Genomic DNA, 115,343 nt, shown 5'->3' with positions numbered 1-115,343 from the left:
ATTTTTCTGCAACCGTTCCAGCTCCAGCAAGCGTTCTTCCAAACGCAAAACGGCAATTTCTTTATTTTGCAATTGGGAACGGGTATCCATCACCTGTACCATCATTCCTGTCGGGAGGTGAGTCGCGCGAACTGCTGAACTCACCTTGTTTACATGCTGTCCACCTGCGCCACTGCTGCGCATCGCCTGAAATTGCACATCCTTCAAGTTCATTTTCGCAACAGGCTGTACCGGATACCAGTTCTTGACCTCCAAAAACCAATTCTTACGTCTGTGGTTAGGTCGAAAGGGACTTGGACAGATCCAACAAATTGTTCCTATCCAGCGATCAATAAATACCGAAATTGCCTCACCTGCCAGCTTTAACACCAATGAACAGGGAAGCCCATCGATCTCCTCGGCTTCCACCGTCTCCATCTTTAAGCCATATTGCTTTGCTTCTGACCGCATCCTTTCCAACACCAGCTTTACAGCAAGATTACATTCCCTGGGCCCTCGCCCCGAAGTCAATAAAATATACTTTTCCATGCGCTCCTATTTATCCATGCGAACAATCTTGGGACGAAATGTTCCAAGTACATTAACCAACTCCTGCTGCAGGCTCATCACCCGGTGAATATCCTTATAAGCATGTGGAGCTTCATCCAATGCGCCTCCGATGAGTTCCACATCATGTTTCTCCAGTTCCTTGAGCATGGCACTTTTGGTGAAGCTACTTTTGCAGGCTGCCCGCGACATCATGCGTCCGGCTCCATGCGATGCCGATTGCAGGCTCAACGGATTGCCCCGCCCCTCAACGATAAATCCGGGTGCAGTCATGGACCCTGGGATAATCCCCAGCACCCCCTGTCCGGCAGGTGTCGCCCCTTTGCGGTGAACAATACATTCTTTTCCATCCATCATTTCCTTCCAGGCAAAGTTATGGTGGTTGTCGATGGTTAAAACGGGACGTTCCCCCAAAGCCTTAGCCAAACGCCTGTGGATATCCTCATGACAGGCCCGCGCATAATCACCCGCTAAATTCATCGCTAACCAGTACTCCTGACCTTCTTGGCTGTCCAGGTCCAGCCACGCCAGATGTTGCACATGACGCGGTAAAGGACACTGCTTTGCGGCTAGGTCAGTATACTGTTTCGCAATATTTGCGCCCAATCCCCGCGATCCACTATGCGACAATATCGCCAGATAAGCACCGGGGGCCAGCCCCCAGCCCGGGCGGACAGCATGCAGCTCAACCACGCCAAATTCGACAAAGTGATTACCACCACCTGAGGTCCCGAGTTGCTTGTACGCTTTATCCAACAATGATTTCAGCAGAGGGATATCGTTAAATTCGGATCGGCTAAAAATCGCATGATCCTGTTTATCGCGATGCGTATCATACATACCGAATTTGGTGTTTTCTTTCAGCATATTTCGCAACTGGAATTCTCTTCCTCTAAAATAACTTGCCGGTAGATCAAAGATAGACAAGCTCATCCGACAGCCGATATCCACACCGACCCCGTAAGGTATCACGGCATTATCTGTTGCCAGCACCCCGCCGATCGGCAGGCCATAGCCCATATGTGCGTCTGGCATCAATGCTCCCCGATATGCTATGGGTAACTTCAATGCTTCATACAATTGCTTTTTGGCTTGCTCATCAATTTCATTTTCACCAAAAATGGTAAAGGGAGCCATCTGCTTATTTAGTTGCCGCATACGGGCTTCAACCGGCTGAATCAAACCTTCAGCGAGCTTCGCCCAGATTGGATGCGCCCTAAATTTTTCAGGTACCTCCAACACAGTTTTTACTTCCAAAAGGATATTTTCCTTCTTTTCTCCTTTTCGGTAGCGTGTTATTAGCCCTAAGGCTACTTGTATTATATTATGCTGTGGAAAACCGATTTTAATAAGGTCTTTCCCCGATAATTTACTTCCCATATTTTTTAAAATAATTTAATATGCTAACTTATCCCGCTCAGGGATAAGCAATTTAAAATATCCGGGTTTTCTTTTCTTGAATAAACAGTCTGCCGACAGCGGGATCATCACATTTTATAGCATGACCAAAATGACATACAAAAACAGGCCGGTTAACCTATATGGGCCGACACAGAAATCGACCGATAAAAAACAGACCCCGCATAGCCCGGCTAAATAGAAAATTGAAGGAAATAAAAAACCCGAATGATCTTCGGGCTTTTTTCAAATCGTAAAGGATACGTTATAAGTGAAGAAAAGCACGAAGAATGCTTCCAGCAAATCCATTTGCCGTAAAAGCGTCTTTTGATTTTATCTTAGCGACCAACATAGTTCTTCGTCTTTTAAATTGTTTAAAATTAATATCAGCGGCAAAGGTAAGTAAGTTAAATTCAATTTTCCAAATTTTGAAGAAACTTTATTTTGAATTAAAAGGCAGCGGATCTTTTAGAAAGAAGGTATAATCGAGTTCCTGTCCAGCTCTTTCTATCTTAAAGCGGATCTCTTTGCCTTCCTCTGATTTGAAAAGTGTATGGATCGCTTCCAAGGTATAAGAAGACGCCGAACGACCATTGATTTTCAACACTTTATCATCTGGCTTTAAACCGACAATTGCCGCTGGGGAATCTGTTCGAACTGTAGCGATTTTATACATGTTTTTCAGCACAAATCGGTACTGTACCCGATTGTCCATGCGAATCTCAGTTCCACCATCTTTTTTTAAATAGACAGGTACCTCCTCCTTCTCATATTTAATGCCGTCATGGATGATTTCCAGACCGCTCATGTTTAAATAATAGAATTTATCAAAATTTCTATTTTTAACCAGATACACTACATTATTGGGGTAGTCAAAAATCACTTTAAATCGGCGCAGAAGTTCGTTTCCAACAGAGCCGATTCGTTCATTGACAAAAGTCGCATGCTGCGTTGAACTCAATTCCGGATAAGCCACCAGCGGATAATGCATCGTAAAAGGCCCCAGCTCCAACGATTTGATCCGATTTCTTTTCCCATAAATTTCACCATTAAATCCTTGCCCGATATAATCGCCAATAAAAGGAGGTTTAATCGAAAAATTATTTAATTTGGAAGGGATAAGCATCAACGCATCGCTATTGCCCATATCAATCAATACGCGACCTTCGATGTCTGCAGAATCCTGATTAAAAGCGATCGAAATATAGGGTCTGCTGTTTAAAATATCTAGCGGGATGCGCTGCATTTTGGCCAGCCCCTTGGGATACTCTTCCTTCTGGTAGATGATAACCCGATGTTTCAAAAAATCCATTTCAACAACGTGATCGCTAAAAAAACGGCTCCCCATAATACCATTTATTTCAACGCCTATCCGGGTAGAAATATCGATATGTGCATTTTTAAGAATATAGATGGGTTGATCCGTATCTTCATACACACCGGCGATATTCACATTATTATTTACGGACAGATAGCCATCCAACCCCTCGTCCCTCCCCAGTCCCTGAAATTTATTGACAAAAACAGCGCTATCTATAGATTTAAGTGTTTCCCCAAAGATCATCGTCTCTTTGACTCCTGTATCCAATAAAAAGTTCATGGCATAGCCGTTAACCTGTACGGGAATAATAATGAGGTTATGGACAAATAAAAACGGAATTTTAGCCTTCTTTTTTTCTTTCAGAACAAAACGGTCCTGTCCCCATGCAAAAACAGAACAGAGTAATGCTAAAGATAAAAATGCTGCTTTCATCTAAGTTTAAATTTGGTATTTCCAATTTAAACAAGAATTCCCATAATAAAAAGGCTTATACAAAAAAACTGTGTCAAATTCTACAGCACCGAAGATGAAAAAAATATGACTCGTATGTTGCCCATTTGGCATCTTTATCCAATGAAACCATTACGAAAGAGTCGGCTACAAACTTAGGGGGTAAAATCGGCCAACTTTTCGGCAAGACATAACTTTTTATTGCCGATTTTGACACCTTATGGCCAAAATCAGACGAAAATCAAGGTCTAAATGCCATTAAAGGGGCATTTTAACGGTAAGCAAACACTTACCGTTGCTAAGGAGAGATGAACAAAACGTCCTTAGCATTTGTTCATCTCTCCCTAGCAATTGGTCAAACCTCCTTGACATTTGATCAATCGTCCTTAGCATTTGTTCATCTCTCCTCAGCATTTGGCCAAACCTCCTTGACATTTGACCAAACGTCCTCAGCATTGGTCCAATCTTCCCTAGCATTTGGCCAAACCTCCTTGGCATTTGATCAAACGTCCTCAACATTGGTCCAATCTTCCCTAGCATTGAACCAAACGTCCTCAGCATCGGATCAATCCTCCTCAGCATTTGGTCAAACGTCCTCAACATTTGGTCATCTCTCCTCAGCATTTAACTAAACGTCCTTAAGGATAAGCCGCGGCTGATCTCATTTAAACAAATAATAAGCATATATCGGTTGATATTCATCTCAAAAAGATCGACGCGAGCATACGAAGGTTTCAAATAAATTAACGGATGAAGCTAAGTGTCTGGTGATGAAACAATGAAGCCTAACCTTGTTGCGTGGTTAAAAGCTTTCAGGTCTACAAATTTTTCAGCTTGTTAACTAAATCATCCGTGTCAAGGAGTGGTTCTTTGTTCCCGAAGGGGCATTTTACTTAAAAAGGGCCTTACCATGTGTAATGTTAAGACCCTTTCAGTACCCGGAGCCGGAGTCGAACCGGCACGGTTTCCCACTGGTGTTTGAGACCAGCGCGTCTACCAATTCCGCCATCCGGGCATATCCGTTTGGGATGATGCAAAATTAGTTTTTTTATTGAAAAAGAGAAAACTTTTTAAGCAAATTTCCCACCGAAATCAATAGTCTACTGAAATACAGTCAAATAATTTTTCGTTAATTACTCAAAAAGCTCGCCTTAACCGTTATATTCGCTGTTTTCTTCCGCGAAGTTGTATTAAAAGCACCTCCAGAAGAGTATTCTTCGTTATCATTTTGACCCGTTATCTGGAAAATTCCAAGATCAGCCTTTACCAGACTACCTAATCCCGCATTCGATTCTTTGGCAATATTATCCGCACGCTGATGGGCATTTTTTGAAGCTTGGGAAATAAGTTCCAGCTTTAGATCTTCCAGCTTTGAGTAATAATAGTTCGGAGTGCTTGAGCTCAGCTCTATTCCTTTTGAAATCAAGGTCGATATTTCTCTGGAAGCATTGTCCACCTTATTCAGGTCTTTGGATTCCACACTCACGGTTTGTGACAATGTATAACCAGAAAAGGTATTATACCCATTGCCCTTCCCATCGGTATGGTATTCAAAGTCTTTGGCGATATTTACGGCTTCAAAACGAATCTCACCTACCTTGATCCCCTGCTGCACTAAAAAATCGCGTACCAGGTCACGGTCGGTTGCCAATTGGGCCGAGGCAGCACTTAATTCGAAATTCTTCCTGCTAAATGTGGCGTTCCATTTTACCAAATCCGATTCAAAGTCCTTCTTCGCATTGCCATTTACCGTAATCGTCTGTGTTGATTTAAATTTATATCGATAAGCATTGCCCAATATCCATGCGGTCAGCAACACAACGACGCCCACAATGACAGAAACAATAATAGATGATGATTTCATAACCAGTTTTTTATGTTTACGTAACAATGAATATACCAAAAAATCGTCGATTTTTTATTTTTTATAGATAAATTGCGACAAAAGAATTTAAACATGAATAAGAAAAATATCTGTATACCATTCTGTTTTCTTGCTACTTTAGCTGTCCATGCACAAAAGAAACCGTTGGATCATACGGTATATGATAGCTGGCAAAGCGTATCATCTCCCTATATCAGTAAATCCGGCAAATTTGTCCTCTTTCAGGTTGCTCCGCAAGAAGGCGATAGCCATCTCTATTTGAAAACGAAAGAAAACAAAGCCTTAGTCCAGATTCCGCGAGGCTACAATGGGAAACTGACCGATACAGAAAATCATTTGATCAGTCTCATCAAAGCGCCTTTTACTGCAACACGCGAGGCTAAAATCAAAAAGAAAAAATCCGAGGATTTTCCCAAAGATTCCCTGGCAATCTATAATTTAACCAGTTCCTCCCTTGTCAAATTTGGATCAGTCAAGTCCTTTAAGATTGCGGAACAAAACAACAATTTTGTTTCCTTCCTTTTTGACAAACAGGCGAACGAAAAACCAGATTCTTCCAAAAATCCGGCAGATTCTACTCAAAATAAAAAAAATACCACCGATAAAAAGAAGAAAACAGTAGCGACACTAGCGTTATATGACCTCAATTCCGGCGATTCAGTCCAATTCTCTTTGGTAGATCAATATGAATGGAACAAAAACGGAACAAAACTCGTCTTTTCAAAAAAAACGGATGCGAAAGACAGCTTATCTAAAGAGTCTGGTGTTTACCTGTATGATATAGCTACTAAAAATCTGAAGAAAATATCAACGGGCAAAGGTGAATACAAAAGTTTCAGTTTTGATGAATCGGGTAATCAATTGGCTTATTTGGGAGATCTCTCCAAGGAAAAGGCGCTGCTCAAAAATTATAATCTGTATTATTATACCAATGGTATAGATACAGCACAGTACCTGGCAACGAAAAATAGCACCGGCATTCCCAAAAATTGGGCTGTCAGTGGCGATGGGAATATCCGCTTCAGCAAAAATGGCGAAAAACTTTTCTTCGGCATTGCCCCGATACCGCGTGTCAAAGACACCACATTAGTCGACTTTGAACATGCTAAAGTCGATGTATGGGGCTGGCAGGATGACTACTTACAGCCTATGCAATTGGTTAACCTCAAAAAAGACCTTTCCAAAAATTTTTTAGCGGTCACCTATCCCAAGAACAATCGTACTGTTATTCCGCTAACGGATGAAACCTTCAATGCAACAACGCTTACACCGGATGGAAATGCAGAATATGTTTTGGCACGTACAGATTTTGGCAAGCGGATCGAAAGTCAGTGGAAAGGAGGCACAAAAGAGGATATCTACCTGGTTTCCACACGAAATGGTCAACGTGAGCTTATTCTTTCTAACTTTTCGGGAAATGCTACCTTAAGTCCAGATGCAAAATATGTCGTTTATTTTGACGAAGAAAAAGGAACCTGGAATTCGTACCAGATCAGTTCGAAGAAAAAGACCGTATTAAATGAAGGCATTCCAGCATCTTTTGCAGATGAGGAGAACGACATGCCTACACCGGCACAAGGCTATGGCATGGCTGCCTGGAGCCCTGATTATAAAGGGATCTATGTCAACTCACGCTACGACATCTGGTATTTTACACTTGACGGGGGCAATAAATCCATACTCACCAACGGTTATGGCGCCGCTTCCCAAACAACATTACGTTATCTGCCGCTGCGACGTGAAGAAGACCGCGATCAGCCATTGACATTGGATTATAAAAAAGGTGGATTCCTGACATCATTCGACAACAAAACAAAGGAATCTGGTTTTTATCAGTTTAAAGGTCAGCACAACGACCCAAAAAGCCTTTTTGTTGAACCAAAGGCATTTAAAAATATAAATGCCTCCGCTGACCAACAAACCGTTCTTTACACAAAAGAAGATTATGTCAGTTCACCGAATATCTATATCAATAGTATTAAGTTCAAAGACGAATTGCAGCTGTCGGATATCAATAAGCAACAGGCAAACTACAATTGGGGTACGGCCGAACTCGTGCATTGGACCACACCGGCAGGTCATCAGGCTGAAGGTATTCTTTACAAACCGGAGAATTTTAATCCAGCAAAGAAATATCCGATCATTGCTTATTTCTATGAGAAGCTTTCAGACGGTCTCTATACCTACCAACCACCGGCCCCTACTCCTTCGCGGCTAAATATCCCTTACTTTGTGAGCAACGAATATTTGGTATTTGCGCCGAATATCAGCTACGAAACCGGACATCCGGGAAAATCAGCGGAGGAATATATCAATTCGGGCATGCGCTATTTAGCGCAGAACTCTTGGGTCGATAGCACCAAAATGGGCATTCAGGGACAAAGCTGGGGCGGCTATCAGGTCGCACATCTGATTACGCGTACCAATATGTATGCTGCAGCATGGACCGGAGCTCCGGTTGTCAATATGACTTCCGCCTACGGAGGAATACGTTGGCAGTCGGGTATGTCACGTCAATTCCAATATGAGCATACACAGAGCCGTATCGGAAAAACCCTTTGGGAAGCACCTGAACTGTACTTGGAGAATTCGCCGCTGTTCCATTTAAACAAGGTAAACACACCTGTCGTTATTATGGCCAACGACAACGACGGAGCCGTGCCCTGGTACCAAGGCATCGAAATGTTTACCGCATTGCGTAGACTAAATAAACCAGTCTGGATGTTGAACTATAATGGCGATGAACATAATTTAATTCAACGACAAAACAGAAAAGACATACAGATCCGCGAACAGCAGTTCTTCGATCATTACCTAAAAGGGGCTCCAGCGCCAAACTGGCTAAAGAAAGGAGTACCTGCCACCTTAAAAGGAATCGACTGGGGACTGGATTACAACTAAAAATACACAAAATAGGTCGATTTGTTTGAATCGACCTATTTTTTTTAACCAAAAACTATCCACAAATACATATTTTATAAAAAAAATCAAAAAAAATTTCAGTTTTCCGTAAAAACACAATATTTTTGAAAAACAAAATCAACAAAACTGTAATTTAATTATAAAATACAAATGTCGAACCTAAGATTCAAAGCAGTAGAGGCAGCGGGCTCACGCCAGATTGCACAATTTGAAAAAGTTGAAACTAAAAAAGCAACTGACATCTACGGAAAGAACGTTTTTTCCGTAAACAAAATGAAAGACTACCTTCCTAAAAACTCATATAAGGAGTTAGTTGCATCCATTGAAGAGGGACAGATTATTTCTAGAGATCTAGCTGAGCACATTTCGCAAGCGATGAAAACTTGGGCCCTTAATCATGGCGTTTCCCACTACACGCACTGGTTTCAACCTTTGACTGGTTCGACAGCTGAAAAACACGATGCTTTTTTCGAACCTGATGAAAATGGCGAAGCAATCGAAAAATTCACTGCGGACGCTTTAGTTCAACAAGAACCAGATGCTTCATCCTTCCCTAATGGCGGTATCCGTAACACATTCGAAGCTAGAGGATATACGGCATGGGATCCTTCTTCACCAGCATTTATCTATGAAACCGGCACCGGTAAAACACTTTGTATCCCTACGGTATTTGTTTCTTATACTGGTGAATCATTAGATTATAAGGCTCCTTTATTAAAAGCAATCAATGCTGTTGATAAAGCGGCAACTGAAGTCGCACAATATTTTGATAAATCAATCACGAAAGTAAACGCCTCTCTTGGTATCGAGCAAGAGTATTTTTTAGTTGACCTTTCCTTATACAATGCACGCCCTGACCTTCAATTGACCGGCCGTACCTTGTTCGGCCACATGTCTGCTAAAGGACAACAATTGGAAGATCATTACTTCGGAGCGATTCCAGAGCGCGTATTAGCCTATATGGTTGATCTGGAAAACGAAGCGTTAAAATTGGGTATTCCATTAAAAACCCGTCACAATGAGGTTGCACCTTCACAGTTTGAGTGTGCACCTATGTACGAAGAGATCAACTTGGCAATTGACCACAATCAATTGTTAATGAACGTGATGGAGCAAGTTGCTTTGAGACACAACTTCAAAGTATTGTTACATGAAAAACCATATTCTGGTGTAAACGGTTCCGGAAAACACAACAACTGGTCTTTGATTACCAATACGGGTATCAACCTATTGTCTCCGGGCAAAACGCCTAAAAATAACCTGATGTTCCTGACATTCTTTGTCAATACCATCAAAGCCGTATTTGAAAATGCAGATTTAATGCGCGCATCTATTGCTAGTGCCAGCAACGACCACCGTTTAGGTGCAAATGAAGCTCCGCCAGCAATTATCTCAATCTTCTTAGGTTCTCAATTAGATGAATTGTTAGAAGAAGTTGAATCAGCCCGCGTAGCGAAAAAAGTAAAAGCTGAAGCCAACTTGTGGCACGGCATCCCTAAAGTTCCAGAATTGAAGCTGGATAACACGGACCGTAACCGTACCTCACCTTTCGCATTTACCGGTAACAAGTTTGAGTTCCGCGCTGTAGGTTCCTCAGCAAACTCTGCCCTACCAATGACGGTATTAAATGCTATCGTTGCTGCTCAATTAATTGAGTTTAAAGCAGAGGTAGACAAACAGATCAAAAAAGGCACGAAAAAAGATCTTGCAATCTTAAATGTTGTCCGTAAATATATCAAAGATTCAAAAGCAATCCGTTTTGAAGGAAATGGATACAGTGAAGAGTGGGAAAAAGAAGCTGCAGCACGTGGTCTTTCAAACATCAAATCTACACCTAAGGCATTAGACGTTTATGTAAAAGAAGAGTCATTGGCCTTATTTGAATCCTTAGGAATCTATACAAAACGTGAATCAGAAGCCCGCCATGAAATCTTGTTAGAGAACTTCTACAAGAAACTTCAAATCGAGGCCCGTGTGATTGAAGAAATGGTCAATAACCAAATCGCACCTGCATGTTTCACTTACCAGAATGAATTAATCGAAAATGTAAAAGGTCTTAAAGACCTAGGACTTGCGCAAGCAGCATTCAGCTCACAGCTGAATTTTGTAGAGCGTATCTCAACGCATGTAAACACCATTCTGGAGCAAGCTGAAGCCATGCGTCAAGAACGTAAAAAAGCAAACCAGATCGAAGATGTACGTGAGCGGTCAATCGCTTATGACGAATTGGTAAAACCATATTTTGATGTGATCCGTTACCATGTCAACAAATTGGAAAAAATCGTTGACGATAAAAAGTGGCCTCTTCCAAAATTGAGAGAGATCTTATTCTTAAGCTAATATCGCTTCATACAAAAACAAGAAGAGCATTCCGGCTGGAATGCTCTTCTTGTTTTATATACGGACAGTTGATTGGAATAAAACCCCACCCGGCCGCTATTTTTTTAACCGGTTATCCTCATCATTATTTCCGGCCCGCTTATCCACGGATTTAATATTGATGTTTCCGAAACGGTAAGAAAGTGAAAGCCGGATCACTCTACTGTCATATCCATTGCGAATGCGATAATATCCGTTTTCCTGAACACTGGACAACCGACGCTGACCTCTGGTATTCAAGATATCGTTGACAGCCAGCTTGACATTCAGCTTTTTGTCGAAAAATGTTTTCCCTGCTCCAAGATCTATCCCATAGTAAGATTGAAAACTAAACACACCATAGACAGCCGGAGAGAAATAATTGGCGGTCAGTTCCACATTGCTTGTCTCTCCAATACGGATATCATGATTGGAGCTCACCTGAAAAGATAGTTTTTCCAATTGCCGCTGAGCACCCGAACGCTCATCAAAATTATATTTACTGTAGAAGGCAGTCACATTGTTGGAAGTGGTCCACCATTTAAGCACTTTAACCGGTATATTGATATTCATGTTATAATAGTCGAAATAGGTCAGGTTTCGATCTGTCTGTGCAATGGCTTTGGTTTCTGAATTGCTCTCAATTACCTGAGTGATCGCATCATTTGTCCTCTTGTAGCCAAGGCTCAACAAATAACGTTCCTTAAAGGTGTAATTCAGTTCGTAGGAGTTGGTATATTGAGGATTCAAATAAGGATTGCCGAATTGATAGGTATATTGATCCAGGTAGTAGATAAATGGATTCAATGCACCATAATCCGGCCGGTCTATCCTTCGACTGTAACTCAGACCAAGCTTATGCTTATCGTTGATCTGTTGCTGTATAAATACCGTGGGAAAGAAATCCGTATAATTACGTTTTGTCTGCTGCCCTAAGGTTACTGAATTGCCCAATGAACTTGTATTTTCAACACGGAGCCCCGTTTGCACAGAAAACTTTCCAAAGGACTTATTCAAGGTAAGGTATGCCGCCGCAATGTTTTCGTTGTATAAAAACTGATTACTCTGGTCTTCATTTGGGACAAATTCCCCTGCTGTGTTTTGATCCTCATAGACCAGATTGTTATCTGTTTTCACACGACTGTATTTTAAACCCGCTTCGAGTTTTGTCGTTTTATCAAAGGGATGGATAAAATCGGTTTTGAAAACTAAAATTTTGGTGTTGGATAACATATCGTTTCGGAATACATTTGGCGCCTTAAACTCCATCCAATTTGGATCCAGAAAACGATTTTTCATCATGCTATTATCGTGATTCTTGGAATACGAATAGTCTGCATTGGCTGCTAGTTCAGTCCCCAGGGTATCGAATGTCTTTTTGTAATTGAGGTTGTAAGCCAGGTAATGATAGGCAAAATCCGAAAAGTTGCTTCCCTGTACCACGGAGTCCAATTTCCCTTTTTGTGAAGCAATCAGATTATCCCCTTGTCGTGTTGAATTGCCGCTGCTGACATTACCATTGACAACAAAACCCAACACCTGCTGTTCGCCGAGGTTAAAATCAGCAGCGAATTTAAAATTATGCGCACGGTAACGAAATTTGGAGTAAGAATCTGAATTGAAATAAGTGGTCCCCGTTGAATCATTGACAGAGCGATCGATCGTTAAATCATTAAATCCTAAACTGTTATTATAATTATAGGATGCGAAAATATTCGCCCAACTATTTCGATGATTGACTAAGAAACCGCCGTCACCTTTCGTATATTTCCCCTGCCCCAGATTTAGATTCAGGCTAACATTGCTGCCAAATTGTGTATTTTTTTTGGTTTTGATATTGATAATACCTGCGTTACCGGCAGCATCGTATTTCGCCGGTGGATTGGTAAGCACTTCAATTGATGTAATTGAATTTGAAGCCGTATTTTCCAGCAGTCGGCTAACTTCATCCGCCGAAAGATAAGTAGGCTTGCCATCAATCATAATAATTACATTACTTTTTCCGCGGAGATTGATTTTCTTATTATCCAAAGTAACCCCCGGAACTTTTTGTAAGAGTTCCAATGCATTGTTCCCCGTCGCCAAGATACTATTTTCCACATTCAGCACAATTTTATCAATTTGACTTTCAATTAGAGGTTTCTTACCAACAACCTGAGCCTCGCTCAGCACTTTTGATACGGCCTCTAAACGAATGGTATCCAAAGACAATATATCACCCTTCCTTAGGGTTATTTCACTGGAACTGTACGTCGTATACCCCACCGTCGAAACCTGCATCGTATATTTACCTTCGGGCACTCCCAAAAATTCAACTCCGCCATTCTCCTTAGATACGGTTCCTTTCAGCAGGATACCTCCGGGATTACGGAGCAGTGAAATACTCGCCGCAGCAAGCGGCCCGCCATCCCGGCCGACCACAACCGCATTTAACTTTCCGCCATTCGATTGCGCAAAAACAGTCCCCAAAAAGGAAAATAACATGATCATAGTAGCGAATAGCAGCAGTTTATTTTTATTTAGTTTCATAACATAATTTCTTTATTCCATCAATTGGATCGTCATTGTTTATTTAGATGACAACAAACATCGTGTATTCATTACACCTTGACCAGGGGAAATAGACGGATAGCCAAAAACCGTCGGCGGGTGACTAAATAAGCTCGGTAAATTGCTTTTCGCGTTTTCTCGACCACACCATACTATTCATCCCAAAAAAGTGCCGTACATTTCTTTCAGGAGCGCCGGAGAACAAGATTTCACAAAGCAACTGTTTCAAAATAAAAATTCAAAAAATCAATATTATTCAAAATAAATAAAATGAATACGCAAAATATTAAGCATAATATTTGTATTTTTGCATCGAAAATTAGTAAACTGATTGATGGGCATTGTATCATTAAAGAGAAGATTCTACCGTATTTATAGCCAAGTTATGCGATTTGTCCAAGGTGAACACTTTGGTGATGCCCTGCGTAATGTCTCCATCAGCATTCTTCCAAGTCTGGCCATCTATTTATTGGGCACACCCGCAGGCACCGCCATTGGTATTGGTGTCGGCTCCTTGTTGACGACACTGACTGATCCTCCCGGTAACCGAAAGGATAAACTATCCTCCGCCCTGGTATGCATTCCGACTTTCTTTCTTGCGTCATTTCTTACAGCTTACTTCTTTCCTTACCATTGGCCTTTGGTCATTCTGCTAAGTTTGGCGGGATTTACTTTTACCTTATATGGTTTGTTCGGACCACGTTATGCTGCTATCGGCAACATGACATTGATCTTAATGAGTTTTGTCATCGGCCTGGCACCAAAACATCCGCTGGAAGTCAGCCTGCAAATTACGACTGGCGCGGCGATTTATTATGCTTTTAGCCTGCTACAGGCCTACATAAGGCCGTATCGTTCCCTAAAACATGCGATGGCCAATGGTTTTCAGGGTTTATCTCAATTTTTACTGGTCCGTGCGCAATCCTATGATCCCGATATTCCACTGGGTATTACCTATAGCCGTGTAGGAAAAATTCACGGTCAGATCAGTGAACAGCAAGAACAGATACGATCCTTACTCTTCCGGGAGAAAAGAATCATCGGCCATCAATGGCCTAAGAGTAATTATTGGCTGAGTCAGGTTTACGGCCTCATTGATCTACACGAGCTTATTATTGCACTTGATCATGACTATGATGCCATTCGAAAGAATCTTGCCGATACCGGGAGCCTTCCTGTGATCCGCCGTGCAATAAAATTATTGGCACTGGAAATCGAAAGCTTTTCACAACCGAATAAAAGGTTCAGCCATGCACAACAATTGTATTATAATACGATTAAACTGAATGAGTTGTTGAACGAGCTGAAAAATATTCAGCAGCAACAAATCGGATCAGCAGGCCCGATTCTATCGGCTATCATCAACAACATGGAATCTATTCTTGAAGTACTCCGCCGAATCCAGGTTGCTTTTTATCAGAATCAGGAAATTCAGGACAAAATCGGTACCGAGGAATATCAACAATTTATCAATCGTCCCTTGGGCAGTCTGGGGGAGATCAAAGATAAGCTTCACCTAAAAAATCCGCTGTTTCGTTTTGCACTCCGCATGGCTATACTTTTTGGTATCGGCGCATTGATCGGGATTCTATTTCTGGATTTCAAATATACCTATTGGATCTTATTGACGATTGCCATCGTGGCAAGGCCAGCATTTTCGATGACCAAGACCCGCAATATCGAACGTATTGCCGGGACATTTTCAGGTATTTTGATCGGCATCTCCTGTTTGGCTTGCTTCGAAAGTCTTCCCTTATCACTTAGTTTATCGGCCACGGGGCTCTTCGGATTCTTTTTATTCAACCGATCCAACTATATGGTCAGTGTAGTTTTTATCACACTGGGTGTTGTCATTGCACTAAATTTATTCGAAGGTAATATTAATCTTATTCTCGGTAGCCGTATGGCTTTTACCCTGGTTGGCGCACTGCTCACCATTGCAGGATATTTCCTGATTCCCGTGCGTCAAAGCTCAAGCATGGTCCACCTGGCCAAGGAGGTCGCACGCTACAATCAGCATTATTTTCAGATGATCAACAAGCGCCTATCCGACAACCTGCAGAGCTCTTTTGATATCAGATTAGCACGAAAAAAAGCACAAACGGCAATGGCTCTATTTTCTGATTCCATTAACCAAATGAAGAAGGAACCTGAACATAAGTGGATTGATTGGTCCCATATTCACCACTTTCAGGCGCTCTCCTACCGCATCAACTCGCACCTGGTCGGGCTTTCGATTTCCATCAGCAAAAATCCTGAGGTTCTGCACAACGACATTTATAGCCGAATAGATGAGTTAAAACCGCTTTTGACAGATTTGGATCAAATTGCGGAACATATTGCGCTCGCTAAAAGGTAGTAGAAAAGCGATGGCGAAGATCTATTTATAAAATAGTTTTAATTAAAAAAATGATTTTCTTTTGCATTAATAGAAAAGAAGTTTATATTTGCAATGTCTTCAGATGAAGATTTCTAATCAACACCTTCCTTAATCAGCAGGTCTTGATTTATAAAGAAGTGGCGAGAGACTGGCTCTATGACCCACTGGCAACCTTCAATTTGGTTGAAAAGGTGCCAAATCCTGTCCAAAGCAATATCGCTTTGGAGCATATAAATGAAATAAGACAATGATTATTACATTACAGAAAACCATCAACAATTTAGGTTTGTTTCAGACAAACCAGCTAACAGGTAAAGAAGCGACACATAGCAATGCCATGTCTATGCGAATGCGCATGCATACGCACCTTCCAACTTGTTAAGAATCATTTTCCTTTTTCCCGGATTACGATATTAACAGACCTTTTCAACAGGTGTGTATGCTTTCTTTTTTTCTTGTGAATACTTTTTTGAACCCTTAAAATCTGATATATTATGTCTTCCAACAAAAATCTAAAATTCGAAACCTTACAAGTTCACGCCGGTCAAGTGGCAGATCCTACTACTGGATCCAGAGCTGTACCTATATATCAAACTTCTTCATTTGTCTTTGAAAATGCCGAACATGGAGCCAACTTATTTGCGCTGAAACAATTTGGCAATATCTATACGCGGATCATGAATCCCACGACGGATGTTTTCGAACAACGTATCGCTGCCTTAGAGGGCGGAGTTGCGGCATTAGCTGTTGCATCCGGACAGGCAGCACAATTTATTGCATTAAACAATATCCTTGAAAATGGCGATAACTTCGTGGCTGGCTCTAATCTATACGGCGGTACATTCAACCAGTTTAAAGTTGCTTTTAAACGATTGGGTATCGAGGCCCGTTTTGCCACGGATGCCGAAGCCGATAAAATTGAAGCACTTATTGACGATAAGACTAAAGCAATTTATGTGGAAACGATCGGAAATCCGAGTTTTAACATCCCTGATTTTGAAAAAATAGCGGCTGTTGCTAAAAAATACGATTTACCGCTAATTGTCGACAATACTTTTGGTGCCGGTGGATACCTGTTCAAACCGCTGGAATATGGTGCCCATGTGGTCGTTGAATCTGCAACAAAATGGATTGGCGGTCATGGGACAAGTATCGGCGGTGTGATCGTTGATGGTGGAAACTATAACTGGGGCAATGGAAAATATCCACAATTCTCCGAACCATCTGAAGGTTATCATGGTCTGGTATTCTCCGAGGTATTCGGTGAAAAGGGACCTTTTGGCAATATTCAGTTTGCTATCCGCGCCCGTGTTGAAGGCCTGCGTGATTTTGGTCCGGCCCTTTCGCCATTCAACTCATTTTTACTACTACAGGGACTTGAAACATTGTCCTTGCGTGTGCAACGTCACGTAGACAACACTTTAGAGGTCGCCAAATGGCTCGAGGCTCACCCACAGGTAGAAAAGGTAAATTACCCGGGATTAAAAAGTTCTCCAAGTTTTGCAAATGCGCAAAAATATCTTAAAAACGGTTATGGTGCAGTCCTCTCCTTCCAATTGAAAGGTGATGCTGCCCAGAAAGCAAATGCTTTTATTGACAGCCTCGAACTTATCAGCCATTTGGCCAATGTAGGTGATACCAAATCATTGATCATCCATCCTTCAGCAACAACGCACCAGCAGTTAAGTGATGCAGATCAGGCCAATGCGGGTGTATTTCCGGGATTGTTGCGCCTTTCAGTAGGGATAGAACATATTGATGACATTAAAGCTGACCTGCAACAGGCATTCGAAAAGATCAAATAATCAAATACATTCCTAAATTTAAACGTAATGAGCAGGCATATTTATCAGCATCAGGAGCCCTTTGTATTTGAAAACGGCAGGGAGCTTACCGATTTACAGATCAGCTATGAAGTATTTGGAGAACTGAACGCAGATCGCAGCAATGTAGTCTGGGTTTGTCATGCCTTGACCGCGAATGCGAATGTGTTGGACTGGTGGCCGGGTCTTTTTGGTACAGATGATCTGTTTAATCCCAATGACTATTATATCGTGTGTGCGAATGTGATTGGATCGGCCTATGGGAGCAGCAATCCCCTATCCACCAATCCCGCGACAGGTCAGCCTTATTACCTTTCTTTTCCTGAATTTACGGTAAAAGATCTTGTCAATGCCCATCAGTTGCTCGCAGCACATCTGGATATCAGCCAAATTGAAGTTTTAATCGGTGGATCACTGGGCGGTCAACAAGCGTTGGAATGGGCCGCTTCCAAAACGATCGCCATCAATCAGCTCATCGTTGTCGGTACAAACGCAGTGCATTCCCCTTGGGGGATTGCCTTTAATGAAAGTCAACGTTTAGCCATTACAGCAGACCGGACTTTCTATGCCAATCATCCTGATGGCGGTGCAAAAGGGCTGAAAGTCGCACGTTCGATCGCGCTGTTGTCCTATCGCAATTATATCACCTATGATCATACACAAAGGGATACCGATGACAATAAAGTAAATGATTACAAAGCTGCTTCTTATCAAAATTATCAAGGTGAAAAATTGGTTAAACGCTACAATGCATACAGCTACTTTTACCTGACAAAAGCGATGGACAGCCACAATCTGGCCCGCGGAAGAGCATCTCTGGAAGCAGCGCTCGCTGGTATCAACTGTTCAACACTGGTATTAGGTGTCAATACAGATATATTATTCCCCGTAGATGAACAGAAATTTATTGCCCGACATATTCCCAATGCCAGCTACCGGGAGATCGAGTCGAGCTACGGTCATGATGGCTTTTTGATCGAGACAAAAAAGCTGACAGCTATTATCCATAACTTTTTAGAAAATAAGAAGGAGTATATCAACGAATTAGTATAAGAGAAGTAAACAATAATATAAGAGCATACAAGAAGAGATATGAGTAATAAATTAACGATAGGGATGTTTGGATTTGGCGTTGTCGGCCAAGGTCTCTACGACATTATCAAAACGAAAAATCTGAATCTGGAAATCAAGAAATTTGTCATTAAAAATGCGGATAAAAAACGTTCACTGCCCGCTGACTTATTTTCAACTGATGCGGAGGCGATTTTGGGGGATCCGGAAATCAACACGGTTGTCGAATTGATCGATGATGCAGAAGCGGCCTATAGGCTAACTGTGCGTGCATTGAAATCAGGCAAAAATGTGGTATCCGCAAATAAAAAAATGATTGCCGGTCACCTTGAAGAGCTGGTCGACATTCAACATGAATATGGAACGAGCCTACTTTATGAGGGAGCCGTGTGTGGAAGTATACCTATTATCCGTAACCTGGAAGAATATTACGACAATGAGCTTCTGCATTCGGTCAGCGGTATCTTTAACGGATCTTCCAACTACATTCTTTCCAAGGTTTTCAACGAAAACCAGCTTTATGCAGATGCATTAAAAAAAGCACAGGAACTTGGCTTTGCTGAAACAGATCCTACGCTTGACGTCGGTGGATATGATCCTAAATTCAAAGTCTGTATCGTCGCCTCACACGCCTATGGCATCTATGTTAAACCCGATGATGTATTCAACATCGGTATCGACAAATTAGGCCAACAGGATATTCGTTTTGCAAAAGAAAAGAACTTTAAAATCAAATTGATCCCTACGGCCAAAGAGATCGATGGCAATAAAGTCGTGCTTTATGTACTACCTCGTTTAGTAGGCAAAGAAAGCATGTTGTATAATGTAGAAAACGAAAATAACGGTGTGCTGGTCAAAGCTGCATTTGCGGACGAACAATTCTTTTACGGTAAAGGTGCCGGCGGTCATCCGACGGGTTCCGCAGTCCTGTCCGACATTGCAGCACTACGCTATGGCTACCGTTATGAATATAAAAAACATTTAGAATCCAGTGCCTTAAATTATAGTCAGGATTATCTGATCAAGGTCTATTTAAGATACACGGACGATCAACTGATCGAAAAATTAAAATTCAGTGAGATCACCGAAAGGTATTACGCAGCAGATTTCAAATATGTAATCGGCCACATTAATCTTCAACAAATTGCTGCCCATAAGGCCGATTTGGACCAAGAGGGCAATTTCATTGCAGAGATCGCGTAGGCAATCAACAAACCAACCTACCTACGGGGTGTCCGATTATTTTGGACACCCCTATTTTTTATTTTATATACGTTCCAAAGGCTTTTTGAAATGTGCTATCCGGTGCAGGATTTCCATTTACCCATCAGCACTCTTCGTTTGCCACTTAGTTTCTACGCGCACTACTTTTTAAGTTCAGCGTCATGACACCCCCTTTAACCAGTTGTTCAAAGGGGAGCTGCCATCCGGTCCAGGCTTTATTATTCAGGCGGACCTGATCAACATAGTAACTATCCGGGGCCTCTTTTTCAACCTGAATCGTGAATTTATTTTTTCGTAATGCCTTGGGAAGCTGTATGGTAATTTTATCAAATAAAGGCGCCCCAATCTGAAATGCCGGATTTTCTGTCGTTAAACTTCTTACGTCGAATAATCCGATCCCCGATAAAACATACCAAGCCCCCAATTGTCCCTGATCTTCATCCTGTCCATACCCGTAACCGTGAACAGGCTCCGTGCCATAAAATTCATTTGAAATCGCCCGCACCCATTTTTGGCTTAGGTCAGGTCTCCCTGAAAAATAAAACAACCAGGAGATATGCAAGTTGGGCTGATTTCCGTGATTATAGAGACTCTCAATACCGGCAAAGGCATCAATTTGGGTTCCACCTCCAAAGACATTCCGCTGGGATACCGTAAATATGCTGTCCAAACGTTGGTTGAATAAGTCTTTTCCGACCAGTTTGACAAGATCTTGGGGAACGTGCGGTACATAAAAAGTATATTGCCAGGCATTTCCCTCCTGAAATCCACGCCAGGGTTGATAGGGATTAAAGTTCGGAATAAAGTCTCCCTTACTGTCCTTTGGCCGTATAAATTTAGTTGAAGGATCATATAATCCTTTCCATGCGTCTGAAAGCTTTAGAAACTGCTTATAATCTGCATCACGACCAAGTGACTTGGCGTATTGCGCAGCAGCAGCTGCCGAAAAGGCATATTCCAAGGTATGAGAAGCGCCAAAAGGTGATCCTTGGGTTAATAATTCAGGACTACCGGTATTGTCCTCGATATAAGGTGAATAACCTTTTTCAACAAACACTCCCACATCAAGCTTCCCTGCTCCCGGAATCCGTCCGCGTGATTCAAGTTCATTTTTCCGAACAGCTTCATAGGCAAAATTTGTATCGTAATTCCGTATTCCGACATTATATGCTGCAGCAATTGCCAAGCCCGTAAAATTGGTACCCACACCGGAAACATACTTACTATTGGCGATACCGTCACCGAGCCAGCCCGCATCGCGGTACACCAGCAGCTGACTTTGTATCCAATCGTTGTAATAATCAGGATAGGCGATGGACCAGAGTTGTGTCAGGTTCCAAAATGCGCCCCAGATCGCATCTGTATTATAGTGCTGATGAACCGGCTTCCCTTGCGCATTTAATGCAATCTGGCCTACAGAGCCATCATTTTTTGGATAAGCCCCATTAATATCACTGGCAAGTCCCCGTCCAAGTAAGGCATGATATAATCCGGTATAAAATTTAACCCGGTCCTCTTCTTTACCACCTTCCACTAATATCCTTCCCATTTCATTGTTCCAGGTATTCAGTGCTTCGGATTTCGCTTTATCAAATGTCAGACCCTTTGCCTCCTGCTCCAAATTTAACCGTGCGTTATCTACCGAAGTATAGGACAAACCGGTTTTGATGGTGATAGATTCATCCGATCCTGTATCGAATCGCAAAAACAGTCCCGCTCCTTGCCCCCGTATGTTTTTCTTCTCCTCGAAAATCGCGTCGTCCTTAAATGTTCCATAAGATTTTGGCCGCTTGCTGACTTCTGCAAAGAAATACATCTTCACAGTAGCGCCTTGTTGATATTTTTGGACATATACCGGGTTTGTCACCACGTATCCCCATACACATTGATTATCGTAATTTACTTCAGCATCGACCACTGGTCCGCTCTCGCCCATCACATGTCCAATATCAAATATCAGGTTGGACGCATCGGTTTTTGGAAAGGTATAACGATGGAAACCTACCCTTTTTGTCGCCGTTAGTTCGGCGAGGATTCCGTAATCTTTCAGTTTCACCCGATAGTAACCTGATGTGGCAAATTCATCTTTTTTGTCAAATGATGAGCGATAGCCACTTTGCGGCTGGTCCAGTTTCCCCGGCGTGGTTTTGAGTTCACCTACTGATGGAGCAAAGACAATTCCCCCGATCTGAAACTCATGAAAATTAGCAAAGCCTTCGATAGAGCTGTGTCTATCGTCATAGCCAACGGCTTCCCAACCGGACTTATTGCCATAACTTCCATTGGTACTTGGTGCTAATTTGGCCATACCAAAGGGTACTGCCGCCGGCGTATAAAAAAAATATCGGCTATGCACAGATCCAATATTGGGTTTTACCAGGGTAGTTAGATCAGTTTTCTGTTGCCCTGACGCAGATATCACACTGGATAACATGCAGAAAAAATAAAATATAAGATGCTTTGCCATCGTTGTCAATTAGGTTCAAAAACAAACTTACAAAAAATAAAACTATGTATAAACATGAAAACTAAAAGATCATAAAAAAAATAGGCGGGGACAGTTCAAAATGGCGCAATATTGTAATAATTTAAATACGAATTGAATTATATCTCCTTAAAAGCCTAATGCACCAGTTATTTTTCTACCTTTGTTTGTATATACATAACAAATAATAACCAAGAAGTTTTAAGTCATAAAGATCAATCCAAATTGAATGCGCTGGAAATAATCTAACGAAACATCGCGATTGGACTACTGAAATGCATAATACTTCAATTAATAAAAAGTTCCATGAGAAGAAACCTAACGTTTTTCGGTCTTACGTTTATCTTATTTAGCAGCGGTCTCTCTGCGCAACAAAAAATCCCATCGAAAGCAGACCAACTTAAGCTTGCGCAGACCATTTTAGCCGATCCGAAATTAAAATATGTGGATAGCCTGGCCAGGCAGGTCATCAAAGAAGGATTTAATGCCGGAAGTGGCTATTCGCAGATATGGGCCCGGGACCTCAATACGTTTATTGAAACGGCATTGGAAGAAAGACCTGCAGCAGATGTTCGCGGGGCTATCCTATTGTTTTTCCAGATGCAACAGCCCAATGGTGAAATGGTCGACGGCTATGTGCTCAAGAAAGATTTCACCTGGCATGATGATACGCCTTATTATTCTAAAAATGCACCCGATCATGTCGGTTTTAAAAACACTGTCGAGACCGACCAAGAGACTTCGCTGATTCAGCTACTGGGCAAGTATATACAGAAAACCAAGGATTATGGCATTCTTGACGAATCCATTGGTGGACTTTCGGTCAAAGAGCGCATACAGCTGATGTTGGATTACCTCAGGCGAGAACGGTTCAATACAACATACGGTCTCCTTTGGGGCGCCATGACAGCCGACTGGGGTGATGTGCAGCCGCATGACGATTTTGGCTGTGACTGGAATGCACTCTCCAATGAAGCCATTGATATCTACGACAATGCCATGCTCATCATTGCCTTACAGAACTTAATTGAAATCCAACCCAATGGAGCAAAGGCCGCTGATTGGAAAAAATTTAAAAAGGAGCTTGAAACAAATAGCAGACGCTATCTCTGGGACCAAAAGAAACAGAAATTTATTCCACATATCTATCCACAGCACTCTCCCCTGCCAAAAGGCTTTGATGAAAATCAAATCCATTACCATGGGGGTACGGCAATTGCGATCGAAGCTGGACTGCTCAAACGAAACGAAATAAAAACGGTCAATAGACAGATGTTGGAAAATGTCCGTTTGTCGGGCATGCCGAGCATCGGCCTTACACTTTATCCGACCTACCCTGCCGGTTTTTTCAAAGGTTGGATGGCAGAACCTTATCACTATCAAAATGGGGGCGACTGGACCTGGTTTGGCGGCAGAATGATCCAGCAACTTGTCCGCAACGGCTTTTATCAGGAAGCTTATGACGAGTTAGGGCCAATGATTGATCGTGTGGTGAAGAACAAAGGTTTTTACGAATGGTACGGCAAGAATGATGTGCCGAGCGGATCGGGCAAATTCAAAGGCTCAGCCGGTGTATTGAGCAAAGCAATCGCACTACTCCATCAATGGGCCTCAGAAACAGCCAAGTAGTCACATGCAATCGACGGATGAATTGATCCAGTAGCTTATGATTACTGGATCAATTGTTCTATTAATAATCTCTTCGGCTTTCCACGGTATAGGTAAAGCTTTCGGCGCGATAGAATCCCAGATTATATTCAATTGGCTTTCCGGACTGATCGAAAACAAAGCGTTTGCGCGATAAGATCGGGTCGCCGATATTGATTTCGAGTTTGTCTGCGATAAATTTATTGGCTGCAACGGCGTCTATTTCTTCCTGCGAAAGATCGGCCACAACATGGTAATCGGCTTCCAATATTTCATACAGCGGACGTTTAAAATCTTCGTCACCTGTCAGCCCAATGCGAGGATGAAAATAAGACGTAAAATAGACGAACGGATCATCTTTTTTACCACGTAACCGTTCCAGCTTTAATAGCTTTTGATCCTCATCGACCGCAAAAAATTTTGTAATGGCCTTATCGGGCACTACCCAGCTCACATGAAGCTCAAAATTCTTGACCTCGATACCACGATTTTTCATTTCTTGTGAAAAACTTAGCCAATTTTTGGATTTCGAACTGAATTTGGTGCTTGCAACCTTTGTACCGATACCTTTCTTCCGGATCAATAGCTCCTCATAAACCAGCTTATTAATCGCCAGACGTAAAGTAGAACGGGAAATAGCCAGACGTTTGGCTAGCTCTATTTCATTGGGCAACATTTTCCCCTCAATATATTCCGGTTGTTTTATCAACTCCCGCAGTAGATTTTCTGCTTGTATATGCAGTGGGACTGGACTTTTGTGATCTATTTTTAAATTCATTACATGATATTGCTTAGGCTAAAGTAAGATTTTTTGGATAATTAAAAAAATAGATATATGTTTGTATGTATATACATATAAAACTAATAAACCAACTATGTCTAAAAATTTTATCCTTATTTTATGCATTGTTTCACTGGGCGGACTGCTTTTTGGCTTCGACATGGCGGTTATCGCCGGTGCTTTACCGCTTGTGAAGGGATTTTTTGGATTATCTCCTGTGCAGGAAGGTATTTTTGTTAGTTCGGCACTAATCGGATGCATTATTGGTGTATTCTTTACGGGCTCTTTTACGGACAAATATGGTCGTAAACAAGCCTTTATCGTGGCATCGTTGCTTTTTTTATTGTCAGCAATTGGCTGCGGATTCAGTCCTAATTATACTATATTGATCGCGAGCCGGGGCATTGGCGGACTAGGTGTTGGTATAGCTTCTATCGTAGTTCCTCTTTACCTTGCTGAAATATCCCCCAGTAAATTCAGAGGTAGATCAGTTACCTGTTATCAATTGGCGATTACATTTGGTATTCTGATTGCCTATATTAGTAACTATTTCATTCTTCAATTCGATTCGTTGCCTCAGGCGGAGCTTTGGCGTGGCATGTTTCTAGTTGGCGCGATCCCTGCCGTCCTACTTAGTTTAGGGGTTTATTTTATTCCTGAGAGTCCCCGCTGGCTGGCCAAAATTGGGCGAAACGAAGAGGTCGCAGCAATCCGTACCAAACTTGGTTTAACGGATCTATATGATTCGCCAAGTCCGGCCAAAGGAAATATGAAGGAGCTGTTTTCTCCCATCTACCGCAGGGCATTTCTGTTAGGTCTATTTTTACCCTTATTTTCTCAACTGAGCGGCATCAACGCCATCGTCTATTACGGCCCAAGCATACTGTTGGAATCAGGTATTTCCTTAGCAAATTCTTATCATGCACAATTATTTTTTGGTGCGGCGAACGTATTATTTACCTGCTTTGCCATCTGGAAAGTAGATAATTGGGGAAGAAGACCCTTATATATTTTAGGGACATTGGGGGCCACCATTAGTCTGATTGTAACGGGATATCTCTTCAGTCAGGAACAACCAAACAATGTTGCATTGATTGTTTCCATCCTGCTCTTCCTTTTTTTCTTTGCTTTTTCTATCGGTCCGTTAAAATTTGTGGTCGCGGCGGAAATATTCCCAAATGCCATACGGGCAAGAGCAATGGGAATAAGTATTATGGTGATGTGGATTTCCGATGCGATCGTCGGTCAGCTGACTCCTATTTTGCTCGCATCCTGGGGAGCAAGTTATACCTTTTGGTTATTTGCTTTTTTCTGTGCGATAGCTTTTATCGTTGTGCTGGGATATTTACCGGAGACCAAGGGCAAACCTTTGGAAGAAATCGAAAAATATTGGATTGAAAAATCAAAGAAAAAGCAGAATAACAACGCATAACTTCGTTCAATATCCCCTATTATTTTAGTCATTTTTTTTACATACGCAATAAATAACATCTTATGTATTCCAATACTCAAACGACATCTTTTCAATACGACATCTTACCTACATTTCCAGTTCAGGGCAAATTGTCCAACTCTTATGATGAGTTGGTCGATCACCTGATCCAAAATCATATACACTGCATAGATGGGTTTGTTGGCGTAAATTGGGAAACACCAATAAAGCATATCCAGCAGGAATTTGTTAAGCGGGGATTAACAGTGCGATTTGTTTCCATGGAAACAGCATTGCTCCCTGAAGCAGCAATCGAGGAGAAAGTAGCTCCTTATCTTGGCGGTAATGATCCATTATTCGGAAAAAAAACACCACTCGAACTGATCGCATACTTTGATACGGTCAAATTGGCTGCACTGCAGGGAATGCTAAAACAGGCCACCGACAGTGAGTATCTTATTTTTTATGGCCCCGGAGCAGCGCTCCTTGAGGTATCAAGTCAGGTGATGTACATCGACCTGCCCAAAAATATACTAATCCAACGGATGCGTGCGGGACTGGCCGGGAACCTGGCCTGTGCAAAACAAAGCGATCAAAAAGAGCTTTATAAACGGTATTACTTTGTCGATTGGGAACTCCTAAACCGACATAAACGGACGATATTATCACGCGTGGAGATTCTTGCCGATCAGCAATCCGCTGAAAATCTACCTTGGATCTTAGGAAATGATCTAAAAGCGACTTTGCATGTAATGTCTAAAAATTACTTTCGGGTAAGACCAACATTCGAACCCGGAGTCTGGGGCGGACAATGGATGAAGGAACATTTAACGGGTATTGATCAACAGGTTAAAAATTATGCGTGGTCTTTTGAAATGATTGTTCCCGAAAACGGCATTTTACTTGAGAATAACGGGCAAGTGCTCGAAATTTCTTTTGATCAACTGATGTTTCAGGAAAGTTCAAATGTCCTGGGCGCTGCGCAGCCACGTTTTGACGTTGAGTTTCCAATCCGGTTTAACTTTCTGGACACTTTTGATGGCGGCAATCTTTCCATTCAGTGCCATCCTAGTCCAAGTTATGCCAAAGCCGAATTTGGAGAAAATTTCACACAAGACGAATCCTACTACATTGTGGACAGAAAGGGCGATGCACAGGTCTACCTGGGATTTCAGGAGGATATCGATGCGGAAAACTTCCGTGTTGTTCTTGAACAGAGCTTCCGTACGGGCGAACCGATCGCCATTGACAGGTACGTCCAAAAATTTGAATCGCAAAAGCATCAGTTATATTTAATTCCCCACGGTACGGTGCATTCTTCCGGGACGAATAACCTTGTACTGGAGATCAGCGCCACTCCCTACAACTACACGTTTAAGATGTACGACTGGGTACGCCCCGATTTAGACGGTAAGCCACGTCCATTAAATATCGACAGGGCTTTTGCCAATCTTAATTTTAACCGAAAGGGTGATGTCGTCAAAGATACGCTCCTGTCCCAACCAGAGGTTTATACACTCGATGCCCAAGCATCAAAAGTGCATTTGCCAACGCATGAAGATCATTTCTATGATGTTTACAGGTACGAATTTGCAGACGAGGTGAAGATTGAGACAAAGGGGCAATGCCATATTATGATGCTCGTTGAAGGGGAAGCGGTAGAACTGACAACTGCCAATGGCATGAAAAAAATCTTCCATTATGCCGAGACTTTTGCCGTTCCCGCAGCGGCGAAATCCTATTCGCTCCGCAACCTGGGAACTGCTCAGGCAAAAGTAATACAGTCTTTTGTCAAAGACCATAAATGTTAATAATAAGTACACAACGATAGAAAAAAACAGCATCATGAGAAATTTATGTTTCGCATTATCTACTTCCTTGCTGCTATTATCCTGCAACGGTGGTAGCAACAAATCCACAGGAAGCGGCACACAGCAAAATGTGGCACAGGATAGTAGCTTCCAACTCGTCAAAGATATGGCAAGCAAGGTTATCAAAGCAGGATTCAATGCAGGTGACGGCTATAGTGAAGTATGGATCAGGGATTACAATACCTTTATTACCTTAGCAAGCCAAGTGCACCCCCACGAGCAGATCAAAGATCAATTGGCACTATTTTTTAAATTACAGGAAGCTGATGGTAATATCGCAGACGGTTTTGTCAAAAAATCCAGTTTAAAGAATGGTGTTTCCGACTATTATACCATCACTAATCCACTGGCTCCGGAATATGCCGCACATAAAAACACGGTTGAAACCGATCAGGAAACATCCTTGATCCAGGCAGTTCACAAATATATCGTAGCCACTAAGGACAGCTCTTTTCTCGCACAAAAAATAGGCGAAACGACAGTGAAAGACCGGATGGAACAGGCCTTGCAATTTTTAATGGACAAACGTTATAATGCCACTTATGGTCTATTGTGGGGGGCCACAACGGTCGATTGGGGTGATGTGCAGCCAGAACACGATTGGGGGGTCCATTTGGACAAAAACTCTCATATTGCCCTGGATATTTATGATAATGCCATGTTTTTAATTGCTTTGGACAATTACATGGATCTTTTCCCTGATAAAAAAGAAAAATGGGGTAAGGTCAGAACCACGATTGCCAGCAATACCATGAAACATCTTTGGGACGATAAAAATCAAAAATTCATCCCTCACATCTACATCAACGGGTCGCCATTTCCAAAAGATTTTGATGAAAACCAAATCTACTATCACGGCGGAACAGCCATTGCCATTGAGGCGAACCTGCTTAGCAAAGAGCAGATCAAAATTTCCCTGGACAAGATGATCAAAAATGTAAAAGATGCCGGAGCAGCCACCATTGGATTAACCGTATATCCGACTTATCCTGCAGGTTTTTTCAAAAATAAAGGCATGTATCCGTATGGTTATCAAAATGGCGGAGATTGGACCTGGTTTGGAGGGAGAATGATCCAACAACTGGCTAAAAATGGTTTCCAGCAGGAAGCTTATGAGCAGATCAAGCCCATGTTGGCGCGTGTCATTAAAAATAAAGGTTTCTACGAATGGTATACGAAAGACAATAAACCTGAAGGTTCGGGAACCTTTAGAGGCGAGGCTGGCGTACTTTACGATGCAATCACCTTATTGGAAAATACCGGAAAATAACCCGTAATATTTATACCCAACACAAAAAAAATAGGGTGTCCGAAAAGATCGGACACCCTATCACCATTCAATCACATCGCTGCACTATCGGCAAGTCAGGTTTCCAATACCCTTATTATTGACTAAGTAATGCTACAGCATAGACTAAGTATCTATTCAGCAGCACTATAATCGATGGGAAAAACGACTTGGTCTCTCCTTTTATCCTCTTAGAACCTTACCGTGTCCGTAGCGATAAATGGTAACCGATAATTACCTGTATCGATGCGCACCTTACCCTGTAATGCTTTTAAGGCCACACTGTCCCGGTCGCCCGTTTGGTAGATATATACATTTTTCAAGCTAGGGATATCCTTCAAATTCGACAGACCCTTTGCGCTTACTTTTGTCCCCACCAGGTTCAGGTAGATCAATTTTTGCAGTCCTTTCAATTGGGATAGGCCATTGTCGGAAACTTTTGTATTCTCGAGATGTAGACGTGAGATGACAGGCATGGATTTTATCGTAGAAAATGCCTGGTCAGTGATGGCGGTATACCCAAGCTTCAGTTGAACGATATTCTCTTTAATGGCCAACAGTTCCTGCAGATCCTTATCATTAAACTGTGGATAGTTGATGGCATTGACCAGCACCAGATTATTTTCTTTAGCCACAGGAATGATTTTGATTCCTTTTGCCTGCCAGGCATCAACTTTATCCTTTGGTAAATCGGGTGCCTTTGGAAAATCCGCATACAATACCTGCGAGGCCTCCTGTTCTCCTGTTTCAAGTTTTTTCAATATTGCGGCAATTTCCTTCGTCTGTGTAAGTTGATTCACTTTTTTATCGAAGCTCGCCCCTTGATCAATCCACCATGCAATTAATTTGATCTGATCGAGGCTGATCGGTGTACGCCCCTTTGGTGGCATTCTTTTTTTGTGTCCTTCCGGCAATATCAGTCGCGCATACAATTCACTTTCTTTCGAATTGCCACCCTTCAGCACCTTTCCATTTTCACCCCCCTTTAACAGACTTTCCCTTGTCTGTAAGGCCAATCCGCCCTCCTGTTTCCGATCACCATGGCAGCTCTGACAGCGTTGTTTGAGTATAGGTTGTATAATACCGTCATATACGGCAGCCTCTTGTACATTCTCTACAATTAAAAGCTCGTCGCTGCTTTCCTCCACACCAAAAGTCTTTTTCATCGCCTGTGGCATGGCTTCAAGAAAATAACCCTTGCCATGCGTTAAGGTACCGCCGTAGTGTCCTGTGACTCCCAGTAATATAACCAGGATCAAAAATAGCCAAAAACGAAACCGTAGGATTTTTCTTGCCCATTGTAGCGCTCCGCTTTTTTCGCGGTACAGGAAATAAAGCTGTAGGCTACTTACGGCGACAGCAATTCCCAGCCACTGATGGTAATTGAGCACGTCGATTTCATAACCGCCATTGCGTGAAAGCAGAAATCCCGAAAGAGCTGCAAACATGGCAGCTATACTGCCCAATAACAAGCACAATCTAATCGCCGACAGGTATGGATTTTCTTTTTTGAATAGTTCCAGAAATGCCATCACAAATGCAATCAATAAAATTCCGATGGGTAAATGCACTAAGATGGGATGAAACCGTCCCAAAAAGGCCATCAATTCTTCAAGAAAAACCATCATTCTTTATACCTGTCTTTGAGTAAATTCAACATATATACATTTACGGACCATTGGTCTGCCACCGGCTGCTGTGTAAAAGGCAGTGTAGGCAAATAACCTGCCGGACCAAATTCCGTGGTAATGGTCAATACCTTTGCTCCGCTTTGTTTATGTTGGGCGACAATCTGATCCCACCAGGCCAGATGTTGACTGACCGTACTTTTCCATTCCGGTGCCGCGGGGTCATTGACCTGAGGCCCTTCAGGATGTCCGATCCGGGCATGGATATGTTCTGTCCGGGCGAGTGCCAAAGAAACCGCTTCAGCTTGGTCAGCGAGCAACGACTCATGTACATTGCACCAGTGTGAAATATCCAAAGCAAGCCTTAAAGCGGGGATTTTTGTTAAATAATCTTTGGTCAGGTGGGCCGCAAAGCTAAATCGGCCACGATGTGTCTCATGGTAAACCGGAATACGCCATTTTTCCATAATCACTTGACCGATATCGATCAATTGCTTATTCTGTTCAAATGCGTAATATTCTTTACCTGTATGGCAATTGATATAATCCGGCTTTATGCTTGCGGCTTCTTCCAGATTACGTTTAAAACTTTCGCGGTATTGGTCAAATGAAGCTCCGGAACCACCGGAAAGAAGCCCTAAACGCAGACCATATTTTTGCAGGGCATCAATCATTTCTTTTCGCTCTTTCTGATCCCCGGGGAGCCAGGCTTCTACCCCATCATAGCCCGCATTTTTCACGCGTTCACAAAAGCGGTCCCAGGAATCGGTATTTCCCCAATTGGTACAATAGTACTTAATGTGTAATTTCTCTTGTTGCTGTGCCAGAAGTGTATAAAAATTGGCCATCAGAAGGATTAATACTAGAAATCGTTTCATTCGTTAAATAATAGCTTGTATAAGTTCACCTTCCACATCCGTCAAACGGAATGGTCGGCCCTGAAATTCATAGGTAAATTTTTCGTGGTCAAATCCCAGGAGATGGAGCATGGTGGCATGCACATCATGTACGGAAGCCCTTCCTTCAACACCTGCAAAACCAATATCGTCCGTTTGCCCGTAGCTGATGCCGTTACGTATGCCTCCACCTGCCATCCAGATGGTATAGGCGTCCGTATGATGATCTCTTCCAAGGAATGGCATATCACTATTATCACGATTCTCCTGCATTGGCGTCCGTCCAAACTCCCCGCCCCAGACGACCAATGTGTCCTCTAATAAGCCCCGTTGTTTCAGATCCAGGATCAGTGCCGTCATCGGGCGATCAATTTCACGGCATTTATTTCGAAATCCAAGATCTATGGAGTCTGCCGCATTTGTGCCATGACTATCCCAGCCCCAGTCAAACAATTGCACAAAACGCACGCCCTGTTCCACAAGCTTGCGGGCCAACAGGCAGTTATTGGCGAAAGATTCTTTTCCGGGTTCGGTACCGTATAATTCATGGATATAAGCAGGTTCATTGTTGATATTCATTACTTCGGGTACGGCGACCTGCATTTTATAAGCCATTTCATACTGCGCAATCCGTGAAAGTGTCTCAGGGTCCTTAAATGTGTCATACTCCGTTTTGTTGACATTATTGATCGCGTCGATAAGATGGCTCTTCATGTCCCGGTCCATTCCTTCAGGATCAGCAATATACAATACAGGGTCTCCCTTTGAACGGCACTGCACCCCCTGGTAGACCGATGGCAGAAAACCACTTCCCCAGACACTCTTTCCGGCGTCCGGCGTTTTACCCCCAGAAGTCAATACCACAAATCCCGGTAGATTGCTGTTTTCTGAGCCCAGGCCATAAGTCACCCATGAACCAATGCTTGGACGCCCCAATCGGGCACTTCCGGTGTGCATAAACAGCTGTGCGGGTCCGTGGTTAAACTGATCCGTATGGACGGCTTTCAAAAAACTGACGTCATCAACCACCTGACTAAAATGAGGTAAATGATCGGATACCCAAGCTCCACTTTCACCATATTGTTTGAAAGTCGCCTGTGGTCCCAGCATTTTAGGTACCCCGCGGATAAAGGCAAATTTCTTTCCGGCCAGAAGGGACTGTGGGCAGGGTTGATTATGTAATTTCTGCAGTGCAGGTTTATAATCAAACAATTCAAGCTGCGAAGGGGCTCCCGCCATGTGTAAATAGATCACACTTTTGGCCTTACCGGGAAAATGGGGCGATTTGGGAATCAACGGATTTAAAGCATTCAGATCCAAATTGCCTTTTGATCCGGATGTGTTCCATCCTCCGCAACTTGCCAAAAGACTTCCCAATGCAATGCCGCCAATACCAGCAACACAATCTTTTAGAAAATGTCTTCTTGTCACAGCCTTCAATTCAGATTGCTGTGCTTCTTCTATTAATTTATTCAGATCTTTCATTCATGTAGCTCTTTTTGCATGGCACCAATTCTACCATATCTATTGTTTATCCCGATTCCCGGTTGATTCAGCTCCCCGGGGTTTTATTACCAGCATGTATTTTGAATCTCTCCCCTAGGATTTCGTTAAAAATTCATCCAGGTTCAATAATGCATTTGCAACCAACATATAAGCAGCTTTGGATGATATTGTTTTTGTATTTTCCTTTGCCAAATCGCTGCCCAGATATTTCGCTGCAGATGCTGGCGCTTTGTTAAATTCCAAGAGTGCTTTTTTGTAGAGTTCCTCAAGGTCGGCGATCTTCCTGGGATCGGCTTCTTTGAGCATTGCCCTTCGATAACCGGCACTGATGCTCTTTTTTGTATCTCCTTTTCCTTCCTGCAGCATGATATTTCCTAAATGCTTTGCCGCTTCCAGATACACGGGGTCATTGAGGGTGGCCAAAGCCTGCAACGGCGTATTTGTCCGTATGCGATCAACCAGGCATACCTCCCTGCTGGATGCATCGAAGGAAACAAAGGACGGATAAGGGCTCGTACGTTTCAAAAAGGTATAAACGCCACGTCGATACTGATCTTCCCCTTCGCTCTTGACCCAGGACTCACCGCTGTATACGGTCATCCACACCCCATCCGGTTGATAGGGCATGACACTCGGTCCATACATTTTATTGCTTAACAAGCCACTGACGGCTAGCGCCTGATCCCGAATCTGCTCCGCGGAAAGCCTAAACCGCGGCCCTCTCGCCAAATAATAGTTCTGCGGATCTTTTTCCACTTTATCACCATTTAGCGTTGAAGCCTGCTTATAGGTACCTGAAAGGACAATCTCACGGACCAATTTTTTCATGCTCCATTTTTTTCCGTTCATAAAATCCAGGGCCAGATAATCCAATAATTCACGGTGAATTGGCGGTATACTCTGTGTCCCCATATCACCCAATGGCTCCACCAGTCCGCGGCCAAACAACTGTGCCCAAACACGGTTAACCAAGGTCCGCGCAGTTAATGGGTTCTCTTTGCTGACAATCCACTGCGCAAATCCCATGCGATTTCGGGGAGCGCCTTTTGGAAATTCATTGAGCGATTCAGGCACCATGGGCTGTACTTCTGCCCCCAGAGACAGCCGGTTACCCCGGATGAATACATTCGTTTTCCGATGCATTTCTTTCGGATTTTCAATCATAATGGGCACACTTTCGGGCTGCAGATTGACAAGCTGGAGAAAAGTTCGCTGAAGGTTAAGATTTTCGGAGGGTTTTCCAACCGGAAAGTCCTCCCGAAAAGCAAACCATTCAATCATACAAATCGGTTGACCAGCTGCAACTGCTGGATTCTTAAATACCAGAAAAAGGTCGTGTACACCGCTTGTCGGTGCTATCGCTGCCTGAATAACCTGTCTGCCCGAGGTTTTGGGTAAATCTATATTGGCTAGCAAAGGCCCATTAGGTTTATTGAGATGCACTTCCATTTTTCCGCCAACTGCATCTGTCCAGAAATTCATAAAGAACTGCCTTTTGCCATCCAGGGTAATTGCTTTTAAACGGGCTGATCCACTGCTGCGTACACCAAGCCATTTTGTATCATACAAAGCACCGTTTACAATCTGATCGCTATAATGGGCATGAATCTTAGGCTCGAGCGTATGTAGGAACAGATCCGCAGATTTTACCGCATTTCCATCGCCATTGGCTGTCAACCAATGCTTGATGCTATCGACACGTTTTTCGTCCTGTGCCGTATAAAAACGTAGTTTTGGATGATCACCTTGTGTATCTTCATCTCGCGTGTTGTTGAAAAATGCCAGCGATTTATAATATTCCTCAAATTTAAAAGGATCATAGGTGTGACTATGACATTGTACACACTCAAATGTTGTACTCAACCATACCTGATAACTGGTATTTAAACGGTCCAGGACAGCCGCCATCCTAAACTCCTCACTATCCGTTCCGCCCTCATCGTTATTCATGGTGTTCCGGTGAAACGCCGTCGCGATAAGCTGATCTTTGGTCGGTTGAGGCAAAAGATCTCCTGCCAGCTGCTCAATGGTAAATTCGTCGTATGGCATATCTTTGTTCAGGGCTTTGATCACCCAATCCCGATAGGACCAGATACTACGTGACCCATCCTTTTCGTATCCTTTGGTATCGGCATAGCGTGCCATGTCCAGCCACCAACTAGCCCATTTTTCACCGTATTTAGAGGAAGCCAATAAGCTATCAACTCTACGGGAATAGGCATCATCGCTGTCATCCTCGATAAATGCGCTGATTTCATCTAAGGTCGGTGGTATGCCGATGAGGTCCAAATAAAGTCTTCTCAACAAAGTGCTCTTATCGGCTTCATCCGAAAAAGAGAGCTCCTTGTTCTTTAATTTGGCCTGCACAAAATAGTCGATGTTGTTATTCACCCCTTTCGGTTTTATGCCAAAAAGTCCTGCCAGGGAAAATGGTTTCGGCACTTCGACATCTTCAGGTAAAGTATAAGCCCAATGTTTACCCCACTTTGCACCTTGGTCGATCCACTTTTTTAAAATATCAATTTCCTCATCGTTCAGTTTTGGCGCATTATAAGGCATGCGCAATTCAGGATCATCAGAAACCAATCTCTTCATAAACTCGCTATGCTCTGCATCCCCCCGAATAATTGCCGGTTTGCCAGACTCGGCTTTGGCAAAAGCTTCATTTTCAAAAAGAAAACTAAGCCCCCCATTTTTCTTCACTCCACCATGACAGGCAATGCAATGTTTATTTAATATCGGTTTGACATCTGCACTAAAGTCTACTGTTTCTTCTTTACCAAATGTAAATATTGTAAAGCAGGCGATAATTAAGGCCAATAATGCTAACACCATTAATTTTCTATTCATAGCAATAAGGTCTATTCAATATTATTCTGTTATTAGGTTTATTTTATAATTGTTGTGCAGCTATTCCAATGCTTGAGCTAGTGGAATACATATCAGCGAGCCGATACAGGCATTGATAGCTAACGTTAGTAAAATTAAAGAAGAACGACGGGATAAACTAAAACTAGATTAACAGAAACATAAACTATATTACCTCCTCCCAATACAATCTCTTTTTTTGCCGCTGTTAGCACCATTTTGGCTTCATTAGCCATGGATAACATTTTAGTTACGGAAACTTAAGAAGCGATCACTTTATCTACTTTTAATCAGGAGTTCGGATGACATGCGTTATTGACTCGATCCATTTGATCCGCGTTTCTAACCAATAATTAGCAATACTGCCGCATTCAGCCATTTTTGACAGCAAAGTTGCTAGACGGCATGCCGGAAACAAAAAAGGCAAAATAGGCTCTAAAAAAGCCTAAATAGTGTCAGCTATTTGTGCTGTTGAGCACTAAATTTGTAAACCATATCCATATAAATTATGAAATACTGCTATCTCATTCTTTTATTTCTCATGACCGGTCTGGTTGTTGGACAGCCATCCACCGGTTACAATCTTAATTTTACGAATCTGGCAACTCGCTGGGATGAGGCTATCCCCTTAGGCAATGGTCAGTTGGGTGCGTTAATCTGGAAAAAAGACAATACCATCCGCTTATCTCTGGATCGGGCGGATCTTTGGGATGAACGCAAAGCATTTGAGATAGAAAAACATGATTTTAAATGGGTACAGCAACAGCTACAAAACAACAGCTATCAGGAAGCTCAACAATGGGGGGATTCCCCCTATGACCGCTCCCCTTATCCGACCAAACTTCCGGCAGCGGCGATGATCTTTGATGCAGCAAAATTCGGAAACGTCGTTTCCAATGTACTGGATCTGCAAAGTGCGGTACATACATTGAAATTTGACGATGGAAAAACCCTTATTACTTATGTACATGCCACCAGACCAATGGGGTACTTCGAAATTACGGGTAAAAACATCGATGATCTTGCACCACAGCTTGTCCCACATCAATACGAAAATACCACACAGGCCGATGAGCAAAAAAGCGTAGTTGATGGCCAGAGCTTAACCAGACTGGGTTACAAACAAGGGAACATTGTTAAAACTGAAAACGCTCAGGTACTGCATCAGGAAACCTATGATCATCATTTTTTTGAGGTTGTATTGCAGTGGAAAAAAATGTCTCCGAACAAGCTTATAGGCTACTGGACCATCAGTAACGATCAAAAAGCCAAAGTACAGCCCATTTCGATCAAACAGTATGAAGCCGCAAAACAAAGCCATATCTCCTGGTGGGCAAACTATTGGTCTAAATCGACTATTTCCATTCCTGAAAAAGACCTCGAAAGGCAATATTACCTGGAACTTTATAAATTAGGAGCTACGGCACGCCAAGGTGCGCCAGCGATTACACTTCAAGCCGTTTGGACCGCCGACAACGGAGGCTTACCACCCTGGAAAGGGGATTTTCATAACGATCTCAATACGCAATTGAGCTATTGGCCAGCGTACACCGCCAACCGAATGGATGCGGCTCAAAGTTATACGGATTGGTTATGGAAAATCAGGCCGAAGAATCTTGCCTATACCCGGCAATACTTTGCAGTCGACGGATTAAATATTCCGGGTGTGCTGACATTGAATGGCTACCCGATGGGTGGCTGGATCCAATACTCCTTATCCCCCACAGTCAGTGCATGGACAGCCCAACATTTTTATTGGCAATGGAAATATGGAATGGACCGCAATTTCTTAAAAGAGCAAGCTTACCCCTATATCACTGAAGCGGCAACCTATTTAAAAAATATAACTTATCTCAAAGATGGGAAGCGTTATCTCCCCCTAAGCAGTAGTCCGGAATACAATGACAACAGCAGGGAGGCCTGGTTTGAGCGCTGGACAAATTTTGATCTCAGCCTGGCACATTACTTATTCGATATCGCCGCAGAGGTCAGCAACGCAAATGGTAAACCCGAAGCAGCTAAAGAATGGGCTAGATACAGTGCCGAATTGCCTAATTTTGCGACGGATGAAACCGGCCTGCAAGTCGCAGTCGACCTACCGATGAAACATTCCCATAGACACATGTCACCCTATATGGCTATTTACCCATTGGGAATACTTGACATCAATAACGCCCGGGACAAATCGTTGATCGAAAAATCGCTTTCCCATTTAGAGCAATTGGGCACAAGGGCCTGGGTGGGCTATTCCTTTTCATGGATGGCTTGTCTCCATGCAAGAGCAAAACAAAGTAAACAGGCTGTTGTGAACTTACAGAAATTTGCCCATAATTTTTGTTCCATAAATTCCTTTCACTTAAACGGTGACCAAAATGGGGGGCAGTATTCTGATTTTACCTATCGCCCTTTTACGCTGGAGGGTAATTTTGCCTTCGCACAGGGTATTCACGAATTATTAATTCAGAGCAAAAATGATTATATCGAAGTTTTTCCGGCAACGCCTGAGGATTGGAAAAACGTATCCTTTAAAAATCTGAGAACTGCGGGTGGATTTATTGTCAGTGCTGAGAAGAACGGCGGAAAACTAACATCATTGCGCGTAACTGCCAGTCAGAATGGTGTCTTCCGGATTTTTGAAAAGACCGATCTTCAGGATCTGTCAAGTAAAAAACAGTTATCAAAAAACAATGATATCCAATATATTAAATTGAAAAAAGGCCAAACGATTCAGCTAGGCAGTATTTAATTAAATCTGTATTACCAAAAAAGTATGATCAACCGAAAAAAATTTATCCAACTGGGAAGTTTAGGCTTAGGCAGCATATTAGTCAACAAGAGTCTTGCCAATACGTCTATCGCGTCGACAACAGACCATGTGTTCAAAGCTGAGGGCATTAAATTTGGCGTGATTGCAGATCTTCATCACGATCTTATGCACGATGGTTTACGTCGGGCCAAACTTTTTATCGAAGCAATGAAAAATGAAAACCCCGACTTTATTATTTCCTTGGGCGACTTTTGTTTTCCAAAGGCTAAGAATAAAGAATTAATGGCTATTTGGGATGGCTTTACAGGGGAAAGGCACTTTGTAATCGGCAATCACGATACAGACGGCGGCTTCACAAAACAACAGGTCACCGATTTTTGGAATAGCCCCGCACCTTACTATTCCTTTGATAAACAAGGCTTTCATTTTGTCATCCTGGATGGCAACGAGAAAAGCCTGACAAAAAAAATTGAAGGTTATCCCCGCAGTATCGGTCAACAACAACTGGAATGGTTAAAAAAAGATATTCGAAATACTAAAAAGCGGGTTATCATCTTTTGTCATCAAGGCTTGGACAACGAAGACGGCGGACTTGAAAATGGCATGGCAGTGAGGTATCTATTGGAACAGATGAATATTGAAGCTGGATTCAATAAAATTTTACTTGTTCTTACTGGCCATCATCATCTCAATTATCACAACGAGATTAATGGCATTCATTATGTGCAAATCAATAGTGCCTCCTATTACTGGGCGGGTGATACATTTGAAAGCAAAGCGTTTGATGCGGATTTCTATAAAAAACATGGTATTTTAAAACGAACATTGGTCTATCAGGATCCTATCTGGGCAACAGTCAGTATAGATCATAAAAAGAATATCCGTATCCAAGGGTCTGAAACAACAATGGCCGGAATACCACTGGCACAAACGGGAATTGATATTTATAAAGATGTATATCCGATTAGTGCAAAGATTGATAGCAGACATCTGCGCTACCGATAAAACTTTAATTCTTACAAAGAGCCAATAATGGCCAAAGAGATTTTTCGCACGCTCTTTGGCCATTATTCATTTTAGGAAACAGCTAAGTCGCCGATCTGCGGACTGATATGGGAGCAAAAATTAAATAAATAATACTTTGAAAAATATCACAGGAGTAATACCTTTGCGTTGTTTATAATTAATCTAATTAAGACTACAAACCAACATGAATAAAATTATCATCTACCTCCTGTTGATTATTCCGGGCACCCTACTTGCCCAAGGACAGCACAAAGCCGAAATTTACGGTAAAATTTTCTCCTCCGATGGAAAGCCTATTTCGGGTATTACGGTAAAATTGTACCCGCAGGACATCACCGTATTAACGAGAACCAACGGCTCATACCAATTTAAATCTTTAAAGCCGGGTGAAGCAAGACTGGAGATATCAGCGGTGGGCTTACAGTCTTTGACCCGTACAATCCAAATTGTAGAAGACAAAAACCGGATTCCAGATATTTACCTCAACGAAAACCAATCTACCTTACAGGAGATTGTTATTAATGGAAATGGATCCAATAAATATACCCGTAAACAAAGCATTTACGTCTCTAAAATGCCGCTCAACAACCTTGAAAACTCCCAATCATACGCCGTCGTTACTAAAGAGTTATTAAAAAGCCAGCTTAATACCAATTACGACGATGCTATGGCGAACGTTTCAGGTATTGACAAATTATGGGCTTCAACTGGAAGACCAGGTGATGGTGTCACCTATTACACATTACGAGGTTTTAGCACGCAGACTGCAATGGTTAACGGTGTGGTGGGCATCGCCAGCACCAGTCCAGACCCAGCCAATCTTGAATCCATTGAGGTAATCAAAGGGCCCTCGGGCTCACTGTATGGTGGAGCGGCAGTTGGATTTGGCGGACTAATCAACAATATAACCAAGAGGCCATTGGATACTGTCGGTGGTCGTGTCAATTATATTTTGGGCAGTTATGCACAGCATCGTCTCACAGCGGACGTATATGGTCCACTAACCGCGGATAAAAAGCTTCTAGGCCGTGTGAATACAGCACTTACAAATGTCGGCAACTATCAGGACGCGGGTTTCAACAGATCATTTTTTATCGCCCCCTCATTGCTCTACCGGCCAAGTGAAAAACTTGACATTCAATTGGATTTCGAACTCTTTCAAAACAAGGCAACCAATCCGTTAATGGTATTTCTCAATCGTTCACGCCAGTTATTTGCGAGGACGCCCGATGAACTACAGTTTGATTTCGGTAAATCGTATACGAATGACGACGTGACCTTTAAAAATCCTACCACGAATGTACGGGGCAACGTCACCTACCGTTTCAACGAACAATGGACCTCCCATACAACGGTAAATTACAATAGACGTAAATCAGACGGTTATTTTCAATATGTCATGTATCTCCAGGCGAATAACGATACATTGATCAATCGCTATGTCGCTGACCAGAACTACACCGCCAGCAATTTCAATGCACAGCAAAATTTTGTCGGGGACTTTCATCTCGGGGAACTTCGAAACAGGCTGCTCGTCGGCGTCGACTATCTTTTCCAACAAGCAGAAAGTCATAATTCGCCTTATATCTTATTTGATCAGCTCAATACCTCCTTTGATGATCCAAGATATGCTAGATTCAATGCGGCTAATATCGATGCAGCAATAGCTGCTTCAACAGGAGCCGAAACAAATACGAGAAGCCGTAATCAGGTCTTGGGCGCCTATGTCTCCGATGTTTTGGATCTCACTCCACAGTTACATCTGAATGTTGCCTTACGCATGGATTACTTTGACAATCAGGGAACTTATAATTTCGACAAAGACACCACGACAGGAGCTTTCAATCAAACCGCATTTTCTCCACGTGCAGGTTTAGTATATGAATTTATCAAAGATAAAGTCTCATTTTTCGCCAATTATCAAAATGGATTCAAGAATGTTGCTCCTGTCGTACAACCTCATCCGAGTATATCCGGGGACTTTAAACCACAGCAGGCCTCACAGTGGGAAGCCGGGGTTAAATTTAATCTGCTCAACGATAGACTTGGTCTAACGGCAAGCTACTACGACATTACCGTTGATAATATGTTGCGCTCTGAAGCAAGAGTTATCGATGGGGAGTCCTACAATATTACCGTTCAAGATGGTACACGTTTAAGCCGGGGAATAGATTTTGATTTAACAGCTGCTCCGGTCCAAGGCTTGAATGTTATATTTAGTTATAGTTTTAATGATAGCAAAACGACAAAAGCTGCTGAAAATGTGAATAATTTACGTCCAACAGAAGCTGGGCCAAAACATCTTTCGAACCTATGGGCCAACTATATTCTACAAAAAGGAACACTCAAAGGTCTCGGTATCGGGGCGGGATTGAATTATGCCAGTGAAAATCTGATTACCAACAGTGTACCTACAGGTATTTTTTCACTACCGTCATATACACTATTTAATGCAAGCCTCTCCTACGGGTATAAACATTTTGAATTTGCGGTAAAAGGAAACAACCTGACCAACCAAACCTATTTCAAAGGTTGGACTACCGTAAATCCTCAAATGCCTAGAAATATCCTAGGTAGTGTCGCATATCAATTTTAATTTGCTCCGTTAACGAGGCATCAATACACAAGAAAGGGGCTATATATAGCTCCTTTCTTGTGTATTGTTAGAGATTACAATTAAATCTTGCCCTTGTTACAGCACTTTAAATTCGTGCTATTAAGGTAGTTCAATCAAAAACTCAGTTTTAGGCAATCTAAATTTTTTCAATTTCAGCAACCAATCCTCTTCACCCAAACGGTAACCTAAGGGTAGCAGAACAACACTTTTTAGCCCCAATTTGTCTAATCCCAATAACTTATCCAGCTCCCCGTTGGAAAATCCCTCCATTGGTGTAGCATCCACTTTCAATTCCGCAGCTTGCGCGATGGCCATTCCAAAAGAAATATAAGCCTGTTTCGCGGCATGCGCTGCCTGCTGTTCCTCCGTAAGCGCAGCTAACATACTTTTTAATTTATTTTTGTAATCATCAGTTGTATCCAATGGTAAACCTCTATGGTTATTCATCTGGTCAAACGTCGCATCAATACGTTCATCTGTGTATTTATCCCATGCCGCAAAAACCAAAAGATGAGAGCTTTCTGCAATAATTTGTTGCCCCCAAGCTACAGGTACAATTTGCTCTTTCAATTGTTGATCTGTAATCAACACGACACGGAAAGGTTGCAATCCCGAGGAGCTCGGTGCCATACGTGCTGCTTCGATAATTTTATCTACGTCTTTCGGATCAACCTTCTTTGTTGAATCGTATTTTTTGGTCGCATAACGCCATTCAAGGGTTTCTAATAATGCCATTTTCTTTTCTTTTTTTGCTTTATTATTTATTCAAATGCCTTGTTACAGGCTTAGTATCACCTAAATTTGATAAAAGAAATTAAATCCGGAAAGCAGTATACATACAATTAACCTTATTTTAATTTCTATTTATAAAATAAATATAGCAAATATTTGAATGTTCAAACACTAAAACAACATAATAATCCAAGAAACTGAGTAAATCTTTTTACAATCCCGTCAAATTCCCTTGCCGATCATCAGCCCTGCCCTAACGTCTTTTTTTTGCAAAGGGATTAAAAGAAAGTCCAACATTGACATAAAACGACGGATCCGCAGAAGCTTCCCATACATAATTATTTTGCCGTTCACTTTTTTCAAATATCCTCGATCTCGGAATGTTCTTCATACCAGATTTGAGCGTTGCAATAAACGATCTCCCCAAATTATGTTCGTAGGTCAATCCCGAGTTGATCTCCATCTGACTAAAGGTATAGACCTTGTCTGATTCCCAAAAATCATTGAGGTAGAATGTCGTCGTGCTGAGATCTGCCCCCAGAGAAAGGCGACCATTTCGCAACATTGTTTTTCGGACGTAGGCGCCCTTGGGTAATAGCACATCTATCATCCACCCGTCGCGATATTGCTGCTTATAGGTGAAGGTAGGAACAACAGGAATAATTGCCGCAGGATCAATAAACCCGAGTAAGCCGATTGTCATCTGTACATCCCGAGTTGCTTTTAATACCCATGTTCCGGTCAATATCCCACGCATCCGTTCAATCCCCTTATCGCTTCCATCCGTCATGAAACTAGCGGAATAAATAACCATTTTTCCAAATAATTTTGAGAAGTAAGAAAAATTAAGTGATTCATAATGGTAATGGAAATCCTGTGTACGCATTTTTTGCGGCTGCGTGCTTAAATCTGATTCTTGTACATTGAATGAAGTATACTGATAACCGAGGCTAGTACCTAACGTCCAGCTACGCCGGTTTAAAAAATTGACATTCAAGCTCCCGCCAGCCTGATGGAGTGACTCTACCTTACCTCGCGTAATGACGCCCCCTTTAACATTGGATGAATATTTGTAACCGCCATTATATTCATAACTTAGATTTAGCACCCGCGCTGCAGGAAATTTGTCGGCTACAATGGCCTGTACTTTTTGCGGAATACTATCTTTGGTCTGTGCGGAACTGCTGCATACAAGAGCAAAGCTCCCAAGCAACACCAGGTTCTTTTTCATGTGGATATTCGTTTTTTTTATCTATTCTTTTTCAATTAAAGGAAACCCGAAAAACTGCTCTTTCGGAAATTAGAACGGAGCAGCCGACGTGTTACAAGAATAGATCAATAGGAAACGCTCATTTTATTTTTTATACAAAAAGGTCAATATTTTATACGAAAGGTGGGCAGCTTCAAAAGAGCTTTTTATCCATTCTATCTACCGATTTCACTTTGGTATAAAAAAAAGCAGTGTTCATATAAAACAAAATCATTTTGAAACAAAAAAAGTTACATTTGCGAAATCAGGGTCAATAAACCAGATCAATATGCTAGACTGCAACAACCGTATTGTTTTACGCTACCTAACGGAAAAGAAATTCAGATTTTTACGACATGGTCTGTTCTTAATTGGTTTGCTTATTCTTTTTGCCAATGCCAATACAAATGCACAATTTTTAGGAAATTATAAGACCTACTTCTCCCTGGCGCTTTGGACGGTTTTCGTCGCAATGTTCTATATCAATATGTACGTATTGATACCACAGTTTTTTTTCAGGGGAAAATATGAAATCTACACGGTATTGCTCATTTTGCTGGTGACAGCGAGCCTGCTTGTTGTCATGCAGATCGCAATCTATATCTTTAGCATCCATATTCCGGCAATTGAAAGGCAACGAACCAATACCATGAGTTTTGTGAGCGGTCTTTTTATCTGTGTTCCCATCATTTTGACCACCACTACGTTTAAACTTTTTAAACGTTGGATCGAAGACAATAAACGCATTTCAGATTTAAAAAACTTGGCGCTTACAACGGAGTTAAATGCATTAAAGAACCAGATTCAGCCACATTTCTTGTTTAACATGCTCAATAATGTGAAGGCTCTGATTCGGAAAAACCCGAGTATGGCCACCGAGGTTATTATCAAACTATCCGATTTTCTGCGGTACCAACTGTATGAAAATGATGCAGATAAAACACTCTTAAAATCCGAAATAAACTTTATTTTCAATTTTCTAAAACTTGAGGAAATACGCAGGGATAATTTGAAAACCTCACTTTCCTGTGCCGCGGAACTCGAAAAACAAAGTATTTTTCTGCCGCCACATCTTTTTACCGCTTTTATCGAGAATGCGATTAAACATAGTGTCAATATACACAATGAAAATACCTTTATTGCCATTCACTTTACACAGACCGATGGGCAACTTTGTTTTGAATGTGAAAATTCGAGCGATCCAAATTTTTCGACTACTAATCCTAAATACGGTGGATTGGGATTAGTCAATGCCAAAAGACGACTTGATTTGCTATATGGCAATAATTACGAACTTAACATATCAAAAAAGCACCTGTTGTATCAGGTAAAATTAAAAATTCCATTATGAATTGTATCATTGTAGATGATGAACCCTTAGCAAGGGAAGAAATGCGAAATCTGGTCGAAGAAATTTCATCTATAGAAATCCTCGGCGAGTTTTCCAATGCCTTAGCTGCCAAGGAATATCTCGCAACTGGATCTGTTGACCTTGTTTTTCTGGACATCGAGATGCCCACTGTCAACGGACTGGATTTTGCACAGGCCTTACCGAAAGATGTCCTGGTGATACTGACGACAGCCTATGCCCAATATGCATTGCGGGGGTTCGAGCTGGATGCACTTGATTACCTGCTTAAACCAATTAAAAAAGATCGCCTGGTCAAGGCAATTGATAAAGCGTTTAGCTATAAAAATCTGCTCAATTTAAAAGAAAATCAAAACACCTTTGAAGATGCGAATGAAGATGCTGTATTTATCAAATCGGATCGAAAATACTATAAAATCTTATTTGGCGATATTCGATTTATTGAAGCACTCAAAGATTATGTGGTCATCTATACCCGTACCAACAAACTGATTACAGCAATGAATCTAAAAACCATTCACCAAAAACTACCGGCCCATATATTTGTTCGGGTCAGCAAATCTTATTTGATCAATTTGTCCTTTATTGATTCTTTTGACAACCATACGATATATATCGACAAGTTCGAAATCCCGATTGGCGACATCTATCGTGAGCTATTTTTTAAGCAGTATACAGGCGGGCTATTGTAAGATCATCTGTACGGCGATCTGAATAGAGCTAAGCAAGGACAAAGCGGTCCAAAAAATCAACTTTTATACCATGTCTATGCAACAAAGCTGTCAATAGATCTACGGAACAGTCCTCTGTTTCTACCCGAAAGATGGCGTCTTCATCATCCAGATCCAAGGTAGCCGACTGTATCTGCGGTAGATGGAGCTTTAACAGCTGCATCAGGAAGGTCTTCTTCTCCTTTGTTCTCACAGAGCTTTTAAAAATCAATATCTGCTTCGCTTTCATGTTATAAATTTAAAATTGCACCCAAAATTCGATCGCTTCTCAGTTTATATTCATCCGAGATTTATCACAAATCTATCATTTAAACCTATCGCCAGTTGAGATTTTATACGAAAGCAGGCCTTTCTTATACCAAAACTCCCGTAATTCGTCTTGCAATCATTAGCCCTGCTTTTCTTTATGGGATTATCTAATTTTTTTTAAGACCTTTGTCTATCTTTAATTCAATAAGCAAAAACACAAAAAAAGCGCAATGTCTATTACCAACGAGAACGAATTGACCGGAATGCAAAAAGCGAGTGCGGCAGTCGCCAAAACGCTTAAAGCGATGTGCGATTATGCCAAGGTAGGCATGTCAACCAAAGAATTAGATGAATATGGCGCAAAGATATTAACTTCATATGGTGCCAAATCAGCGCCAGCGTTGACCTATAACTTCCCGGGCTGGACTTGTATCAGTGTAGACAACGAATTCTGTCATGGTGTTCCTGCTGCGGACCGTTTATTACAGGAAGGAGATCTTATTAATATTGATGTATCGGCTGAGCTGGATGGTTTTTGGGCTGATAACGGGGCTTCTTTTGTAATCGGTCAGGATATTCATAACCATCAGAAATTGGTAGACGCTTCAAAGGAAATCCTTCAAAAAACCATAAAAAATATCCGTGGTGGTGTTAAAATTGCGGACATTGGCCAGCTAATGGAAACAGAAGCAAAAAAGAGAGGTTATAAAGTGATCAAAAATCTAGGTGGACATGGCATCGGACGTAGTCTACACGAAGAGCCAGATGAGTTGCTCAACTATAAGAATAGATTTGACCAGAGACGGTTTAAGAAAAATTCAATTGTTGCTATCGAAACCTTTATTTCCACCTCTTCCACTTATGCTACTGAATTAAATGATGGCTGGACGATGGTTGGTGACAAAGGCGGTTACATGGCACAACATGAACATACCATTATGATTACAGATGGCGCTCCAGTGATTTTAACGGCGGAGAATTGTATTTTCAATTAGGCATTATATCCGGAAAGATATTTCCTAAGATCGTTAAGATCAATATCTTTCCGGAATAACTTTTCTAAAAAACGCCTTTTTTGGCAGGCTCCTCTTCAAAGTCCAAAAGACTTATTTTCAACTTTTTTTGCTCCATCAGACGAATAATCAATTCATCTACTTTTTTTGTTGATTTCACCATCATCGTGAATACCTTGTCATCTAGATTAAAAGAAATGGATATCACTGTCGGAACCAGTAAAAAAATATAGGTTTCAAGTTCCTTCCGTCGCAGTAGAATTCCCCTACCTACCGCAAAAAGTTGCATATAACTCATCATCGTTATTTTTATAATTTAAATTCAAATTACCGACCTATGCCTGCTCCATAGTATTCCACGGCGATGCTGTAAGGAAAATCTTCCACAGTTGAAAACAGCTGTTCCAACCCTTCCAAGTGCGGTATGATAGCCACTTTTTGCCTTCTTTTTTCAAGGATTAAGGCTAGCTGGTCCGCAAAATCCAGATCGGCATCAATAAGTATAAACCGATCAGCACTACATGCGTAGGCCATCTTTTCAGTTTCGCGGCGATTTTGACTTGGATTGATCAGAATCAGCATGTTTATTGTTTTCATTTCGTTCGTATATTAAGATGCTGCTATTAGAGCCAGCCGCCTCCCAAAGCACGGTAAAGGGATGTTATGGCATTAATTTTCTGTGATTTCACCGTAGCCTGATCCAGTTCGGCCTGCAAGCGATTGGTCTGTGCCACAATTACTTCCAAATATGTTGCTTCATTAAATTTATAAAGCAGCAAGGCGTTCTGCACGAGCTGTGCGGAGCGTTCTACCTGCAGATTGGAAGTCTCCAGTTGTTCGTTTGATTTCTCAAGCTGAATCAGCGCATCGGACACTTCACCGACTGCTTTTAACATCGTCTGTTTGAAATTCAGTTCCATTTGATCCTTCGTAATTTTTGATTGTTCTAAACGTGTTTTTAACTGTCTTCCATTCAGAATCGGCTGTACGATAGTTCCAGTTGCTGCGGCAAACAGTGAGCCAGGCAAATTAAACCAGTTATTGGCTTTAAATGCATTTAATCCGCCCTGAGCAGTGATATTTAAATTTGGATACATACTTGCCCGGGCGATGTGTATGGAGGCCAGGCTACGTCGGACATCCAATTCGCTGCTGCGCAGATCCGGCCGGTAGCTTAACAGATTTGCAGGAACCCCCAGCGAGAGATTGGTCGGCGACTGAACCTGATCCAATCGGGTAGTTCTTTTTACTGGCCCCGGCACCTCACCCACTAAAATGCTCAATGCATTTTCTTGTACTTGAATTCGGGCTTCAATTGCTGGAATCTGTTTAGCTACCTGATCCCGCGCCACCTCTTGCTGTTGTACGGAAAGTATGTTTGTCAGCCCCAATTCAACCTGTTTATTGAGAATGAATAACGTGCTATCCGCAAATCCCAGATTACGTTTTGTTATCTCCAACTGTCGATCCAGCAGCAATAGGTTGTAATACCCTTGAACGACCTCAGCTACCAAACGTGTCTTAATCGCGCGCGCTGCCTCCTGTGTTTTAAGAAAATCCACTAAGGCCTCCTGCTTTTGTCCTTTCAATTTCCCCCAGATATCGGCTTCCCAGGATAGCTGAATGGATGATGTATAATCCATGGTATATTTTTGTCCCATAAACTGACTGGCCATCATACCGTTCATGCTGTTGTCAGAAGGGCGGTTAATCCCCACATTGGCAAGATTTGCATTTAGCAAAGGAACATTCAGCCACTTGGCTTGCTTATACCCTTCCGAAGCAAATTCAATCTGCTTCAGGGCAACATTCAGATCATTATTTTTTTTCAAAGCACTGTCCAAAAGAGAAATGAGCATTTCGTCTTTAAAAAAATCGCGATAAGAGATCTTTGCGATACTACTATCGCCTTCTTGCACCTCCTCCTGATTTCGATAACGATCGACCGGCTTCATCTCGTTCCCAGCGTATTGTGGTACGCGGCAGGCATGCAGCACTGCGATAGTCGCTAGCAGCACCATACCGTAACGGCAATTTCTTTTTATCTGTTTCATATTATATCATCCTTAATTAGTACTCCCATTCACTTTCATCCAGCTCACGGCCATTCAATCTTTCGTGGAAGTACTGAAATACCACAAAGAGTACAGGGGTTAGGAATATCCCTAATACCGTCCCCACCAGCATGCCAAAAATGGCAGCATAGCCAATGGAATGATTACCCATTGCTGAAGGTCCTACAACAAAAACGAGCGGCACAATTCCCGTAATAAAAGCCAATGAAGTCATTAAGATAGGTCTTAGCCGCGCTTTTGCACCTTCTACCGCTGCCGCAATCAAGCTCTTTCCGGCTTTTCGGCGCTGGCTTGAAAACTCGACAATCAGAATTCCATTCTTTGCCAGTAGCCCAATGAGCATCACCATAGCAATCTGTACATAGATATTATTTGCAATTCCGGCCATACCAATTCCGATGAACACGCCTGATAATCCCACAGGAATGGAGAGCAGTACGGAAAAAGGTAATATGTAGCTTTCATATTGTGCAGATAACAAGAAATAAACAAATACAATACAGAGCACAAAAATTATTGTAGTCTGTGATGTCGCCGTGTTTTCTTCGCGGCTCATGCCTTTGTAATCGAAGGTATAACCTGGTGGGAGCAGCTGCTTGGCTACCTCCTGGATAGCTGACATGGCTTGCCCGGTACTATACCCCGGAGCCGGCATTACAGTAAGGTTTGACGCGTTGAATAGGTTGAACCGCTCTACAACCTCGGGTCCGGTAACGGGCTGGATACTCACCAGCGTACTGATCGGGATCATGTCCTGCCGGCTATTTTTCACAAACACCCCCTGCAATGATTTTTCATCTGCCCGGGATTCCGGAGTTGCCTGTACCAGTACACGATAATATTTACCGAAGCGATTAAAGTCCGAAGCCTGTATGCTGCCGTAATATCCTTGCATAACGCCAAGTACATCACTAACAGCCACACCGAGCTGTGCGGCTTTCGCTTCGTCCACAGCAACTTCGTATTGTGGGTAGGAAACATCAAAAGTGGTAAAGGCCATGGCAATCTCCGGTCTTTGCATCAATGCGCCCATCATGCCATAGGATATGTTGCCAAGTTTTTGCAATTCCGCATTTGTTCTGTCCTGTAAAACCAGCTCCATACCACTCGAATTACCAAATCCGTCTACCGTAGGTGTGTTTAATACAAGAAAGTTCGCTCGTTTATCCTGCGCAAGCATCCCCTGCAGCTCGCCCATAATCGCTCCGAGGTTGTGCACTTCGCCACGTTCTTTTTCAGCTTTCAGGCGAATAAAGAAAGTACCGGCAGCGGAAGACATTGCTCCGGTAAATAGACTTAAGCCATTCACGGAGATTACCTCACGAACTGCGGGATGCGCCATCAACTTGTTTTCGGTATCGGACATCAGCACGGTGGTCCGGTCTTTAGACGTTCCGGCAGCCAGGTTGGCCGTCACAATGATAAACGACTGATCTTCATCCGGGATAAAACCTTTTGGAGTATTCATGGAGTACCAGGCAAACAAGCCACCAAACACAGCCAAAAGTAAAAATGCGATCCACTTGCGTTTGATCATCGTTAGAATTGCTTTTCCATAACGAAAAGTAAGTTTATCAAAACCCGCATTAAATCCGGCAAAAAAACGTTGTTTGAATGTAACCTTATGATTTTCATGCGAATGATCCACATGGGTTTTCAATAAGATTGCACATAAGGCCGGACTCAGTGTCAGGGCATTTACGGCTGAAATGACAATTGCGATCGCCAATGTCAACGCGAATTGCTGATAAAACAAACCTGTGGAACCGTCCATAAATGCGACTGGGACAAATACTGCGGACATCACCAGCGTAATCGAAACAATAGCACCCGAAATTTCCCCCATGGCAGACATCGTAGCGGCTTTGGCATTTAGTTTTCGCCGTTCCATTTTGGCATGTACGGCTTCGACAACAACAATGGCATCATCGACAACAATTCCGATTGCGAGTACCAAGGCGAAAAGCGTCAGTATATTAATTGAAAACCCAAATATTTTCATAAAGAAAAATGTCCCTACAATGGAAACCGGAACGGCGATGGCCGGAATCAAAGTCGAACGAAAATCTTGTAAGAATATAAATACTACAATAAATACCAAAATAAAGGCTTCGATCAGGGTTTTAATGACCTGGTCAATCGATTGATCCAGTGATTCTTTGGTTGCATATGGTATTTTGTACTCCATCGTTCCCGGAAAAGATTTCTGCAGTTCTTCCATGCGCTTTTGTAATGCAATTTGTACCTCATTGGCATTTGATCCGCTCATCTGGAAAATTGCCATGGTGACGGCAGGTTTCTTGTTATAGTTGGATGCCACAGTATAGCTATAAGCTGCAAATTCAACTTTGGCAACATCTTTCAGACGCAATACCGAACCATCGTTCTGCGCCCGAATAACAATATCTTCATATTGCCGAGGTTCGGTGAATTTCCCCTTATAGCGCATCACGTACTCTTTCACCTCTGTGCTCTGCTCACCAAACCTACCTGGAGCTGCTTCCAGATTTTGGGACTGGATGGCGCGCGACACATCACTTGGTGTCAGGTTGTAGCTATTCAGTTTATTTGGATCTAACCATACGCGCATGGCGTAGTCCTTATTTCCATATACCATTGCGTCGCCTACTCCTTTGATACGCTTAAGCTCGGGTACTACATTTATTTTGCTGTAGTTTTCGAGAAAGAGATCATCCATGGTACCATCTTTACTTGTCAGCGTGACCATCGCAATCATGCTATTTTGACGTTTTAAGGTGGTGATTCCACTTTGGATCACTTCTGCCGGCAGCTGATTGGTCACCTGCGCGACACGGTTCTGGACATTGATAGCAGCCTGATCCGGATCGGTACCTAATTTGAAGATTACCGTAATATTTAATGTACCGTCATTGCTTGCCGTTGATGAAATGTAATCCATATTTTCAACCCCATTAATAGCGTTTTCAATGGGTGGGGCGACGGAACGTGCGATTGTTTCGGCATTTGCACCGGGATACACAGCGGTCACCATAACAGTAGGTGGGGCAATATCGGGAAATTTGGTAATGGGCAGGCTGAGCATACCGACAACACCGAGAATGACCAATAAAACAGAAATCACGGTGGCCAATACCGGTCGTTTAATTATTTTTTTTAACATGAAATTGCTGCTTTATTTTTTGTTTTGAGTTTGCTTTTGTGCTGTAACCGGCATTCCGGGCTGCAGACGTTCGAATCCTTGTGCGATATAACGGTCGCCCTGTTTTAATCCTTCACGAATGATAAAATTATCTTCAGATTTTCCTGAAATAGTCACGGGTATCTGTACGACTTTATTTTCCTTATCGACGGTATAGGCAAAGACCTTATCTTGGTAGGTCACTGTCGACGCGATAGGTAATAATGGCATTTCCTTCAATTGTTGAACCATCACAATTTTTCCGGTGTTACCACTGCGCAGCGCAGCATTGGGATTATCAAATTTGGCACGGAAGGTAATCGAACCCGTATTCTTATTGAACTGACCTTCAACGGCATCTATTCGCCCTTTTGTGGCATACTCTTGTCCATCCGATAATAATAGTGCAACGGGCGCCGCATTTTGCAGTTTCTCGGCCACAGTACTTCCGGTATGCTCACGTTGAAATCGCACGAAATCACGTTCGCTCAAGCTAAAATAGGCATATACCTGATGATTATCCGAAACGACTGTAATGGCTTCCTGATTTGTCGTAGACAGCAAACTCCCCAAACGATAGTTGAAGCGACCGATATAGCCATTCACAGGCGATTTGATCACCGAAAAATCCAGATTGATCTGTGCCGAAGCTATCGCTGATCTGGCCTGTGCCACAGACGCATTTGCGGCGGCATAGCTCGCCTGAGCCTCTTGCATCTGAATATCTGAAACAATACGGCTTTTGGTCAGCTCCGTTTTTCGATCTAATTCAATTTTAGCAGTCAGTAGATTTGATTCAGCAACAGCCAATGCAGCCTTTGCATTGGTCAACTGTTCGCGGAAGATCCGATCTTCAATTTTGAATAGCGTCTGTCCGGCGCGAACATAGTCCCCCTCATCTACGAATATTTTCTGGAGATAACCGTTCACCTGGGGCCGTATTTCTATATTGGAAAGGCCTTCAATGGCACTAGCATATTCATTTCGAATCGTTGCATCGCCCGTTGTCACAGTATCAAAAAGTACCTCCGCAGGTCCCTGCTGATATCCGTCCCCCTGCCGTTTACCCGTACAGCTGGATAATAATACCAGCGCAATAAACAAGTTCGTGGTGCGTTTTTTAACGACATTTTGCTTCATAATGGATTTTGCTTTTAATTATATGTGTAGCAAAAGTCCAAAAAAACCGAAGTCTAAATTCGGCGCAAAGACGCCAAAATTTGTTTAAAAGACGCCAAACAGGATAGCTCAGGCCCTAAAAACAAAGGTGCTTTTACTTTTGTACGCAGTAAAAGCACCTTTGTTCGGATTGCTATTGGAACAGCAAGAATTACTTAAAAAAGGTCGTCCATTTTGTAGTCACTGGGATTTCTTTCGGTATGTTTTTTGAAAAATTTGCTGAAGACCGTTTGATCTGAAAAATTAAGTAAACAGGCCACCTGACTGATGTTATTTGTCGAGTTTTTTAAGAGAATTTTTGCCTCGATAAGGAGTACTTGGTTAATAATTTCTTTTGGAGTGCGCGACATGGCCTTCTTGACAACTTTCGTGAGATACTTTCGACTGACAAATAAACGATCCGCGTAAAACTGAACGTCGTGATGTTCGACATAATATTCCCGGACAAGTGCAAAAAAAGCACTCGTAATCTCTTCTTCCCGGGAAGAAAAACTTGCCTGCTGCCGAAAGTTTTTGGAATAGTTCTCAATATCGTACATCAATAAAGAAAAATAATGCCAGATCATCTCATTACTATAATAGACCGTATTCTTAAAATCGTTGAGATAAGCAAGTTCCTTAATATAAAATGCCAATCGTCTGTAGAGGTGTTGCTCGCCACGAATGATATAGGAGGGGTTGTTGGAGAAATTCTTTAACATATCATTTGACCGATAATTAAAGCCGGCATCCGATAGCATATCTATGGAAAAGAAAATTTGCTTTTGCTTGACATCCGCGGAAAAGTAAATGACTTTGAAAACCTCCTGTGGGACACAAAAAAGAATGTCGCCTTTTTGAAGCTCATATTCATAGTCTCCCACCCGATAATAGGAAATACCCTCCTCAGCCAACAATACGCCAAAAAAAGAAGCACGATAATGGCAATTGCGCTGAATATGCATATTGTCACTTGTAGACTCTAGCACCATATATTCCTTGCTGCGTTGCGGAAACAGCAGCTCACGCGTCAAATCCTCCATTTTAAGAGAAATGACGTACTCTTTTTTTTTCATTATGTTGAGTTGGCCTTAAAATAACTTCTATTGAAGCAATCAAAAATAGCCGATTAAATAGTGTAAAAAATCATATCATGGTCCTGATTTGGAATTTGACAAAAAAGAAATAAAATATATTCGACGATATCAGAGCTGGAAGTATAGATCATGAACAAAAGCACAAATACTGCCGCGGAATCCTTTAAAAAATATAAGGGGCCTCTCTTGACGAGAAAACCCCCAAATAATATATTTTTGTAGGACTAACTAGATTATTCCAATAAGTACGCAATAGTTTGCTTAAAAAATGTGTGCTGCGGACGTTCTAACGATTCAAGTGGGATGAACATCTATATTTAAGTTTGTATTTGATTACGATAATAAAGGTCGATGAATTCTTTCAATAAAAAAGTGACTATCGTCACTTTTCATCTAAATTCTGAAATTATTTCAAAAAGTATTTTTATCCCCACTGTTAAATGAATTATATAAAGTTCATTCGCTCAATTATATTGGTGTAAGATTGTGCATATAGATCGTTATTTAATTTAGCTTTAAGATTAGTACTTTTGATGTTTAAAGTTTACTGCTATTGAAAACAATAAAATTCCATAAGGGCGAATGCGGTGTTGAATTTCTATTAAACGTACTAAATCAACAGGAGACGGACTATACACATCGCGAGACCTATCATAAAGACTTTTTTGAAATTTTGTTTTTCAAAAAGGCTAAGGGACGTTTGCGATTGAATCAGGAAGTCATCGAATTAACGGACAACAACATTATTTTTATTTCCGCCTTTCAGAAACATACCTTCGAACTGGATCCTACGCATCTGGAATTTACCACATTGATTTTTCAGGAAGATTTTCTCAATGAATTTTTCGCAGATAAGCTTTTTACGTATCGCCTACTGTATTTCTATCAGTCACACTATACTGTAAAAATAGCAGCTGATGATGTATATCTATCTAAATTCTATACGCTGCTGGCGGAAATAAAATCAGAGCTTGTTCAAACACAAGCAGACAGTGCACATATTATACGCTCTTTGCTTTATTATTTACTCCAGACCTTGAATCGAAAATATGCCCGATTGAATGGACTTTCTATACAAAAGCCTGAGAATAATTTTGCGTATCAGTTCAGGATGTTACTCGAACAGCATATTCAACAGAAACAGCGGATTAAAGACTATACCGCACTGATGGGCGTTAGCCGGATCACATTGAATCATGCTGTTAAGGCACAATTCAATACCACGGCGACACAATTGCTCAAACAACGATTATTATTTGAAGTACAGGAGTTGCTGATACATTCAGGCAAGTCAATCAGTGAAATTGCCTTTGATCTGAATTTTTCTGAGCCTAATCACCTGATGCGTTTTTTTAAGGCCCAGACAGGCAAAACCATCAGTGCATTTATCAAGGAACTTCGGTAAAAGATTTATGACCGGTTGTCCAGAGCCGATAATCTCCACGAATTATAAAAAAGCCGACAGTAAGCAACATTGCTATAAACTGTCAGCTGAGATCATTTAATTATGCGCCAGGTATGTTTCTGTCGTCTGAATCTGCGCATAGAAGAATTCTAATGCTGCGAGAAAGGCATGCTGTACATCCTCAGCTTTCACCGTAACATCATTAATTTCCAGGTCACGTGTTGCACAGGCATCCCCTATTACTGTACATGCAAAACCAAAATCAACCGCTGCCCGCGTTGTGGCATCAATACACATGTGCGTCATCATACCTACAACAACGAGTTCAGTAATTTGATTGTTTTTCAGATAATCTAAGAGTTCAGTTTCCCTAAAACTATTTGGAAAGTGTTTTTTGATCACTTTCTCTCCCACTAGCGGTTTAACGCTGGAGTGGATATCAACAGCAACTGTACCTGCTATAAAAAATGGCATTTTTGCAGGATCGGGAGAGATATGCTGAATATGGATAATCGGTGCATCTCTTTCTCTAAAATGATTAATTATTTTTCCGGCATTTAGACTTGCTGCGATAGGGTTTACAAGTTCCATTCCGCCATTTTCAAAATATTCATTTTGAATGTCTATCACAATTAACGCTGTAGTATTCATCTTTTATATAGTATTATGTTTTCGTTACGACAAAATTAGCGGGTCAACAACAGAGGCCACTACCAAATATATCCTCGACACTACCATTTTGATAAGGAAAGATGTTTTAGTTATCTTAGCCCCAGGAATAGCCTTTTGGAGGCAACATTAATTCGATTAAAAGAAAGAAATATCGTGAAAGAATTACTACACAGCAAAATATACGGAGCAGAAAATGGTGGAACACCACTTGTTGTTCTGCATGGCCTTTTTGGTATGGCGGACAACTGGGGATCTTTTGGCCGTAGCTTTGGCGAAAAAAGACAGATACATTTGCTTGACCTGCGCAATCACGGTCGAAGTTTCCACAGCGATGGCATGTCTATTGAGGATATGGTTGAGGATCTAGCCGACTATATTGCTTCGATCGGGTCGAAGAAAATTCTCTTATTGGGCCATTCTCTGGGTGGAAAGGTTGCCATGCAATTTGCCATTGGCCATCCCGAACAGGTTGAAAAGTTGATTATTGCGGATATTGCCCCCAAAGCTTATCCACCACATCACGAAGATATCTTCAATGCGCTCTGTGCTGTTGATATCAATAGTATGGACAACAGGAAAGATGTACAGACAAAACTAGAAACTTATCTTGACGATCCGGGAGTGGTTCAATTTCTGTTAAAAAACGTTTATATTAAAGAAGACCGCAAACTGGGTTGGCGCTTCAATCTAGATGTTCTACAGCAAAAATATGCGGATTTTATCACAATAAGTGTGAAAGCTGGTATTTACACCGGTCCTACGCTATTTCTGGCGGGCGAAAAATCGCGCTACATTCTTCCTGAAGATAAAGTCAAAATCAAAGAGCAATTTCCAAATGTCAGCTTTGAAACGATACCAAACGCCGGACACTGGGTTCAGGCAGAAAACCCACAGGCATTCGACAAATTTGTTGCCGATTTTTTGGAGCAATAAAAATCTAGTCCTAAGGAGCCCGATCCCAGCTGAACCGATCGTTAGGTTGGGATTGGATTATCCTAAGTCATCGTTTATCCAATGCTGCCGCATAGGTCTTTAGCGCACGTTCTCGAGCGAAAGAGTGTGCTATCATCGGTTCGGGATAAGCTGCGCTCCCAAGTTCAGGGATCCATTGTCTACTATATTCTTGCTTCTTATCAAATTTTTCAGCCTGAATGATTGGGTTAAATACCCTGAAATACGGTGCCGCATCACAACCACAACCCGCTGCCCATTGCCAATTGCCGTTATTCGCAGACAGATCATAATCATTGAGCTTTTGTGCAAAATAAGCTTCGCCCCATCGCCAATCAATTAATAAATGTTTACATAAAAAACTAGCCGCTACCATGCGTACACGATTATGCATATAACCTGTACTATTTAATTGCCGCATTCCAGCATCGACCAAAGGATAGCCCGTTTGGCCCTTACACCAACGTTCAAATTCCTCTTCATTATTGCGCCACTGAATACCATCATATTTCTTTTTAAATGATTCGCTGACAACATTTGGAAAATGATACAAGATTTGCATAAAAAATTCACGCCAGATGAGCTCTGACAGCCATACCGCATTATGTTGCCCGGCAAAGGTCACACACTGACGAATACTGATCGTACCAAAACGTAGCGCTATACCAAGATTCGTTGTCCCTGCTAAGGCAGGGTAATCTCGGTATTTATCGTAATTATTAATAATATGTGCACGCAATTGTGGCGGATGGAAAGTCAAATCTGTCTTTTTAAATCCAATTTTTTCCAGCGAAATTATTGGCGTATAAGCCTGCTGTACAAAAAGTCCTCCTTTATGATCCAGCGGTTGAAGATCTTTTGTCGTTAATTTTTCCCGCCACTTTTTCGCATAAGGGGTATAAATGGTATAAGGGCTACCATCGTTTTTCAACAACTCATTTTTATCGAAAATAACTTGATCTTTTACTGCTTTAAATGGAATACCAGCTGCTTCAAAAAATTCAAATATTGTGCGATCCCGTTTGATTGCTTTAGGTTCATAATCTCTATTGCAATAGATTTCATGAATTCTGTATTTCTCATGTAGTGTTTTAAAAATTGCGAAAGGACTCCCATAGAAAGTATTCAATGTGGCTCCAAAATCCTTTAATTGTTGGTTTATCGCTTCCAGTGCCCGATGGATATAGTCTACACGTCGATCCGATTTATCCTCCAATTGCTGTAAAATATCTTCATCAAATATAAAAACCGGCAACACAGGGAGTCCTGTTGCTAATGCCCGGGATAATCCGGCATTGTCTTCCAGACGAAGATCCCTGCGGAACCAAAAAACTACGACTTTACTTTCTTCCATAAAAATAGAGACAAGGCCATCAAAATAGCTACACGTCTAATTAATTCAATATCATGATACCAAAAAATTCACAAAACGATAAACAAATTAATTGGACAGTGTTAAACCTAGCATTAACCTAAAGCTGCTTTAATTTAACACTGTCCGGTTTGCACCCTAGTTCTTTAAGCTTTCCATATCGATCACAAATCGATATTTTACATCACTCTTAAGCAACCTATCATAGGCTTGGTTAATGTCCTGCATCCGTATCAGCTCTATATCCGAAGTGATGTTATGCTTTCCACAGAAATCCAGCATTTCTTGTGTTTCGGCAATTCCACCGATCATTGATCCTGAGAAACTTTTGCGGGCAGGAATTAAGCTAAATGGGGCTACTGGAAGCGGATGTTCCGGCGCCCCCACAAGCGTGAGTGATCCATCGCGTTTCAATAGGCTCAGGTAAGCGTTGATATCGTGTTGTGCAGAGACACAATCCAAAATAAAATGTAAAGTGCCGGCATTCTTTTTCATCTGTTCCTGATCTGTTGATAGAATGACTTCGTCAGCACCTAAACGTTTGGCGTCTTCCACTTTACTTTCAGAGGTTGTTATCACTACGACATGTGCCCCCATCGCTTTAGCAATTTTCACTCCCATGTGCCCCAAACCGCCAATGCCCACAATACCTACCTTCTGTCCGGGACCAACTTTCCAATGCCGTAATGGTGAATAAGTTGTAATACCGGCGCAAAGCAAAGGCGCAGTTGCTGCCAGGTCCAAATTTTCAGGAATCCGTAAAACAAAATCCTGATCCACTACAACCCGCTCTGAGTATCCGCCAAAAGTCTGTTTGTTCAGATGTTTATCATGACCATTGTATGTTTGGATATTTCCCTTCTCACAATATTGCTCCAATCCTTCTTTGCAACTCTCACATTCACGGCAACTGTCCACCATACATCCAACACCGGCAAGATCGCCAATTTTAAATTTAGTCACGCCAGATCCCACTTTAGTGATCCGTCCGACGATCTCATGACCGGGAACATTTGGATAAACTGTCCCGCCCCATTCGTTACGTGCAGTATGTAAATCGGAATGGCAAACACCACAATAGAGAATCTCAATCTCCACATCTCCCGCTGTTACTTCACGGCGCTGAATTTCCAGCTGTTTTAAATCTGCTGTCGGCGCTTCAGTTCCGAAAGCTTTTATTAAAAATGTACCCATATTAATATAATGATCTATAATTAATTATTATTTATACCTGTTATAAAAATCTACCCTAGTTAACTTATCCGGAAGACCAATTATCTCCCGTACAAGTTAAGAATAACCCTTAGTACTAAAAAAAGTTTGGTTTAAAACACAATATATTCCATTTTCGATGCTTTCCTCGATCTTGGAAGTGAACACCTTATATTTATAGTGTTTCCTAGCCTGAATCAAAAAATATGACATGTAAATTTATGCATTATAACAATGCGCTGAACTGGATTTTCACAAATCTTTAATCGACATCCTCTACCTGGACAAACTGTATCTTAAGGCCTTGTTGCTGGCAAATATTTAGAATTGAAAATTCTAAACGGCTGTTAATCTTGACAACAAGTAAAAATTGCTGATCATCCAGCAATAAATCGATATTTTTAATCTCCGGAAAACGCTGATATAAGAATTGATAGATCTCGCTGGCCTTCCATTTCAATTTGCTGGATAGGGAGTAAACAATTTTGTACATATTTAGATTTGTTTCAATAAAACAGTTTATTTCAATATCTTAACAGCGAGCTGATTCAAGTCGCCGATCTCAATTCCTTTATCTTTCAGCTCATTAAAATTGCGCGCCAGTCGCACTTCTTTATTTATACCTTCCAATGCAAGCGCCAATTCATCCAAACGTTCGATTTCACGGTGTATCAATACATAGCAATCAAACGCTGCATCCAATAAACCAGTAGACTCAGGCTGAATCTTTTCATCCGTTTCTACTAATACGAGCAGGTATTTTTGTGCCGTTAATTTTCTGGTCACCTTTCCTATTTTTGCATTTAAAATCATGTTATACCATATTTTTTATTAGGCATTCTTATTTTTTGAGTCAATCACAAAATAGACATATTTTGTATTTTTGTCGAAACTCTACGCTAAAAAAAGAGCAAATGCTCATCAATTTTTAATGCCTGGATATCAAACAGCTACCTTAGCCCTTTTACACAAATGCTGATTAACCAACCAAGCCGCGCTTCGAAATCAGGGAACCGGTCAAATAGCAACACTTCCTGTTCAAAACAACGGGAAGTCGTTACTAGCATTTCCGAGAGGAAGAGGATATCTTTTTCTTCTAAAAACTGAATCTCCCCTTTGGCAATAGCGATCCCGATCATATCACGAATCAATTTAATTTCATCATCCAACATATAACGTGTCTTGGACACCATCAAAGCCGGATCCGATTTCATATCCTCGAAAGCAAGGTGAAAACGTTTCGTAATCAGATTAATCTGGTGCAGTTTCGCCCTCAAAAAGCCAACCAAATTCTCCTCCAAAGAAGCTTCGCGACTATAGCTTTCCTTTGCTTTTGTGAATACCTGTTCACATAAACATTCGGCTATCGCATCAAAAACATCCATTTTGCTCGTAAAATAGTAATACAATGTACTACGACCTTTACCACAAGCTTTAGAAATATCCTGCATTGAAACTCGTGTAAAACCATATGTTTCAAATACTTTCATTGACGAAAGGATAATTTCTTCCCTAATATTTTCCTGTTGCATTGTCATCGCTCGACAAACATACAAAAAATGTCGAAAATTCACATCATCATTCTTCAATTAAACATATTTTATTATTTTTACGTCCATGATATCGGATATATTCCCAATTTTATCGACTGAACGTCTTTATTTGCGTGAGATTCAACATTCGGATGCTCAGGCTTTATTCTCTTATTTTTCAAAAGATGAGGTAACGCTATATTTTGATCTACCAACTTTTCAGCACATGGACGAGGCCTATGAGCTCGTAAAAAATTGGAAGGAAAATTTTCAACAAAAGAAAGCAATTCGTTGGGCAATCTGTCTGAAGGGCAATCCGGATCAGCTGATTGGCTCTTGTGGTTTCCATAACTTCTCCTCCGAACACTTTCGTGCAGAAATCGGCTATGAACTTCATCCTGACTTCTGGCAACAGGGGATTATGACAGAAGCAATTTCTACCATTATTTCTTACGGATTTGAGGAATATAAGCTCAACCGAATAGAGGCATTTATCGACCCTGACAACTTGGCTTCCCGTAAGTTGCTTGAAAAAATGAACCTTGTTTCAGAAGGAATCCTGCATGACTATTTCTTTGAGAAAGGACGCTTTGTGGATGGCGAAATTTTTGCATTACTTAAAAAGAATTATATCCAGCCTACTTTCTTTCGCCAGATTGTATAGTCGGGATCCCGCTGATTTAAAATCGCAAGCTCCTCTACATGATAGATCGTATCGAGTTTCCTATTGGTGAGCCGGGGCAGATTCATTCGCAGGCGCAACGTGTTCAGATCTTCCTTGTTTTCCACAGGATAGATTCCGCCATCCGCAGTTAACTGTGTTCCAAAACGCTGTGGCTCGCCCTTGAAATACTGTATTCTATCGTATAAATAGGCTATGTGTGCCAAGTTAATATCCTCTTTATTCATGTTCATCAATTGATAACAGGTTTGCATGAACACAGGCTCTGATACCGCATGCTGTACAATCAACCAAGCAGCTTCGCTAGCCTCTTCGCCAACTTTTGAAATACCGGGATATCCTATCTTGTCAATTATTTCACGTAATCGTTTCGCGTTAGCACGATGGACAGCTTCCATTTTCGGATGATAGCCCTTTCCAAGTGCACCTTCTTTGGCTAATTCTTCCCTCAAAAGTCTATCGCCATTTGCTAATTGAATCAATTCTTTTGCAAGCTTCTCGTCTACCATAAGTACAGTTTATCGCTTATAAACGAACATCTTTATACGACTGTTGGTCAAGAAGAAGAATTGACCAACAGTCGTATAGGATATTGGATTTATAACACTTTTGTCATTTCAAGCTGGATCATCCCATTTACCAAGCTTTGCTTCTCCAGAAATAATTTCAATTCCTCCGCTTTTGCATCAATGTTATTGAACTGGCATTAATCAAGTCGAATAGTACAAAAGGATTTTATCGATGACCACGATTCGTTTTTTATACTTGAGATTGAGTGATTGTTTCAATGTTTTCACAGTACTCTTCCAATGTTGCGATCAATTGTGCGACATGAATCCCATCACAGACGGCATGATGCACCTGGATCGCAATAGACATCAAGATTTCATCAGCTTGTTTTTTATACTTTCCAATGGTAAAAGAAGGTGCAAAATAATCTGTAAAGTCAGCAATTTGCAGATTAAAACTATCAAAATTAATCCAAGGAATCGCTGAAATATTAAAATGATTTTCCGGTGGCTGCTCTGGAAAAAAATGCAGATTATCTTCGTGTCTTTCTCCTACATCATTATAATTAGCCATAAACCTCGTAAAATCTTTATCGTATATGGCAGTCAGTGCAGAAAAAGTCTCCGTTTCCGAATGCAATACGGTATATATCGGATCTACATAATCCCAGACAATGAGCTCACCCTCCTTCATTGCCATCTTAAACGCGTCATGCTTGTTTACAGCGCGTGCGATGAGGTATATCATGACAGGATAAAATTTATAGCCATTTTCCTTAATAAAAGGAAGTACTTTGGCGATATTGATTTTTGTTGTCAGGCTAAAGCCGCATTTCATCTGGCTGCGATATACCGCAAAGTGCTCCTTCCGCTTCCAGTCCGCTAAATTAATCTTCTTATATGTTGATTTTATCTTCTCCATTATTTTTATATTGATCACTTTGTCTGAATCTATTGACTGTATCCTAAAATCACCAATTTCTATCCAGATTTTCTTTCCAGTCAAAAGGTAACAATTCTTTTAAGGATTTGAACACTCCATTTTTTACTTCCACGATTGCTTCGAGGTTGTCTTTGGCAAGCTGACTGATCAATTCCCGGCAACGCCCGCAAGGGGGAACGGCATTTCCCGCAGCATCTACCGCAACAAATGCCCTGACCCGAAACTCCTTATGTTTCAACATTTCCGCAACAGCACTATGTTCAGCACAAAAGCCCATTGAGCAGGCTGTATCGATACTGATTCCGGTATAAATATTGCCAGATACCGTTTCTATCGCTGCGGCGACACCGGCATATTCAACAAAGTCATTTAGTCTATTTGTACCGGCCAACCCGATTGCTGCCTGTTTCAATTTATTCGTCATATCTTTACTCATGTCCTATGTATGTTTCATACGTTCACTTCATCTTTCCATATTCACCACTCAAGACCTTCGCTATGTTTTGGTATAAAGCCTAAAACAACCTCTGTAAAAGAAAAATCATGATCAGTATACACTACCATATACAAATCAACTTCCTTTGTTGCAAAAAATTCAATCAGGTACAAAACATTGTTTTCCCTTTTTACCACAGCAGCACAATTCAATTTATCCAAATGATAAATTGAATCTTAAACCCATATTGGGGTAAGCATAGCAATAGAAAAGGCGGGACAAAAGCTTACATTCTCGCTAGTCATTGCTGTCTCTCCCTGTACCATTTTAATGCGTCTCTTTCCTGCATCTTCAAAAATTCGTCCTTACCCGTGTTATAATCGTTTCCATCAACCCATTCGAGTTGAATTAAATGTTGTTTAAGTGTCTGATAGCTTTCTTTGACCGTCGGATGGGCCATTAGATAATCCCGAAACGCGATATGTCTTACCCAATCTGCCGAGCCCTTTACAAAAGCATGTAAATGGGCAACACGCAAATCATGGTCATGCAAGATCGCCGGTATCTCCTCCCCCGTCTTTACAACATCCGGGACCGCAATTTTATCTACGGGTTCATTGAGCAAAATAAAAAAACGGCGTTCGGGCCAATCTTGATTATATTTTTCGTAATAAACAATATTCGGCAATTTTAATAAATCGGGCAGCAATTCCAAATCCGTTTCGTTCTCTACTCCTAACTGTATATCAATGATCGGTTTAGCGGAGAGACCTTCTACTGCAGTGCTGCCAATATGATCAATCTGAGGAGCAAGTGGTTTAAGTATAGCTTGTAGCTCCAGCTTAATTGACTCAAATTGTTTTTTCCATTTCGGATCGTAGGGTAGAAAAGGTAATCGCATTTAAATATTTTTTTAAAATCAATAAATAGTTTGTTTGACTCAGACGCATTCTTTCCAGTTTCTCAGACTAAAAATGGTTACCTCGGGCAGATGATTTTACACCGTTATTACCACTAAAGTTAAAGCCGGTGATCACTGCAAACGTCGAATCAAAATTAAAGTTTTTCGATTGAAAATCAGCATTCACAATCTTGTCTAAGGCGTCCATATGCTAAGATTTTATGTGCTAAAACATCATCTGGGGCGTAAAACCAATTCTGCAATAATGTAAGTCCTTACAGGAATTTTAGCAATGTAGGTGTTTCTCTACAAGAAAAAATACACCAATCAAACAACACTTCTTAAACAAAAAATCCATTTAATTTTGCGTCGAAAAACATTTACCACTACAGATATCATATTACTGACACACTAAAAATACACAGCTTTTATTTAAATATTTCCGAATAAGGATGCAACTAAACGCTTTGTATCATATAAAAATACATTAAAACAAAGAATTCCCTTACATAAATATTTAATTACATGAATTTAAAGCCTTACCTTAATCTGAAAAACATTTTAATGCTAACCTGCATTGTACTGACGGGCTCAGGCCTTTACTCTTGTCAAAAGAGTGGTGAAACTGCTGCATTAACTGGAGAAACAGTGGTTAAAATCAATCTACAAGGCGTTGAAGCCTTTGGTGAAGATGGCAGTAACCCTGTAGGTCAAAAGCAGGGCTCGGCTAAAGGATCGTTAGCTTCTGGCAGCACATCGGATGTTCAGGAAATGACCGTCCCTTTCGGTAACGGATGTTCCATCGATGTTGTCCTGACAAACAGTTCTGCAGCAGCTGTAAAAAAGGGATTAGTTGCCGCATCAAGTCCAAAAACCACTGCTGCTCAGGTAAGCGAGAAACCATTGGACAAAGATATCAAATACAAAGTTGTGGTATATGACAACCAAGGCAGCTATGTAACAGAAAAAACCTATAGTTATGGTAGTGAATCAACAGCAGCGGGAATTGCGCTGGATGCTGGCAAAACCTATACCTTCATCGCGTATTCAATCAACAGTACTAGCACTGTTCCCAATATCAACAACCAAAGCACATTGTCTGCGGCAAGTCTGGACAATATCAGTGGCGATTTAATGGTTTACTCAGGTTCTTTAAAATTGAACACTGGTGTAAACAACTTAAATGTTGTTTTAAAACATCGCTTCAGTCAGATCATCACGACTTTGACAATGGATCCAAATATGACCGGTGCGATTACAAAACTTGAAAATGCAGTGTTCAAACCAAGCTATTCTACGGCAAACTTCAAATTATCGGATGAAGCGCTTTCATACAATGCCTTGAATGATGCTGGTGTGCCTGCACAGTTTCCAAGTTTAGGAAATGGTCTCCGTACAGTCGTTAGTACTCCTTCTTTATTGATCCATCCGGCAACGAGCAATGGAACACTTAAATTAGGAACGTTGACAATTGACGGTGAAACAAAATCAAACATCAGCATTCCGAATGTAAAAATTAATCCGGGACAAAAATATGACCTCAAACTTAATTTCAAAACCTGTACACAGGACGTAACAAGTGACGGATTAAATTGGAACTATCCTGAAACAACTTTTCGCGGTAAAAAAGGAATCATGAAAGATGAAACATTCTATGCCAATGGTAGCACAATCGAACGTATTTTTACAGCACCGGTAGCGAACTATGGTTTTGTCTTCGATATCACTGAGCTTGACAATGCTTTCAATATGGAAGTAAACGGTATCAGATTGGCCAAACAGGAAATCCAATTTCAGAATGCGGGTGCTTCTTCAAAACAAAATATTCAATTTGCTGATGGAAGCAAATACGAGGGTACGGATGTACAAACCAATAAAAGAATTGGTAACATCTATGACATGAAGGGCACGGCATCAAAACCATTAATTAAGCTTGTAATTAGCAGAACTGGTGAGGTTACGATGTTTGGAAGTAAAACTTCCGGTGGTGAGTTGTATCCACTTGTCTTAACCAATGGCAATGCTTTCAATACATTCCCTTGGAACGGCGTACAAAGCAATGCGGTAAAAGTCACTCAACTTGTTGATGGCAGAACCGTAATCAAAGGTATTGGAGCCGGAAAAAAGAAAATACCATGTAATTAATAATCTAGGTATAAATAAAAGAGAGCCCCCTTAAACATGAAGTTTTAAGGGGGCTCTCTTTTTAAGCTCCATGATCTTTCTGTAAGATTTTGCTGAGGTGACTTACGTCAGTCAGTCCAAACTCATCTGCAATTTCCTTTAAAATCATCCGCCCTGCTGCGATACGTTGTCGAATAAGCGTATTCCGGTAACGCAGAATATATGCCCTTATGGTCATCCCAACCTGACGTTTGAAATAGGTACCCAAATAATCAGGCGAAATATTAAAATGAGGGGCCATAACCTGCGACTTCAATAAATTGGGCGTATAGATATTTTTATGGATATAGCAAAACATCGCCTGTAGGTCGCGGCTTCTACTTCCATCTGTCTGTAATTCGGGCATATTTCTCACCAGAATCGTAGTTATGCCAAGCAACTGATACCAGATCAAGTCTTGATTGGCAAAGGCATCGTGTTTTAATGAAGCAACGACCTGAAACAGTAGGTGAACAGTCAAGAGATCAGCAGCAAGTAGCGGAAATCCATGCTGATGGGTCTCCCTGCTTTTTACCAAATACTCCAATTGTCGGGTTAACACACCCGAATCGGCGGCATACCGATGGCTATATGCATCTGTAAATTTTAAATAAATAAAATGCGTCTCTTGTTCAATCTCAAAATAGTGGTACTCTTCTGGCCCAATAAAGAAAACAGCCCCGCTTTGGTAAGGGACAGTATGACCATTGATCACATGTACACCCCTTCCACACACAATAAAAATAAATTCGTAGTGATTATGATTATGTTCAGGATGTGTCCATTCAGCGGCTTTAAATTCTGACACCAGAACAGGCTCAAATTGTCGATAGCGTTTCATTTAAGAAATGTACAAAATTATAGCCGATTTTTACATCCCGCCCGATCTGATCAACACTAATTTTGTTAAAAAAGAAATCCATATGGAAACAACAAACAACACGGCATTAATCGTCGGGGCAAATGGTGTCATCAGCACAAACCTCATTGACTATCTTAGCAGCCTTGGAAATTGGGACATCATTGCATTATCCCGTCGCGGCGGAACCGATCACGGCCACGTGCATTATATTGCAGTAGATTTATTGGATTTAGAGGACGCTGTCAACAAACTAAACTCATTAACAACCGTAACCCACATTTTTTACGCAGCTTATCAGGACCGGGAAAGTTGGGCTGCATTGGTCGAACCTAATTTGAGGATGTTGGTCAATGTCATAAAGGCTATTGAACCAGTAGCCAAATCCCTACAACATGTGAGTCTTATGCAGGGTTATAAAGTATATGGTGCGCATGTTGGCCCATTTAAAACGCCAGCCAAAGAATCGGATGCTGGTCATATGCCACCTGAATTTAATACCAGCCAGCTACAGTACCTGCAACAGCAACAGATTGGCAAACAGTGGACCTGGTCCGCGATCCGGCCATCGGTTGTGGGTGGAACAGCTCCCGGCAACCCGATGAACCTTGCACTGTTGATAGCTGTATATGCTACTATTTCCAAAAAATTAAATATTCCACTTCGTTTTCCGGGGAAACCCGGTGCCTATGGCAAACTGTTGGAGGTGACCGATGCCAACTTATTGGCAAAGGCGACTTTATGGGCCGCTACGGAGCCGCTTGCTGCCAATCAGGCCTTCAATATTAATAATGGTGACTTATTCCGTTGGGAAGATCTCTGGCCCAAGATTGCGAAATATTTCAAGATGGAAGTCGACGCACCCTTACCCATACCTCTACAGACGATGATGTCCGACAAAGCAGATATATGGGAAGATATAAGGACCCAACATGGATTGAATTATACTTATACAGAAGTATCTGCCTGGGCTTTTGGCGATTTTGTTTTCTCTTGGGATTATGACTTTTTTGCGGATGGCAGTAAAGCACGGAGAATGGGATTTCATGAGTTCGTTGATACCGAGCAGATGTTTTTTCGTCTATTCGACGAAATGCGGAATAAACAAATTATCCCTTAATAGCATTTCTCTTCATGGTGATTTTGATGATCGCCATGAAGAGAAAAATCAACTTGTTATTTGACCACTGTAGCTTCCAATTCGACCTTCAGCGTCTCAAATAATCCTACAACTTCCAGCGCTGTTAATGCCTGTTCAATTTGGTGTTTGGCAATCCATTCCTGAAGTATCGGGAAATGTGGCCAAAGTTCTCGCATGGAAGTGGTATATAGGTTTAAGCGCACAATTCCGCTACACAAATAGCCAGCCGTCTGAATAACGTTTTCGAGATTGGCAATAGCCTGTCTCAGTTGGGACTCCATGTCTTTATCACTGGAAATTCCGTCATCAGCTATTGCCGCCTGTCCCGAACAATACAAGGTCCCCGCTACATTTTTTACTTCAACAGCCTGCACGTAACTCCGTTGCCGTTGCCACGTCCATGGGTTAATCGATCTTTTATTCATTTTCACAACATTTTGATGTACAACAAAATTGTGAAATGGCAGATGTAAATACCCTTGATAAAACGCACAATTTTTGCGTGACAGAAGTCACATCACCGCGGCAGCCGGCTTAGCGCCTCCCGAGAAACACCCAAATAGGCTGCAAGTAATGATTTCGGAACACGCTGTACCAGCGTGGGGTATTTTTTCAGGAGTTGTTCATAGCGTTCTTTAATCCCTACTGTCATTGTGGAAATAATGCGTTGCTGCGCAGCGATAAAGCCTTGATAAGCCTTCTCCAGAAAAAAATGCTCTAATTGGGGCATTGCAGCGCATAGTTTTCTATAGTCAGTCAAACGGAGGCAAAGTACCTCCGTATCTTCAACACATTCAAGTGACATCGTGGCCCTCGATTCCGTATAAAAAGCCGCAAAGTCAGTCTCCCACCAATCTTCCTGTGCAAAACCGACAATATGCTCCTTTCCGGTATCGTCAGAATAAACGAGTTTTAAAAGTCCTTTGAGTACAAAAAAGTTGCATGGTACCAGCTCTCCTTCCTGAATCAAAAATTGATGTTTTTTGTATTTTTTATAGCTAAAAAAAGAAGAAATCGTTTCAAATTCAGTATCGTCAAGAGGTACAATACGTTCTATATGATCTCTTAATTGATTCATCATTGTATAAAATTTGGTTGCTAAAAATACAATTTTCTTACATCATTTTGCCGGTTTCTTGGACAAACTGCTATTCCGCTCAACCTGATCCAAGTTTGCTAAAAGAAAAGTTAATTTGTTTGGTTACTGACAGCTGCAGAGTGATATTGGTTACGGTATAGTCTTTTTTTGTTTCAAAAAAGTTCATTTTGTTATTGATCATCATCCCGTAGCTGAAAGACCAATCATCCTTGGTGTAGCTGGCCACTGTTCTTGCCAATACAGTTGGGTAAATTTTAAAATGAAACTTCTTAAAATTTTCGAGGTCATTTCCGATGTTAAAACCAATTGTTGTATATGCCGTAATCAACCAATGCTGATCTAAAACCCAAGAATATACATATCCTCCCTGTGCACCGATCTGTAGATTATCGAGATTCTGTACAAGATTTCCTTCAGCCCCTTCAAAGTCCCGCAGTCGATGCCAATATAGGTTGGTTCCTAGCAGAAAGCTGCCTGCACTCTGAAGCTGTCGTTCGCTTCGCTCAAAAGCTGCCTTCAATGAAAATTGTGTGTGATTAAACAGGTAGGTCTGTTCGAGTCCCATCTGATTGATTTTCATTTCCGGAAAAAGATTGATGTCCCTTCCATCCATGGCAAAGAAACCTTTATAACGTTGAAAATAGATGTCCGTCACAAACTTTCGTCCATACCGATGGATCTGGAAGTCTGTCGAACTGGTTTTACCGTATGTTTTATCTTTTAATGAAACGATCTTTGTGCCTACTAAAAAATTAATCATAGTGTTTCTGATCCCCAGCCCCACGCCCACTTTCATCGGATAATTCGGCTCAAAAGTCTTGTCCTCGGTGGTCATGTTGACCGCGCTTGTTGATAGATAACTCGTTAACCAAGAGGCATTGGGATAGGTATAAATAAATGTCGTGTCAATTTCCTGTCCTTTTGAACAGAACGATAATAAACACATCGTAATAAATAGCACAATGTTCTTAAGCATTAAAAACGGACATAAAGTTTTCAATAAAATAAGCAGTATAAATCTATGTGGTGAATATACAGCTTATAGGATAAAAACGATAACTTTCCATGCGAGGTTTTATTACAATCTTCTTCTCCACAAGTTTTTTTTTGATACCGGCAGGGATCGCAGTAGGCTCATTGGTTTAAAAACAATCATTTCCTTTAGCAAATCAGAAAATTATTTGATCTAAGAACGCATTGTATTTCCATTACATGATTTATTTTTCAGTCTCTTTTTATAAAGCGGACTACTCATTCTTTCTTAATAAATTTGACAAGATGTGAAGTATGGCCCTTATACTAATTTGTCCCGACATATCGACTCCAGTTACGGATTTTGGCATCGGTGGAATAGATTTTGTTTTGTTGTTATTTTATACGTACTTTGAATAGGTTTTTGTGGGATACCTATTGTAAACAGAATTAAATTATGAATTTCTCCGCCCGTTCGGATCAGCAAATTTTTGAATCAGTTTGTCAAGGTGAGGAAAGAGCGCTACAACATCTGATGCACCGCTTCTGGCAGCCGCTGTTCAAGACAGCCTCAGTCACCATGCAGGATCCCGAAGTATGTCAGGAACTTGTCCAAAACGTATTTATCAATATCTGGCGAAACAGGGAGAAAATAAATCTCAAATATTCCATCAAAACCTATCTATTTGGCTGTATTCGTTATGAAGTATTCCGAAATGTCAAAAAAAAGATGGATTATGTCGAACTTAAAGATTTAGATGAGAACTATGTTGACTCATTCAATCCGTTGTTAAAATTGGAGTATACAGAACTGCTTGACTATCTGGATCAAATGATCAATCAGCTTCCTGATAAATGTAAGGAGATCTTTTACCTCAGCAGAATGGAGCAACTTAGCCATAAGGAAATTGCCGAGAAGCTGAATATTTCTGTAAAAACAGTAGAAAACCAAATTTCTATTGCACTGAAACGATTAAAACAAGGGATGCAGAATATGCACATCTTTTTTCAAATTTTCTTTTTCTAACAAGAATCTGAAATACAATATATTACAACCGCAACAATCTAATAAAAGGCTCTTTTATATTTTCTTTTAAAAAAAAATGCAATTCCTTTTGGGGGCTAATTGAAAAAATGAACTCTATAAGAACGAATCAATTATAGATTTCATGAAAAAACCTGAAATTATAGACTTAATCAAGAAAATTTTGCGCAAGCAATCCTCCGAAGATGAAGTGCGTGAAGTAGACCACAGGCTCTTGGATGCTTATCATGATACTACTTGGGACGAAGGTAAATTCGGCCCTGCAGAAAATATAGAAAAACAGATTAAGCTCAACGTAGAACAACTTATTCAAGCAGAAGCGGGCAATACAAAAAAAACAAGTATTTTCCTTCGTTACCTCCCTTATGCCGCCTCTTTGTTATTGGCTGTTTCCAGCATTGCCGGATATTATTTTTTTAAGGGTCGGAAGGCCGATTTACAAGCCACCAATCAACAGGCATACCTGAATCCGGGGACCGAAAAAGCTTCTTTGAAAAATTCAGACGGCAGCAGCCTGGATCTGCAGCAACAGCAGGTTGGAGACACTGTTCCTTTCGGAAAGCTGTTGTTCAAAATTGATCAAGAAGGCATTATTAGTTATCAGGCAAAGACCGGAAAAAAAGACATGGAAGCTCAACTTGTCACCTTAGCAACCCCAAAAGGCGGTAAATATCAGATCAATTTAGAAGATGGTACCAAAGTATGGCTCAACGCCGAGAGTAGCCTAATTTTCCCCGAGCATTTTGCTGCTGACCGTCGTCTCGTTCAGGTCAAGGGAGAAGCTTACTTCGAAGTTGCTGAATCAAAACACAAACCTTTCATTGTAGCGGGTAATGGATTTGGAATCCGGGTACTGGGGACCAAATTTAATGTATCCGATAGGGATAACCTCCATGTTGCAAAAGTCGCTCTGTTACAGGGATCAGTACGTTTGACTTCAAAAACAGGCCAGACCATGCTCAAACCCGGTGAACGTGCGAAGATATCTACCTCAGGTGTTCAAATAGATCAATTTGACGCGGAATCCGAAATCGCCTGGAAGAACAACTATTTTATTTACAAAGATGAAAATATCAAAACCATTATGGCGGATGTTGCGCAATGGTATGATGCCGAAGTTATATTTCAGGGAAATGACTGGGATGATGTAAACCTTAAGATGAAAGTCTCCCGAAGAGAAAATATCGAAGAGATCTTGTCACTTCTCGAATTAACAAAATCAATCAAATTTAAAGTTGTGGAAAGGAGGATCTACGTCACAAAAAGATAAATCGAAAACTTAAGCCGGGATGCTGTCACATCCCGGCTACGAATAGAGTTTAAAAATTTTCTGTCAAAAATTAATTAACCTTTTAATTCTAAACAAAATTATGAAAATAATACTGGGAAAAGAACAGTACATGTTCTTAATTAAGACCCTATTGATTATGAAGTTCTACCTAATGCTCGCATTTTTTGGCGTTGTTCAGGCTAAAACTCCGGTTTATAGCCAAAAAATGAACCTACATTTTAAAAATAGTAAGGTCGACCTTGTTCTTGCAGAAATCAGCAAACAGGCGCAGCTTGACCTGCTTTATGATTCAAAGCTGATCAAGAAAGCAAGCCCTGTCACCCTCAATCTGGAGAATGCCACGTTAAATGAAGCGCTGACAGCCTTGTTTCGAAATCAGGCACTTGAGTTTGAAGTCATCAAAAAGACCTTAATAATACGTCCAAAAGAATCGACGGGAGTAGCTCGTACCGCAGAGATTACCGAAAATCAAAAAGCCATCAATGGCTCGGTCAAAGATCAACAGGGAAACCCATTAGCCGGTGTTACCGTACGTATAAAAAATACCCAGATCACAACGACAACCGACGGCAAGGGAGATTTTACCATCGCCCCACCATCCGGATCCGGCCAGGTGATCTTGACATTTACATACGTAGGCTATGAACCTATTGAACGACCAGCAGATAACAAGGACCATTTAAATATAACCTTGGCATTGGCCAATAATAATCTGGATGATGTTGTTGTTGTAGGTTATGGTACACAGAAAAAAATCAATGTTACGGGTGCCGTAAGTTCGGTAAATATGGCCGATATGCGTACACCGGTTCCCAATTTATCGAATGCTTTAGCAGGTAAGGTAGCAGGTATTATCTCGGTACAATCGAGTGGCGAACCCGGTTATGACAATTCGACCTTCACAATTCGTGGAATCGGGACTTACGCTGGTAATTCGTCACCTTTAATTATCATTGATGGTGTACAACGTGATGATGTCAATAGTGGTTTCGGTGGATCTTTCAATAATATTGACCCGGAAGACATCTCCAGTATTTCCTTATTAAAAGATGCCTCATCCACGGCAATGTATGGTGCTAAGGGTGCCAACGGTGTTTTGATTATCACCACCAAGAGAGGTGTCGCTGGCAAACCAAAGATTTCCTTTAAGGCAGAGAATGGCTTTTCCAGTTTTACAAAAACACCGCAAATGCTGGATGGCATAAAATATATGGAGCTGCAGAATGAAGCAAGAACAAATATGGGCTTGACCCCAACCTATTCAGATGAATTGATCCAAAAAACAAAAAGTGGACTAGATCCCTATATGTATCCCAATGTGAACTGGATTGATGAAGTGTATAAAAAGAATTCCATGCTGACCAATGCCAACATCAATGTTACCGGCGGTGGCGAATCGGTGAAATACTATATTTCGGGATCGTATTATAATCAAAAAGGCCCTTATAAGGTAAGCAACTTAAACAATTACAACCCTAATCTCGATTTCAAACGATATGATTTCAGGAGTAATGTAGATGTCAATTTATCAAAAAATACTTCCGTTCAGCTCAACTTAACAGGGATGTTGGTCAACTCCCGCTATCCCGGTATTGCTGCCGGTGATCTATGGTATTTGGCTTATGCGACGACACCCGTCGCATACCCAATTCAATATCCGGACGGTAAATGGGCCGGACCACTTAGCGGTGGTGGCGCAAACCCATTAAATGAAGTACAAAACAATGGTTATTCCAGCGAATTTAAACCCATTGTGCAGTCGGTACTGACCATTAATCAAAAATTAGACGACATTACTGAGGGATTGTCTGCTTATGCCCGGTTTTCCTTTGATAGTTATGGCGAATTCAACAACCGTCGCTCAGGAAAAAATGATTTATGGCAGGCAACAGGAAGAACCCCTGAAGGGGACTTTATTTTTAACCAAACTAGAGTCGGTCAACAATTTTTGGATTATAGCCAGGAATCTTCCGGTCAACGCGTCATGTACCTCGAAGGTAATTTAAATTATGATCGTACTTTCAATGATCACAAAATCGGCGGGATGTTCCTCTATAATATGCGTAACCGTCTGGTCAGTCTATCAGGCAGCGTTATTGGCTCTATTCCCTATCGTAACCAAAGTTTGGCTGGACGGATTAACTACGGATTCCGTGATAAATACCTTGTTGAAGTAAACGCTGGTTATACAGGATCTGAAAATTTCGAGAAGGGCCAGAAGTTTGGCCTATTTCCTTCCGCTTCGGCTGGCTGGGTGATTTCCAATGAAGAGTTTTTTGAGCCGTTGAAAAAGACATTTAGCTTATTAAAGCTTCGAGGATCTTATGGTATTGTTGGAAACGACAATATTGGAGCTGGCGGCCGTTTTCCCTACTTAACGCAGATCGGCGGTGGTGGTTTTACAGGCTTTGGTCTTAATGGAACTTGGGCCGGCGGAAAGACAGAAAATGTAATGGGTGTAGAAAACCTGACCTGGGAAAAATCCTATAAAACCGGGATCGGTCTTGAAATTGGCCTGTGGAACAAGCTCAATCTGATCTTTGACGGTTTCGCCGAACGTCGTAAGAATATTTTGATTGAACGAAAATCCCTTTCTTCTATCGCCGGTTATAGTAACTTAGCCGTATACGCCAATAAAGGTGAGATGGACAATAAAGGCATGGACGCCAGTGTTGAGTATAACGACAAATTTGGGGAAGTTGGCTTCCGCCTTTTTGGTAATGTCACCTATAGCCGCAACAAAATTGTCTTCGCCGATGAGCCGGTCAGGCGGTATGGTTATCAATCAATGACCGGAACACGCTTTGGTGAATACCAGGGACATATTGCCATGGGTTACTTTACGAGCAAAGAAGAGGTCGAGTCTGCCCCGCAACAGAAGTTTAACCCGGTATCTCCAGGGGATATCCGTTACAAAAACTTAAATGCTGAGGATGATAATATCATTGATGCTTATGACCGAACCTACCTTGGAAAATCCTGGTTTCCTTCTTGGTTATATGGTGCTGGTTTTTCTGCATCCTATAAAAACTTTGACCTTTCGGTATTCTTCCAAGGGGTCGCGGACGTAGGTATTATGGCCAATGGCAGTGAAATCCCTGGAAAAGGCATGGGGGTCAATGGTGTTGGTGTGCTCCCTTTTTCGGGTTTGGGAATCTATCCCAACAATACCATGTCCATTGTTGAAGACCGTTGGACCGCAGAAAATCCACGTCAGGACGCTTACTACCCACGCCTAACCATGGCCAGTGGAAGTGACAACAATTATATTAACAGTACACATTGGTTAAAAGATGGATCTTATATCCGTATGAAACAGGCCTCTGTGGGCTATACTATTAAAGCAAAAGGCTTAGACAAACTTGGTTTCACCTCTATGTATGTGTATTCATCAGGCCAAAACCTCCTGACGTTTAGCAAATTCAAGCTCTGGGATCCCGAATTGGGAAGCAACGGTGCCAAATATCCATTAAATCGCATGATTACCTTCGGCGTTCGGGCACAGTTTTAATCTAACTATATACCACAACTATGAAACAGATAACACCAAAATATATCGTATCAGGCCTACTGGCACTGGCCTTATGCCAAAATATGCAAAGCTGTACTTATTTGGACAAGAAACCGGATAACCTCCTCACTTCAGACATGGTCTGGGAGACCAGGGCAAATGCAGAATCTTACTTAAACCAGATCTATAGTTATATCGAAACACCTGTAGACGATTTTACTACCCTTGGTGCCAGCGATGAAAGTTCATGTAACATACCCGTTGTGAATGTTCGGCAAATGGCTGTCGGGAACTGGAATCCACAAAGCATGTACTGGCAGCATTATTGGAATAATGCATACGCCGCTATTCGGCAATCATTTGTTTTTGAGGAAAACATCGACAAGGTTCCCGAAGGTGCATTGAGCACAGAACTTAAAGTACAATACAAAGCCGAAGCAAGGTTTTTGCGGGGCTGGTACTATTGGAAATTGCTACGTCAATATGGCCCAGCGGTATTGTTGAAAGGGACATTGGGTTTGAACGAAGATTTCAACAAATATCCCCGCAATTCATTTCAGGAATGTGTCGATTACATCAATAGCATGATGGATCTTGCTGCAGCAGACCTTCCTGTGGTATGGTCCGCCTCCTCCAATTATGGTCGTCCAAGCAAAGGAACCTGTTTGGCCATAAAATCACAGGTGGCGCTATGGGCTGCAAGTCCCTTATGGAATGGAAATCCACGATTTGCAAATTTCAAAAACAAGGATGGTAAGGCACTTGCCCCACTGCAGAACGATGCCAATAAATGGCAATTGGCCGCTGATGCCGCAAAAGCTGTTATTGACTTAAATGCCTATAAGCTCTTTACCAATCTGGATGAAGGAGATTCAAAATTCGATCCTTACCTGTCTTTCCGTAACCTCTTTTTAACAAACTGGAATAATGAGATTATTTTTTCCACGCACAAAGCGGACACCTGGCAATGGGGACATGAGAAACGAAGTGCACCTGAACCCGGTGGAATTGCGATGATGAATGCCACACAAAATGTGGTAGATGCCCACCTGATGCGTAATGGCAAGACTATTGACGATCCCAGCTCTGGTTATCGGGAGGATGGTTTTGTAGCAACGGATGATCCAGCCGACTGGGGCAAGAGCCGCGATGGCGTCAATAGAGGTTACATCGCTGGCAATTCAAATATGTATGTAAACCGGGAAGCGCGATTTTACGTCAATATCCTCTATAATGGTAAGCCTATCCTACCCGCACCGACAGCCGATGACCGCAACTTCTTTTCGTCAGATGCCAACAAGGATGGACGCGGAAGGGCCGAGTTTTATTATTCAGGAAAAGCTGGATTGGTCCAAAATTCAAATAGTGCCGATAAAACAGGATACCTTGCACAAAAAAATGTCAGTCCAGCCAGTAATATTCGCCAGGATCGAGCCGTATATCGTCCGTATATCCATATCAGATTGGCCGAAATCTATTTAAATTATGCCGAATCGCTCAATGAAGTTAATCCGAGCCATCCTGATATTCTATCCTATCTAAACCTTGTCCGTCAACGGGCCGGTTTGCCTAAATTGGAAACTGTCTATCCACAGGTGGTGGGCAATAAAGATGAACAACGTAAATGGATTCTTCGAGAGCGGCAAATTGAGCTGGCTTTTGAGGGCGACCGTTATTTCACGCTCATTCGTCGACTGATGATGGGAAACCCAGCCGCTCGCGCAATATACCGGTTGAATATCGCTTCAAACGATAACAATCAAGGATTTTTTTATCAGGACTTTTATAAAAGAAACTTATTACAAAACAGATTCTGGGATGACAAAATGTATCTATTTCCAATTTTCCAAGATGATCTGGACAAGAATACAGCCCTTGTTCAAAATCCTGGCTGGTAATTGGGGTTGAATTTTAACTTTTACTATTTATGAACCTTCCTATTTAAAATTTCATTTTTATCCCACAGGTACATGTAAATTTTAAAATAGGATAAGCTCCATCTGGCGGATGGAAAAAAAATTATTGACAGATGAAATTAATATATAAAAAGTATTTATTCTTTCCCCTCCTCTCCTTAGTGCTATTGGTGGGAATATGTTCATGTAAGAAAGATAATATGGGTGCAGCACATGATCCCAATGCGGCAATTGTTGTCACGGATTTCCTTCCAAAGCAAGGTATCTATGGAACAGAAGTTCTGATCAATGGGGAGAACTTTACAACGGACACCACGGCGATTTCCGTTAAGCTCAATGGCATCCCGTTAAAGATTATAGCATCAAATGGCACGCAGATTATGGCCATAGTCCCTAAAAGGGCTGGCAGTGGAGTTATTGAAGTCTCTATTGGCGGAAAAACGGGAACGTCAAAAGATAGTTACAACTATATCTATAAAAGAACAGTCAGTACCTTGGCCGGCAACGGAACTGCAGGATTCTTTAACGGAAAAGGTACTGATGCAAAGTTTAATTTTGGTGGTGAACCTTGGTACCGCAATGGCGGTATCGCTGTAGATGATGCGTTAAATGTCTATGTCACTGACCCCGGTAACCACTGTATCCGTAAAATTGATCCCGCCGGAAACGTCAGTACGTTAGCAGGATCCCCAAGTAATGCCGGTTTTGCAGAAGGGAAAGGAGGTGAAGCACGGTTTAGCCTTCCCTATGGATTGACCATTGATGAACAGGGTAATCTGTATTGTGTCGATCCCGGAAACTGGGATATCCGTAAGATAACACCCGATGGTACAGCAAAGCTTGTCGCCTGGGCCGCGAGAGAGCCTTGGTTCATTACTTATGACCGAACCTCAAAAAAGCTATACTATAATTCTGTTACCTCCCCGGCTCCTATTTATCAGTTAAATACAGATGGTACAGCAGTAACGACAGTCATCGATGGATTGAATTTTCCAGCAGGAATGGCCTGCGGACCGGATGGCAGTCTATACATCTGTATCCATGGCGACAATCAAATCAGAAAATACGATCCCAAAACATGGAAGCATACCATGAGTGCCGGTTCTGGTAAATATGGTTACAAAAATGGACTCAATACAGAGGCCGAATTTGCCCTCCCCTGGGGTATTGCAGCTGACAACCAAGGCAATGTATATGTAGCTGGAAATGGTACCGCCGGTGCCGATAGTGGATCTCCGGATCAGAGCATCCGCTTGGTGGATGGCAAGACATTCCAGGTAAGTACATTTGCAGGATCCAATATCGCTGGTTTTACAAATGCCGTTGGCGAAGCCGCTTCGTTTAATGTGCCTGAAGGTGTTGCTGTAGACAAAAATGGTACGGTCTATGTCATTGACAAGAAAAATAATAGTGTCCGAAAGATTATCTCGGAATAAATGAGTGGGTGTCCGACGTAAAGCGATCGGACACCTGCTTTTTCTAAGCGGTGGGTTGCATCCCCGACGACATCTTTTCAATTCATGCGTTCTCAGAAGCTTCGCTTTTATGCCTTCGACAGCTTCTTTACATTTCAAATGACTTTATATGATTTTTAAGCGTCTATTTTCCTTGAGCTATGTACTGCTGCAGGGTATGCTATTGTTTGCAGCATGTGGTCATGCTGATCATCTCGATCATACACAGACCGACGCAGCTCTTCAAAAAAGCAGGTACGTCTCGGTTAGGGGCAATGACCTAAACAAGGGTACGGAGAGCAAGCCCTTTCGTACGATTGCCCGCGCTTTGGAGGCAATATCACCAGGCGACACTATTTTTGTTCGCGAGGGTGCCTACCATGAGAAAGTAATGATTTCAAAATCGGGAAGTTCAGCAAAACTCATTACGATAAAGCCCTATCCCAATGAAGCGGTGGCCATTGATGGCGAGGGACTATCCATCTTCGGCACAGAAGCATTAGTAACGATCAGAAATGCCCGATTTATTCAGTTTGAGGGTTTTGAAATCCGAAATTTTAAAACACAGGCCAAAGGCAATGATGTGAATGGGATTATTATTGATCAAGGCTCTAAAAACATCACTGTGCGAAATAATAGAGTCCATCATATCGAAAACAATGCCAGCCCACAGGATGGCAGAAGTGGGCATGGTATTCTGGTCATTGGCAATACCGCCGAGGCCTTACAGGATATTATTGTGGAGGATAATACGATCCATGACTGCAATACCGGTTATTCCGAAAATCTGACAATCAATGGATATGTCGATGGCTTTATTATCAGACGAAATAAGGTATACAATGGCGAAAATATTGGTATTGTTGCAGCCGGAGGATATGCCGCCAATGCGACAGCAAGCCTGAACTATGTACGTAATGGACTGATCAGCCAAAACGAAGTTTACGATATTGACGGTAGAACTGGTCCTATCCCCGCATTTGCCCAGCATAACGGGGCCATTGGGATTTACATCGATGGCGCCCGGGATATCATTGTTGAAAGAAACAGTGTCTATCGCTGTGGACGGGGAATCGGGCTAGTCAGTGAAACTGATCATTTTCCGACACGTGACTGTATCGTAAGAAATAACGAAGTTTATCACAATTCACTCGCGGGGATAAGCTTAGGCGGTTACCTAAATTACACCGGTGGTGGTACGCTGAAGTGTTATGTTGTGAATAATACCTTATTTCACAACAATATCGACAAAGGGTATTTTGATGAAATTGAAGGTGAAATACGACTTGTTGAGAGCTGTACAGAAAACATCATCCAGAATAATATTATTGTAGCACAGCCTAATAGTGTATTTATTCATAAATATACCAATACGGGTAAATCCAATGCGATTGACTACAATTTATACTTCAGTACCGGAGAAGGTCAGTGGATATGGAATGGGAAAGTCATCCGGGATCAACACACCTGGAAATCAACCCTTATTGGCGATACACATACGATCTTTGGACAGGACCCGGGGTTTATATCAACGACACAAGCAGATTTTGGATTACGGGACTCATCTCCTGCCCTCGCCAAAGGGAAATTTATTGGTCAAGCAATCCATGGTGAATTGGATTTGAGTGGACAGGCAAGATTTGAGTCAAATCGCATTTCCATTGGAGCATTTCAAAAATAATCGTTTAAAAAGAAAATAGGCCAGTTGACACGAAATTGTCTATTGGTCTATCTTGCGTTTAATTCGAATGATTTTCCTTCGATTTAAAAAATCGCTGGGTCAGATATTTTCGCACAGGGACATCGTATAGTTTTAAACAAATATAAGCGAGCACAATGCTACCGATTACAACCGCTGCTGCACCGGGCAATGATTCTTCAAAGCTGAGGTTTTCATTTTTTACCCAAGCGTAATACAAATAGATAAAGGGATAGTGCACCATATACAAAGGGTAAGAGATGTCTCCCAGGAATTTAGACAGTTTGTTTGTAAAACTGCCTCCCTTTCCGGAAGCCCCCAGAACAACTAGCAGTGGAAAAATCAGCACACAGCACAACGTATCATAGAGTCCATTCATCCAGAGGTTTTCAGCTCCCCCGATACGCGGAATCGCCAAAAGTGAAACAAGGATAATACTACAGATCCAAAATGCCCCTTTTATCCGAACAGGTTTAAATACTCGAGATAGAAATAAACCTGCGGTAAAAGAAAATAAAAGACGTAATGATCCGGCTGTGAACTCCATTCCTGTCAGCGAAAACCCTGCACAGATATCACCCAATGGGCCCCAGATAGCAAAAACAGCCAATCCACATGCTGTAACGACGACGAGCCCGCCAAGTGCTTTTGTTGAAAATTTACGGATGACCAAAACATAAAGAACATTACCAATATATTCAAAAAATAAAGACCAGCTCGGGCCGTTAAGTGGAAACATCTCCCCTAGGCCTCTTACTTCATGTCCAGGCAGAGCAGGGATCAACAGTGCGTTCAATACCGTAGCCAGCAATAAAGCCGAAACAGTCACCTTGGATACATCCCACACCGAACAGCCCTGAGAATAAAACATCAAAGCGCCAATGATCGCCCCCATAACAACCATGGGATGAAGCCTTATAATCCGGCGTTTGATAAAATCCATTGTCGTCATCGTTCTCCAACGGTCATCATAAGCATAACCGACAACAAATCCAGAGAGCATAAAGAAAAAATCGACTGCTAAATAACCGTGGTTAATACGTTGATCCAGGTGGCTGGTTGCAAAGGCTTCAAAAATATGGAAGCATACGACTGTGATAGCTGCAACACCACGCAGGCCGTCGAGCACAGTATAATGTGGTTTGGTATCGGCATACGCGGATGTAGAAACTGCTGTATTAGGCATAGAAATAATAAGAATAGTTTGATTGATTTCCTAAAGCAAAGACGTAAATATAAACAAATTTGAAAAAACGTTTTATCGCTGCCGTTCAAACGAATCGTTTATCATTTAACAACAGGAATATAATCCTTCAAATAAACCTGTTCTTTCCGCATATCCTGAATATATTCTTTACTAAAAATTTCCAAAAGTATATCAGAAATGGCAGTTGTAGTCGGACCTTCATCTTCGGATTCACCAAAAGAGAAGATCTGTTCTTCCGTTCTATCTTTTTTAGTTAAAAAATAATAGAAATCCGGACTTTCCCAGCCTTTTACCCCAAACCCGGCTTCTTTTGATAGGTTGAGAGGCGTGTATGATTTTTGTAGAAAATTCTGAAGATTTTGGAAATCGGCCATATTTTTTGAGGTTTTGCTCGCCGATAAATAAGCGAATTTACCACCGTTATTTTCCCCCATAGCCAGCGAGGGAAAAGCGACACCATTCAGCATGGCCAAGGTATCCTTCTCTTCGTTGTAGGACACCGTTGTATAGCGATAGCCATAATATTTCTTCGGTTTTAATTTCCTCGTGCCCCAGCCCGAGGTAGACTCCACATAAAATGGCGTCGGCAAACTTCCTTCGCTATCAAAAATTGCCATGGTATCTTTTTTGAACATGGCGGTTTCAAAAACCTCCTTTAATGCTTTCTTGTCCATGTTATTCACATCAGAAGCTAATATAGACTCCGTTTTTTTTATTTTCGGCGCATAAAACTTTGAAACATCGAACGACTTATCCAACTTATCCAAGAATACAACATCCGGATCCTGAGATTGACAAGAATATAACAACGTCAATAAAAGCAGTGAAAAAAGGAGACTTTTATGTATAGAACTAAATAGCTTCATGGGGAAAATTGCTCAAATTATCTTTTCATTTTCAATCTTAAACCAGCGGCAAAAGATAGTCAAATATAAGGAGTACAGCGTTAGGTTGACAATATTATTTACAATCCGTGCAAACTGGTTTTAAAAATTGATCGTTATCCGAAGAAAGGGATGCGATTAATCCAAACCATGAAATGGAAGTAAGAACAAATTGATTTCTGTTCGTAAATTTTTATTTATAAATTAGCGATAACAGCTTATCTCTAAATACAACTTGCGGTAATTTTTTTATCAAATTTCAAACAAAATATTATTTTTTTTGAAAAAGTGACAAGCCATGTAATCACATAACATAAAACTAGCATTATATTAATATTCAATAAAAATGAACGATTTTATACATGAATTTGAAGTTCTCATTGATACTTTTCCAGCCGAACTTTCGGCCATTAATACAGTCGCATTTAATGAAAAGTCAGTTCCGGGAAAATGGAGCAAGAAGGAAATTTTAGGACACTTGATCGATAGCGCCATGACAAACTATCTCCGGTTTATAAGAGCACAATCTGAAGAAAACCCGCAGATTTTTTATGCACAGGATGACTTTTGCGAAAACGCAAATTATCAGCAGTCAGAGACTAAACAACTCACAGACTTATGGTTATCGCTCAACAAGCAGCTTTTATTTCTATTCAGGACGCTGATTGCGAGAGATCTGACAGCACGAAAATGTAATGATCTAACATTGGCGTTTTTGATGGCAGATTATGTAACCCACCTCAATCATCACCGGCATCAAATACTAGCTTAATTGTAAATTCATAAAGAAGGTCTAGTCCAGATAATCAGATGATTCTAAGGACTAGACAAAATATAGTTTACTTCTTACTCCACCAATGATAATAGTTGTGGGCTCCGTCGTATTCAAATCCGCAACGTGGATATAGCGTATTGCCGATATCGTTTGTTTTTTCCGTTTCTAGCATCAAACCACAGGCACCGGTTTCCGTACACCATTGTTTACTTCGGTCTATCAGTGCGACAGAGAGTCCTTTACCACGATAGTCCTGATGAACAAACAGGTCGCTCAGCAGCCATTGCATTTCCAATTTGGTGTAATGAAACAGTTTATATAATTGTACAAATCCTACCGCTTTACCGTCCACCATCGCTAGAAAAATATCCGATTCGCTATTCAGAAACCGTTCTTTTAAAAAGACCTTCCCTTTTTCCAGATCCGATTCCTGGCGATAAAAAATCCGGTAGAGGTTAAACAGTTCTGCAGTCTGTTCCAGGTCTTCGAGGCTAGCTTTTTTAATTTGATAATTCATTTTAGTAAATATTTTGATTTATACGGGCAAAAATACTCGTAAAAGAAATTCGCCTCATCCTCCAGATTTGAGATGTCAGACAGTCCAGTATGTTACCATCGCTGATTAAAGTCATTAAACGAAGACGGGAGGAGTTCAGTCGTGTTGCATTCTTCAATCGACGGATAAAATTTCATTTGTTCATAATGACGTGATCAGCAATCAGTTTAACACAATTTGATGTATGATCATATATAAAATCTTTTCGGACGAATTGTAAAAGCAGCATACATGGAGTACTTTACACCTTTATATTTATCAAAAATGATAAAGAGCTTATGGTTAATGAGGTTCAGTCTGAAAAGATTTATTATCGACCAAAAAGGAAAAGTGCCACTATCGCCGTTATTTTAGTGTTCATTGGTCTAGCACCATTAGGCATCGATATTTCCTCTTTGTTATATTCCATGGTAGCGATTCCATTGAAACTTATCTGTATTCTTACCGGTTTTTGGGTTTTGAAAAACAAGAAGAGGACCATTCGAGCGAAAACAGATATACATGGTTTTTATTTCAAGCGAATGTGTGGTAGCCCGGTATTAAAAAAGGCTATAACGGACTTGGATTTATTGGTTTTTGTTCCATTTGTGCAAATTGTCAATATCCGGATAACAGCGAGTATCTGGACGGGAACGAGACTCGAACTAGAAACCACGCAAGGCAAAGAGATGCTGACTATGCTGAATGTACTGAGCAGAAAAGAAAAACAGCAGATTTATCAAACTATTAAAAGATTCGGAATAAGGAATCCCGTCAAACCCCGAAAGGAAGAAGGATACCTTAAATATTTAGAAAAACCTGCTGTAAATTAGCCTCCTCCCTGTTAACTTAAATGATCTAATAACAATTGATCCACATATTCCCTAATTTCTTCGGGCAACATCAGGTAAACTGGTGTTTTTAGATTTTCTCTGTTGGCTTCACCTTCGGTAAAAATATTTCTGAACCCTTCATTGAGCCATTTTCCTTCATCTTCTAAATAAGCCTTATATTTATTGTCCAAAATCTCAATTATGTTTTTGCTATCTTTCATTTGTTCCGTCATTTATTCGATTGTAAACTGCATCTAAAAATATTCGACAGGGGAACATCAACATTGGTGCCACTCCTCAACTAAATTTTCAAAAGAAGATTGGAAACAGAAAACTTTAAGATTTCTTAACATTTTTATCAATTTGCCAAATAATGATTCAGTACGCCGACAGTGGCGATGTTGGTAACAGCATTCATATTGAAGCAAGTAGCAGCAATTTTTCACCATTCTTATTTGCTTTCTTTCTTATTATTGTCGATTTTTGCTTTGAACATCTAAGCTATCTATAGCCAGATAAACGTAGATTATTTTAACATAAGATATTACTCTTTTATAAATCAATTGTTATGATCTTGATCGCAGTGTTACTACCTTGGTTATCCTTCTTTTTAAGAGGAAAAATTTTCAGTGGAATTATCTGTTTAATCCTTCAGCTCACTATTTTGGGCTGGTTACCAGCTGCTATTTGGGCGGTTGCTTCACGTGTAGATGGAAAAAATAAACAACGTATACGAAGTCTGGAACGAAGTATGCGCCATTAAGTGTAGCAATCACCTGTCCTAAAATCGGATCGTTAATGTATACATCACCGCCACAAAAGAGTGCTATTAGGCCTCCAGGAATTTTCGAACCTGAAAAATGGTAAAATCAATTAATCCTTCATCAGTCTGACCGTTGAAATCTTTCATCATATAGTTTCCATGGTTGGCGGGTAAGATCATGAGACGGGCATCTGGGATCTGTTTTTGCATTTCAGCTAAATGCTCTCCCTTCACCACATCCTGATCCCCTCCGATCAGAAATACCGGACATGATATATTTTCTAAAGCTCCGGCTTCAAAATCGCGAAAATTTATCATTCGTTGGCTGTCTTTTTCATACATATTTCTAAAATCTTCGGGATCCGGATTTAATTTCAAAAAGTTTTCTTTCAGCGATGGCGGCATCACCTCGATCGTTGAAGCCGACATCCCCTCAAAAAAACCATCTAACAAACCCGCCCTTTTTGTATTACCGGAAGCTGCGATCAATCGGTCTACCCGATCTGGAAAAAGAGAAGCGAGTTTCAAAATAGTGGTCGCACCATTACTGAAACCAAAAAATGAAGCTTTAGCTATGGCGAGATGATCCAATACTGCTACAATGTCCTTTGCATCCTGCTCAAATGTTTCGGGAACTCTTCTATGTGCCGATTTTCCGTGATTCTGCATATCCAACAGAATCAATTGGTACTGATTCTGTAGCCGTTTCACGGTTTCCTCAAAATCAAAAAAACCAGAAGAACCGCCACCGTGAATAAGTATCAGCGGTTTTCCTGTTCCATAGATCTCATAATATAGTTTTATTCCATTGGCTGGAGAATAGCCTGAATGATTGCTCAATATATCCATAATTCAATATTAATTAGTTTGGCTTATTTAGGAGGAAAATTTATCTGCTTTCCATAAATTTCTTAAATTTGACCAGAACAGAGTCTGTGAATTTTTGTTGAAGGTCTAAAGGAGTTTTTGTATCCGGTTCAAATGTTTCCCTTAGAATTGTATTGTTATCTATTGCCTGAAATTCGACAATGCAGTTTCTCCCTGCACTGGTACTTTCAATATATTCGAATGGGATAATTCGGTCATACACGCCGCGATAGTCAAAGCCCTCTCCGTCTTCCATTCGCTCCATTCGAAAATTAAAATGCCCTCCTTCCCTGAAATCGTTTGTCACTACTGGACAATGCCAATCATCAAATGGAATGTTCCACTGTTTTATGGATCCGGCACCGGTCCAATGTTCCCAGACATCTTCAATCGGCCTTTCCACCAAAACAACCGAGACTAGGGTATTTCTGTTTGAGTCTGCAGCTTCCATATTTTATATTTTTAGGTTAAATACATTCTATCTATTGATCATTGTCTTTCCTATTTAATATTCCGATCGTCTGCTGCGTCCAGCAGATCTGATCGTCGCAAGTGAATAGCAACCTATCAATTGAAAGACAATATTAATAAACAGCGTACTAAATTAACTTGCCCTATGACAATATTTATGCAACGTTTAATTTTTTTAGATAAAAAGTACAATTTGAAAAATATGGTATATTTATTGCACAGCAGAATCAGAACACATAGAAAAACCGATTCAAATGAAAAAAATAGCGATTCTAGCACTGAGTGTGATCCTATTTGCCGGATGTAACAATACACAGCAATCAAAATCTACTGAGAACACAGAAGAGAAGGCCAAAGAAGAAACGCCATCTATTGGCGGAGATAAAGATGAACATGGGTGTCTTGTAGGTGCAGGTCAAACCTGGAGTGAGGTTAAGCAGGGATGTATTCAGGTGTTCAATGTCGGAATGCGACTAAATCCTGTTGATACCAAAGAGGGGGATGCTGTCATCAGTGCTTTTGTTGTCGTAAACGATGATAAATCGAAAATGGAGCTATTTTTGCCAGATGACAATAAAACAACCATTATTTTGGATAAAACGGAAGACAACCTGTACCAAAAGGATATTTACAAATATGATGCAAAAAAATCAGATTTATATGTCGATGGTACAGTCAAATATAAAGGTGAAGTTGAATAACATCCCTGAAACTTTATAGGACGTAAAGGTAATGCCAATGTTTATCACATTGGCATTTTTTATTTATCTTACAAAGAACAATATCTCCTTTTGAACCTTTTTGACTGACAAGAATGCCTACATAGCGCTTCTGCTTAATCAATCTCGAAGATTGCCTGTATCTCAACCGATGAATTTGTGGGTAGAGATGACGCACCAAAAGTTGCAGGGGCATGCTCCTTTTATCTTTTTTGCCAAAAATTACATTTAAAACAACATTTCGAATTCGTGCATAAAGCAATTGGGAGTAAATAAATTTTCAATATCTTTAAAGTAATATATTTTTTTAAAATGATCGAAACTAATGCGTGTTTTCAAGTTGCAATAGAGAAGGCTTCCCACTTTAATTATAGCTTCTGTTTCCATAGCCTGTCCCTGGTGGAAAAAATTAAAATCACTGCGGTCACGAGAGATATCGAGCACATTAAAATTGAGATGACTTCTGAAATAGGGCTGTTCAGCCCTTATGCATTTTATATGGATAAATTTTCGGAGGGAATTCCAGTAACGCTGGAAAATTTAGCTTTCGACTACAATATTCCATATATCCGGAATCTCGTGGAGAAAGATATGGACACCATTACTTGTACTATCTCTTCTAAAAATGAAATATTACATCAGCAAAAGTTTGCCGTAAAGGTGTTACCCATGGATTATTTTGGCGGATTAAGTAAATATCCGGAGTTGTTAGCGTCCTATGTGTTACCCAATCACCATATAATTTATACAATTAAAGCAGAGGCGGTCAAGATTCTTGAAAAAAATAGATTAAAGCCGGCCTTTTTGGGCTATCAATCCAATAACAAGGAGCGTGTCCTACAGGAAGTAACGGCGATATACCAAGCAATTTTAAATATCAATATTACCTACAGTGCCATGCCCCCGAGCTTCGAAACTGAAGGTCAGCGGATTCGTTTGGTCGATCAGATTTATGAAACCAAATTCGGAAACTGTATTGATATTTCTCTATTATTTGCGGCCTGCCTGGAAGCGATCGATCTGAATCCGATTCTTATTGTTACGCATGGTCATGCATTTATTGGTGTCTGGCTCAGTGACCAACGGTTAGAGACGGTAATCAACTATGATCAGGCCGCTATTTCAAAACGGATCGCTCATGGGATTGATGATATTGCTTTAATTGAGTCTACTCATCTGTGCCGTGGAAATGCGTATACCATGCGCGAGGCAATGAACAACGCCGAAACACAGCTCTTGCATGCAAACAATTTTATCTTATCTCTTGATATCAAACATGCCCGTTCACATGGTATTCTTCCCTTACCTTTTACGGGAAAAGAAGAGCTGGACAATGCAGGTATAAAGAACTCTTCAAGCCTACCTAAACAACAGGCTATCGATCATTTTACGCTAGATGACAACAAGCTGGACCTAGCTCTTAGTGACGCTAAAGAGCTAACCAAACAAAAAATATGGGAAAGGAAGTTGCTCGATCTCTCCCTCAGAAATAATCTATTAAATCTACGGTTCACCAAAAGCATGCTGCAGATCGTGGATCTGAAAATAGACCATCTGGAAGATCACCTTTCGAATGGGAAATCACTGTCAATTCACCCCAATAACAATCAACAGCTCTTACGCCGTTATAATCTATATTCAGCACCTTTACACTTCTCCGAGCCATTATTTAAACTCGCAGATGACGCATTTCGCTACAACCGCCTGCTGACCCATTACCATCAGGATGACCTGGATATCATTTTAACACACTTGTACCGTAATGCGAAATTAGCCGAAGAAGAAAACGGGAAAAGTACATTGTATCTGGGTGTCGGTCTATTGAAATGGTTTGAACCCAAAACCAAGCAGCAGGCCAGACTCGCTCCTATCCTATTGATTCCGGTAGAATTATCCCGTCGATCCGTTAACACGAAATTTACACTCCGAAGCCGTGAGGAAGAGGCTATGATCAATATTACCTTATTGGAATATCTCAAGCAGGAATTCAAACTTAATCTCAGTACATTGGAGACACTACCGATGGATGAATCGGGAGTAGATGTGCAGAAAGTACTCGCCATTTTAAGAAAGTCTATTTTAAATCTGGAAGGTTGGGATATCCTGGAACAGGTTGTTTTAGGGAACTTTTCTTTTAACAAATTGATTTTATGGCAAGATTTATCCAGATATGCTGAAGAAATTGAAAAAAGTAAGATTGTAAAGAGCTTGATTGACGGGAGGCTTTCAGAAATGCTGGATATCAGCGGCGATTCGGAAAATCTGGAACTGATGCCATCTTCGCGGTTAACATTACCGATACCAACCGATAATTCGCAATTGGAAGCTGTCCGGCACTCGAACGCAAATAAAAGCTTTGTTTTACATGGACCTCCCGGTACGGGTAAATCCCAGACCATTACCAATATTATCGCAGATGCTTTGGCGAATGACAAAAAGGTACTTTTTGTGGCTGCTAAAAAGGCGGCACTGGATGTGGTCCATCGCCGGTTGGAAAAAATTGGACTGGGCTCCTTTTGTTTGGAGTTACACTCCAATAAATCCAAAAAATCAGATGTGCTAAGGCAACTGGAGCAGAGCCTGGAAACCCCCAAATATCAAAGTCATATTGATTTTCAGGAAGAAGCCCAGCGTATCGATCAGCGCAAAGCGGCATTAAGTCGCTACGTAGACGCCCTGCATCAGCCCTTCGCAGTAGGATGGAGCCTGTATGATTCTGTCTCTTATCTAGACAGCAACCATATTGCAATCAACACAGCATGGCTGCTACCTTTGCAACTGGATGTTATCGATAAAAAGACCTGGAATGACTGGCAGGACTGGGCAATCCCCTTTGGACAATTAACAGCTAATTTGCCCGCTATTGACACGCACCCGTTGCGTTTGATCCCGTTGAAAGATCAGAACTTTGCCCATAAAAATCAGATCGAAAAATCTATCGACGATTACGTTCAGGCATCTATTCATGTGACCAAAGCCCAATCGGATCTGCAGCTGAACCTGTCGGACAATTGGATCGTAAACAAAGCTTCTCTATGCTCACTTCTCGAAAAAACAGCTCATTTTCAAGCGCATCAGACCCTCGTGAATGTGCATTTTGACCCACGTCAAAAGAATTTACTTGATCACTGGATTGAATTGCAAACCCAAAAGCAAGCATTAAAAGAAGTGCTTACCACAGGTTTTGGCAACCGAATATTCACCACAGACTGTAACCCTATTGAATCTGTCTGGAATCAGTCAAAGCATTCCTGGTTTCTGTTCAAGTGGCTGAAACAGCGCAAAGTAAAAAACTTTTTAAATGGCTTTGCCACAAATAAAATCAACTCCGAACAACAAGTTGATCAATTCTTTAATCAAAAAAATTCCTTTGATCTCTTTACGAAGAATTTAAGCGAGCCGCAGTTTAATACCATAAACGAAGCGACGAGCTATTATCTTGTCGGTAACCAGTTTGACTTAAACACATTATTACAGAACCTGAATGAACTGGAAGAACTAAATCGTCTGGCGCAATATCTCAAATTTGAAAATTTCCAATCCTGGCTCACCAACATCCTCACGGCTGTAGACTTAAAGCTGAGGATCCCTGCCACTATCCTCACCCTACTGCAGTATGCGGATAAACATCAGGAAATTTCGACATTCTTAACATATATTCCGGACGTCGAAGAATTAAACCAGATAAAACTACATTTAGATAGCCTTGAAGACTGGATCAGGTACAATTATTATAAAGATCAGGGAATAAAACTTGGATTATCCTGGCTGATTGACCTCCTTGAATCAAACAAGATTGATAAAAATGAATTAAGCAGAGATATGGAAAGTGTATTGCATCTCAATTACTTCATAAAATCGTTGGATCAGTCCACTATTCTAAATGGTTTTGACGCAGCTGTATATGAAGCTCAGATCGTACAGTATAAGGCACTTTATCAAGAATTTACCCGACTGGTTCGGGATCAATTGATTTTGGAGCTAAGCAACAAAATTCCGAGTCTCTCCCAGGAAGCGGTCCATAGTTCAGAAATCGGTATTTTGCAACGAGCCATCCGTAACCGGGGGCGTGGGGTCAGTATCCGCCGTTTATTTGACCAAATATCGACTTTACTTCCGCGGTTAAAACCCTGTATGTTGATGAGTCCAATTTCGGTCGCCCAATATTTCGACGTAAATACCGATCATTTTGATCTTGTTATTTTTGATGAGGCTTCACAATTACCGACATCTGAGGCAATCAGTGCTCTTGCACGGGCAAAGCAGGCCATTATTGTCGGGGATCCCAAACAAATGCCGCCAACTAGTTTCTTTGCCAGTAACAAAGTCGATGAAGACAATCTGGAATTGGAGGATCTCGAGAGTATCCTTGATGATACCCTTGCCTTGTCCATTCCGTCCAAATACCTGCTGCGGCATTACCGCAGTAAACATGAAAGTCTGATTTCCTTCAGTAACTCCAACTTTTATGAAAACAAATTGCTGACATTTCCTTCTCATGACGATCAGGACAGGAAGGTAAGTTATCAATTTATAAACGGCCATTATGACAAAGGGAAAACAAGAACAAATCAGAACGAAGCTGAAGCTGTTATTCAATACATAAAACATCATTTGGAACATCATCCCCATCGTTCATTAGGTGTGGTTACATTTAGTCAAACACAGCAGAATCTAATAGAAGATTTGCTACAGCTTTTATTTTCCGAACACCCTACTTTAGAGGAAACCGCACTGCAGGGAGAGGAACCCATTTTCATTAAAAACCTGGAGAATGTTCAGGGTGACGAACGTGATTTCATTTTATTTTCAATTGGCTATGGTCCAGATGAAGAAGGGAAAGTTTCCATGAATTTCGGTCCATTGAATCGTGAGGGTGGCTGGCGAAGACTAAATGTCGCAGTCACCCGGGCCCGATATCAAATGCGTGTCTTCTCTTCGCTAAAGGGGGACCAGATCGATTTAAGCCGTACCAGTTCGGCTGGTGTGCAAGGACTGAAAGCCTTTTTGAACTTTGCAGAAAGAGGTATATTGCAAACAACGGAAACTGTTGCACCAGATAAAGAAAAACATACGCTCATCCAGTCTATTGCCGGCCATTTAGATCGAAATGGAATAAAAGCAAAAACAAATATCGGAACCTCTGGCTACCGTGTTGATATTGGTATTGTTGATCCTATGCATACGCAACAGTATATTTTGGGAATTTTGGTCGATGGAAAAAACTATTTCAATACAAAAACGACAAATGACAGAGAGTTGCTTATTCCCGAGGTTCTACAATCCTTAGGATGGAATATTTATCGCATCTGGACCTTAGACTGGATAAAAAACAGAGAAAAAATACTGGCTGACATCCAAGTGGTAATGCAACGTATCATGAATGACGCGAAGATACAAGAGCCTATCATCATTGACGCCTCACAACCACAACCAAAGGCAAATATTTCAGTGATATCCGATGATGCGATTGTTTCAAGTAAAATGAAACCCTATCTAAGTGCCAATGTCAGTTCAATGGCAACAGCTAGTGCGGAATCAATTTATGATGCAACACATCGCGCAACATTGAGCAATCAGATCCTGAAAATCATCCGTACAGAATCTCCAATTGGTCAAAATCATCTGTTTCGCAAAGTACTACGCCTATGGGAACTCCCAAGATCCTCCGGAAAACTTACCCAATATCTAAGTGAGCTTATAAAAAAGTTACCGGATATAAGGGAGGAAATTTCACATCAAAGTTTTTATTGGGATCAGGGGCAATTGGCTACCGACCTGACCCACTATAGAGACAATAGTCTGGAAAAACGGGCAATAGAAGATATTGCTCCCCAAGAAATAGAGATTGCGCTCATCGAGATCATGGATACCAACCTCAGTCTATTGCGGGAGGATCTTGTACGTGCCGCCGCAAGAGCCTTTGGCTTTTCAAAGACTGGCGCTCAAATTGATATAATTGTCAATAATTCAATAGATAAATTATTGCAGCAGGCATATTGGAAATCTATAAATGGGAGAATTGTGCTGATAGATTAGGCCCATTTGCTGCTAAGTGATTATAATCCTCTTATCTTGTTTGGACCATATAGATCAGGCCTAGCTGCCTGATCTATATATCTGATTGACATAGGCCGTATAAATTCCGATAGGAATCTTGCCGGTCACTTGACCTCGGCGCGATTCGGGACAGGCATTCAAAATACTGTCCAATGAAAAAACAAATATATTTTCCACCGCATTTTGAAGCCTCCACTCTCCTTTTTCGTGCATATATTCCATCAGATGCAGCGCCTTTCCCAGCTCATCTTCGCACGCCTGTGCGATCATTTTTTCAATATAAGCGGTAAGAATCCTGATTATTGTAAGTGGATTTCCAACATTTTCGGGTCGCAAGATTTCCGTTTGAACCGATGGTATTACCGAAACAATTATTTCCTGAGCCTGTTTTATATTCATCATTTACTTGCGTTTAATGCTATATCCGGTTCAAACATCATCGCCGTACAATAGCAGTTTCTAAATCCTGTATTTTTTAAATTCTGATAATTCACACATTGCTCACATTTACGCCAAAATGATGCATCCTGTGTTATTTCTGAGAAAGTTACCGGCCGCATCCCGAGTTTTGAATTGATTCGCATAGTCGCCAATGTCGTTGTGATGCCAAATATCTTTGCCTCTGGATACTTTTCCCGTGTTAACCAAAATATACACTCCTTCATTTGGGTTGCGATGCCAAGTCTGCGCCAGTCTGGAGCTACAATCAAGCCACAATGAGAAACAAAACTTGCATGTCCATACACCTCCAGATAAATGTAACCAATCCATTCTCCAGCTTTGGTCAAAGCGATAACGGCATTTCCTTCCAACATTTTATGAGCGATAGACGCGGGACTTCTTCGTCCAATTCCGATACCGCGCGCACGCGCTGAAGCTTCCATTTCCTGGGAGATCCGAACCGCATATTTACAGTCGGCCGGAATAGTCTGCCGAATTAATACATCAGTTGTTTTCATAGGGACGATATTCAGCATGCTTGTTTTTTTCTTTATCATAGGTACCTTCGGGCAAAACAAGCCGTTGTATTGAAAGTGGCAAGCGGGCTTCAAGGTAATTCCATTCAATCGAGTTGCATGCTTTTTTTACTCTGGAGAAGGTGTTTGGAAGTAATCCGTTTATCACAAACTGAAGTTCGGAGGTTCCCCGATCATGCACATAAGCCATGACTTGCATAATCCATTCAAAACGATGCCAATCCTTGGCATAAATGACATCTTCTGCAAACTGTGAGATCAATTTTATAATATTTTTGTAGTCTCCTTTAAGTTCGGATTTTCTTAATCTTAGATTCAACTCAGGGATTACAGCGGCAATAAAATCCACTGTCTGTCCTTCATCCATTTTTTTTCTTACATCCATTGTATCGTTTTTTATGTCTACAGGTTTCACTGTACACGGGATGAACCAAACAATATTCCAAAACAACAAAAAAGAGGTTAATAACCTGATATACAGAAAGATAATTTTATTTAAAAAGATATAAAAAAGAAACGGCCTTATCAAAATGATAAGGCCGTTCTCAATTTGGAATAATCTCCACTTCGTAGGGACCTGTATACCGATTGCCAACCATCCTATTTTCATTGACAGTAATATAGTATTGTCCGCTATCAATAAAACGATGGGTCAATTCTTTCCCAAAAGGTCCGTCGGCTGTTCCATTTGGAGAAAATAGCTGGCTAATCCGAATATTAGCCGTATCTGAGGGAGTTTTGATTTTTACCCGAACAGAATCTGCTCGATGAACGAAAATAAAAATAGTATCAGTATGTCCTGACTTTATTTCCATATGCTTTACCAAACGGCCATCGTCAAAAGAGACTGCTTTTTCTGCTGATTCCAGATCAGCTGAGTTATCTCGCATATTTCTATCCTGGTCTGACGGGGACTGACACGCGGTCTGTCCGATGAGTGCTGCTGAGATCAGAATCGCTGATAATACTTTATTCATGACTTTTTACCCGATATAACAATTCTCAACGCATCCTTGTTTTCGTGATACCTGATCTTGCTTACATTGTCCAGAGACTCCATTTTGATTTTACCGCAGCAGGATTTACTTCCTCTATTTTCTTATAAAATTTATAGAAATCTTTATTCCATAGGGTATAGTTATGGGTAAATTTAAATACTATCTTGTGATCGTCAGCCTTCTGAATAACGACTTGCCAGACCCTATCATTGGTGATTGTTATCGAAGTCTTACTCAGTTCGATTATATCCGTCAGCGGGAAAACCGCCTTTCTTTGTTGTTTATTATCGATAGCATAAAAGTTTATATCATCAAAATAGAAATCTTCATCGCTGACAAGATTATCTTCCATGCCAAACAGGAAAGGACGGGACGAAATCTTTCTGATCTCTTCGCCCACTAAATCAGCTGAAGCTTCATAACTGATCTGATTATTTTCAGGTTTAAATCCAGCAGTATACTTCCTGAAAATCAAGCTAAATAGTACAATAAATAGTACTAAACCGACCAAAAATATAAGGTATAAATACATTCTTCTCTTGTTAAACGACATTTGTGTTTCTCTCCGGACATCAAAAAAACGCCTAAATATATAATAAGGTAATTAATTAGCAGCGCAAAATTACCAAATTTAAATCAATACGCTGAATTCCATGGCCAACGGGTAATAAACGAGATCAAAGCTTCCGTTTTGGATGATACCCGCTTCCGTTTCTCGATATAAAAAGACTAGCTTCCAAAGCTGATATAATACAAGGGCGTATCGCCTGGGTGATTCTTGACACGGTCAAGCCCTTCAAAGAATATGTGATCGCCCAATTCCTTGCCTATCAATTGTTTCTCCATTTGATACAATAGATCCAGTGCGGTAAAATTCTTCTCATTGGATGCGCGTAAGCGGGCACAGATCTCCACTTGGTAGTATCCGCTGTCTTCGTTGTCCTCATCAAAAGCCTCTTCTTCATCATCCAATAGTGTTTCATTTGGATTCAAATCTTCCATATCCTTGATCCAACACATATAACACAGCTCTATTTCGGGAGCATCCACCACAATTTCATTGGCGTCCCATTGCGCCTGATCAGCTAAAATATCACGTTGATACGCCGCAACATCGGCATCAAATTCCTGGGAACTCTGATACGATTTGGCCTGAAATGTCCAAGCAATAGCCGACAGCACACGATCTTGGACTGACTGAGTGTTCCAATCTATATTATTCCAAGGGCTGCCTATTTTTTCCCTTAAATAGCCAATATATCTTTTCAAATAAGATTTCCCGATTTTATTGTTCAGCCCAACATAATGTTCTCCTTCTAAAAATTTTTCGGAGAATGAGTGCCAATCTTTAAAATGCAATCTTGCGTAAGAAGAAAGGTTTTTCAGTATATCCAAAGCGGCTGATTTTGGCAGATACCCTACATCAGTTGCAGCAGTCGTGATATGACTGCTAACAGTAATGACAAGTGCATCCACACCAGGTTTGCCAATATCCCAGTTTTCGCTGTCGATTTGATTTTCCCGCCCCTCCAGGACGGTCCCCCCTGTCTTAATTCCGAGCAAGTTAAAATATGCCGCTAATAGCTGCAGGCAGCTTTCGGTATCTGCAATAGCGAAGTCTCTGTTCAATAGTTTCGCCAGTTCGTCACGGTACTCTGCCTGTTTAGGATAAGTCCCGAACTGATAGAGATGAACCGGATAAGTTCTATCGTCCCCAGCACTGCCAAATACGGTAAACCAATCGCCAAAGACGATAACGCGGAATGCCGCTCCCAATGCCGTACCAAATTGCTCTTCATAAGAAATATCTTTCAACATATCCTTACTGTTAATTTGCTGTTTTTTGGCTTTATCCAATTCCGCTTCCTGTGCGAGTTCCTCCCGCGCTTCTTTTACTCCCTCTTTGGCTGCACTCAATAATTCTTTGAAAAATTTAAACATAGTTTTATAATATTATTTTTAGCTAATGATTCCTATTTAAATTTTATCGCAGCCCCAAAAGACTCCCACAGTGAGTTTAACTACTCATTATCACCTTTATGAGCTTAAGATTTCAATTTACTGCTGTAAATCTGGAAATAAATATTTACTTTTTATCTTGAAATCCATATTAGTTTGAAGTTCCACTATATTTGTAGTCGAATACTTTATATTTGATTGAAGATAAATGGAATAAATAGAATCATTATCGAAGTTAAGTCGATGAAGAGGAAAACAGGAATAACTGTATTAAAAGATCTAATTACACCTTCCGTTTTTAAAAAAGTACTTACATTTAAACGGAATGGACTAATCAAAAGCAGCGGCACTGTAGACTCAAAAATACATTTCATTAAAAAGGGCAGTATATTTCGGCTCTTTTGGAAAAGATGGATAACGATATTTCAACTATGTAAATAATTTGAAGATATCCAGTATCGCTGCAAGTATATTTAGCACATGTTTCATAGGACGAATTGCACAATTATTAGGCCATTAAAAGGAGCGTGATGTAAAGAGGTCGATGACGCTATCCAATGGACGTCCGATAACCGCTTTACCGTCTTTAATAACGATAGGCCGTTCAATCAATATTGGATTTTGCAGCATCACCTCAACCCACTCCTCATCTGTCAATTGAAGATGTCGAAATTTCTCGAGAAATAAGGCTTCGTTCTTTCGAATAAGCGCTAATGGCTTAAGTCCGAGTTGTGACAATATTTCAATGAGCTCCGCTTTACTGGGCACTTCTTCGAGATACTCTTGTACCTCCAGATCTATGCTATGCTGTTGCAAAAAATCCAGCGCTGCGCAGCTCTTGCTACATTGTTTATTATGGTATATTTTAATCATGGTAGCTTGCTGTTGGCCCTCATTTGTTTTCAGAAAAAGATGTTAACATTCCAAAGTATCTTCGATCTCGAGAAAATGCTGGGGCAATAAGGATCGTTACCCCTCTCTTAATCAAACTAGAACACTTACCCCGTGATAGTAGATGTGTTGACCTAACAAAAGATCCTCTAGCTGTACAATAATACAAAAAAAGATAAATGGTAAACAATAAAATTGAAACTGTATTGGGGGGTAACGGTAAGTGTGGCCGTCTATCTCCATACTTATCTGAGATACAAAGGAATTATCATCCATACGGAGTAAAAAATTGAACTGTAAATGACCATGGATTGTAAAACGAATTTTATAATTTAGTACTATGAACTCAGCTGAAAGCGTAACAGATTTCTACAAAAGGCAACCGGGCTTTGCAAACTTAGATTTACCGCTCAATAATACAGGTATAGGGCATTTCAATGTATTTAGCAGAGAATCCTGTACGTTGGTCTCCCCCTATAATCGTCGTGATTTTTATAAAACATCACTGATTATAGGCCGCGGCAAATTATATTACGCTGATAAATGGATACAGATCGACCGCCCTGCCATGTTGTTTGCCAATCCGGTCGTACCTTACGCTTGGGAACCGGAGTCAGCAGCACAATCTGGATGGTATTGCGTCTTTACAGAAGAGTTTATCCAGCATAGTGAACGCATAGAGAGTTTAAAGGATTCTCCTCTTTTCAAAATAGGGAGCAACCCTATTTACTTTCCAAATGCGGAACAACTGGATGAAATCTCAACAATTTTCAAAAAAATGATGTCGGAGATGAATTCAGACTATGCCCATAAAGATGATATCCTGCGCAGCTATCTGCATTTATTGATCCATGAAACAATGAAATCGAACCCTGCTCAGGAATTTGGTTCATATACCAACGCATCTACCCGGGTATCCAGCCTTTTTTTGGAACTTTTAGAACGCCAGTTTCCAGTGAATACAGTTCATACAGGTCTGCAATTGAAAAGTCCGGGCGATTATGCCCACGCTCTTTCAGTACATATCAATCACCTCAACCGTTCGGTTAAGGAAACAACAGGTAAAACGACTAGTGCACATATCGCCGGCCGTATTGCCCAGGAAGCCCGGGCGTTGCTTTTACATACAAATTGGAATATCTCGGATATTGCCTATAGTTTAGGCTTTGAATACCCCTCTTACTTTACAAATTTTTTCAGAAAACATACTGGAATGTCACCAAACCAATTGCGGACAACAACTGTTTGAATAGTATAATTATCTGTTTGATTGTCTTAAGTAAGGCACGGGATACCTTCATTACTTTTGTATTGAACAAAATATAACAGTCATGAAATATAGAAATCTTGGAACAACAAACGAACAGTTATCTGCTATTGGATTGGGTTGTATGGGAATGAGTTTTGCCTATGGACCCACTGACGAAAAAGAGAGTATCGCCACGCTTGAAAAAGCATTGGATCTCGGTGTAAATTTCTGGGATACAGCGGACATGTACGGTAATGGCGCCAACGAAGAATTAATTTCAAAAGTTCTCGTTCCCAATCGGGATAAAGTATTTATTGCGACCAAATTTGGCTTTCGCTTTAAAGATGGAACCGCTGGGCCGAGCGGTACTGCAAATACTTACTTTGACGGTTCGCCAGCTTGGATAAAGATAGCTGTAGAAAATAGCCTAAGACGCCTTCGCATCGATACCATAGACTTGTATTATGCTCATCGGGTAGACCCGAACGTACCTATCGAAGATACTGTGGGTGCAATGGCGGAATTAGTAAAGGAAGGCAAAGTGAGGTACCTGGGACTAAGCGAAGCATCACCGGCTTCGATTATCAAAGCCAATGCCGTCCATCCTATTGCAGCGCTACAGAGTGAGTATTCTCTACTAACACGCGATGTGGAAAAAGAAATTCTGCAGACTGTACGTAATCTGGGTATTAGCTTGGTTCCTTATTCGCCATTGGCCCGAGGTTTATTTTCCAACACCTTAAATTTAGATAGTCTGTCAGCAGATGATTTTAGAAGAACACTTCCCCGCAATCAGGGCGAACATGCAGTGAATAATGCGCGATTAATCGCTGAGTTTGCATTATTGGCCCAAGATAAACAATGCTCACCGATACAATTGGCACTGGCTTGGGTACTCGCTCAGGGAAATGACATTATTCCGATTCCGGGGACAAAAAAAAGAAAGTACCTGGAAGAAAATGCAGGCGCCATCGATGTACAATTGTCTGATTCGGATTTAAATACCATCGAAGACATACTCCGGAAATACCCGAATGTAGGGGCGCGTTATAGTGACGGCGCCATGGCACTGGTCAATAACTAATAGCCGATCTTTAACGGATACGGAGTATTACAAGTAGTTTCCGGGCACTACCTAATACTCCGTATTTGTTTTATCGAATTTATCTTTCAAATCATTTTACAGACAATAAAACTACAGCTGGGAAGTCAATCCGTATAATGAAGCCTTTTTATTGAAAATTCCCCATACTATTCGTTATGGATTATTTGAACCGCGTGCTCTCAATAAAAAGTAAAACGAACTTCCTGCACCGTATTCACTCTTTACCCCTATTACACCACCCTGCGCCTCAATAAATTCTTTACTGATACTCAACCCCAGCCCAGTTCCCCCCTTTTTGGATCCCGGAACACGAAAATAACGTTCGAAGATCTTGTCTAAGTATTTAGGTTCAATACCTTGTCCATGGTCGGTGACCGAAAACCGGATCGCCGATTCAATTTTTTCAACGCGGATCTGAATACTGGCATCTTCATAGGAATAACGTACGGCATTGGATAGAAAATTTGTCAATACCCAAGCTGTTTTTTCATTGTCCGCTACAACCGTATTTATGGTGGGATCTATTTCCAAAACAAATTTTACCCGCTTTTGATCTGCCGCAAACTGATTTGCCATCACGGCATAGTCAATAATAGGCCTTACATCAGTTGTATGTAAACTGATCTGAATAGCGCCACTCTCCACTTGAGTCATGTTCAGTAGTTCCCCGGTGATCTTAAGCAAGCGGTCAGAATCATCTTTTATCCCTTTGAGCAGTCCGACCTGTTCAGGGTTGAGATGCCCGATCTGTTCATTTTCCAATAGCTGGATTCCCATTTGAATCGCAGCGATGGGCGTTTTAAATTCATGCGAAACCGTACCAATAAAATTTGTCTTTGCCAGGTCAAGTTCTTTGAAAGTAGTGATATTTTTTAAGATCACCACCTGGCCGATAAACGTTGGATTAGCTTCGCCCGTCGGTAATACATTGATATCTATAATATCCTTTTCAAAATAGCTTTCCCTTTCATTTGCATAAATTTTAATGGGGCGTTTTTCCCGTTTATCCGGCGGAAGTGCAAGATCTTTAAAAATATCCCTTATCAGATCATTTTCATTGGCAACGAGCGGCGCAAACCTTCCGACCAGCTGCTCCTTTTTCAAGGTTGTGATATTGATCGCTTCTTCGTTTGCGAAAATAACCTGTCCATGTTCATCAATTCCAATAACGGGATCATGCATGTTGTCAATCAGGGCCTCAATGCGTTTCTTCTCTTTTAAGATCTTTTCCAGCTTACTTTCCGAATACTCCTCAAGTTTTTCTGCCATTGTGTTGAAAGACCTGACCAATTCCCCAAATTCTCCCGTGCTCTGTAGATGCAAGCGTTCCTTATAGTTCTGACCCGCAATCTGTCTAATACTCCCCGTCAGTTTAGCAATTGGATCAGCAATATTAGATGGCAGATTGACAAGCAATATAAAAGCAATAATAAAACAAAGTGCCCCGGCAAATGAAATGATCAGGATAGCCTGTTCAGCAGTACGATCCGCTACAAGGCTTTTATCTGAAATAGCCCCCATATTTTGCTGCATCAGCTGAGTGATATCCTTCCTGATCGTCGATATGACCATCATATTCTGCGGATTACTTTTAAGCTGCCCAAAATGCTTAACAATAGCGTCCGTGGTCTGTTGTTCTCCAGGTTCAGTAACATTCTTCCGTTGCTGATTCAGATTGTTTTCAAAACTAGAAAGCGCATCGTTTTTTTTGGGGACATCCTCCAGCGCCAATAGCATATTCTTTGCGTAAAGCAATGTATTATAATTGGCTTTCAATATATTTCCGGTATCTTTCTTTAACCTATACACATACCAACCGCTCAATGTAGCAAGCAGGAAAATCATGAGAAACAGGGAGCCTACTCCAAAAGTAAGTTTCGTTTTTATTTTCATCGTTGTTTGTCAATTAACTTATATTCATGATATCATATACACTATATATCATTATTTTAAGACAATATAATGAGGTCAATATCCTTCTTTGACAATTGCGCCAAAAGTCTACGGAATGTGTCGGTTGACAGTAGAATTCTAAACAGGGACAGTCTGGGTTTTCCGATACACACCGTCGTAATATGTCGCTGTTCACATAAGGTTAATATTTCATCTGCGACACTACGAGCTTCAATCTTTACAATTTCTCCGCCCAATTCTGTTGCCAATTTAAAATTATTGATTAAATGCCGCTGCTTGTTGAGAGCTATCCTATCAGCGCGTTCTGCAGGCACCTGAACATACAATACCAGCCAGCTACTGTTATAATAACCAGCCAGACGAGCGGTCTTTCGGATTACATTTTTAGCTTTGATTTCGTTGGAACTGATACAGGCAAGGAAGCGTTCTTTGCGTACCCATCGCTGTGGCTGGACTTCTATTTCTACTTTACGCTGCACCTGCGAGGCCACTTCCTTTAATGCCATTTCCCGCAACTGAAGAATATGCTCGCTCTTGAAGAAATTCTGTAATGCCGCCTGAATTTTTGAAGACTCGTAGATTTTACCTTCCTTTAAACGGGTGATAAGTTCTTCCGCAGTAAGGTCTATATTGACAACCTCATCAGCCGAATCCACCACGCTATCCGGTACACGCTCTTTCACTTCCACTCCCGTAATCGCCTTTACCTCCTCATTTAGGCTCTCAATGTGTTGAATATTGACAGCACTGATTACATTTATACCAGCATCGAGAATCTCAAGAACGTCCTGCCAACGTTTCGTGTTTTTACTTCCCTCAATATTTGTATGTGCCAGTTCATCAATAATGACCACTTCGGGATGAATGTTCAGCACAGCATTTACATCGAGTTCCTCCAATTGTTTTCCCTTGTAGAAAAGGTTGCGCCTTGCAATAAATGGAATTCCCTCCAGCAACTCGTGTGTCTCCTTTCGATTATGTGTTTCGATGTAACCAATGCGTACGTCAATCCCGCTATGCAGTAGGTTATGCGCATCCTGCAACATACGATAGGTTTTCCCCACACCGGCACTCATACCGATATAGAGTTTGAATCTACCCCGTCTGGATTTCTTGATCAGATCCAGAAAATGTTCCGCGTTTTTTCTTTCTTCCATTTTTTGCGTGTCATTTCGCTAACCTTGCTGTTGAATCAACGTACAACAGCAAGGTTTGTTTTTAATTAAAAACTAACAGCAAGCGCCATCACGGCAGTTGTGCTATTTTTTACCAGATTATTTTTCCGGTCGAGGAAAATTGCGTCCTTATTTGTCAGATTACGTAATTCCATCCGCCAAAGTACATTCGGGAGGATGGAATAATCAGCATTGAGTGAATAGCCCAATGTCTGGAAACCATTTTTCGCTTCAGTAGAAATAATGACTCCTTTTTTATCCTGATAATATTCGCCCCTAGCGGTAAGACTAAATTTATCCGAACCTATATAACGGGCAATCAGCACCGGAGTATACCATACATTATAGCTGCCGCTTCCTTTTTCCTTTTGCTCTGCCCCAATGTCAAAACCGACTGTAAAGCCAAACTGTCTATTGAGCTGATAAATGGCATATAAATTATGAAAATAGCGCATCTGTCTGACACTATCGGCTTTGTCACTACCAATAAAAGATCCACTGTTGATGGTTAAATTATCGGTTGGCTTATAGACAAGCTGATGTCCAAAGGCAGGCAAACTATTGCCATCGACTCGCTGTATACGTTGCCAACCGTTTAGCACAAGCCCGCTAAGAAATAATTTCCCTGATGCGGACGTGTATGATATTTTCGCGCCTGTTTCAAAATATGGCGAATTATCGGCAAAAAGACTCCTTGTCAATGTCCAGTTATCTTTTCCGATGGCACTTTCGAATCCCAAATGGGAGGAAAAAATACCGGCATCGATCCATAAATTGTGTTTTTTTGAAATGCGTACACCGACATTGGCCTCATAAATGTTCTTTAATACGCCCGGCTCAGCCGCGTAATTGGCGTTCATGTAGGTACCTGTTGCCAAGGCGACATTAGCTCGCGTATTTTCAGTACCATAAGTTGCTTTTAACAATGCCATATTAATATTTACTTCATTATTTCTGTTGTGGCTGTAAACAAAAGCAGGGCGTGTGTTGGCAATTGGATTATTAAAATCACGCATATAATAGGCCTCAACATACCCACTGAATGAAACTGTCTTATTTTTTGTTGTATCTTCCTGGGCAAATATGGATATCGTCGACCCGAACATAAGGCAGGTCAACAGGATTATTTTCTTCATCTATTTAATTATTTTATCGTCTTTTATGATCTTCGTATCGCCAGACTTTTTGCATTTATTTTTCAGTCATCTGATCCAAGGCAATATTCAATTCAAGTACATTTATTTTTTCTGGCCCGAACATACCCCAAAGTGGCTTTTGCACATGTGCATCCACTAAGGACTGTACACTATTTGCATCTATGGCTCTTGCTTTGGCTATACGCGCCACCTGTACTTTTGCTGCTGCCACGGATATATCGGGATCCAGTCCACTACCGCTTGCTGTGACAAGGTCTACAGGGACCTGCGCTTTTGATACCTCCGGATTTTTTTTCAAAAAGGTATCAATACGTGCTTTTACCTCTGTCAGGTATTCAGGATTGGAAGGGCCCTTGTTGCTTCCCCCCGATCCTGCAGCATTGTATGCCACGGCTGATGGTCGGGACCAGAAATAGGTTTCGTCGGTAAAAGACTGACCGATATTTTTATAATAATTCTGATTATGATAGCTTATAACCGCCCCTTTTCCATGATTGGGTGCCAGCTGTGCGATCGCCCAGACAACAGCTGGATAAATGACAGCGAGAAGTACCAAGAGCGCCACGGTAATCTTGATAGCTGGATAGATATGTGTTTTCATTTTATTTTTATTAAAAGATGTTAGATAAATAGTGCAACCAGCAGATCGATCACTTTAATTCCGATAAAAGGTACGAGAACACCTCCCACCCCAAATACGAGTAAGTTTCTCCGCAACAGCGCACTTGCACCGATAGGCTTATAAGCGACCCCTTTCAACGCCAATGGGATCAATAACGGAATAATGATCGCATTGAAAATCACTGCGGAAAGAATCGCGCTCTGAGGGCTGTTCAAATGCATGATATTTAGGCCTTGCAGTGCTGGAATTGCCGTAATAAACAATGCTGGTATAATGGCAAAGTATTTGGCCACATCATTGGCAATACTGAAAGTTGTCAGCGTACCACGGGTCATCAGCAATTGTTTACCGATTTCCACTACCTCAATCAATTTCGTGGGGTCATTGTCCAGGTCTACCATGTTGCCCGCTTCTTTGGCGGCTTGGGTACCACTATTCATTGCTACACCAACATCTGCTTGTGCAAGAGCCGGGGCATCATTGGTACCGTCCCCCATCATGGCAACCAATCGACCATCGCCCTGTTCCTTCTTGATATAATTCATTTTATCTTCGGGTTTGGCTTCGGCAATGAAATCATCCACACCTGCTTTTTCAGCGATATATTTTGCGGTCAGCGGATTATCGCCGGTTACCATCACGGTCTTAATTCCCATTTTACGCAGTCTTTCAAAGCGCTCCTGAATGCCAGGTTTAATCACATCCTGCAATTCGATCACGCCAAGTACCTGTTCGTTTTCGGCCACGACCAATGGTGTTCCCCCATTTTGCGAGATGGCCTTCACCCGTTCGTCTGTTTCGATGGGAAACGAATTCCCCGCTTTGGTCACGATATTACGTATCGCATCTGTCGCACCCTTGCGGATACGTGTGCCGGCAAAGTCTATTCCTGAGCTGCGTGTTTCGGCAGTGAACTTGATAAATACAGGCTCCTGAACGCCGTAACTCGCTGGTTTTACTGCCGCCAATTCGACAATGGATTTTCCCTCAGGCGTTTCGTCGGCCATAGAACTTAAAACAGCGGCACGTACCAAACTATCCATTTCAACCGTATTTGCTGGATAAAAATTAGTCGCCTTCCGGTTTCCTATCGTAATCGTTCCCGTTTTGTCAAGGAGCAATACATCAATATCGCCCGCCGTTTCCACGGCCTTACCGCTTTTTGTGATGACATTCGCACGCAATGCTCTATCCATTCCGGCGATACCAATAGCTGACAGGAGACCACCAATAGTCGTTGGTATCAAACAGACAAAAAGCGATATAAAAGAAGCAATCGTGATACCTACATTGGCATAGTCAGCAAATGGCTTGAGGGTCACCGTAACGATAATAAAAACCAGTGTGAACCCCGCTAATAGTATCGTCAAGGCAATTTCATTCGGTGTTTTCTGGCGACTGGCACCTTCAACCAAAGCGATCATTTTATCCAGAAAGCTTTCACCCGGTTCTGTCGTCACCTGCACGACAATTTTGTCGGATAAGACTTTCGTTCCCCCGGTAACGGAACTTTTATCCCCACCGGCCTCACGGATGACAGGGGCAGATTCACCGGTGATGGCACTTTCGTCTATCGTCGCCAACCCTTCTATAATTTCTCCATCAAGTGGTATGATGTCCCCTGCCTGACACACAAAGACATCATTTTTCTTTAATTGTGCAGAAGAAACGACCCGGCCATCCTGCAGTTTAGCAGGCGTCTCCTCACGGGTTTTACGAAGACTGTCCGCCTGTGCTTTTCCACGGGCTTCGGCTATCGCTTCCGCAAAATTCCCAAAAAGCAAGGTCAGGAACAGAATGACAAATACAGTGAAATTATAACCGAGCCCACCCTGTGAGGTTTCCCCGGTCATTATCCAAACACAAACTGCGGCCATAATCAGCGTTCCAATTTCCACCGTGAACATCACTGGATTGCGGAACATTACCTTAGGATTTAGTTTCACAAAAGATTGCTTTAACGCTTGTTGTACAAGTTCTTTCTGAAACAATGTTTGTTGATTGCTCATTTCTAAATTTTTTTTATTTTAATTATTGCATGGAAAAATATTCAGCGATCGGCCCTAATGCCAATGCCGGGAAGAAGGATAGTGCTGCTATGATAACGATCACAGCAAATACCATCATCCCGAATGTACTTGTATCGGTCTTCAGTGTACCTTCACCTTCCGGGATAAATTTCTTCTCGGCCAAAAGCCCGGCGATCGCCACTGGACCGATGATCGGAATAAAACGTCCGAGCAACAGCACGATACCCGTAGAAATATTCCACCATAAGGTGTTGTCTCCCAGCCCTTCGAAGCCACTTCCATTATTTGCAGCCGAAGAGGTATACTCATACAATATCTCGCTAAAACCGTGGAATCCCGGATTGTTTAATGTAGATGCTCCCTGCGCCGGAAAAGCGGTCGCCAATGCTGTACCGACAAGGATAAGAAAGGGATGGGCCAGCGCCACGATCATGGCTATCTTCATCTCACGGGCTTCCACCTTTTTGCCCATAAATTCGGGGGTACGGCCGACCATCAATCCGCTGATAAATACGGCCAATATGATAAAAATAAAGAAGTTGAGGATTCCCGCTCCAACCCCACCATAAAATGCATTGACCATCATTGCAATAAGTTCGTTCATACCTGACAATGGCATATAGCTATCGTGCATGGAATTCACCGACCCTGTTGAAATCATGGTCGTTACAATACTCCAGAAACCAGATGCAGCAGCTCCAATGCGAACTTCCTTACCTTCCATGGCGCCAAGAGAAGTGTCAATTCCCATATGTGCCACTGCTGGATTTCCGGCGATCTCCATCCTTATATTTGGAATTGTCAGGATCAGGAAACCTATGGTCATTACAGCGAACATCATCCATGCAAACTTGCGCTTGCGGATAAAGAAACCAAACGCAAAAATCATAGCCATAGGGATTAGAAACTGAGCGACCATCTCCACCATGTTTGTCAGGTAGTTAGGGTTTTCCAATGGATGTGTGCTATTTGCACCAAAAAATCCACCACCGTTTGTCCCAAGATGTTTAATGGGAACAAATGCGGCAACCGGTCCTCTGCTCACCTGCACAGTATCCCCTTGCATATTGGTCATGGTATCCTTCCCCTCCATCGTCATCGGCATTCCCTGAAAGACAAAAATTGCTGCAATGAGCAGACAAATTGGAAGTAGTATCCGCGTGCATGACTTAAGAAAAAACTCATAAAAGTTGCCAAGCTGCGTTGTGGTCTTATCTCTAAATGCTTTAAAAATGACCGCAGCTGCCGCCATTCCAATACCTGCCGTAACAAATTGAAGAAACATCAGCCAGATCTGCCCAAAGTAACTCACCCCGGTTTCACCAGAATAGTGCTGTAGGTTACAGTTCACCAGAAAAGATATTGATGTATTGAAAGCAAGATCAGCCGACATACTCGGGTTGCCATCGGGATTCAAAGGTAAATGGCTCATATTCATCAATACGGCCATGCTCAATAGGAACCAAACAAAATTTATGGTTAAAAGAGCAACCAAATGCTGCTTCCAAGTCATCTGTACGGTCGGATTTATACCGCTAATTTTATAAAATAAACGTTCCAAGGGTTGAAAAACAGGATCAAGCCCTGTTTTCTCGCCCGCATATACTTTGGCGATATACCTGCCAAGTGGAAGTCCCAGCAGCAATGTGATGATAAACATTGCAACGATTCCAAAAATTTCTGTATTCATTTCAGTTGTGTAATTGTTGTTTGAAAGATTTTATTGTCTACCTTATTCGAAATCTCCTTCTTTCCATCAGAAATCTGTCGAACTTTTGGATAAAACTGAATTCGTCTACGGTATTTTTTAGTACTGTTAAAATTTTTCGGGTCTGAGGAGTACGTAACAAATGTATCCAAAAACCAATAGCGCCACTATAAATAAAGCTGTCATTTGTCTTATTATTAATATATTGCCTGTTGCTGTCTTTTTTGAATTTCCAGAAAAGACAAGGGGAGACGGTATTCAATCCTTGTCCATTCTTCTGCCGAGTAGATCCGCTTTAGCCCCGCCAAGGATCGTACAAATAAATTCTCCATCATGTATTTGACATAATGATTACCTCGGTTATATAATGTCCCCAGAAAATGGATATGCCGGCACAATTTATCGATATTACGATCAGCGCTCAATACGCGAAGGTGGTTGACCACTGCCTGTAATGCTCCGGCAAAATTATGTTTACGAATCAGAAGGTTAATTTCCGAACGAATCTCCCTATAGTGAAGTATAAGGTACATACCTACCCGATATTGATTTAATTTTTGCATGTTATTTTTTTCAAAATTTAACCGAGATACAGTTGATAGATCATAGCAAGTATCAAGATGATCATCACAACCTTCGCGATGCGGTCCATAGACCATTTGTTTGGAGATGAATACTCCTTATTTTCTTTTAAATTTTTCATGGCTAACATTAATGTAAGCGTTGTTCTATTTTGTGTTTTCTTAAATTTTTTCGAAGAAATCAACCATTTTAAAAAACAACCAAAAGCCAAGCAGTCCAGTGATTATCAGTACGAGTGTTATCATTATTGTGGGGATTAATAGTAAAGATTTGTAAACTATTTCTTGTCGCTCTCAGGGATATTATGTCATCCCTGATCCATAGATCTGCTCCAAGGTGGGTGGGCTCTTTGACGATTCTGTTATTTTTTTAATCATTTCCATTTTATATGCTTTGTCCCTATAGGCCAAACGGTATTCCATAGTTTCCAAAGAATACATAAACAACTAAAAAACAGTATATTGAAAATAAAATAGTAAAAATTAAACTGATAAGACCTTATCAAAATGATAGACTTATTTTATCAAAATGAGAATTGATGTGTAGAATTAGCTGTTAAAATTAGATTAAAAAACAGCAATAATATGTAAATTGGACCATAAAGGCTAACTAGTAAGCTGATATAAAATAGATGCAGGAAAATAACTACGACAACCCTAAATTCTTTGAAGAATATAGCAAAATGTATCGCTCACAGAAGGGCTTACAAGGAGCTGGCGAATGGCATGAATTTCAGAAACTTTTCACAGATCTCAAGGACAAGACTGTTCTCGATTTAGGCTGCGGATATGGATGGCACTGTCGATATGTGATTGAAAATGGCGCAAAATCTGTTATAGGTGTGGATCTATCTGAAAAAATGCTGGAAAAGGCCCGACAGATCAATAACCTGGACAGCATTGAATATCAACGTGATGCAATTGAGTCGCTAACTTTCAAACCGGAGCAGTTTAATCTTGTTATAAGTTCTTTGGCTTTTCATTATGTAAACGACTTTGAAACATGCTGCCAAAATATTTATAACTGGCTAAAACCCGAAGGACAATTTTTATTCTCGGTCGAACACCCAATTTTTACTGCACAGGGCAAACAGGACTGGATCTACAAGAATGACGGGGAGAAACTCCATTGGCCGGTAGACAATTACTTTTTAATAGGTTCCAGAGAGACAACGTTTTTGGGAAATGCTGTCCTGAAATACCACAGAACTGTTACGTCTTACATTGGCAGTATCCTAAAAAGCGGATTTAAAATAAACGCTTGTGTCGAGCCTGAACCCAGTAGAGAAATGCTAGAGAATTTCCCAACAATGAAAGATGAGTTGAGAAGGCCCATGATGTTGATTATTTCTGCTGAAAAATAGAAACCACATGGGCATTTCATGTAACAAATTCACATAAGTGTCTGCATTTATAAAAGAAAGTAAACATTAAAAATTATTTTAGTAAATCAAATTCCTAAGAACACTTTCATATACGACAAACTTTAAACAATGATAAACTTAAACCTATTCAAAAAAATTGTTGTTGCTGTCTTTATCGGCTGCCTATTCTATTCGTGTAAAAATGAGGCGAATGCCCCAAACACCTTAACTGAGAAAGAACAAAAAGAGGGCTGGCAACTTTTATTCGATGGTACAACATTGAACAATTGGCATACGTACAACAATGAAAAAAAAGCACCGACCGCTTGGCTGGTAAGAAACGGCACAATCTACTGTGATCCAAACAACGAAAGTCAAAAATATGACCTTATTTCCAACAGCGATTATAAAAATTACGAGTTTAAATTTGAATGGAAACTTGAAAAAGAAGGCAATAGTGGTGTTTTTGTCAACGTACAAGAGCGGCCTGACATCAATGCAACTTATCATTCTGGACCAGAATATCAGTTACTTGCTGACTCACATCCCGACTTTGATAAACCGTTGAAACGCGCGGGTTGTCTCTACATGTTTTTACCGCAGCAAAATTTTGTCAATACCAAAGCAAAAGATGACTGGAACCAATCGAGCATTGTACAGAAAGATGGTAAAATCACATTCTATCTGAATGGTGCAGTTACAGCAGAAATGGATTTCAATTCACAAAAGTGGAAAGACATGGTGAAACACAGTACCTTCAAAGATTTTCCAGAATTCGGTAAACATACGAGTGGAAAGCTTGCCCTTCAGGACTGGTCAAGAGGTGTATCCTTTAGAAATATAAAAATAAAACAGCTGTAACGTATCTAATGCAAACCACAAAAAAGTCCTTCGTTTTTGTATAAACGAAGGACTTTTTTGTGGCTTATATTGCCTATTCGTCCAAACTATTTGGTTATTCAGCCCTTATCTGAACATTAGAAATTACGAATAAAGTCCAAGTGATTTCATCGCGATTTACAATCACTCTTAGTTTCGACAGTGGGTATCATTTTACCGGGTACCTTGGAAAAATTTTATATTTACTGTTCGAGAATGAACAGTTATGCCCGTCATCGGACATTTCAAAAATTTATAAAAAACGTATCTAATTCATAACAA

Annotated in this window: 93 protein-coding genes, 1 tRNA gene and 1 riboswitch (1 of these 95 only partly in view); of the genes, 38 read left to right on the top strand and 56 right to left on the bottom strand. The window is 41.2% G+C overall.

Annotated elements, in window-relative coordinates; genetic code table 11:
* From prfH to G6053_RS10950, 3 genes are all read right to left on the bottom strand, one after another.
* Nucleotides 1-528: the 5' portion of a peptide chain release factor H gene (gene prfH, locus G6053_RS10960; RefSeq protein WP_165306433.1), read on the bottom strand. Its footprint begins 93 nt before the window's first position; the window shows 528 of its 621 coding nt (coding positions 1-528); the start codon lies at nucleotides 526-528; the stop codon falls past the left edge of the window.
* A gap of 6 nt (nucleotides 529-534) precedes the next feature.
* The gene (locus G6053_RS10955; RefSeq protein ID WP_165306432.1) at nucleotides 535-1,926 is read right to left on the bottom strand and encodes an RtcB family protein; all 1,392 of its coding nucleotides are present in this window, start codon (nucleotides 1,924-1,926) and stop codon (nucleotides 535-537) included.
* A 457-nt stretch (nucleotides 1,927-2,383) separates the two neighbouring features.
* Nucleotides 2,384-3,697, bottom strand: coding sequence for a PDZ domain-containing protein (locus G6053_RS10950; RefSeq protein ID WP_165306431.1), 1,314 nt, complete (start codon nucleotides 3,695-3,697; stop codon nucleotides 2,384-2,386).
* Nucleotides 3,698-4,023: 326 nt separating this feature from the next.
* Here G6053_RS10950 and G6053_RS10945 point away from each other — a divergent pair, with 326 nt between their 5' ends.
* Nucleotides 4,024-4,347 (top strand): hypothetical protein, encoded by a 324-nt coding sequence (locus G6053_RS10945; RefSeq protein ID WP_165306430.1) that lies wholly within the window; start codon nucleotides 4,024-4,026, stop codon nucleotides 4,345-4,347.
* A gap of 303 nt (nucleotides 4,348-4,650) precedes the next feature.
* On the opposite strand, the gene G6053_RS10940 is transcribed toward G6053_RS10945, so the two are convergent.
* Together G6053_RS10940 and G6053_RS10935 are read right to left on the bottom strand one after the other, a co-directional pair.
* A tRNA-Leu gene (locus tag G6053_RS10940) sits at nucleotides 4,651-4,730 on the bottom strand.
* A 114-nt stretch (nucleotides 4,731-4,844) separates the two neighbouring features.
* Nucleotides 4,845-5,579 (bottom strand): SIMPL domain-containing protein, encoded by a 735-nt coding sequence (locus G6053_RS10935; RefSeq protein ID WP_108632063.1) that lies wholly within the window; start codon nucleotides 5,577-5,579, stop codon nucleotides 4,845-4,847.
* Between the two features lie 93 nt (nucleotides 5,580-5,672).
* On the opposite strand from G6053_RS10935, the gene G6053_RS10930 reads away from it, so the two are divergent.
* Both G6053_RS10930 and G6053_RS10925 read left to right on the top strand, forming a co-directional pair.
* The gene (locus tag G6053_RS10930) at nucleotides 5,673-8,501 is read left to right on the top strand and encodes a prolyl oligopeptidase family serine peptidase (RefSeq protein WP_165306429.1); all 2,829 of its coding nucleotides are present in this window, start codon (nucleotides 5,673-5,675) and stop codon (nucleotides 8,499-8,501) included.
* 171 nt (nucleotides 8,502-8,672) lie between these two features.
* The gene (locus tag G6053_RS10925; RefSeq protein ID WP_108632065.1) at nucleotides 8,673-10,862 is read left to right on the top strand and encodes a glutamine synthetase III; all 2,190 of its coding nucleotides are present in this window, start codon (nucleotides 8,673-8,675) and stop codon (nucleotides 10,860-10,862) included.
* Nucleotides 10,863-10,958: 96 nt separating this feature from the next.
* Here G6053_RS10925 and G6053_RS10920 read toward each other — a convergent pair whose 3' ends face one another.
* Entirely contained in the window at nucleotides 10,959-13,409 is a 2,451-nt protein-coding gene (locus G6053_RS10920) for a TonB-dependent receptor (RefSeq protein ID WP_165306428.1), read from the bottom strand.
* Nucleotides 13,410-13,764: 355 nt separating this feature from the next.
* Between G6053_RS10920 and G6053_RS10915 the strand changes: the two genes are divergently transcribed.
* From G6053_RS10915 to G6053_RS10900, 5 genes are all read left to right on the top strand, one after another.
* Nucleotides 13,765-15,789: an FUSC family membrane protein gene (locus tag G6053_RS10915; protein ID WP_165306427.1), complete on the top strand. Its 2,025-nt coding sequence runs from the start codon at nucleotides 13,765-13,767 to the stop codon at nucleotides 15,787-15,789.
* Between the two features lie 145 nt (nucleotides 15,790-15,934).
* Nucleotides 15,935-16,047: riboswitch (SAM riboswitch) on the top strand.
* A 10-nt stretch (nucleotides 16,048-16,057) separates the two neighbouring features.
* Nucleotides 16,058-16,192, top strand: a complete 135-nt coding sequence (locus G6053_RS30910; protein ID WP_277603205.1) for a hypothetical protein — start codon at nucleotides 16,058-16,060, stop codon at nucleotides 16,190-16,192.
* A 112-nt stretch (nucleotides 16,193-16,304) separates the two neighbouring features.
* Nucleotides 16,305-17,615, top strand: coding sequence for an O-acetylhomoserine aminocarboxypropyltransferase/cysteine synthase (locus tag G6053_RS10910; RefSeq protein WP_104382377.1), 1,311 nt, complete (start codon nucleotides 16,305-16,307; stop codon nucleotides 17,613-17,615).
* A gap of 27 nt (nucleotides 17,616-17,642) precedes the next feature.
* On the top strand, nucleotides 17,643-18,686 hold the full coding sequence (gene metX, locus G6053_RS10905; protein ID WP_165306426.1) for a homoserine O-acetyltransferase: 1,044 nt from the start codon (nucleotides 17,643-17,645) through the stop codon (nucleotides 18,684-18,686).
* 39 nt (nucleotides 18,687-18,725) lie between these two features.
* Entirely contained in the window at nucleotides 18,726-19,907 is a 1,182-nt protein-coding gene (locus tag G6053_RS10900; RefSeq protein WP_165306425.1) for a homoserine dehydrogenase, read from the top strand.
* A gap of 145 nt (nucleotides 19,908-20,052) precedes the next feature.
* Here G6053_RS10900 and G6053_RS10895 read toward each other — a convergent pair whose 3' ends face one another.
* On the bottom strand, nucleotides 20,053-22,395 hold the full coding sequence (locus G6053_RS10895; protein ID WP_165306424.1) for a GH92 family glycosyl hydrolase: 2,343 nt from the start codon (nucleotides 22,393-22,395) through the stop codon (nucleotides 20,053-20,055).
* Between the two features lie 324 nt (nucleotides 22,396-22,719).
* On the opposite strand from G6053_RS10895, the gene G6053_RS10890 reads away from it, so the two are divergent.
* Nucleotides 22,720-24,042 (top strand): hypothetical protein, encoded by a 1,323-nt coding sequence (locus G6053_RS10890; RefSeq protein ID WP_165306423.1) that lies wholly within the window; start codon nucleotides 22,720-22,722, stop codon nucleotides 24,040-24,042.
* 61 nt (nucleotides 24,043-24,103) lie between these two features.
* On the opposite strand, the gene G6053_RS10885 is transcribed toward G6053_RS10890, so the two are convergent.
* Entirely contained in the window at nucleotides 24,104-24,838 is a 735-nt protein-coding gene (locus tag G6053_RS10885) for a GntR family transcriptional regulator (protein WP_108632072.1), read from the bottom strand.
* A 97-nt stretch (nucleotides 24,839-24,935) separates the two neighbouring features.
* Here G6053_RS10885 and G6053_RS10880 point away from each other — a divergent pair, with 97 nt between their 5' ends.
* The 3 genes from G6053_RS10880 (at nucleotide 24,936) to G6053_RS10870 (ending at nucleotide 29,414) form a co-directional block, all read left to right on the top strand.
* Nucleotides 24,936-26,273 carry a sugar porter family MFS transporter gene (locus G6053_RS10880; protein ID WP_108632073.1) on the top strand — a complete coding sequence of 446 codons (1,338 nt, stop codon included), beginning with the start codon at nucleotides 24,936-24,938 and terminating at the stop codon, nucleotides 26,271-26,273.
* A gap of 62 nt (nucleotides 26,274-26,335) precedes the next feature.
* Nucleotides 26,336-28,084, top strand: coding sequence for a class I mannose-6-phosphate isomerase (locus G6053_RS10875; protein WP_165306422.1), 1,749 nt, complete (start codon nucleotides 26,336-26,338; stop codon nucleotides 28,082-28,084).
* 34 nt (nucleotides 28,085-28,118) lie between these two features.
* Complete coding sequence (locus tag G6053_RS10870; RefSeq protein WP_165306421.1) at nucleotides 28,119-29,414, top strand: amylo-alpha-1,6-glucosidase; 1,296 nt, start codon at nucleotides 28,119-28,121, stop codon at nucleotides 29,412-29,414.
* 209 nt (nucleotides 29,415-29,623) lie between these two features.
* Here the strand turns inward: G6053_RS10870 and G6053_RS10865 are convergent, their stop codons facing one another.
* From G6053_RS10865 to G6053_RS10850, 4 genes are all read right to left on the bottom strand, one after another.
* On the bottom strand, nucleotides 29,624-31,060 hold the full coding sequence (locus G6053_RS10865) for a c-type cytochrome domain-containing protein (protein ID WP_241254978.1): 1,437 nt from the start codon (nucleotides 31,058-31,060) through the stop codon (nucleotides 29,624-29,626).
* The gene (locus G6053_RS10860) at nucleotides 31,057-31,938 is read right to left on the bottom strand and encodes a TIM barrel protein (protein ID WP_165306420.1); all 882 of its coding nucleotides are present in this window, start codon (nucleotides 31,936-31,938) and stop codon (nucleotides 31,057-31,059) included. Before G6053_RS10860 ends, G6053_RS10865 begins: the two co-directional genes overlap by 4 nt.
* A gap of 3 nt (nucleotides 31,939-31,941) precedes the next feature.
* Entirely contained in the window at nucleotides 31,942-33,441 is a 1,500-nt protein-coding gene (locus G6053_RS10855) for a DUF1501 domain-containing protein (protein WP_165306419.1), read from the bottom strand.
* Between the two features lie 114 nt (nucleotides 33,442-33,555).
* On the bottom strand, nucleotides 33,556-36,312 hold the full coding sequence (locus G6053_RS10850; protein ID WP_165306418.1) for a DUF1553 domain-containing protein: 2,757 nt from the start codon (nucleotides 36,310-36,312) through the stop codon (nucleotides 33,556-33,558).
* 526 nt (nucleotides 36,313-36,838) lie between these two features.
* Here G6053_RS10850 and G6053_RS10845 point away from each other — a divergent pair.
* The 3 genes from G6053_RS10845 (at nucleotide 36,839) to G6053_RS10835 (ending at nucleotide 42,719) form a co-directional block, all read left to right on the top strand.
* Nucleotides 36,839-39,076, top strand: coding sequence for a glycoside hydrolase family 95-like protein (locus G6053_RS10845; RefSeq protein WP_165306417.1), 2,238 nt, complete (start codon nucleotides 36,839-36,841; stop codon nucleotides 39,074-39,076).
* 24 nt (nucleotides 39,077-39,100) lie between these two features.
* Nucleotides 39,101-40,102 carry a metallophosphoesterase gene (locus G6053_RS10840; RefSeq protein ID WP_165306416.1) on the top strand — a complete coding sequence of 334 codons (1,002 nt, stop codon included), beginning with the start codon at nucleotides 39,101-39,103 and terminating at the stop codon, nucleotides 40,100-40,102.
* A gap of 205 nt (nucleotides 40,103-40,307) precedes the next feature.
* Nucleotides 40,308-42,719 (top strand): TonB-dependent receptor, encoded by a 2,412-nt coding sequence (locus tag G6053_RS10835; RefSeq protein ID WP_165306415.1) that lies wholly within the window; start codon nucleotides 40,308-40,310, stop codon nucleotides 42,717-42,719.
* Between the two features lie 120 nt (nucleotides 42,720-42,839).
* Here G6053_RS10835 and G6053_RS10830 read toward each other — a convergent pair whose 3' ends face one another.
* Nucleotides 42,840-43,475, bottom strand: a complete 636-nt coding sequence (locus G6053_RS10830) for a nitroreductase family protein (protein ID WP_165306414.1) — start codon at nucleotides 43,473-43,475, stop codon at nucleotides 42,840-42,842.
* A 250-nt stretch (nucleotides 43,476-43,725) separates the two neighbouring features.
* On the bottom strand, nucleotides 43,726-44,703 hold the full coding sequence (locus tag G6053_RS10825) for a DUF6268 family outer membrane beta-barrel protein (RefSeq protein ID WP_165306413.1): 978 nt from the start codon (nucleotides 44,701-44,703) through the stop codon (nucleotides 43,726-43,728).
* A 307-nt stretch (nucleotides 44,704-45,010) separates the two neighbouring features.
* Here G6053_RS10825 and G6053_RS10820 point away from each other — a divergent pair, with 307 nt between their 5' ends.
* Nucleotides 45,011-46,072: a histidine kinase gene (locus G6053_RS10820; RefSeq protein WP_165306412.1), complete on the top strand. Its 1,062-nt coding sequence runs from the start codon at nucleotides 45,011-45,013 to the stop codon at nucleotides 46,070-46,072.
* Entirely contained in the window at nucleotides 46,069-46,782 is a 714-nt protein-coding gene (locus tag G6053_RS10815; RefSeq protein WP_165306411.1) for a LytTR family DNA-binding domain-containing protein, read from the top strand. The genes G6053_RS10820 and G6053_RS10815 overlap by 4 nt, the downstream gene beginning before the upstream one ends.
* 28 nt (nucleotides 46,783-46,810) lie before the next feature.
* On the opposite strand, the gene G6053_RS10810 is transcribed toward G6053_RS10815, so the two are convergent.
* On the bottom strand, nucleotides 46,811-47,050 hold the full coding sequence (locus tag G6053_RS10810) for a hypothetical protein (RefSeq protein ID WP_104382394.1): 240 nt from the start codon (nucleotides 47,048-47,050) through the stop codon (nucleotides 46,811-46,813).
* Nucleotides 47,051-47,300: 250 nt separating this feature from the next.
* On the opposite strand from G6053_RS10810, the gene map reads away from it, so the two are divergent.
* Nucleotides 47,301-48,065, top strand: coding sequence for a type I methionyl aminopeptidase (gene map / locus G6053_RS10805; protein ID WP_165306410.1), 765 nt, complete (start codon nucleotides 47,301-47,303; stop codon nucleotides 48,063-48,065).
* Between the two features lie 64 nt (nucleotides 48,066-48,129).
* Here the strand turns inward: map and G6053_RS10800 are convergent, their stop codons facing one another.
* The 6 genes from G6053_RS10800 to G6053_RS10775 form a co-directional block, all read right to left on the bottom strand.
* Nucleotides 48,130-48,384 carry a hypothetical protein gene (locus tag G6053_RS10800; RefSeq protein WP_146190955.1) on the bottom strand — a complete coding sequence of 85 codons (255 nt, stop codon included), beginning with the start codon at nucleotides 48,382-48,384 and terminating at the stop codon, nucleotides 48,130-48,132.
* Nucleotides 48,385-48,410: 26 nt separating this feature from the next.
* The gene (locus tag G6053_RS10795; RefSeq protein WP_165306409.1) at nucleotides 48,411-48,680 is read right to left on the bottom strand and encodes a hypothetical protein; all 270 of its coding nucleotides are present in this window, start codon (nucleotides 48,678-48,680) and stop codon (nucleotides 48,411-48,413) included.
* A 26-nt stretch (nucleotides 48,681-48,706) separates the two neighbouring features.
* A complete protein-coding gene (locus G6053_RS10790; RefSeq protein ID WP_165306408.1) occupies nucleotides 48,707-50,137 on the bottom strand; it encodes a TolC family protein in 1,431 nt (476 codons plus the stop codon).
* A gap of 16 nt (nucleotides 50,138-50,153) precedes the next feature.
* A complete protein-coding gene (locus G6053_RS10785; RefSeq protein WP_165306407.1) occupies nucleotides 50,154-53,300 on the bottom strand; it encodes an efflux RND transporter permease subunit in 3,147 nt (1,048 codons plus the stop codon).
* A 12-nt stretch (nucleotides 53,301-53,312) separates the two neighbouring features.
* Nucleotides 53,313-54,458 (bottom strand): efflux RND transporter periplasmic adaptor subunit, encoded by a 1,146-nt coding sequence (locus tag G6053_RS10780; RefSeq protein ID WP_165306406.1) that lies wholly within the window; start codon nucleotides 54,456-54,458, stop codon nucleotides 53,313-53,315.
* A gap of 194 nt (nucleotides 54,459-54,652) precedes the next feature.
* Complete coding sequence (locus G6053_RS10775) at nucleotides 54,653-55,552, bottom strand: helix-turn-helix transcriptional regulator (RefSeq protein WP_165306405.1); 900 nt, start codon at nucleotides 55,550-55,552, stop codon at nucleotides 54,653-54,655.
* Nucleotides 55,553-56,126: 574 nt separating this feature from the next.
* On the opposite strand from G6053_RS10775, the gene G6053_RS10770 reads away from it, so the two are divergent.
* Nucleotides 56,127-56,978 carry an AraC family transcriptional regulator gene (locus G6053_RS10770; RefSeq protein WP_165306404.1) on the top strand — a complete coding sequence of 284 codons (852 nt, stop codon included), beginning with the start codon at nucleotides 56,127-56,129 and terminating at the stop codon, nucleotides 56,976-56,978.
* A gap of 96 nt (nucleotides 56,979-57,074) precedes the next feature.
* Here the strand turns inward: G6053_RS10770 and G6053_RS10765 are convergent, their stop codons facing one another.
* Nucleotides 57,075-57,629: a cysteine hydrolase family protein gene (locus G6053_RS10765; protein WP_108632094.1), complete on the bottom strand. Its 555-nt coding sequence runs from the start codon at nucleotides 57,627-57,629 to the stop codon at nucleotides 57,075-57,077.
* A 174-nt stretch (nucleotides 57,630-57,803) separates the two neighbouring features.
* Between G6053_RS10765 and G6053_RS10760 the strand changes: the two genes are divergently transcribed.
* The gene (locus G6053_RS10760) at nucleotides 57,804-58,583 is read left to right on the top strand and encodes an alpha/beta fold hydrolase (RefSeq protein WP_206531921.1); all 780 of its coding nucleotides are present in this window, start codon (nucleotides 57,804-57,806) and stop codon (nucleotides 58,581-58,583) included.
* A 67-nt stretch (nucleotides 58,584-58,650) separates the two neighbouring features.
* On the opposite strand, the gene G6053_RS10755 is transcribed toward G6053_RS10760, so the two are convergent.
* From G6053_RS10755 to G6053_RS10735, 5 genes are all read right to left on the bottom strand, one after another.
* Nucleotides 58,651-59,955, bottom strand: a complete 1,305-nt coding sequence (locus G6053_RS10755) for a deoxyribodipyrimidine photo-lyase (protein WP_165306403.1) — start codon at nucleotides 59,953-59,955, stop codon at nucleotides 58,651-58,653.
* A gap of 156 nt (nucleotides 59,956-60,111) precedes the next feature.
* Nucleotides 60,112-61,167 (bottom strand): NAD(P)-dependent alcohol dehydrogenase, encoded by a 1,056-nt coding sequence (locus G6053_RS10750; protein WP_165306402.1) that lies wholly within the window; start codon nucleotides 61,165-61,167, stop codon nucleotides 60,112-60,114.
* 280 nt (nucleotides 61,168-61,447) lie between these two features.
* Entirely contained in the window at nucleotides 61,448-61,678 is a 231-nt protein-coding gene (locus G6053_RS10745; RefSeq protein WP_165306401.1) for a hypothetical protein, read from the bottom strand.
* Between the two features lie 26 nt (nucleotides 61,679-61,704).
* Complete coding sequence (locus G6053_RS10740) at nucleotides 61,705-61,998, bottom strand: hypothetical protein (protein WP_165306400.1); 294 nt, start codon at nucleotides 61,996-61,998, stop codon at nucleotides 61,705-61,707.
* Between the two features lie 137 nt (nucleotides 61,999-62,135).
* Nucleotides 62,136-62,717 (bottom strand): TetR/AcrR family transcriptional regulator, encoded by a 582-nt coding sequence (locus G6053_RS10735; RefSeq protein ID WP_277603209.1) that lies wholly within the window; start codon nucleotides 62,715-62,717, stop codon nucleotides 62,136-62,138.
* An 85-nt stretch (nucleotides 62,718-62,802) separates the two neighbouring features.
* Here G6053_RS10735 and G6053_RS10730 point away from each other — a divergent pair, with 85 nt between their 5' ends.
* Nucleotides 62,803-63,381, top strand: a complete 579-nt coding sequence (locus G6053_RS10730) for a GNAT family protein (RefSeq protein WP_165306398.1) — start codon at nucleotides 62,803-62,805, stop codon at nucleotides 63,379-63,381.
* Here G6053_RS10730 and G6053_RS10725 read toward each other — a convergent pair.
* The 4 genes from G6053_RS10725 to G6053_RS10710 all read right to left on the bottom strand — a co-directional run bounded on the left by G6053_RS10725 (nucleotide 63,345) and on the right by G6053_RS10710 (nucleotide 66,188).
* A complete protein-coding gene (locus tag G6053_RS10725; RefSeq protein ID WP_165306397.1) occupies nucleotides 63,345-63,908 on the bottom strand; it encodes a DUF6624 domain-containing protein in 564 nt (187 codons plus the stop codon). The two genes, G6053_RS10730 and G6053_RS10725, sit on opposite strands and share 37 nt — an antisense overlap.
* 250 nt (nucleotides 63,909-64,158) lie before the next feature.
* Nucleotides 64,159-64,830 carry a CatA-like O-acetyltransferase gene (locus tag G6053_RS10720; RefSeq protein WP_165306396.1) on the bottom strand — a complete coding sequence of 224 codons (672 nt, stop codon included), beginning with the start codon at nucleotides 64,828-64,830 and terminating at the stop codon, nucleotides 64,159-64,161.
* 49 nt (nucleotides 64,831-64,879) lie between these two features.
* Nucleotides 64,880-65,287, bottom strand: coding sequence for a hypothetical protein (locus tag G6053_RS10715; protein WP_206531920.1), 408 nt, complete (start codon nucleotides 65,285-65,287; stop codon nucleotides 64,880-64,882).
* Between the two features lie 301 nt (nucleotides 65,288-65,588).
* Nucleotides 65,589-66,188, bottom strand: coding sequence for a GrpB family protein (locus G6053_RS10710; protein ID WP_165306395.1), 600 nt, complete (start codon nucleotides 66,186-66,188; stop codon nucleotides 65,589-65,591).
* Between the two features lie 525 nt (nucleotides 66,189-66,713).
* Between G6053_RS10710 and G6053_RS10705 the strand changes: the two genes are divergently transcribed.
* Nucleotides 66,714-68,333 carry a fimbrillin family protein gene (locus G6053_RS10705; RefSeq protein ID WP_165306394.1) on the top strand — a complete coding sequence of 540 codons (1,620 nt, stop codon included), beginning with the start codon at nucleotides 66,714-66,716 and terminating at the stop codon, nucleotides 68,331-68,333.
* Nucleotides 68,334-68,394: 61 nt separating this feature from the next.
* Here the strand turns inward: G6053_RS10705 and G6053_RS10700 are convergent, their stop codons facing one another.
* Nucleotides 68,395-69,192: an AraC family transcriptional regulator gene (locus G6053_RS10700; protein WP_165306393.1), complete on the bottom strand. Its 798-nt coding sequence runs from the start codon at nucleotides 69,190-69,192 to the stop codon at nucleotides 68,395-68,397.
* Nucleotides 69,193-69,274: 82 nt separating this feature from the next.
* Here G6053_RS10700 and G6053_RS10695 point away from each other — a divergent pair, with 82 nt between their 5' ends.
* Nucleotides 69,275-70,330, top strand: a complete 1,056-nt coding sequence (locus G6053_RS10695) for an SDR family oxidoreductase (protein WP_165306392.1) — start codon at nucleotides 69,275-69,277, stop codon at nucleotides 70,328-70,330.
* Nucleotides 70,331-70,386: 56 nt separating this feature from the next.
* Here G6053_RS10695 and G6053_RS10690 read toward each other — a convergent pair whose 3' ends face one another.
* The 3 genes from G6053_RS10690 to G6053_RS10680 form a co-directional block, all read right to left on the bottom strand.
* Nucleotides 70,387-70,776 carry a RidA family protein gene (locus G6053_RS10690; RefSeq protein ID WP_165306391.1) on the bottom strand — a complete coding sequence of 130 codons (390 nt, stop codon included), beginning with the start codon at nucleotides 70,774-70,776 and terminating at the stop codon, nucleotides 70,387-70,389.
* Nucleotides 70,777-70,868: 92 nt separating this feature from the next.
* Nucleotides 70,869-71,432 carry a Crp/Fnr family transcriptional regulator gene (locus tag G6053_RS10685; RefSeq protein ID WP_165306390.1) on the bottom strand — a complete coding sequence of 188 codons (564 nt, stop codon included), beginning with the start codon at nucleotides 71,430-71,432 and terminating at the stop codon, nucleotides 70,869-70,871.
* Between the two features lie 76 nt (nucleotides 71,433-71,508).
* A complete protein-coding gene (locus tag G6053_RS10680) occupies nucleotides 71,509-72,426 on the bottom strand; it encodes a DUF4421 family protein (RefSeq protein ID WP_165306389.1) in 918 nt (305 codons plus the stop codon).
* Nucleotides 72,427-72,879: 453 nt separating this feature from the next.
* Here G6053_RS10680 and G6053_RS10675 point away from each other — a divergent pair, with 453 nt between their 5' ends.
* From G6053_RS10675 to G6053_RS10650, 6 genes are all read left to right on the top strand, one after another.
* A complete protein-coding gene (locus G6053_RS10675) occupies nucleotides 72,880-73,449 on the top strand; it encodes an RNA polymerase sigma-70 factor (protein ID WP_108632114.1) in 570 nt (189 codons plus the stop codon).
* Nucleotides 73,450-73,591: 142 nt separating this feature from the next.
* Nucleotides 73,592-74,737: a FecR family protein gene (locus G6053_RS10670; RefSeq protein WP_108632115.1), complete on the top strand. Its 1,146-nt coding sequence runs from the start codon at nucleotides 73,592-73,594 to the stop codon at nucleotides 74,735-74,737.
* A gap of 100 nt (nucleotides 74,738-74,837) precedes the next feature.
* Nucleotides 74,838-78,269 carry a TonB-dependent receptor gene (locus tag G6053_RS10665; protein ID WP_165306388.1) on the top strand — a complete coding sequence of 1,144 codons (3,432 nt, stop codon included), beginning with the start codon at nucleotides 74,838-74,840 and terminating at the stop codon, nucleotides 78,267-78,269.
* A 20-nt stretch (nucleotides 78,270-78,289) separates the two neighbouring features.
* Nucleotides 78,290-80,167 carry a RagB/SusD family nutrient uptake outer membrane protein gene (locus G6053_RS10660; RefSeq protein WP_165306387.1) on the top strand — a complete coding sequence of 626 codons (1,878 nt, stop codon included), beginning with the start codon at nucleotides 78,290-78,292 and terminating at the stop codon, nucleotides 80,165-80,167.
* Between the two features lie 131 nt (nucleotides 80,168-80,298).
* Entirely contained in the window at nucleotides 80,299-81,621 is a 1,323-nt protein-coding gene (locus G6053_RS10655) for an IPT/TIG domain-containing protein (RefSeq protein ID WP_108632118.1), read from the top strand.
* Between the two features lie 148 nt (nucleotides 81,622-81,769).
* A complete protein-coding gene (locus tag G6053_RS10650) occupies nucleotides 81,770-83,320 on the top strand; it encodes a right-handed parallel beta-helix repeat-containing protein (protein WP_165306386.1) in 1,551 nt (516 codons plus the stop codon).
* Nucleotides 83,321-83,378: 58 nt separating this feature from the next.
* On the opposite strand, the gene G6053_RS10645 is transcribed toward G6053_RS10650, so the two are convergent.
* Together G6053_RS10645 and G6053_RS10640 are read right to left on the bottom strand one after the other, a co-directional pair.
* Entirely contained in the window at nucleotides 83,379-84,524 is a 1,146-nt protein-coding gene (locus G6053_RS10645; RefSeq protein ID WP_108632120.1) for an acyltransferase, read from the bottom strand.
* Nucleotides 84,525-84,625: 101 nt separating this feature from the next.
* Nucleotides 84,626-85,411: a hypothetical protein gene (locus tag G6053_RS10640; RefSeq protein WP_108632121.1), complete on the bottom strand. Its 786-nt coding sequence runs from the start codon at nucleotides 85,409-85,411 to the stop codon at nucleotides 84,626-84,628.
* 364 nt (nucleotides 85,412-85,775) lie between these two features.
* Between G6053_RS10640 and G6053_RS10635 the strand changes: the two genes are divergently transcribed.
* Entirely contained in the window at nucleotides 85,776-86,201 is a 426-nt protein-coding gene (locus G6053_RS10635) for a DinB family protein (RefSeq protein ID WP_108632122.1), read from the top strand.
* A 67-nt stretch (nucleotides 86,202-86,268) separates the two neighbouring features.
* On the opposite strand, the gene G6053_RS10630 is transcribed toward G6053_RS10635, so the two are convergent.
* On the bottom strand, nucleotides 86,269-86,721 hold the full coding sequence (locus G6053_RS10630) for a GNAT family N-acetyltransferase (RefSeq protein ID WP_108632123.1): 453 nt from the start codon (nucleotides 86,719-86,721) through the stop codon (nucleotides 86,269-86,271).
* Between the two features lie 317 nt (nucleotides 86,722-87,038).
* On the opposite strand from G6053_RS10630, the gene G6053_RS10625 reads away from it, so the two are divergent.
* Entirely contained in the window at nucleotides 87,039-87,572 is a 534-nt protein-coding gene (locus G6053_RS10625; RefSeq protein ID WP_108632124.1) for a hypothetical protein, read from the top strand.
* An 11-nt stretch (nucleotides 87,573-87,583) separates the two neighbouring features.
* On the opposite strand, the gene G6053_RS10620 is transcribed toward G6053_RS10625, so the two are convergent.
* Complete coding sequence (locus tag G6053_RS10620) at nucleotides 87,584-87,793, bottom strand: hypothetical protein (RefSeq protein WP_146190958.1); 210 nt, start codon at nucleotides 87,791-87,793, stop codon at nucleotides 87,584-87,586.
* 347 nt (nucleotides 87,794-88,140) lie between these two features.
* Here G6053_RS10620 and G6053_RS10615 point away from each other — a divergent pair, with 347 nt between their 5' ends.
* Entirely contained in the window at nucleotides 88,141-88,335 is a 195-nt protein-coding gene (locus G6053_RS10615) for a YqaE/Pmp3 family membrane protein (RefSeq protein WP_108632126.1), read from the top strand.
* A gap of 66 nt (nucleotides 88,336-88,401) precedes the next feature.
* On the opposite strand, the gene G6053_RS10610 is transcribed toward G6053_RS10615, so the two are convergent.
* Both G6053_RS10610 and G6053_RS10605 read right to left on the bottom strand, forming a co-directional pair.
* Nucleotides 88,402-89,184 carry an alpha/beta hydrolase gene (locus tag G6053_RS10610; protein ID WP_181390434.1) on the bottom strand — a complete coding sequence of 261 codons (783 nt, stop codon included), beginning with the start codon at nucleotides 89,182-89,184 and terminating at the stop codon, nucleotides 88,402-88,404.
* A 40-nt stretch (nucleotides 89,185-89,224) separates the two neighbouring features.
* Nucleotides 89,225-89,653 (bottom strand): SRPBCC domain-containing protein, encoded by a 429-nt coding sequence (locus tag G6053_RS10605; RefSeq protein ID WP_108632127.1) that lies wholly within the window; start codon nucleotides 89,651-89,653, stop codon nucleotides 89,225-89,227.
* Between the two features lie 274 nt (nucleotides 89,654-89,927).
* On the opposite strand from G6053_RS10605, the gene G6053_RS10600 reads away from it, so the two are divergent.
* Both G6053_RS10600 and G6053_RS10595 read left to right on the top strand, forming a co-directional pair.
* Nucleotides 89,928-90,374, top strand: coding sequence for a hypothetical protein (locus G6053_RS10600; protein WP_108632128.1), 447 nt, complete (start codon nucleotides 89,928-89,930; stop codon nucleotides 90,372-90,374).
* 417 nt (nucleotides 90,375-90,791) lie between these two features.
* The gene (locus tag G6053_RS10595) at nucleotides 90,792-96,431 is read left to right on the top strand and encodes a DUF3320 domain-containing protein (protein ID WP_206531918.1); all 5,640 of its coding nucleotides are present in this window, start codon (nucleotides 90,792-90,794) and stop codon (nucleotides 96,429-96,431) included.
* A 60-nt stretch (nucleotides 96,432-96,491) separates the two neighbouring features.
* Here the strand turns inward: G6053_RS10595 and G6053_RS10590 are convergent, their stop codons facing one another.
* From G6053_RS10590 to arsC, 7 genes are all read right to left on the bottom strand, one after another.
* Nucleotides 96,492-96,854, bottom strand: coding sequence for a hypothetical protein (locus G6053_RS10590; RefSeq protein ID WP_146190959.1), 363 nt, complete (start codon nucleotides 96,852-96,854; stop codon nucleotides 96,492-96,494).
* Entirely contained in the window at nucleotides 96,851-97,411 is a 561-nt protein-coding gene (locus G6053_RS10585; protein WP_108632911.1) for a GNAT family N-acetyltransferase, read from the bottom strand. Before G6053_RS10585 ends, G6053_RS10590 begins: the two co-directional genes overlap by 4 nt.
* Entirely contained in the window at nucleotides 97,398-97,814 is a 417-nt protein-coding gene (locus tag G6053_RS10580; protein WP_146190960.1) for a hypothetical protein, read from the bottom strand. The genes G6053_RS10585 and G6053_RS10580 overlap by 14 nt, the downstream gene beginning before the upstream one ends.
* A gap of 160 nt (nucleotides 97,815-97,974) precedes the next feature.
* Nucleotides 97,975-98,406, bottom strand: coding sequence for a hypothetical protein (locus G6053_RS10575; protein ID WP_108632132.1), 432 nt, complete (start codon nucleotides 98,404-98,406; stop codon nucleotides 97,975-97,977).
* A gap of 61 nt (nucleotides 98,407-98,467) precedes the next feature.
* Entirely contained in the window at nucleotides 98,468-98,959 is a 492-nt protein-coding gene (locus G6053_RS10570; protein ID WP_108632133.1) for a hypothetical protein, read from the bottom strand.
* Nucleotides 98,960-99,156: 197 nt separating this feature from the next.
* On the bottom strand, nucleotides 99,157-100,368 hold the full coding sequence (locus G6053_RS10565; protein WP_108632134.1) for a DUF1266 domain-containing protein: 1,212 nt from the start codon (nucleotides 100,366-100,368) through the stop codon (nucleotides 99,157-99,159).
* A 534-nt stretch (nucleotides 100,369-100,902) separates the two neighbouring features.
* Nucleotides 100,903-101,259 (bottom strand): arsenate reductase (glutaredoxin), encoded by a 357-nt coding sequence (arsC, locus tag G6053_RS10560; protein ID WP_108632136.1) that lies wholly within the window; start codon nucleotides 101,257-101,259, stop codon nucleotides 100,903-100,905.
* A 358-nt stretch (nucleotides 101,260-101,617) separates the two neighbouring features.
* Between arsC and G6053_RS10555 the strand changes: the two genes are divergently transcribed.
* Together G6053_RS10555 and G6053_RS10550 are read left to right on the top strand one after the other, a co-directional pair.
* Nucleotides 101,618-102,526, top strand: coding sequence for a helix-turn-helix domain-containing protein (locus tag G6053_RS10555; protein WP_108632137.1), 909 nt, complete (start codon nucleotides 101,618-101,620; stop codon nucleotides 102,524-102,526).
* An 82-nt stretch (nucleotides 102,527-102,608) separates the two neighbouring features.
* Nucleotides 102,609-103,610 carry an aldo/keto reductase gene (locus tag G6053_RS10550; protein ID WP_108632138.1) on the top strand — a complete coding sequence of 334 codons (1,002 nt, stop codon included), beginning with the start codon at nucleotides 102,609-102,611 and terminating at the stop codon, nucleotides 103,608-103,610.
* Nucleotides 103,611-103,784: 174 nt separating this feature from the next.
* Here G6053_RS10550 and G6053_RS10545 read toward each other — a convergent pair whose 3' ends face one another.
* The 8 genes from G6053_RS10545 to G6053_RS30905 all read right to left on the bottom strand — a co-directional run bounded on the left by G6053_RS10545 (nucleotide 103,785) and on the right by G6053_RS30905 (nucleotide 112,940).
* Nucleotides 103,785-105,524, bottom strand: a complete 1,740-nt coding sequence (locus tag G6053_RS10545; protein WP_108632139.1) for an ATP-binding protein — start codon at nucleotides 105,522-105,524, stop codon at nucleotides 103,785-103,787.
* Nucleotides 105,525-105,580: 56 nt separating this feature from the next.
* Nucleotides 105,581-106,702 (bottom strand): histidine kinase, encoded by a 1,122-nt coding sequence (locus G6053_RS10540; RefSeq protein WP_108632140.1) that lies wholly within the window; start codon nucleotides 106,700-106,702, stop codon nucleotides 105,581-105,583.
* 65 nt (nucleotides 106,703-106,767) lie between these two features.
* The gene (locus G6053_RS10535) at nucleotides 106,768-107,856 is read right to left on the bottom strand and encodes a porin (RefSeq protein WP_108632141.1); all 1,089 of its coding nucleotides are present in this window, start codon (nucleotides 107,854-107,856) and stop codon (nucleotides 106,768-106,770) included.
* Between the two features lie 55 nt (nucleotides 107,857-107,911).
* Nucleotides 107,912-108,478 (bottom strand): K(+)-transporting ATPase subunit C, encoded by a 567-nt coding sequence (locus tag G6053_RS10530; RefSeq protein ID WP_108632142.1) that lies wholly within the window; start codon nucleotides 108,476-108,478, stop codon nucleotides 107,912-107,914.
* Between the two features lie 20 nt (nucleotides 108,479-108,498).
* On the bottom strand, nucleotides 108,499-110,508 hold the full coding sequence (gene kdpB / locus G6053_RS10525) for a potassium-transporting ATPase subunit KdpB (protein ID WP_108632143.1): 2,010 nt from the start codon (nucleotides 110,506-110,508) through the stop codon (nucleotides 108,499-108,501).
* Nucleotides 110,509-110,530: 22 nt separating this feature from the next.
* Complete coding sequence (kdpA, locus tag G6053_RS10520) at nucleotides 110,531-112,219, bottom strand: potassium-transporting ATPase subunit KdpA (RefSeq protein WP_108632144.1); 1,689 nt, start codon at nucleotides 112,217-112,219, stop codon at nucleotides 110,531-110,533.
* A gap of 215 nt (nucleotides 112,220-112,434) precedes the next feature.
* Nucleotides 112,435-112,800, bottom strand: coding sequence for a hypothetical protein (locus G6053_RS10510; RefSeq protein WP_146190961.1), 366 nt, complete (start codon nucleotides 112,798-112,800; stop codon nucleotides 112,435-112,437).
* A 17-nt stretch (nucleotides 112,801-112,817) separates the two neighbouring features.
* On the bottom strand, nucleotides 112,818-112,940 hold the full coding sequence (locus G6053_RS30905) for a hypothetical protein (RefSeq protein ID WP_277603204.1): 123 nt from the start codon (nucleotides 112,938-112,940) through the stop codon (nucleotides 112,818-112,820).
* Between the two features lie 510 nt (nucleotides 112,941-113,450).
* Between G6053_RS30905 and G6053_RS10505 the strand changes: the two genes are divergently transcribed.
* Both G6053_RS10505 and G6053_RS10500 read left to right on the top strand, forming a co-directional pair.
* The gene (locus tag G6053_RS10505) at nucleotides 113,451-114,182 is read left to right on the top strand and encodes a class I SAM-dependent methyltransferase (RefSeq protein ID WP_108632146.1); all 732 of its coding nucleotides are present in this window, start codon (nucleotides 113,451-113,453) and stop codon (nucleotides 114,180-114,182) included.
* Nucleotides 114,183-114,311: 129 nt separating this feature from the next.
* A complete protein-coding gene (locus G6053_RS10500) occupies nucleotides 114,312-115,043 on the top strand; it encodes a DUF1080 domain-containing protein (protein WP_108632147.1) in 732 nt (243 codons plus the stop codon).
* Nucleotides 115,044-115,343: the final 300 nt, after the last annotated feature.

It is taken from the genome of Sphingobacterium sp. DR205 (genome assembly GCF_011064245.1).
Taxonomy (GTDB): domain Bacteria; phylum Bacteroidota; class Bacteroidia; order Sphingobacteriales; family Sphingobacteriaceae; genus Sphingobacterium; species Sphingobacterium athyrii.
The sequence above is the reverse complement of the archived record's forward strand: the minus strand, read 5'-3'. Positions and strand labels throughout refer to the sequence as shown.

Bases quoted from the DNA above. Each gene is read 5' to 3' on its own strand.
- G6053_RS10845 (WP_165306417.1), top strand. From the start codon at position 36,839: ATGAAATACTGCTATCTCATTCTTTTATTTCTCATGACCGGTCTGGTT.
- G6053_RS10715 (WP_206531920.1), bottom strand. From the start codon at position 65,287: ATGAGTAAAGATATGACGAATAAATTGAAACAGGCAGCAATCGGGTTG.
- G6053_RS10795 (WP_165306409.1), bottom strand. From the start codon at position 48,680: ATGAAAACAATAAACATGCTGATTCTGATCAATCCAAGTCAAAATCGC.
- G6053_RS10510 (WP_146190961.1), bottom strand. From the start codon at position 112,800: ATGCAAAAATTAAATCAATATCGGGTAGGTATGTACCTTATACTTCAC.
- G6053_RS10930 (WP_165306429.1), top strand. From the start codon at position 5,673: ATGAATAAGAAAAATATCTGTATACCATTCTGTTTTCTTGCTACTTTA.
- map (WP_165306410.1), top strand. From the start codon at position 47,301: ATGTCTATTACCAACGAGAACGAATTGACCGGAATGCAAAAAGCGAGT.
- arsC (WP_108632136.1), bottom strand. From the start codon at position 101,259: ATGATTAAAATATACCATAATAAACAATGTAGCAAGAGCTGCGCAGCG.
- G6053_RS10740 (WP_165306400.1), bottom strand. From the start codon at position 61,998: ATGATTTTAAATGCAAAAATAGGAAAGGTGACCAGAAAATTAACGGCA.
- G6053_RS10880 (WP_108632073.1), top strand. From the start codon at position 24,936: ATGTCTAAAAATTTTATCCTTATTTTATGCATTGTTTCACTGGGCGGA.
- G6053_RS10920 (WP_165306428.1), bottom strand. From the start codon at position 13,409: ATGAAACTAAATAAAAATAAACTGCTGCTATTCGCTACTATGATCATG.
- G6053_RS10540 (WP_108632140.1), bottom strand. From the start codon at position 106,702: ATGGAAGAAAGAAAAAACGCGGAACATTTTCTGGATCTGATCAAGAAA.
- G6053_RS10950 (WP_165306431.1), bottom strand. From the start codon at position 3,697: ATGAAAGCAGCATTTTTATCTTTAGCATTACTCTGTTCTGTTTTTGCA.
- G6053_RS10590 (WP_146190959.1), bottom strand. From the start codon at position 96,854: ATGATGAATATAAAACAGGCTCAGGAAATAATTGTTTCGGTAATACCA.
- G6053_RS10625 (WP_108632124.1), top strand. From the start codon at position 87,039: ATGGTTAATGAGGTTCAGTCTGAAAAGATTTATTATCGACCAAAAAGG.
- G6053_RS10620 (WP_146190958.1), bottom strand. From the start codon at position 87,793: ATGAAAGATAGCAAAAACATAATTGAGATTTTGGACAATAAATATAAG.
- G6053_RS10655 (WP_108632118.1), top strand. From the start codon at position 80,299: ATGAAATTAATATATAAAAAGTATTTATTCTTTCCCCTCCTCTCCTTA.
- G6053_RS10575 (WP_108632132.1), bottom strand. From the start codon at position 98,406: ATGAATAAAGTATTATCAGCGATTCTGATCTCAGCAGCACTCATCGGA.
- G6053_RS10850 (WP_165306418.1), bottom strand. From the start codon at position 36,312: ATGAATAGAAAATTAATGGTGTTAGCATTATTGGCCTTAATTATCGCC.
- G6053_RS10945 (WP_165306430.1), top strand. From the start codon at position 4,024: ATGAACAAAACGTCCTTAGCATTTGTTCATCTCTCCCTAGCAATTGGT.
- G6053_RS10830 (WP_165306414.1), bottom strand. From the start codon at position 43,475: ATGGCATTATTAGAAACCCTTGAATGGCGTTATGCGACCAAAAAATAC.
- G6053_RS10660 (WP_165306387.1), top strand. From the start codon at position 78,290: ATGAAACAGATAACACCAAAATATATCGTATCAGGCCTACTGGCACTG.
- G6053_RS10890 (WP_165306423.1), top strand. From the start codon at position 22,720: ATGAGAAGAAACCTAACGTTTTTCGGTCTTACGTTTATCTTATTTAGC.
- G6053_RS10535 (WP_108632141.1), bottom strand. From the start codon at position 107,856: ATGAAGAAAATAATCCTGTTGACCTGCCTTATGTTCGGGTCGACGATA.
- G6053_RS10900 (WP_165306425.1), top strand. From the start codon at position 18,726: ATGAGTAATAAATTAACGATAGGGATGTTTGGATTTGGCGTTGTCGGC.
- G6053_RS10720 (WP_165306396.1), bottom strand. From the start codon at position 64,830: ATGGAGAAGATAAAATCAACATATAAGAAGATTAATTTAGCGGACTGG.
- G6053_RS10955 (WP_165306432.1), bottom strand. From the start codon at position 1,926: ATGGGAAGTAAATTATCGGGGAAAGACCTTATTAAAATCGGTTTTCCA.
- G6053_RS10645 (WP_108632120.1), bottom strand. From the start codon at position 84,524: ATGCCTAATACAGCAGTTTCTACATCCGCGTATGCCGATACCAAACCA.
- G6053_RS10885 (WP_108632072.1), bottom strand. From the start codon at position 24,838: ATGAATTTAAAAATAGATCACAAAAGTCCAGTCCCACTGCATATACAA.
- G6053_RS10815 (WP_165306411.1), top strand. From the start codon at position 46,069: ATGAATTGTATCATTGTAGATGATGAACCCTTAGCAAGGGAAGAAATG.
- G6053_RS10570 (WP_108632133.1), bottom strand. From the start codon at position 98,959: ATGTATTTATACCTTATATTTTTGGTCGGTTTAGTACTATTTATTGTA.
- G6053_RS30910 (WP_277603205.1), top strand. From the start codon at position 16,058: ATGATTATTACATTACAGAAAACCATCAACAATTTAGGTTTGTTTCAG.
- G6053_RS10550 (WP_108632138.1), top strand. From the start codon at position 102,609: ATGAAATATAGAAATCTTGGAACAACAAACGAACAGTTATCTGCTATT.
- G6053_RS10820 (WP_165306412.1), top strand. From the start codon at position 45,011: ATGCTAGACTGCAACAACCGTATTGTTTTACGCTACCTAACGGAAAAG.
- G6053_RS10925 (WP_108632065.1), top strand. From the start codon at position 8,673: ATGTCGAACCTAAGATTCAAAGCAGTAGAGGCAGCGGGCTCACGCCAG.
- G6053_RS10755 (WP_165306403.1), bottom strand. From the start codon at position 59,955: ATGGAAGAAAGTAAAGTCGTAGTTTTTTGGTTCCGCAGGGATCTTCGT.
- G6053_RS10855 (WP_165306419.1), bottom strand. From the start codon at position 33,441: ATGAAAGATCTGAATAAATTAATAGAAGAAGCACAGCAATCTGAATTG.
- G6053_RS10585 (WP_108632911.1), bottom strand. From the start codon at position 97,411: ATGAAAACAACTGATGTATTAATTCGGCAGACTATTCCGGCCGACTGT.
- G6053_RS10605 (WP_108632127.1), bottom strand. From the start codon at position 89,653: ATGGAAGCTGCAGACTCAAACAGAAATACCCTAGTCTCGGTTGTTTTG.
- metX (WP_165306426.1), top strand. From the start codon at position 17,643: ATGAGCAGGCATATTTATCAGCATCAGGAGCCCTTTGTATTTGAAAAC.
- G6053_RS10750 (WP_165306402.1), bottom strand. From the start codon at position 61,167: ATGGGTACATTTTTAATAAAAGCTTTCGGAACTGAAGCGCCGACAGCA.
- G6053_RS10545 (WP_108632139.1), bottom strand. From the start codon at position 105,524: ATGAAAATAAAAACGAAACTTACTTTTGGAGTAGGCTCCCTGTTTCTC.
- G6053_RS10765 (WP_108632094.1), bottom strand. From the start codon at position 57,629: ATGAATACTACAGCGTTAATTGTGATAGACATTCAAAATGAATATTTT.
- G6053_RS10860 (WP_165306420.1), bottom strand. From the start codon at position 31,938: ATGAAACGATTTCTAGTATTAATCCTTCTGATGGCCAATTTTTATACA.
- G6053_RS10810 (WP_104382394.1), bottom strand. From the start codon at position 47,050: ATGAAAGCGAAGCAGATATTGATTTTTAAAAGCTCTGTGAGAACAAAG.
- G6053_RS30905 (WP_277603204.1), bottom strand. From the start codon at position 112,940: ATGAAAAATTTAAAAGAAAATAAGGAGTATTCATCTCCAAACAAATGG.
- G6053_RS10530 (WP_108632142.1), bottom strand. From the start codon at position 108,478: ATGAAAACACATATCTATCCAGCTATCAAGATTACCGTGGCGCTCTTG.
- G6053_RS10615 (WP_108632126.1), top strand. From the start codon at position 88,141: ATGATCTTGATCGCAGTGTTACTACCTTGGTTATCCTTCTTTTTAAGA.
- G6053_RS10800 (WP_146190955.1), bottom strand. From the start codon at position 48,384: ATGATGAGTTATATGCAACTTTTTGCGGTAGGTAGGGGAATTCTACTG.
- G6053_RS10650 (WP_165306386.1), top strand. From the start codon at position 81,770: ATGATTTTTAAGCGTCTATTTTCCTTGAGCTATGTACTGCTGCAGGGT.
- G6053_RS10745 (WP_165306401.1), bottom strand. From the start codon at position 61,678: ATGTACAAAATTGTTTACTCCCTATCCAGCAAATTGAAATGGAAGGCC.
- G6053_RS10600 (WP_108632128.1), top strand. From the start codon at position 89,928: ATGAAAAAAATAGCGATTCTAGCACTGAGTGTGATCCTATTTGCCGGA.
- G6053_RS10915 (WP_165306427.1), top strand. From the start codon at position 13,765: ATGGGCATTGTATCATTAAAGAGAAGATTCTACCGTATTTATAGCCAA.
- G6053_RS10630 (WP_108632123.1), bottom strand. From the start codon at position 86,721: ATGAATTATCAAATTAAAAAAGCTAGCCTCGAAGACCTGGAACAGACT.
- G6053_RS10610 (WP_181390434.1), bottom strand. From the start codon at position 89,184: ATGGATATATTGAGCAATCATTCAGGCTATTCTCCAGCCAATGGAATA.
- G6053_RS10710 (WP_165306395.1), bottom strand. From the start codon at position 66,188: ATGCGATTACCTTTTCTACCCTACGATCCGAAATGGAAAAAACAATTT.
- G6053_RS10670 (WP_108632115.1), top strand. From the start codon at position 73,592: ATGAAAAAACCTGAAATTATAGACTTAATCAAGAAAATTTTGCGCAAG.
- G6053_RS10685 (WP_165306390.1), bottom strand. From the start codon at position 71,432: ATGATGAATCAATTAAGAGATCATATAGAACGTATTGTACCTCTTGAC.
- G6053_RS10700 (WP_165306393.1), bottom strand. From the start codon at position 69,192: ATGAAACGCTATCGACAATTTGAGCCTGTTCTGGTGTCAGAATTTAAA.
- G6053_RS10785 (WP_165306407.1), bottom strand. From the start codon at position 53,300: ATGTTAAAAAAAATAATTAAACGACCGGTATTGGCCACCGTGATTTCT.
- G6053_RS10705 (WP_165306394.1), top strand. From the start codon at position 66,714: ATGAATTTAAAGCCTTACCTTAATCTGAAAAACATTTTAATGCTAACC.
- kdpA (WP_108632144.1), bottom strand. From the start codon at position 112,219: ATGAATACAGAAATTTTTGGAATCGTTGCAATGTTTATCATCACATTG.
- G6053_RS10675 (WP_108632114.1), top strand. From the start codon at position 72,880: ATGAATTTCTCCGCCCGTTCGGATCAGCAAATTTTTGAATCAGTTTGT.
- G6053_RS10565 (WP_108632134.1), bottom strand. From the start codon at position 100,368: ATGTTTAAATTTTTCAAAGAATTATTGAGTGCAGCCAAAGAGGGAGTA.
- G6053_RS10735 (WP_277603209.1), bottom strand. From the start codon at position 62,717: ATGCAACAGGAAAATATTAGGGAAGAAATTATCCTTTCGTCAATGAAA.
- G6053_RS10580 (WP_146190960.1), bottom strand. From the start codon at position 97,814: ATGGATGTAAGAAAAAAAATGGATGAAGGACAGACAGTGGATTTTATT.
- G6053_RS10690 (WP_165306391.1), bottom strand. From the start codon at position 70,776: ATGAATAAAAGATCGATTAACCCATGGACGTGGCAACGGCAACGGAGT.
- G6053_RS10825 (WP_165306413.1), bottom strand. From the start codon at position 44,703: ATGAAAAAGAACCTGGTGTTGCTTGGGAGCTTTGCTCTTGTATGCAGC.
- G6053_RS10835 (WP_165306415.1), top strand. From the start codon at position 40,308: ATGAATAAAATTATCATCTACCTCCTGTTGATTATTCCGGGCACCCTA.
- G6053_RS10865 (WP_241254978.1), bottom strand. From the start codon at position 31,060: ATGATGGTTTTTCTTGAAGAATTGATGGCCTTTTTGGGACGGTTTCAT.
- G6053_RS10725 (WP_165306397.1), bottom strand. From the start codon at position 63,908: ATGGTAGACGAGAAGCTTGCAAAAGAATTGATTCAATTAGCAAATGGC.
- G6053_RS10840 (WP_165306416.1), top strand. From the start codon at position 39,101: ATGATCAACCGAAAAAAATTTATCCAACTGGGAAGTTTAGGCTTAGGC.
- G6053_RS10680 (WP_165306389.1), bottom strand. From the start codon at position 72,426: ATGCTTAAGAACATTGTGCTATTTATTACGATGTGTTTATTATCGTTC.
- G6053_RS10910 (WP_104382377.1), top strand. From the start codon at position 16,305: ATGTCTTCCAACAAAAATCTAAAATTCGAAACCTTACAAGTTCACGCC.
- G6053_RS10775 (WP_165306405.1), bottom strand. From the start codon at position 55,552: ATGAAAAAAAAAGAGTACGTCATTTCTCTTAAAATGGAGGATTTGACG.
- G6053_RS10665 (WP_165306388.1), top strand. From the start codon at position 74,838: ATGAAAATAATACTGGGAAAAGAACAGTACATGTTCTTAATTAAGACC.
- G6053_RS10895 (WP_165306424.1), bottom strand. From the start codon at position 22,395: ATGGCAAAGCATCTTATATTTTATTTTTTCTGCATGTTATCCAGTGTG.
- G6053_RS10730 (WP_165306398.1), top strand. From the start codon at position 62,803: ATGATATCGGATATATTCCCAATTTTATCGACTGAACGTCTTTATTTG.
- G6053_RS10695 (WP_165306392.1), top strand. From the start codon at position 69,275: ATGGAAACAACAAACAACACGGCATTAATCGTCGGGGCAAATGGTGTC.
- G6053_RS10555 (WP_108632137.1), top strand. From the start codon at position 101,618: ATGAACTCAGCTGAAAGCGTAACAGATTTCTACAAAAGGCAACCGGGC.
- G6053_RS10500 (WP_108632147.1), top strand. From the start codon at position 114,312: ATGATAAACTTAAACCTATTCAAAAAAATTGTTGTTGCTGTCTTTATC.
- G6053_RS10640 (WP_108632121.1), bottom strand. From the start codon at position 85,411: ATGAAGCTATTTAGTTCTATACATAAAAGTCTCCTTTTTTCACTGCTT.
- G6053_RS10875 (WP_165306422.1), top strand. From the start codon at position 26,336: ATGTATTCCAATACTCAAACGACATCTTTTCAATACGACATCTTACCT.
- G6053_RS10780 (WP_165306406.1), bottom strand. From the start codon at position 54,458: ATGAAGCAAAATGTCGTTAAAAAACGCACCACGAACTTGTTTATTGCG.
- kdpB (WP_108632143.1), bottom strand. From the start codon at position 110,508: ATGAGCAATCAACAAACATTGTTTCAGAAAGAACTTGTACAACAAGCG.
- G6053_RS10505 (WP_108632146.1), top strand. From the start codon at position 113,451: ATGCAGGAAAATAACTACGACAACCCTAAATTCTTTGAAGAATATAGC.
- G6053_RS10935 (WP_108632063.1), bottom strand. From the start codon at position 5,579: ATGAAATCATCATCTATTATTGTTTCTGTCATTGTGGGCGTCGTTGTG.
- G6053_RS10635 (WP_108632122.1), top strand. From the start codon at position 85,776: ATGAACGATTTTATACATGAATTTGAAGTTCTCATTGATACTTTTCCA.
- G6053_RS10870 (WP_165306421.1), top strand. From the start codon at position 28,119: ATGAGAAATTTATGTTTCGCATTATCTACTTCCTTGCTGCTATTATCC.
- G6053_RS10790 (WP_165306408.1), bottom strand. From the start codon at position 50,137: ATGAAACAGATAAAAAGAAATTGCCGTTACGGTATGGTGCTGCTAGCG.